General features: G+C 40.4%; 84 protein-coding genes and 2 riboswitches. Of the genes, 8 read left to right on the top strand and 76 right to left on the bottom strand.

From position 1 onward, the window contains the following. Window positions 1–190: 190 nt before the first annotated feature. The 4 genes from QSE00_RS17950 to argS all read right to left on the bottom strand — a co-directional run bounded on the left by QSE00_RS17950 (window position 191) and on the right by argS (window position 9,291). On the bottom strand, window positions 191–3,592 hold the full coding sequence (locus tag QSE00_RS17950; RefSeq protein ID WP_286106953.1) for a DUF1080 domain-containing protein: 3,402 nt from the start codon (window positions 3,590–3,592) through the stop codon (window positions 191–193). 20 nt (window positions 3,593–3,612) lie between these two features. After that, a complete protein-coding gene (locus QSE00_RS17945; protein ID WP_110357422.1) occupies window positions 3,613–4,881 on the bottom strand; it encodes a Gfo/Idh/MocA family oxidoreductase in 1,269 nt (422 codons plus the stop codon). A 147-nt stretch (window positions 4,882–5,028) separates the two neighbouring features. Beyond that, window positions 5,029–7,311 (bottom strand): LamG domain-containing protein, encoded by a 2,283-nt coding sequence (locus QSE00_RS17940; protein WP_286106952.1) that lies wholly within the window; start codon window positions 7,309–7,311, stop codon window positions 5,029–5,031. Window positions 7,312–7,506: 195 nt separating this feature from the next. Then, complete coding sequence (gene argS, locus QSE00_RS17935) at window positions 7,507–9,291, bottom strand: arginine--tRNA ligase (protein ID WP_286106951.1); 1,785 nt, start codon at window positions 9,289–9,291, stop codon at window positions 7,507–7,509. Between the two features lie 161 nt (window positions 9,292–9,452). Between argS and QSE00_RS17930 the strand changes: the two genes are divergently transcribed. Together QSE00_RS17930 and QSE00_RS17925 are read left to right on the top strand one after the other, a co-directional pair. After that, window positions 9,453–9,878 (top strand): hypothetical protein, encoded by a 426-nt coding sequence (locus tag QSE00_RS17930; RefSeq protein WP_110357425.1) that lies wholly within the window; start codon window positions 9,453–9,455, stop codon window positions 9,876–9,878. Between the two features lie 252 nt (window positions 9,879–10,130). Continuing rightward, on the top strand, window positions 10,131–11,660 hold the full coding sequence (locus tag QSE00_RS17925; RefSeq protein WP_286106950.1) for a BCCT family transporter: 1,530 nt from the start codon (window positions 10,131–10,133) through the stop codon (window positions 11,658–11,660). Here the strand turns inward: QSE00_RS17925 and ctlX are convergent, their stop codons facing one another. The 38 genes from ctlX to rpsL all read right to left on the bottom strand — a co-directional run bounded on the left by ctlX (window position 11,661) and on the right by rpsL (window position 36,679). Beyond that, a complete protein-coding gene (gene ctlX / locus QSE00_RS17920; RefSeq protein WP_110357427.1) occupies window positions 11,661–12,590 on the bottom strand; it encodes a citrulline utilization hydrolase CtlX in 930 nt (309 codons plus the stop codon). Window positions 12,591–12,707: 117 nt separating this feature from the next. Further along, complete coding sequence (locus QSE00_RS17915) at window positions 12,708–13,622, bottom strand: dimethylarginine dimethylaminohydrolase family protein (RefSeq protein WP_110357428.1); 915 nt, start codon at window positions 13,620–13,622, stop codon at window positions 12,708–12,710. Between the two features lie 101 nt (window positions 13,623–13,723). After that, window positions 13,724–15,007 (bottom strand): citrate synthase, encoded by a 1,284-nt coding sequence (locus tag QSE00_RS17910; RefSeq protein WP_110357429.1) that lies wholly within the window; start codon window positions 15,005–15,007, stop codon window positions 13,724–13,726. Between the two features lie 124 nt (window positions 15,008–15,131). Further along, on the bottom strand, window positions 15,132–16,673 hold the full coding sequence (locus QSE00_RS17905) for a glycogen synthase (RefSeq protein ID WP_110357430.1): 1,542 nt from the start codon (window positions 16,671–16,673) through the stop codon (window positions 15,132–15,134). A 148-nt stretch (window positions 16,674–16,821) separates the two neighbouring features. After that, window positions 16,822–18,114 (bottom strand): phosphopyruvate hydratase, encoded by a 1,293-nt coding sequence (gene eno, locus QSE00_RS17900; RefSeq protein WP_110357431.1) that lies wholly within the window; start codon window positions 18,112–18,114, stop codon window positions 16,822–16,824. Window positions 18,115–18,234: 120 nt separating this feature from the next. Further along, window positions 18,235–19,347: a glutamine-hydrolyzing carbamoyl-phosphate synthase small subunit gene (gene carA, locus QSE00_RS17895; protein ID WP_286106949.1), complete on the bottom strand. Its 1,113-nt coding sequence runs from the start codon at window positions 19,345–19,347 to the stop codon at window positions 18,235–18,237. A gap of 97 nt (window positions 19,348–19,444) precedes the next feature. Further along, window positions 19,445–20,017, bottom strand: coding sequence for a 50S ribosomal protein L17 (rplQ, locus tag QSE00_RS17890; RefSeq protein WP_110357433.1), 573 nt, complete (start codon window positions 20,015–20,017; stop codon window positions 19,445–19,447). Between the two features lie 57 nt (window positions 20,018–20,074). Continuing rightward, a complete protein-coding gene (locus QSE00_RS17885) occupies window positions 20,075–21,067 on the bottom strand; it encodes a DNA-directed RNA polymerase subunit alpha (protein WP_031445092.1) in 993 nt (330 codons plus the stop codon). A gap of 19 nt (window positions 21,068–21,086) precedes the next feature. Further along, window positions 21,087–21,692, bottom strand: a complete 606-nt coding sequence (rpsD, locus tag QSE00_RS17880) for a 30S ribosomal protein S4 (protein ID WP_110357434.1) — start codon at window positions 21,690–21,692, stop codon at window positions 21,087–21,089. A 102-nt stretch (window positions 21,693–21,794) separates the two neighbouring features. Further along, window positions 21,795–22,187, bottom strand: coding sequence for a 30S ribosomal protein S11 (rpsK, locus tag QSE00_RS17875; RefSeq protein ID WP_031445094.1), 393 nt, complete (start codon window positions 22,185–22,187; stop codon window positions 21,795–21,797). 13 nt (window positions 22,188–22,200) lie between these two features. After that, the gene (gene rpsM, locus QSE00_RS17870; RefSeq protein WP_031445095.1) at window positions 22,201–22,575 is read right to left on the bottom strand and encodes a 30S ribosomal protein S13; all 375 of its coding nucleotides are present in this window, start codon (window positions 22,573–22,575) and stop codon (window positions 22,201–22,203) included. Window positions 22,576–22,577: 2 nt separating this feature from the next. Continuing rightward, entirely contained in the window at window positions 22,578–22,694 is a 117-nt protein-coding gene (ykgO, locus tag QSE00_RS17865; RefSeq protein WP_013621733.1) for a type B 50S ribosomal protein L36, read from the bottom strand. A 9-nt stretch (window positions 22,695–22,703) separates the two neighbouring features. After that, a complete protein-coding gene (infA, locus tag QSE00_RS17860; protein WP_013549436.1) occupies window positions 22,704–22,919 on the bottom strand; it encodes a translation initiation factor IF-1 in 216 nt (71 codons plus the stop codon). Between the two features lie 3 nt (window positions 22,920–22,922). Beyond that, a complete protein-coding gene (gene secY, locus QSE00_RS17855; RefSeq protein ID WP_110357435.1) occupies window positions 22,923–24,266 on the bottom strand; it encodes a preprotein translocase subunit SecY in 1,344 nt (447 codons plus the stop codon). A 12-nt stretch (window positions 24,267–24,278) separates the two neighbouring features. After that, window positions 24,279–24,731: a 50S ribosomal protein L15 gene (gene rplO, locus QSE00_RS17850; RefSeq protein WP_110357436.1), complete on the bottom strand. Its 453-nt coding sequence runs from the start codon at window positions 24,729–24,731 to the stop codon at window positions 24,279–24,281. A 15-nt stretch (window positions 24,732–24,746) separates the two neighbouring features. Then, window positions 24,747–24,926 (bottom strand): 50S ribosomal protein L30, encoded by a 180-nt coding sequence (rpmD, locus tag QSE00_RS17845; protein WP_072865343.1) that lies wholly within the window; start codon window positions 24,924–24,926, stop codon window positions 24,747–24,749. A gap of 13 nt (window positions 24,927–24,939) precedes the next feature. Next, window positions 24,940–25,464, bottom strand: coding sequence for a 30S ribosomal protein S5 (gene rpsE, locus QSE00_RS17840; protein WP_031445099.1), 525 nt, complete (start codon window positions 25,462–25,464; stop codon window positions 24,940–24,942). Window positions 25,465–25,471: 7 nt separating this feature from the next. After that, window positions 25,472–25,828, bottom strand: a complete 357-nt coding sequence (gene rplR / locus QSE00_RS17835) for a 50S ribosomal protein L18 (RefSeq protein WP_110357437.1) — start codon at window positions 25,826–25,828, stop codon at window positions 25,472–25,474. An 11-nt stretch (window positions 25,829–25,839) separates the two neighbouring features. Further along, a complete protein-coding gene (rplF, locus tag QSE00_RS17830; RefSeq protein WP_072865345.1) occupies window positions 25,840–26,382 on the bottom strand; it encodes a 50S ribosomal protein L6 in 543 nt (180 codons plus the stop codon). A gap of 20 nt (window positions 26,383–26,402) precedes the next feature. After that, window positions 26,403–26,801, bottom strand: coding sequence for a 30S ribosomal protein S8 (gene rpsH, locus QSE00_RS17825; RefSeq protein ID WP_110357438.1), 399 nt, complete (start codon window positions 26,799–26,801; stop codon window positions 26,403–26,405). A gap of 67 nt (window positions 26,802–26,868) precedes the next feature. Next, window positions 26,869–27,138 (bottom strand): 30S ribosomal protein S14, encoded by a 270-nt coding sequence (gene rpsN / locus QSE00_RS17820; protein ID WP_110357439.1) that lies wholly within the window; start codon window positions 27,136–27,138, stop codon window positions 26,869–26,871. Window position 27,139: 1 nt separating this feature from the next. Next, window positions 27,140–27,691, bottom strand: coding sequence for a 50S ribosomal protein L5 (rplE, locus tag QSE00_RS17815; RefSeq protein ID WP_110357440.1), 552 nt, complete (start codon window positions 27,689–27,691; stop codon window positions 27,140–27,142). A 2-nt stretch (window positions 27,692–27,693) separates the two neighbouring features. After that, window positions 27,694–28,008, bottom strand: a complete 315-nt coding sequence (gene rplX / locus QSE00_RS17810; protein ID WP_110357441.1) for a 50S ribosomal protein L24 — start codon at window positions 28,006–28,008, stop codon at window positions 27,694–27,696. A gap of 13 nt (window positions 28,009–28,021) precedes the next feature. Beyond that, window positions 28,022–28,390 (bottom strand): 50S ribosomal protein L14, encoded by a 369-nt coding sequence (gene rplN, locus QSE00_RS17805; protein ID WP_103440708.1) that lies wholly within the window; start codon window positions 28,388–28,390, stop codon window positions 28,022–28,024. 2 nt (window positions 28,391–28,392) lie between these two features. After that, window positions 28,393–28,650 (bottom strand): 30S ribosomal protein S17, encoded by a 258-nt coding sequence (gene rpsQ, locus QSE00_RS17800; protein WP_031445107.1) that lies wholly within the window; start codon window positions 28,648–28,650, stop codon window positions 28,393–28,395. Window positions 28,651–28,663: 13 nt separating this feature from the next. Further along, a complete protein-coding gene (gene rpmC / locus QSE00_RS17795; protein ID WP_031445108.1) occupies window positions 28,664–28,855 on the bottom strand; it encodes a 50S ribosomal protein L29 in 192 nt (63 codons plus the stop codon). 17 nt (window positions 28,856–28,872) lie between these two features. Then, window positions 28,873–29,292, bottom strand: coding sequence for a 50S ribosomal protein L16 (gene rplP / locus QSE00_RS17790; RefSeq protein ID WP_110357442.1), 420 nt, complete (start codon window positions 29,290–29,292; stop codon window positions 28,873–28,875). Between the two features lie 20 nt (window positions 29,293–29,312). Beyond that, the gene (rpsC, locus tag QSE00_RS17785; protein ID WP_072865350.1) at window positions 29,313–30,035 is read right to left on the bottom strand and encodes a 30S ribosomal protein S3; all 723 of its coding nucleotides are present in this window, start codon (window positions 30,033–30,035) and stop codon (window positions 29,313–29,315) included. A gap of 10 nt (window positions 30,036–30,045) precedes the next feature. Further along, window positions 30,046–30,453: a 50S ribosomal protein L22 gene (gene rplV, locus QSE00_RS17780; RefSeq protein ID WP_031445111.1), complete on the bottom strand. Its 408-nt coding sequence runs from the start codon at window positions 30,451–30,453 to the stop codon at window positions 30,046–30,048. 3 nt (window positions 30,454–30,456) lie between these two features. Beyond that, a complete protein-coding gene (gene rpsS, locus QSE00_RS17775; protein WP_110357443.1) occupies window positions 30,457–30,735 on the bottom strand; it encodes a 30S ribosomal protein S19 in 279 nt (92 codons plus the stop codon). Between the two features lie 13 nt (window positions 30,736–30,748). Next, on the bottom strand, window positions 30,749–31,573 hold the full coding sequence (gene rplB, locus QSE00_RS17770; RefSeq protein WP_110357444.1) for a 50S ribosomal protein L2: 825 nt from the start codon (window positions 31,571–31,573) through the stop codon (window positions 30,749–30,751). Between the two features lie 9 nt (window positions 31,574–31,582). Beyond that, on the bottom strand, window positions 31,583–31,873 hold the full coding sequence (rplW, locus tag QSE00_RS17765) for a 50S ribosomal protein L23 (protein WP_110357445.1): 291 nt from the start codon (window positions 31,871–31,873) through the stop codon (window positions 31,583–31,585). 7 nt (window positions 31,874–31,880) lie between these two features. After that, window positions 31,881–32,510 (bottom strand): 50S ribosomal protein L4, encoded by a 630-nt coding sequence (gene rplD, locus QSE00_RS17760; RefSeq protein WP_110357446.1) that lies wholly within the window; start codon window positions 32,508–32,510, stop codon window positions 31,881–31,883. Further along, window positions 32,510–33,130: a 50S ribosomal protein L3 gene (gene rplC / locus QSE00_RS17755; RefSeq protein ID WP_286106947.1), complete on the bottom strand. Its 621-nt coding sequence runs from the start codon at window positions 33,128–33,130 to the stop codon at window positions 32,510–32,512. Before rplC ends, rplD begins: the two co-directional genes overlap by 1 nt. A 160-nt stretch (window positions 33,131–33,290) precedes the next feature. Then, window positions 33,291–33,596, bottom strand: a complete 306-nt coding sequence (rpsJ, locus tag QSE00_RS17750; RefSeq protein ID WP_010230113.1) for a 30S ribosomal protein S10 — start codon at window positions 33,594–33,596, stop codon at window positions 33,291–33,293. An 11-nt stretch (window positions 33,597–33,607) separates the two neighbouring features. Further along, complete coding sequence (gene fusA / locus QSE00_RS17745) at window positions 33,608–35,740, bottom strand: elongation factor G (protein ID WP_110357448.1); 2,133 nt, start codon at window positions 35,738–35,740, stop codon at window positions 33,608–33,610. A gap of 9 nt (window positions 35,741–35,749) precedes the next feature. After that, complete coding sequence (rpsG, locus tag QSE00_RS17740) at window positions 35,750–36,226, bottom strand: 30S ribosomal protein S7 (protein WP_072865355.1); 477 nt, start codon at window positions 36,224–36,226, stop codon at window positions 35,750–35,752. Window positions 36,227–36,304: 78 nt separating this feature from the next. Further along, a complete protein-coding gene (gene rpsL, locus QSE00_RS17735) occupies window positions 36,305–36,679 on the bottom strand; it encodes a 30S ribosomal protein S12 (RefSeq protein WP_031445118.1) in 375 nt (124 codons plus the stop codon). Window positions 36,680–37,252: 573 nt separating this feature from the next. Between rpsL and QSE00_RS17730 the strand changes: the two genes are divergently transcribed. The 4 genes from QSE00_RS17730 to rlmB all read left to right on the top strand — a co-directional run bounded on the left by QSE00_RS17730 (window position 37,253) and on the right by rlmB (window position 43,843). Next, the gene (locus QSE00_RS17730) at window positions 37,253–40,414 is read left to right on the top strand and encodes a SusC/RagA family TonB-linked outer membrane protein (RefSeq protein ID WP_110357449.1); all 3,162 of its coding nucleotides are present in this window, start codon (window positions 37,253–37,255) and stop codon (window positions 40,412–40,414) included. 11 nt (window positions 40,415–40,425) lie between these two features. Beyond that, complete coding sequence (locus QSE00_RS17725; protein WP_286106946.1) at window positions 40,426–42,126, top strand: SusD/RagB family nutrient-binding outer membrane lipoprotein; 1,701 nt, start codon at window positions 40,426–40,428, stop codon at window positions 42,124–42,126. A gap of 17 nt (window positions 42,127–42,143) precedes the next feature. Then, window positions 42,144–43,034, top strand: a complete 891-nt coding sequence (locus QSE00_RS17720) for a hypothetical protein (protein ID WP_110357451.1) — start codon at window positions 42,144–42,146, stop codon at window positions 43,032–43,034. 68 nt (window positions 43,035–43,102) lie between these two features. Beyond that, complete coding sequence (rlmB, locus tag QSE00_RS17715) at window positions 43,103–43,843, top strand: 23S rRNA (guanosine(2251)-2'-O)-methyltransferase RlmB (RefSeq protein WP_110357452.1); 741 nt, start codon at window positions 43,103–43,105, stop codon at window positions 43,841–43,843. A gap of 102 nt (window positions 43,844–43,945) precedes the next feature. Here rlmB and QSE00_RS17710 read toward each other — a convergent pair whose 3' ends face one another. Further along, window positions 43,946–44,686: a rhomboid family intramembrane serine protease gene (locus QSE00_RS17710; protein ID WP_110357453.1), complete on the bottom strand. Its 741-nt coding sequence runs from the start codon at window positions 44,684–44,686 to the stop codon at window positions 43,946–43,948. A gap of 430 nt (window positions 44,687–45,116) precedes the next feature. Here QSE00_RS17710 and QSE00_RS17705 point away from each other — a divergent pair, with 430 nt between their 5' ends. Next, the gene (locus QSE00_RS17705) at window positions 45,117–46,394 is read left to right on the top strand and encodes a replication-associated recombination protein A (protein ID WP_110357509.1); all 1,278 of its coding nucleotides are present in this window, start codon (window positions 45,117–45,119) and stop codon (window positions 46,392–46,394) included. 101 nt (window positions 46,395–46,495) lie between these two features. Here the strand turns inward: QSE00_RS17705 and QSE00_RS17700 are convergent, their stop codons facing one another. The 33 genes from QSE00_RS17700 to QSE00_RS17540 form a co-directional block, all read right to left on the bottom strand. Beyond that, window positions 46,496–47,371, bottom strand: coding sequence for a hypothetical protein (locus QSE00_RS17700; RefSeq protein WP_286106945.1), 876 nt, complete (start codon window positions 47,369–47,371; stop codon window positions 46,496–46,498). Window positions 47,372–47,609: 238 nt separating this feature from the next. Then, window positions 47,610–49,046: a DUF5723 family protein gene (locus QSE00_RS17695; protein WP_286106944.1), complete on the bottom strand. Its 1,437-nt coding sequence runs from the start codon at window positions 49,044–49,046 to the stop codon at window positions 47,610–47,612. Beyond that, window positions 49,043–49,579: a hypothetical protein gene (locus QSE00_RS17690; RefSeq protein ID WP_110357456.1), complete on the bottom strand. Its 537-nt coding sequence runs from the start codon at window positions 49,577–49,579 to the stop codon at window positions 49,043–49,045. The genes QSE00_RS17695 and QSE00_RS17690 overlap by 4 nt, the downstream gene beginning before the upstream one ends. 63 nt (window positions 49,580–49,642) lie before the next feature. Beyond that, complete coding sequence (locus tag QSE00_RS17685) at window positions 49,643–50,332, bottom strand: YjjG family noncanonical pyrimidine nucleotidase (RefSeq protein ID WP_286106943.1); 690 nt, start codon at window positions 50,330–50,332, stop codon at window positions 49,643–49,645. Then, window positions 50,325–51,620 (bottom strand): polysaccharide deacetylase family protein, encoded by a 1,296-nt coding sequence (locus QSE00_RS17680; RefSeq protein ID WP_110357458.1) that lies wholly within the window; start codon window positions 51,618–51,620, stop codon window positions 50,325–50,327. Before QSE00_RS17680 ends, QSE00_RS17685 begins: the two co-directional genes overlap by 8 nt. Before the next feature lie 85 nt (window positions 51,621–51,705). Then, the gene (gene radC, locus QSE00_RS17675; RefSeq protein ID WP_110357459.1) at window positions 51,706–52,404 is read right to left on the bottom strand and encodes a RadC family protein; all 699 of its coding nucleotides are present in this window, start codon (window positions 52,402–52,404) and stop codon (window positions 51,706–51,708) included. Between the two features lie 158 nt (window positions 52,405–52,562). Continuing rightward, window positions 52,563–53,900, bottom strand: a complete 1,338-nt coding sequence (locus tag QSE00_RS17670) for a Gfo/Idh/MocA family protein (protein WP_110357460.1) — start codon at window positions 53,898–53,900, stop codon at window positions 52,563–52,565. Between the two features lie 54 nt (window positions 53,901–53,954). Next, window positions 53,955–54,749 (bottom strand): 3-keto-disaccharide hydrolase, encoded by a 795-nt coding sequence (locus tag QSE00_RS17665; RefSeq protein WP_286106942.1) that lies wholly within the window; start codon window positions 54,747–54,749, stop codon window positions 53,955–53,957. 86 nt (window positions 54,750–54,835) lie between these two features. Then, window positions 54,836–55,327 (bottom strand): VOC family protein, encoded by a 492-nt coding sequence (locus QSE00_RS17660; RefSeq protein ID WP_286106941.1) that lies wholly within the window; start codon window positions 55,325–55,327, stop codon window positions 54,836–54,838. A gap of 78 nt (window positions 55,328–55,405) precedes the next feature. Beyond that, window positions 55,406–55,771, bottom strand: coding sequence for a hypothetical protein (locus QSE00_RS17655; protein ID WP_286106940.1), 366 nt, complete (start codon window positions 55,769–55,771; stop codon window positions 55,406–55,408). A 36-nt stretch (window positions 55,772–55,807) separates the two neighbouring features. Further along, window positions 55,808–56,272 carry a hypothetical protein gene (locus tag QSE00_RS17650; RefSeq protein ID WP_286106939.1) on the bottom strand — a complete coding sequence of 155 codons (465 nt, stop codon included), beginning with the start codon at window positions 56,270–56,272 and terminating at the stop codon, window positions 55,808–55,810. A 122-nt stretch (window positions 56,273–56,394) separates the two neighbouring features. After that, window positions 56,395–57,483, bottom strand: a complete 1,089-nt coding sequence (locus QSE00_RS17645; protein ID WP_286106938.1) for a serine hydrolase domain-containing protein — start codon at window positions 57,481–57,483, stop codon at window positions 56,395–56,397. Between the two features lie 68 nt (window positions 57,484–57,551). Continuing rightward, the gene (locus QSE00_RS17640) at window positions 57,552–58,364 is read right to left on the bottom strand and encodes a head GIN domain-containing protein (protein ID WP_286106937.1); all 813 of its coding nucleotides are present in this window, start codon (window positions 58,362–58,364) and stop codon (window positions 57,552–57,554) included. Window positions 58,365–58,405: 41 nt separating this feature from the next. Continuing rightward, window positions 58,406–59,503, bottom strand: coding sequence for an acyloxyacyl hydrolase (locus tag QSE00_RS17635; RefSeq protein ID WP_110357511.1), 1,098 nt, complete (start codon window positions 59,501–59,503; stop codon window positions 58,406–58,408). Between the two features lie 140 nt (window positions 59,504–59,643). After that, window positions 59,644–60,597, bottom strand: coding sequence for a methylenetetrahydrofolate reductase [NAD(P)H] (gene metF / locus QSE00_RS17630; RefSeq protein ID WP_110357466.1), 954 nt, complete (start codon window positions 60,595–60,597; stop codon window positions 59,644–59,646). Window positions 60,598–60,930: 333 nt separating this feature from the next. Continuing rightward, window positions 60,931–63,645: a methionine synthase gene (gene metH, locus QSE00_RS17625; protein ID WP_110357467.1), complete on the bottom strand. Its 2,715-nt coding sequence runs from the start codon at window positions 63,643–63,645 to the stop codon at window positions 60,931–60,933. Between the two features lie 41 nt (window positions 63,646–63,686). Continuing rightward, the gene (locus QSE00_RS17620) at window positions 63,687–64,628 is read right to left on the bottom strand and encodes a pyridoxal-phosphate dependent enzyme (RefSeq protein ID WP_286106936.1); all 942 of its coding nucleotides are present in this window, start codon (window positions 64,626–64,628) and stop codon (window positions 63,687–63,689) included. After that, window positions 64,618–65,637 (bottom strand): homocysteine S-methyltransferase family protein, encoded by a 1,020-nt coding sequence (locus QSE00_RS17615; protein WP_286106935.1) that lies wholly within the window; start codon window positions 65,635–65,637, stop codon window positions 64,618–64,620. Before QSE00_RS17615 ends, QSE00_RS17620 begins: the two co-directional genes overlap by 11 nt. Before the next feature lie 187 nt (window positions 65,638–65,824). Beyond that, window positions 65,825–65,977, bottom strand: a riboswitch (SAM riboswitch). Window positions 65,978–66,148: 171 nt separating this feature from the next. Further along, complete coding sequence (locus QSE00_RS17610; RefSeq protein ID WP_286106934.1) at window positions 66,149–67,213, bottom strand: NAD(P)/FAD-dependent oxidoreductase; 1,065 nt, start codon at window positions 67,211–67,213, stop codon at window positions 66,149–66,151. A 76-nt stretch (window positions 67,214–67,289) separates the two neighbouring features. After that, on the bottom strand, window positions 67,290–68,057 hold the full coding sequence (cobA, locus tag QSE00_RS17605) for a uroporphyrinogen-III C-methyltransferase (RefSeq protein ID WP_286106954.1): 768 nt from the start codon (window positions 68,055–68,057) through the stop codon (window positions 67,290–67,292). A 71-nt stretch (window positions 68,058–68,128) separates the two neighbouring features. Next, window positions 68,129–70,219, bottom strand: coding sequence for a HEPN domain-containing protein (locus QSE00_RS17600; RefSeq protein ID WP_110357470.1), 2,091 nt, complete (start codon window positions 70,217–70,219; stop codon window positions 68,129–68,131). A 110-nt stretch (window positions 70,220–70,329) separates the two neighbouring features. After that, on the bottom strand, window positions 70,330–71,577 hold the full coding sequence (locus QSE00_RS17595; protein ID WP_110357514.1) for a sulfate adenylyltransferase subunit 1: 1,248 nt from the start codon (window positions 71,575–71,577) through the stop codon (window positions 70,330–70,332). Window positions 71,578–71,653: 76 nt separating this feature from the next. After that, window positions 71,654–72,553: a sulfate adenylyltransferase subunit CysD gene (gene cysD, locus QSE00_RS17590; protein WP_110357515.1), complete on the bottom strand. Its 900-nt coding sequence runs from the start codon at window positions 72,551–72,553 to the stop codon at window positions 71,654–71,656. A gap of 122 nt (window positions 72,554–72,675) precedes the next feature. Continuing rightward, entirely contained in the window at window positions 72,676–73,299 is a 624-nt protein-coding gene (locus QSE00_RS17585; protein WP_110357471.1) for a phosphoadenosine phosphosulfate reductase domain-containing protein, read from the bottom strand. A 37-nt stretch (window positions 73,300–73,336) separates the two neighbouring features. Continuing rightward, complete coding sequence (locus tag QSE00_RS17580; protein WP_110357472.1) at window positions 73,337–73,606, bottom strand: DUF2061 domain-containing protein; 270 nt, start codon at window positions 73,604–73,606, stop codon at window positions 73,337–73,339. Window positions 73,607–73,825: 219 nt separating this feature from the next. After that, entirely contained in the window at window positions 73,826–74,236 is a 411-nt protein-coding gene (locus QSE00_RS17575; protein ID WP_110357473.1) for an RrF2 family transcriptional regulator, read from the bottom strand. A 94-nt stretch (window positions 74,237–74,330) separates the two neighbouring features. Further along, entirely contained in the window at window positions 74,331–75,500 is a 1,170-nt protein-coding gene (locus QSE00_RS17570) for a trans-sulfuration enzyme family protein (RefSeq protein WP_286106933.1), read from the bottom strand. 337 nt (window positions 75,501–75,837) lie between these two features. Beyond that, window positions 75,838–76,161: a GIY-YIG nuclease family protein gene (locus QSE00_RS17565; RefSeq protein WP_110357475.1), complete on the bottom strand. Its 324-nt coding sequence runs from the start codon at window positions 76,159–76,161 to the stop codon at window positions 75,838–75,840. Window positions 76,162–76,292: 131 nt separating this feature from the next. Further along, the gene (gene thrA, locus QSE00_RS17560) at window positions 76,293–79,679 is read right to left on the bottom strand and encodes a bifunctional aspartate kinase/homoserine dehydrogenase I (RefSeq protein WP_110357476.1); all 3,387 of its coding nucleotides are present in this window, start codon (window positions 79,677–79,679) and stop codon (window positions 76,293–76,295) included. Window positions 79,680–79,816: 137 nt separating this feature from the next. Then, on the bottom strand, window positions 79,817–81,109 hold the full coding sequence (locus tag QSE00_RS17555; protein WP_110357516.1) for an O-acetylhomoserine aminocarboxypropyltransferase/cysteine synthase family protein: 1,293 nt from the start codon (window positions 81,107–81,109) through the stop codon (window positions 79,817–79,819). A 123-nt stretch (window positions 81,110–81,232) separates the two neighbouring features. Beyond that, window positions 81,233–81,372, bottom strand: a riboswitch (SAM riboswitch). 76 nt (window positions 81,373–81,448) lie between these two features. After that, entirely contained in the window at window positions 81,449–82,705 is a 1,257-nt protein-coding gene (metK, locus tag QSE00_RS17550; RefSeq protein WP_286106932.1) for a methionine adenosyltransferase, read from the bottom strand. 244 nt (window positions 82,706–82,949) lie between these two features. Then, the gene (locus QSE00_RS17545) at window positions 82,950–85,637 is read right to left on the bottom strand and encodes a TonB-dependent receptor (protein ID WP_286106931.1); all 2,688 of its coding nucleotides are present in this window, start codon (window positions 85,635–85,637) and stop codon (window positions 82,950–82,952) included. Window positions 85,638–85,691: 54 nt separating this feature from the next. Further along, window positions 85,692–86,537, bottom strand: a complete 846-nt coding sequence (locus tag QSE00_RS17540; RefSeq protein ID WP_286106930.1) for a GLPGLI family protein — start codon at window positions 86,535–86,537, stop codon at window positions 85,692–85,694. A gap of 197 nt (window positions 86,538–86,734) precedes the next feature. Between QSE00_RS17540 and QSE00_RS17535 the strand changes: the two genes are divergently transcribed. Further along, window positions 86,735–87,349: a deoxynucleoside kinase gene (locus QSE00_RS17535; protein WP_031445163.1), complete on the top strand. Its 615-nt coding sequence runs from the start codon at window positions 86,735–86,737 to the stop codon at window positions 87,347–87,349. Window positions 87,350–87,480 lie beyond the last annotated feature (131 nt).

Genomic DNA, 87,480 nt, shown 5'->3' with positions numbered 1-87,480 from the left:
ATACGTAATTAGGATAATACCCCGTTTTTAGAGCTGGAGACTCATATTCGGGGTTTTGTTTTATCTAAAATACGAATTAATATGCTGAATATCAAGTATTTAATCTACCTCTGAAGGTGCCTAAAAAAACCGGGAGTTATGGATAGGTACAATCCATAACTCCCGGCATATAAATAAATAATCAATAAAATTACTTGCTCAAATCCTTAATTCTAATATTCCTAAAGGCGAGTTCGGCACCATGGCCCAAGAAACCAATGTGACCTGTATTTCTTTCCAGGCCTGGGTGTTCCTTATGGTCTGCCGTCCCATTCTTGGACGCCTCCTTCCAATCCCCATCCACAATGACGGTGCCGTTCAAGGTTACTTTAACATGATTTCCCTTAACGACAACCTCCTGCGAATTCCATTCCCCTACCGGATTCAATGCTCCTCTTTTTGCCGCCATTATTCCATATACGGACCCATGGTATTGGTAAGGTTTTAGATTGGCGTAAATTTCGGCCGTATTGTCCAAAATCTGCAATTCCTTACCTTCATAGGCAGCATCGCCCTTTAAGGGAGCATGAATACCCAAACCGTTGTTGGCGCCAGGAGTCAATTTAAAATCGAACCTGAAAATAAAATCCGAATATTCTTCTGCGGTATACAAATTTCCGTGACCACCCCTTTTAGGGCGTACCAATAACTCATTGTTTTCCATAACATAGTCGGTTTTATTGCCGACCCAATGATCAAGATCCTTTCCATTCAGCAAAGATTTAAAACCTTCTTTCTTTTCCTCTTCGGTCAATAGATCATCACCAGAACCAATTTCCCTTACATAAATATTCCTAAAGCCCAAGTCTTCCCCGTGAGCCTGTAGCTCAATGGCCTCTTTTGCAAAAATTGCCTGTTTGCGGTCCCAATAGTTTTCCAAAACTACATTGTCCGTTACCAAGACTCCATTTAAGTGTACCGTAACACGCTCACCCACCATTTTAATCCTAAAGGTATTCCATTCATCAATGGGGTTGTCGGCCACCTGCAAAGGCTTGCTCTCATGTTTTTGATTATTGTACAAACCACCTGACCCCACTTGGGCACCAACATTTACTCTGGCAATGTCCCATATTTGAACCTGGGGCGTACCCCTTAAATAAATACCACTATCGCCTCCGTTGGTAATCTTCCAATCTACGAGCATTTCAAAATCGCCATAATCCTTAATGGTACAAATATTATTATACCCTTCCCCTTTAAAACCGATAACACCGTTTTCTATATACCAATCTTTCATCATCTGTTCATTGGCCTTGGCCTGTTCTGCTGCCAATTTTCTGGAAGACATTTTGGACCGTGCTATTGGATTTTGTACCAATCCTTCCCATCCTGTAAAGTCCTTGCCATTGAAGATCGATAGAAAGCCTTTCTCATTGGGCATTTTATCCAAAAACTCCTTCACGTCAATTTTAATATACTGGCTATCTGGACCTGTAAGGTTGTCTATACTTCTAGATACAATATCCCTTACCACTTCCCCGCTTAGGCCATCCTGTTTACCAGGGGTAGGCAAAGCAATGGCTATAGCTACATTTGAAGCGGTTGTTAAAAGTTCCTTATCTTGTAAATATTCCGAAACAAAAATTAGGGAAAGGAAGGTTTTTATATTCCTTACCGCAGAAAGCACTTGCTTTTTTTCTGCGAGGGTTTTGGCCTCAGGCATCAGCTTCCTAACCAACAACAATTTCTGATCATCCGGATAATCCGATTTTCTGACCTTGGCAAGATAATTGGTAAAAGCATTTTTTCTTATTGCACCATCAGTACTAGATGTGGCCGACCTAAATAGATATGGCAAAGCATCATTGTTTTTCCAGTTGGACAAGGCATCCAAAGCAATCATTTTTTCACTATCATTACCTTTAGAAAGGCTTTGGGAAACCAATTCCAATGCTTCCTGATTACTTAAGGAAGCCAGTACCGGCAATAATTTTGACTTATCCGCGGCCTTTTTATACTCCTTGAAGACAGCATCCGCATATTTGCCATTACTTTCATCCAGAATACCCAAAAGGGCCTGCTGTGCATTATTTATGTTTTCGGCCTTATCGGTCTTGTTCAACAGATTAACCAAGGTGGAAAAATCCTTATCCGTTGAAATAGATGGCAAAGCCCTGTATACTGCACCAGCAACGTTTTCACTTCCTGAATCGATAACCGCTACCAGTGTATCAAATTGATCAGTGGCATTTCTGGCCGCCAAGACATTTATCAATACTTCCTTACCGGCCTCATTTACATTGGGGAGCTGACCGGCCAATAACCCACTGTCCTTGGCATCGCACAATCTTAACAAGCTTTCCTCTATAGCCTTATATTCCACAGGGGTAGTGGCCTGTTTTAAACTGTTGAACAATACTGGCAAGGCCTTGTTCTTTTCTTGATAGGACAAAGATTTTATTCCTGCCTCACGTACAGCAACATCCTTGTCTTCCACCGCCTTCAAAACAACCTTATCAAAAACAACCGTTTCCTTGCTTTTACCAAGCATTCTAATTATAAGCGGCTTAATTTCTATTGATGATTTCTTATACTGTTTTACCCATAGTGCAACCTCCGTGGACGTAAGATCGGAGCCGGCCGCATCCAGCACGGCACCAACATAATTCTTATTGCTGTTCTTGGACTCCTTTAACAAGGTCTTGGTAAAGGCAGTGCCTTCATTCTCACTCAATATATGAATTCCCGCAGATCGATAATGCAGTTGGTCATCCATCCTGCAATTTTTGAGCAAGGCGTTGGCCACGGTATTACTTAAAACTTTATCGCCTTTCTTTTGCAATTTATTGCCATAGTGGATAAAGGCTATAATACTTTTGGAGTCATCCAATTGATAATTGGAGCTAGAAACAGCTTTTTCCAAGACCTCATAGGAAGTTGGACTTCCTATTTCGGCCAAAGCCATCAAGGCTCTTTCTTGTACTATTTTCGAGGATGAGTTTACACTAGCTTTCAACACTTCTTCCGCAGGAGCAAATTGTAGTGCGCCCAAAGCCTCAATAAAAGCAGCTTGTTTATTTACATCCCCTACCTCCGTAGCTTTCAAAATTGCCAAGGAAGCGTCAGTGGTACCTATGGCCGTTAAAGCAACCAATGCTGGCTTAAACAAGTCGTTATTGGATAGATACCCCTTTAAAACAGGAACACTTGCATCGGTTCCAACATAAATTAGTCGGTCCATTAAAAAGGACTTCACCTCCTTGTGTTTAGCCGCCCCCAACGCATGTAACAAGGCCTTTTCAACCACAGAGTTCTGAATTTTTGGTTGTTTCCCACCACTATAAATAGACACACTCTGAATGGCGTATCTGGCCTGGGTATCATTTCCACTTCCCAAAGGAACCAGCTTATCGGTAATTTTTAGGATCCCATCCTCGCCCAGATCAATAATCTCCTGCATTAGGCGATCCGAATGATCCAGGTCTTCCGTTGGTAATTGCATCAAAATATCGGCCACCTTGGTATCCAAGGTTCTATTGTCCTGTGCACTAATGGCAAATGTGCCTATAAATAGCATTAGCACACCTATGTTTTTATATAATGTATTCATTTTATATTTCTAGTATTTGGTTAATAAGCCCAAGAGGACCTCATTGGTTGATCTATTAATCTATTGGCTTCCTCATCATTGATAAATTCCTGTTTTACAGGATCAAACTCCAATGTACGTCCCAATCTCAAGGCGATAATACCCATGTTCACAACCGTTGCGGAACGATGGCCATTCTCTTCATTAAGGGCAAATTTCTGTCTGGTTTTAACCGATTCCGAGAATACGGTAATCTGCTCTTCAGGATCTGGAATACTATTGATCAAACCTTCTATATTGGGGATGGTCGACTTAAAACCGTTGTATATTTTTCCATTGGGCCCTTCAATATAGGCAGCATCCTTATCACTATTTTCACCGTCCAGGATAATTTGACAACCATCGGCATAGGTATAGGTAATTCTTCTCCAAGTCCCTATGGCATCATAGTGCTGCTCTGGTGCATCCACCTCCACTTTTACCGGACTGGTATTATCCTTTCCTAAAAAATATTGTACCGGATCAATATAGTGCTGGCCCATATCGCCGAGTCCACCGCCATCATAATCCCAATATCCCCTAAAGGTACCGTGCACCCTATGTGGATGATAAGGCTTTTCCGGGGCCGGTCCCAGCCACATATTATAATCCAACTCCGCTGGTACAGGTTGAGGCGTTAAATTTTCCTTACCAACCCAATAGAACTTCCAATTAAATCCAGTAACCCCGCTAATGGTTACTTTTAACGGCCACCCTAAGGCACCACTATCCACTACCTTCTTCAACTTTTTTACCGGAGTACCCATTCCGTAAAAGTTATCCTTAAAACGGAACCAGGTATTTAAGCGGAACATCTTTCCATGCAATTGCATGGCTTCCACAACCTTTTTCCCTTCACCTATAGTTCTTGTCATGGGTTTTTCACACCAGACATCCTTTCCTGCTTCCGCCGCCATTATAGACATAAGACCATGCCAGTGCGGAGGAGTAGCTATATGCACGATATCCACATCAGGTCTTTGCAAAACTTCCCTAAAGTCCCGATACCCCTTAACACCGCTTCCCACTTTTTGAAGGGTATTCGAGAGATGGTTGGCATCGGCATCGCAAATAGCCAAAAGTCTAGTCCCTTCATAATTCAAATGTCCTTGGCCCATGCCCCCAACGCCTATTACGGCCTTGGTCAATTGATCGCTAGGCGGAATAAAATTTGTCCCTCCCATGACATGTCTTGGAATTATACTGATTCCTGCAGCTGCCACTAGCGACTTTCTAACAAATTCCCTACGGCTGGTTGATTTTTTATCCATCTATACTTATTCTATTAATTAATTGAAGTTTCAATATTTAAACCCACAAAGAAATAGTGACATGCGTAAAAAAAGGGGTAATATTTGGGGTAATAAAATTGAAAAAGAGGGAATTATATAAATATTTTCAAATATCCATGGGTGCTGTTAGGACTTATTAACCACCATGTCCTCAAATTTAACCGTATATACCTCACCGTAAATTTTTTCATAAAGCTTAACAAAATTGTCATAGGCAGTATGTGCCAAACTCAATTTCCCCTGCCTAATAAGAATCTGCAATTTGATCTGTAGGGCATGCTCATTTAAATCATCGTAGATATACATCACGGATGCCAAGTTATACATTAAAGCGCTATGCGTATCCATGTCCAACATTTTTGAAATATCATAACAGAATTCTATGATTCTATTGCTCATATTTTCAACAATGGGATCCAGCCATGAATCGCTCATGTTTACAAAAAATCGATCTGACTTTAATATAGAGAACAATTGGGGCAATTGTTCTTCCAAATAAGGAACGGTTACCCCGCTACTACCCAAATCTTTCAAATAATCCAAAACCTCCTGATAATCGCAAAAACAATTTTTTCCTATTTCCAAATACCAACTTTTATCCCGAAATGTCAAATTCATTTCCTTGGCTTCGGACAAAATGGCCCTAAGATTCTGGATATTGGTACCCCTGGTATTTTTGGCATTCTTTGGGCTCATCCCCGGCCAAAGTGCCTCCGTAAGCTTTTTGGTACTAATTCCATCCTTGTCGCCAATACTATGCAACAAAATTATAACAAACAGCTGTTTTAACTTAGGGGACAATTTTTTGGCAATATCAACCCCTTCAGAATTTATAATGCGCAGAGCCCCAAAACAAAGTATTTTTTCCGTTGTACCAATTAACGTCTTATGATCCCTGTTGGCATGGTTATTTACCCCTCCTACTGGTACCGATGACAACTTTGGCCTTATCGACCCCCTCTTCCTAAACTTTAACGCCAAGAAGATAAGTAAAAAACCAGCAATAGCTATTCCTATTTTCACATATAAGGATGATAACATAGAATTGTCCACCTCTATTTTTTGGTATTCCTTGGCAATTTCATGGGCATTGAGCTCACGCTCCCATATTTTAATATTGGTAAGATATCCCACAAAAAACTCTTGCCACAAATTACTTCCGATTAAAATATTATAGTCGGATGTATCATAGTCCTCAATGAGCTGTATCTCATCGGTCTGTACCCCATTTACAAAAAACAATAGTTCGTTATTCACTTCGGAATGCACCAAGGCCACATGGGTCCATTTATTCAAGGGTACTGGGGATGACCCTGATATATAATCCTTTATTCCGGCCATGGTAAAGGTCAATAAACCTTCGTGCAACTTTAAAACAAAGTTATCCCCTTTCCCCAGTATACTATTGTTACTAGTTAGTACCGTGGGCTTGACCCATGCCAAGATGGTAAAACTTCCTTCCAAGGCCGTTCTACTGTCCAGTCCCGCATCAACATATGCCCCATCATCAAAATAACCCACCTTTCCGTGTACTTCATCGGATTGAATCTTTACATTATTTACGATAAGCTCCTTATCGTTTTTTCTAGTAGCATTTTTAATGATGGGTCCAAAAGTAAAATGATCGGTTAGACCGTATTCAAAATCCAATGGAAAACCAATAAACTCCTTAAGATTGCCACGGTTCTCAGGGGTCGTATAAATTATATCGGGTGAGAAATAATAGCCGGCTTTGTGAGGAATAAATACCGGCAAGTTTTCATTTAGATCTATTGGAAGACTAAAATGCCCATTAACAATAAGGTTGCTATGATTTTTGAAGCTAACCCCATTCAACAAGCCAACCTTGGATCTTACCGTTCCATATACCCTGCTCTTTTTATTCAATTCCGAGATAAGTTTATCCGCGAAAGGGAACCACTCTGGATCAATTTGTATAAAATTGGGCATTTTTCCGGAGCGCTTCCAAATATCCACAATAACACTGTCATTTATAAATTCCTTATCCAACACCTTTACGGCCCCTAATTCCTTTGAAGTATCAAATTTGGCGGCATCTAGATCGCTGATCAGGGAATCCAACGAAATAGTTTCTATCTCTTGCAATGGTATCTGTGGAGCCCATGATTTGGACAGGAAGTCTTTGCCAAAAATATTATCGGTCACCAAGATGAGCGAATCATTTTTTTTGGTCAATTGCTCCAAAAGAGTAGTGTAATTTTCCTGATAGTCAGAAATATAGACTGCTATAGAGGTTTTACCATTAAGAAGAACAGGTAAATTGTTACTTGTAATTTGATCAATATCGATCAATACATGTGAATGTTGACGTATGTCCCACTTCTCCTCTTCTGAAAGAAGTCGATATTCCTGTGCCGTCCCCACTTTCAACAATAGAAGCAAAAACAACAAACAACATTTGGAAAATAGATTTCTTCTTAGCAATATTAACGTAATAATCCCTAACAGGGCATTTGTATGAACTACGCAATTTACTAAGAATAAATAAAATTTCTCCTGCCGAAATTATCCGAAGTATATCTGTCCTGAACAATTTAATTTTAAGGCCTGAAAATGCAACTTCCCTTATAGGCCAAGACTTGCTTACATTCTATCGGGAACCTCTATTCCCAAAAGACCAAAGGCCGATTTTATAACCTCACCAACCTTTTTTGCCAATTGAATCCTGAATATTTTTTTGGTCTGATCTTGCTCCCCCAATATGGACACATTTTGATAAAAAGAATTAAACTCCTTAACCAAATCATAAGTGTAATTGGCAATTAGGGCCGGACTATAGTTATCGGCCGCCAATTGTACAGTTTCTGGAAACAACTGCAGTTGTTTTAACAATTCTTTCTCTTTCCCTTCTAAATCCGTCAACTTTTGCGAACCGTGCAAGTGCTGCTCCAGTTCCTCCGCCTTCCTCAAAATAGATTGGATCCTAGCATAAGTATATTGAATAAAAGGCCCTGTATTTCCTTGAAAATCAACAGACTCCTCCGGATTGAACAAAATTCTCTTTTTGGGATCCACCTTAAGGATATAATATTTTAAGGCCCCCAGTCCTATTACTTTATACAACTCTTGTTTTTCCTCTTGGGAATAATCTTCCAGCTTGCCCAATTCCTCAGAAATAGTAGCCGCAGTTTGGGCCATATCCGCCATTAATTCATCGGCATCCACTACGGTACCTTCCCTACTCTTCATTTTACCACTAGGCAAATCTACCATCCCATAACTTAAGTGATATAGTTTTTCTGCCCAAGAAAAGCCCAGTTTCTGCAGTATTAGGAACAATACTTTAAAATGGTAGTCCTGTTCATTCCCAACAGTATATACCATACCCTTCACATCTGGATTGTCCTTTACCCTCTGTATGGCCGTACCAATATCTTGGGTCATATACACTGCCGTACCATCTGAACGGAGTACAATTTTTTCATCCAATCCCTCGTCCGTTAGGTCTATCCAAACACTGCCATCCTCTTTCTTGTAGAAGACACCTTTTTTTAACCCATCCTCCACAAAATCCTTACCCAATAAATAGGTATTGCTTTCGTAATACAATTGATCAAAATCAACCCCCATATTTTCGTAGGTAATCTCGAACCCATCATATACCCATTGGTTCATTGTCTTCCATAAACTCACTACCTCCTCATCACCAGCTTCCCATTTTCTCAGCATTTCTTGGGCCTCCAATAAGATTGGCGCCTCTTTTTCCGCCACCTTTTCATCTATCCCTTCAGCAATCATAGTAGCAATTTCGGCCTTATAGGCCTTATCAAAAGCAACGTAATAATTCCCTACCAATTTATCACCCTTAAGCCCGGTACTTTCCGGCGTTTCTCCATTGCCAAAGCGTTGCCATGCCAGCATGCTTTTACATATATGAATTCCCCTATCGTTAATAATCTGGGTTTTATAAACCTTCTTCCCTGAGGCCTTTAAAATCTCTGCCACGGAATACCCCAACAAATTGTTTCGGACATGCCCCAAATGCAAGGGTTTATTGGTATTGGGAGACGAATACTCCACCATTATTGCGTCTGTAGTACTTTGTGAAACAAATCCAAAATCGCTCAGATGCCTTATTCCTTCAAAAAAATCGAGGTAATATTCGTTACTAATGGTAATATTCAAAAAACCCTTAACCACGTTATAATCGGTCACCTCCTCCACTTCATCCTTTAGGAACTGTCCTATTTGCTCTCCAATTTGCACAGGATTTCCTTTCACAAATCGCAACATGGAAAAAATAACCGCTGTAATATCACCCGCAAAATCTTTGCGGGTTGGTTGAAATTCCACGCTTGGCAAATCAACTTTAAAAATAGAGGTAACGGCTTCTTTTACCTTTTGTGCAAGGACGTCTTGAATATTCATGAATTTAGGCATTTACGGCTGCAAAATTAAGCATTTTTTATTCTTTCACCTTAATGTTAAGGATAAGTAGACCACAAGAAGGAAGTTTTTTTTAACTTTATTAGCCTATACGGCCCATAGTACCATACCGTGATGATTTAAACTGGATATCCATAAAATTTATGTTGCTGAACGTTTCCTATAACAACAAAGAAATTACCAAAAAAATAGACGAAGAAGTTGGAAAACCTTTTACCCTAAAAGAGCGTTTGGCCCTGGACGGTATTGGGTCTCCCAAATTGTTCATTGTTGACAGTAGCATGGAAATTAAAAATCTATTGATCTTGGACAACAACACCAACACCTGCAACATTGAGTTAAGACCAAAAGGGATCATAATTCGCTTTAGGTCACTACTCGAAACCTTTGGACTTATTATACCATATTACAAATTTACATTATATAAGACGGACCTTGGCCTATATACAATTTACAGGGACCAATATTTTATCAAAATAAAATCTGACACAAAGGCCGTACAGAAATTTTTTACAAAATTACTGGGACATAGGGCAGACAATGCACCTACGAATATAGAAGATATTTAACCCGCCCGCCACTAATTGAAAAGAAAACCGGATGGTTTGCGCTCTAAATGAGATCTGAATACCTTTAGGCTGGCTACAACCCAACCCGTTTCATTGGGACCTGAGCCGAAATGTCATTGGTAGTTTCCTTTTGATGCTTAAGGAGATTGCCCTGTAGTAAATGACCTTTAATTAGTCATAACATAAATAACATAAGCTAGCCGTAAAACTTTGAATACTTAGTTTGCATAAATTAAAACCGATATTATCAAAATGTTGAATCCTTTTCGCAAAAACCCATTGCTTTACATTTCCGTTGGAATCCTTTTGATATGTACAATCGTAGTGTTCATAGCTACGGAAGCAACCTATGAGGCCATTGAAGTCGCTTCCATTTGGGTCAGGAACTATTTTGGATATTTCTACCTATATCTTGGGCTGGGCTGCGTATTTCTTTTGTTGGTCATTGCACTATCCCCTTTAGGAAAAATAAAACTGGGCAGAAAAAATGAAAGACCTGAATTTACCACTTGGGCATGGACGGCCATGCTTTATAGTGCCGGTATGGGTGCTGGAATCTTGCTCCGTGCAGTTCAGGAACCTGTTTTTATGCAGCAAAACCCTCCCTTCCCTTCAGATTTGCCATCGGAAATCCTAGCCTTGGAATTCACCTTTTATCAGTGGGGATTTACGGCCTGGGCATTTTATGGACTTTTTGCCATGACCCTAGGTTATTATCTTTTTGTTAGAAAGAAAAAAGTACTCATCAGCTCTACCATTGGGGACATATTGCCCAATAAGGCGGCAAGAACAGGAATTGATGCCCTTACCATTATGACCACGGTATTTGGTCTGGTTGCGGCCATAGGCCTGGGAACAACCCAAATTAATGGAGGCCTAAATCATATCACCTCTTCCAATTTCGGCTTAGCCACTACGCTATTGCTCACCACCCTTATCTCGGTGTTGGCTTTCTATTCTGCTTGGAAAGGGGTTAACAAAGGAATTCAGATACTTTCAAAGGTAAACATCCTTATCACCTTGGTGGTATTGATTTTTGCCCTTGTTCACAGCGACATCCTTAAGGTTGTAAACCATTTTTTAGTGGCTACCTTCCACTACATAATTGATTTCATACCCCTGAGTTTGGCCTATGGCAGTTATGATCCAGGCATGGCTTTTCTCACTGATTGGACCTTCTACTATTGGGCATTTTGGTTGGCATGGGCACCTTTTACAGGAATCTTTATTGCCAGGATCTCCAAAGGGCGTAGCCTAAGACAGTTGTTATTGGGTGTTTTGGTCATCCCCAGTTTGGGTACCTTTTTTTGGTTTTCAGTATTTGGAACCTCGGCCTTCCAACTCATTGAGGGATGGGGAAGTTATAACAACGAATTTAATGGTGTGTTTTCCTCTATTTTTGTTTTCTTCGGCAACTACCCTTTCGCCACATTCCTTAATATTACCACCATATTATTATTGATAGGTTTTTTGGTAACTTCCGTTGATTCTGCTGTTTTTGTATTGAGTATGTTTTCGGATAAAGGCAAACAAGAACCCAGCAAAAAACATCGCCTAATTTGGTCCCTCTTTATTTTTTTGGCTACAATTGCCCTAATTCTATTGGGCAATGCAAAACCAGAGGTAGATGTATTAAGTGCCGCACAAAAGCTATTGATTATCACTTCACTTCCCTTTGCCTTTTTTATGGTCTTTATGGCCATAGTTTTTATCAAGGAGCTACTGAAATACCATAGGTATTATACTTTAATAGGTAAGGAACAAAAACCAATGGATAAATAATTACTCTTTTGGAAGAAACACCTCTGCCATCATACAGCGTGCACTGCCGCCTCCGCAGGTTTCAATAGTATCCAACGAACTATGGATGATGGCACAATGCTTTTCCAACGCCCTTAACTGTTCCTGTCTTAAACTAGTGTAAGCTGCCGTACTCATTACCAAATAGCGTTTTTCTCCCATTCCGAAGACCTGTAGCATATTCCCGGCAAAATGGTGCATCTGTTTTTCGGAAATAGTAATAATTTCCTTGCCATCTTGTTTTAAATGGCTCACGACATTCTTTTTTTCTTTTTTGTCATCAATGGAATCCAAACATATTACCGCAAACGTTTCTGCCAAACACATCATTACGTTGGTATGATAAATAGGTTTTCGGGTACCCGCTACGGATTGATTGGCAGTGAATACAATAGGAGTATATTCAAAATCTTCACAAAACTCTATAAACAAATCCTCATGCGCCCTATCTGAGAGGGCACAATAGGCTTTTTCATTCACCCTGTCCAATACAACACTTCCTGTGCCTTCCAAAAAATAGCCCTCCTCCTCAGCCGAGGTATAATCCATTATATTTTCTATAATAAACCCCCTCTGCTCCAAAAGTGCCAGAATATCATCCCTTCGTTCATTTCTTCTATTCTCGGCGAACATAGGATAAATCCCCACTGTTCCATCGGCATGGAAGGACACCCAATTATTGGGAAATATGGAATCCGGGGTATCCACATCCTTTTTGTCATCTACCACTATAACATTTACCCCTTTTTCCCTCAACTCCAAAACAAAAGCATCGAATTCCTCCTGCGCCTTCAAATTTATTTCCTGGTTTTTTAGATCAAGATCTTCCTGAAAATAGTTATTCACGGCAGTTTGCTCGTTCATTCGAAAATTCACTGGGCGCACCATCAAAATAGTATTGGTAATTTGCATTTTATTAGTCACTTTTCAAATTGGGTATTACAAAACTTTCCATCATTAAAACTGTGCAAATTTAGCTTAATTATTTCCTGGAACGGATTATATGCAAAAATTGGCACCTGAACTATACTATTCCCTCACCAAGGGCAAGGTGCTACACCTTAAAAGCCCCTCTTGTTTGGCTATCTCCGAATAAGCTATTTCCTCCACCGTAAAACCGTGTTCCCGCAACCAGTTGTTCAACCTTGTAAAATTACGCTCAGAAACCACCACATTGGGGGATATGGAAAAAACATTGCTTACCATATTATACATTTCCTCTTTCCCGATCTCGAATACGTTGTCGCTTCCAAAATAATCCAGCAACCATTGATACTCCTCTTCCCTTAAAAATCCATTCTTATGTAAAATGGCCTTATTTTTTCCAACGGGCTGAAAACAACAGTCCAAATGCAGGGCATTTTCCCTGGCATTGGTATTCGACTTTCTAAGTTCAAAAGCCTTTACCTTTTTATTTGGGAATTGACTGGCAATAAAATCTACCGCTTCCTGGTTGGTACGTGCCGTAATATAATCCGCATAATCCGAACCCGTATATGTGCCCATAAAAATATACTCTCCCCATGGCATAACGTCCCCTCCCTCTACATGAACCTCTTCTGGGGGATAGATTATCTGATCTTCATCTATTTTATTCAACACATATTTAATAGCCTGAAATTCCTTTTCCCTATCCGGAAGAATATTCGCCTTCACCAGCTTATCCCCAATAACAAAAGCAATATCCCGTGAAAATATTTGATTACAATCCTTCAAGACTTTGGGCCTAAACACTTGAACATCGTATTTGGCAAATACTTGGGCAAAACCGTCCATTTCCCTTACCATATCCACCTCTTTGGGGTAGGTGCCGGCCAAAATATGCTCCAATGACTTGGGATCATAGGCTTCCTCTGGTTTCGGAATAGGGCCACAGCTTTTAGCCGTTCCCAATACCACAGATCTTAAGCGTGAAGTTTCATCCTGTACGTTCAACTTTAGCATACCTGCTTTTTAAGTAAAGATAGAAATACTTATTCTGATAAATAAAAACTGCCCTTTGTATATTTAACACAAAGGGCAGTGGCATAGAATTTGTGTTTTTTCTATCTCTTGTCCAAAGCAACAAAGGATCTGCTCTTTTCTCCAATATATACCTGTCTTGGTCTACCGATAGGCTCATTATTCAACCTCATTTCCCTCCATTGGGCAATCCAGCCCGGTAGGCGTCCCAAAGCAAACATAACGGTGAACATTTCTGTTGGAATACCTAGTGCCCTATATATTATTCCAGAGTAAAAATCAACGTTGGGATATAATTTTCTGTCTACAAAATATTTATCTTCCAAGGCCTCTTTTGCCAATCCTTTAGCTATATCCAAGATTGGATCATCTATACCCAAATCTCCAAGAACTTCCTCAGCTGCGAGTTTAATAATCTTTGCCCTGGGATCAAAATTCTTGTACACTCTATGTCCAAAGCCCATTAAACGAAAAGGATCGTTCTTGTCCTTGGCCTTGGCCATATACTTTTTGGTATCCCCTCCATCGGCCTCTATAGCCTCCAACATTTCCAAAACCGCCTGATTGGCTCCACCGTGTAAGGGGCCCCAAAGTGCACAGATCCCGGCAGAAATGGAGGCAAATAATCCCGCATGTGAAGATCCTACGATACGAACGGTAGAAGTAGAACAGTTTTGTTCATGGTCCGCATGCAAGATCAATAATTTATCCAAGGCCTCAATGACGATCTTGTTCTTTTTGTAATCCTGGTTGGGCTTTTTGAACATCATTTTATGAATATTCTCTACATAACCCAAGGAATCGTCCCCATAATCCAGCGGCAATCCTTTTTTCTTTCTTAAGGTCCATGCCACCAAAACAGGAAATTTGGCCAAGATCCTTACTATGGCCCAATACATTTCCTTTTCCGAGGATACGTTTACTGAAGTTGGATTAAAGGCAATCAGCGCACTGGTTAAGCTGGAAAGTACACCCATTGGATGTGCCGATTTTGGAAAACCATCCAAAATCTTCTTCATCTCCTCATCTACATGCGATTCAGCTTTTATATCTTCATGAAATTTATCCAATTGCCCTTGATTTGGCAATGCTCCAAAAATCAACAAATAGGCCACTTCCAGAAAATCGGCCTTTTCCGCCAATTCTTCAATAGAATATCCGCGATACCTTAAAACCCCCTTTTCACCATCCAGAAAAGTAATGGCACTCTCACAGGAGCCGGTATTCTTAAACCCAGGGTCTATCGTTATCATTCCTGAATTGGCCCTCAAAGTTTTGATATCTATAGCCAACTCATTTTCAGTGCCTTCTATAACTGGAAATTCAAATTTTTTCCCGTTGTATTCTAATGTTGCGTTATTCGCCATTTTTTAAATTCCTGTTTTATTCAATTATTCGTAAAAATACTAAAAACACCCAAGGATAACAATTGAAGATTTTGTTATTTAATGAATAATAGTGAATTATTCAAAAACCTGATATGATTTGATTCTATTGGTTAATGGAATAAAGATATTTGTAGTAATCATCAACCGATTTTTCCCAGGTGAACCTCATCTTTTTGGCATTGGCCTGAATCTGCTTCCACTTTGGTTTGTCATTCTCAAAAACATCCAAAGCCTGATCAAGTGCCAAGATCATATTTTTAATTTTATCATCATAGGTCTTCCCATCAAAACTAAATCCAGTTCTCATGTGCTCCACAGTATCCCTTAGACCACCCGTATTGTGCACCAGACATGGATTTCCGTTACGCATGGCCAACATTTGGCTAATGCCACAGGGCTCAAATAAACTGGGCATAAAATATAGGTCGGTTTCCAAATATATCGAATCGATCAAATCTTCGGATTGACCGTTGGTGAAAATAAAATTTTTATGATCATAGCTCAATTGACGAAATAGCTCTTCATATTCAGGGGCACCTGTTCCCAAAAGCATAAAGATTCCGTCTACCTTTTTCAATCTGTTCAATATTTGCACAAATGCCTCCGGTGAACGCTTAAAGAAATAAAATTTCTGCTCTGTTAAACGGGCCACACTTGAAACTATGAATTTAGGCTTTTCAGTAACATATTCCATTACCTTTTCCCCGGTATGCGCCAAAAAATCGGCTTTATATTTCTTGGATTCCTCCTGTAGCCACCTAAATAATGCCTTGACGATATTTCTGTACAACAATCCCTTTTCGGCCGCACGAATATTCTTGTAATTGGAACCATTGAGAATCCCGAACAACCTCCCTTGATTGTTTGCCTCCTGTAAGTCCATTTCCAAACCTTCACCTCCTATAAATTCAGGTGGATTGCTCGGTCTTAGTACATCCTCCTTATACGAGGGGGATACGGTATGTACGGCATCGGCCAATCGAATACCTACAGCCATAAGATTAATACAATCTTGGTACCTATAGTCCATCAACTTCTTTTCATCTATGGATACATTGGGAAACCAATTTCCTAGGGATGAGTAATTATTATAGAACGGTCGTATACCTTGAATGGCCAGATTATGAATGGTATAGACATAGCGCATTTTCTTAAGGGCCTGATATTCGGGGTGATAGGTTTTTAGAAACAAAACCAAACTGGAATGCCAATCGTGCATATGAACTATATCCAATTCCCCAAAAGCCCCAACCTTTATTGCCTCGGCCACGGCCGTACAAAAAATAGTGAACTTAATGTTATCCGTAAAAAAAGCCTCTTCCGGATCATCATGATAAATATGTCCTATTTCACCACCGGTAATTTCAGGATGGTGTATTACGTAATGATGTAAATTTGCAAATTCCTTTTTGGGGGAGACTTCATATAACTCTGCCACATAGACCATCCCCCTCAGGTTTAAATTAAGATTGGTAATGAAGGTTCCATTTTGATGCAATCTTGAATAGGAGGGCACTACTACATGCGCCATATCTCCCCTATCCGAAATCTGCCGAGGCACATCCCTAACAACATCGCCCATACCACCGGCCTTGCACTTTGGAATACCGTCATTCTCAGCAGCAACAAATAGAAAATTATTCATTTAATCCAGGATTTGGTTATTATTTCGAGTATTAATTTGAGTAGGATAATATAATTATTTATTTCTGATAAGTAAACAAACCACCATGATATTTAAAAAAAAAGCCACTCTATATAGAATGGCTTTTTTTAACGTACTAAATTTTGTGTTATTTTATTTTGAAGGCATCCACTCCTGGATAATATGCCGTACTCCCCAATTCTTCCTCTATCCTTAACAATTGGTTGTATTTAGCCATCCTATCGGATCTGGAAGCTGAACCAGTTTTAATCTGCCCAGTATTTAAGGCAACGGCCAAATCGGCAATGGTGTTATCCTCCGTTTCACCTGAACGGTGCGACATAACAGAAGTGTAACCCGCATTTTTAGCCATATTCACCGCTGCTATGGTTTCGGTTAAAGTTCCAATCTGGTTAACTTTGATAAGAATGGAGTTGGCAATACCTTCCTTTATCCCTCTGGACAAACGCTCTACGTTGGTCACAAATAAATCATCGCCCACCAACTGTACTTTATCCCCAATTTTATCGGTCAAAGCCTTCCAACCTTTCCAATCGTTCTCATCCATACCATCCTCAATGGAAATAATTGGATATTTACCACTCAAGTCTGCCAAATATTGAGCTTGTTCCTCAGAAGTTCTAACGACTCCCTTATCACCTTCAAACTTGGTATAATCGTATTTTCCATCCACATAGAATTCTGCAGCAGCACAATCCAAGGCGATCATAACATCGTCCCCTAATTTGTATCCTGCCTTTTCTACCGCTTTTGCAATTGTATCCAATGCATCCTCGGTACCGCCGGCAAGATTGGGAGCAAAACCACCTTCATCCCCAACAGCTGTACTTAATCCCCTATCGTGTAAAACTTTTTTTAGATTATGGAATATTTCAGTACCCATTTGCATGGCATGCGAAAAATTATTGGCCTTAACCGGCATCACCATAAATTCTTGAAAAGCTATGGGAGCATCGGAATGTGACCCCCCATTAATTATATTCATCATTGGCACCGGTAAAGTATTGGCGCTAACACCGCCCACATACCTAAATAGGGACAATCCCAATTCATTGGCAGCGGCCTTGGCAACTGCAAGGGAAACTCCCAAAATGGCATTGGCCCCCAATTTCGATTTGTTGGGCGTACCATCCAAGTCTATCATGGTTTGGTCAACCAAATTTTGTTCAAAAACGGACATACCCAGAATCTCCTCGGCTATAACGGTATTTACATTGTTAACCGCCTTTCCTACTCCTTTACCCATGAAAGTTTTTCCTCCATCACGAAGCTCAACCGCTTCATGCTCACCTGTAGAAGCTCCTGAAGGAACAGCTGCCCTTCCCATTACTCCATTTTCGGTAATTACATCTACTTCTACTGTTGGATTGCCTCTTGAATCCAAAATTTGTCGTGCATGAACACTTAGGATGATACTCATATGTCTTTCTTTTATTTTTTAGTTAAATTATTATGCAAATATAGCAAAGGGAGCGCTTTTAACCCCACTAATACTGGCATTAATGACCCTTTGATAACAATAAAATAAAACTATAACGTTTTAGTTTACCGCAGATTGGATCATTTCGAAAAATTGATCGAACAAATAGTCTGCATCATGTGGCCCTGGACTTGCCTCAGGGTGGTATTGAACGGAAAATACGTTCTTATCTTTCATTTTAATCCCGGCTACGGTATTATCATTAAGATGAACATGGGTTATTTCCAAATTGGGATTGGCCTCGGTCTCTTCCCTGTTGATGGCAAAACCGTGATTTTGTGAAGTAATCTCCCCTTTTCCAGTTACCAAATTCATTACAGGGTGGTTTATACCCCTATGTCCGTTATGCATTTTATATGTAGAAACCCCATTGGCCAATGCCAACACTTGATGCCCCAGACATATACCAAATAAAGGTTTGTTGGATTTGATCATTTCTTTGGCCGACGCTATCGCCTCTTGCAGGGGATCCGGATCTCCGGGACCATTGGAAATGAAGTAGCCGTCAGGATTCCAAGAGCTCATTTCCTGAAATGTTGCATTGTAGGGAAAAACCTTGATGTACGCATCCCTTTTCGCCAAGTTTCGAAGAATATTTTTCTTAATCCCGATATCTAGGGCAGATACTTTATATTTTGCATCCTTATCCCCATAATAATAAGCCTCTTTGGTAGAAACTTTAGAAGAAAGTTCCAAACCTTCCATGCTTGGCACTTCTGCCAATTTCTTCTTCAACCCCTCAATATTGTCCACATCCGTAGATATTACCGCATTCATGGCACCGTTATCCCGAATATACCCCACCAAAGCCCTGGTATCCACATCGGAAATGGCCAACAAATTATTTTTATCCAAAAATTCCTGTAGACTTAAATCCGCATCGGGTCTGGAATAATGGTAACTGAAATTTTTACACACCAAGCCGGATATTTTCACGGAATCAGATTCAACTTCCTCGTTATTGGCGCCATAATTTCCAATATGGGCATTGGTGGTTACCATGATTTGCCCAAAATAGGACGGATCCGTAAATATCTCCTGATAGCCGGTCATACCAGTGTTAAAACAAGCCTCTCCAAAGGCAGTTCCTTCTTTGTCCCCTACAGCCTTACCGTGAAAAATAGTCCCATCGGCAAGCAACAATATTGCTTTTTTTCTTGTTTGATACTTCATTTTTTGGCGTTACAATTTTTCGTTTTGCAAAATAACATAAAAAAAGGATAAGCTTTTAGGCTTATCCTTTTACAATTATTAATATTTAATAACAATTTTACTCTTTAGCATCATCCGCTTTTTTTTCAGCTTTTGGCTCCTGAGCTTTTGGCTCTTCTACTTTTGGTTCTTCAGCCTTTGCACTTTCTGCTTTTGCCGTTTCTTCAACAACAGCCGTAGCATCCTCTGATTTTTTGCTTCTACCCCTTCTTGTAGTCTTTTGCTTCTTAGGCTTACCAGCATTATAGATTTCGTTAAAATCCACTAGCTCTATCATAGCCATGTCTGCGTTATCCCCAAGACGATTACCCAATTTGATAATCCTGGTATATCCTCCTGGTCTGTCGGCTACCTTTTCAGCAACACTGCTAAAAAGCTCTGTAACCGCATACTTGTCACGAAGGCTTTTAAAAACAATACGTCTATTGTGGGTCCCTTTCTCAACTGTTTGATTATTCTCAGTTTTTGATTTGGTAATCAATGGTTCCACAAACTGCTTTAGGGCTTTTGCCTTTGCAACAGTTGTATTAATTCTCTTGTGCTCTATTAATGAACAGGCCATATTTGCCAACATAGATTTTCTATGGGCCGCCTTTCTTCCTAAATGATTAACTTTCTTACCGTGTCTCATTGTTCTTTTCTATATTCTTTCTTGGTTTGGGTATTCCCAATGCCCGTGAAAGTTCAATTAATCTTTATCCAATTTATATTTTGACAAATCCATTCCAAAGCTCAAACCTTTATTGATCACCAATTCTTCCAATTCGGTCAAGGATTTTTTACCAAAGTTTCTAAACTTCATCAAATCGTTCTTATTAAAAGAAACAAGATCACCAAGTGTATCAACTTCTGCAGCTTTCAAACAGTTCAATGCTCTTACAGAAAGATCCATATCAACCAATTTGGTCTTCAATAGCTGACGCATATGTAATGATTCCTCATCATAGGTCTCTGTCTGTGCTATCTCGTCCGCCTCTAAGGTAATTCGCTCATCGGAGAACAACATAAAGTGATGTATAAGAACCTTTGCCCCTTCGGTCAAAGCCTCCTTTGGATGAATTGAACCATCGGTTGCGATTTCAAAAACCAATTTCTCATAATCGGTCTTTTGCTCTACACGGAAGTTTTCTATACTGTACTTTACATTTTTAATAGGCGTAAAGATAGAATCAACGGCTATGGTACCCAGTGGTGCATTGGATTTTTTATTCTCCTCGGCAGGCACATATCCTCTACCTTTATCTATGGTAATCTCCATGTTAATGCTAACCTTGGGATCCATGTTACAAATAACCAAATCCGGATTCAATACTTGATAACCAGAAATAAATTTTTGAAAATCACCTGCAGTCAATTGTTCCTTTCCGCTAACGGAGATAGATACTGTCTCACTATCAACATCGTCTATCTGTCTTTTGAAACGAACTTGTTTAAGATTTAGAATGATTTCGGTAACATCTTCCACAACACCGGAAATTACAGAGAACTCATGTTCTACCTTATCAATTCTAACAGAAGTGATAGCAAAACCTTCCAAGGACGAAAGCAAAACTCTTCTTAATGCGTTCCCAACAGTTAAGCCATAACCTGGTTCCAATGGACGAAATTCGAATTTACCTTCGAAATCGGAGGAATCAATCATTATAACTTTATCGGGCTTCTGAAAATTTAATAATGCCATAATTGGATCAGTGTTGTTTTTATTTAGAGTATAACTCGACTATTAATTGTTCTTTGATATTCTCTGGAATTTGCATTCTTTCCGGAACGGCAACAAAATTACCTTCCATTTTCTCTGAATTCCAAGTAATCCACTCGTAAACACTGCTGTTTGCAGAAAGAGCGTCTTCAATCGCTTTTAAAGATTTTGATTTTTCCCTAACACCAACCACATCACCGGGTTTCAAGTTATAAGATGGAATGTTCACCAACTCTCCGTTGACCGTAATATGTCTATGTGAAACCAATTGTCTTGCACCGCTTCTAGAAGGGGAGATACCCATTCTGTAAACAACGTTGTCTAAACGTGATTCACACAATTGAAGCAATACTTCACCGGTTACTCCTTTACTCCTATTTGCTTTGGCAAATATGTTTCGGAATTGTTTTTCCAAAATACCGTAAGTGTATTTTGCTTTTTGCTTTTCCATTAATTGGATAGCATATTCAGACTTTTTACCACGACGTCTGTTGTTACCGTGTTGTCCTGGAGGATAATTTCTTTTCTCAAAAGATTTATCATCTCCGAAAATCGCTTCACCGAATTTACGGGCGATCTTTGTTTTAGGTCCTGTATATCTTGCCATTTTCTTTTAGTTTGGAAACGTGATCATGAATTAAGGCTTATCCTTCGATAATCGTAACTACATCTCCTTGAAATACCCCATGGGGCAATTGATTACTATTAATTATACTCTTCTTCTTTTTGGTGGTCTACAACCATTATGCGGCATTGGAGTTACATCGATAATCTCTGTAACTTCAATTCCTGAGTTATGTATGGAACGAATGGCAGATTCCCTACCATTTCCCGGACCTTTTACATAAACCTTTACTTTTCTCAAACCAGCTTCATGAGCAACTTTGGCACAATCTTCAGATGCTATTTGAGCTGCATAGGGAGTGTTCTTTTTTGAACCCCTAAAACCCATTTTACCTGCTGAAGACCAAGAAATTACATCACCCTTCTTATTGGTTAAAGAAATAATAATATTATTAAAAGAAGCAGTAACATGGGCTTCGCCCACGGACTCTACTATAACTTTGCGCTTCTTTGCTGCTTTTGCATTTGCCTTTGCCATAATATCCTAATTATTATTTAGTTGCCTTCTTCTTGTTAGCAACTGTTTTCCTCTTACCTTTTCTTGTCCTAGAGTTGTTCTTGGTACGCTGACCTCTTAAAGGCAGACCAGATCTATGGCGAATACCTCTATAACAACCTATATCCATTAAACGCTTAATGTTCAATTGGTTTTCGGAACGCAATTCCCCTTCTATAGTCAAAGAAGAAACTGCTTCACGAATACGACCAATCTCATCATCGTTCCAATCAGATACTTTGGTATCCTCACTTACTTGGGCAGTGGATAAAATCTCCTTTGCCCTACTTTTTCCTATACCAAAGATATAGGTTAGGGCTATTACCCCTCTTTTCTGTTTTGGTATGTCTACACCTGCAATTCTTGCCATAATTACCCTTGTCTTTGTTTAAATCTAGGATTCTTTTTATTAATTACGTACAATCTGCCTTTTCTACGCACAATCTTGCACTCGGCACTTCTCTTCTTTATTGATGCTCTAACTTTCATCCTATTTGCTTAATATCTATATGTAATTCTTGCTTTACTTAAATCGTAAGGGCTCATTTCGAGCTTAACCTTATCCCCTGGAAGTAACTTAATATAATGCATACGCATTTTTCCAGAGATATGTGCCGTTACCACATGACCGTTTTCCAACTCCACGCGAAACATGGCATTTGACAATGCCTCAATTATGCTTCCATCTTGCTCTATTGCTGATTGTTTAGCCATAATCTATGCTACCTTTCTATTTTTTCCTGATTTCATCAAACCGTCGTAATGTCTGTTCAACAAATAAGAATTTACCTGTTGTACTGTATCGATCGCCACACCTACCATAATCAACAAGGACGTTCCTCCGTAAAACAAAGCCCAACCTGCCTGTACATCCATAAGCTTCACGATCACTGCCGGCAATACCGCCAACAAAGCTAGGAAAACAGATCCTGGCAAAGTAATCAATGACATTATCTTATCCAAATAATCCCCAGTTTCCTTTCCTGGTCTAATTCCCGGAATAAAACCACCACTCCTTTTCAGGTCATCGGCCATTTTATTCGTAGGCACTGTAATAGCCGTATAAAAATAGGTGAAGACAATAATAAGGAACCCGAACAAAAGATTGTATGCCAATCCAAATATATCCTGGAATTGAACTTCCATCCACTGCCCTACTGCCGTATTATTAAAGGTCTTGCCCAACAGTCCCGGTGCAAACATAATTGCCTGCGCAAATATAATGGGCATTACTCCAGAAGCATTCAACTTTAAGGGAATATACTGCCTAGATCCCATGATATTCTTTTCGTATCCCCCGGAAGCAGTTCTTCTAGCATATTGAACCGGAATTTGACGAGTAGCCATCACCAACAACACACATAATAAAATAACCACGAACCAGATGATCACCTCGATAAGCATGAACATCAATCCCCCGTTATTATTGGCCGTTCTGGAAATAAATTCCTGCACAAAATTCTGTGGCATATTGGCGATAATACCAACCATGATCAATAGGGATATACCGTTTCCGATACCCTTATCGGTGATTTTTTCACCTAACCACATTGCAAAAATAGTTCCTGCAACCAATATTATCACTGAAGGAATTACAAAATCAAGTCCTTTGCCAAATACGAAGGCACTATCCGGAACACCCAAAGCTCCCAAACTGTATAAATAAGCAGGAGCCTGAACAATACATATCCCGATAGTAAGCCATCTGGTAATCTGATTGATCGTTTTTCTTCCGCTTTCACCTTCCTTTTGCAACTTTTGAAGATAAGGAATGGCTATACCCATCAACTGCACCACAATGGAAGCAGAAATATAGGGCATAATTCCCAACGCAAAAATAGAGGCGTTGGACAATGCGCCCCCAGTAAAGGCATTCAATATTCCTAAGATACCACTATCAGTACTGGAGGCCAAAGCACCCAGCTGAGTAGAATCAATACCTGGAAGAACGACCTGCGCACCAAAACGATACACTAAAAGCAAACCAAGGGTAACAATTATTCTACCCTTAAGCTCTTCAATCTTCCAAATATTTGATAATGTCTCGAAAAATTTCTTCATAGTATTCTTTGCTTATAAACTTAGAGCCTCACCACCTGCAGCCTCAATTGCGGCTTTTGCTGTAGCTGTAAATTTATGTACAGAAACTTTAAGTGGGGCCTTTAGCTCTCCATTACCAAGAATCTTAACCAAATCGTTTTTACCAACCAATCCATTTTCTACCAGGATATCCAAAGTAACCGTATCCTTCACAGTTCCTTTGTCTACCAATTCCTGTAATTTTTCCAAATTGATCCCAGCGTAATCCTTTCTATTGATATTAGTGAAACCAAATTTTGGAACACGTCTCTGCAAAGGCATTTGCCCACCTTCGAAACCAATTTTCTTAGAATAACCAGATCTGGATTTAGCACCTTTATGTCCTCTGGTAGCAGTACCTCCCTTTCCGGAACCTTGACCTCTACCTACGACTTTGCCGGCTTTTTGGACAGCACCATCCGCTGGCTTTAAATTACTTAAATTCATAACACTAAAATTATATTAAGCCTCCTCTGTGGAAACTAAGTGTTTAACTTTATTTATCATTCCAAGAATATTTGAGGTAGCATCATGTTCCACAACCTGTCCTATTCTTCGTAAACCAAGAGCCTCTAATGTTCTCTTTTGATTTTGAGCCCTTTTAATACTGCTCTTTACCTGTTTTACTTTAATCTTTCCCATTCTATTCTTGGTTTTATCCTTTAAAAACTTTTTCTAAAGAAATACCTCTTTGGTTTGCAACTGTCTTTGCTCCTCTAAGTTGTAAAAGCGCATCAAAAGTAGCCTTTACCACGTTATGGGGATTGGAAGAACCTTGTGATTTGGACAATACATCATGAACACCTACTGCCTCTAATACTGCCCTAACAGCTCCACCTGCAATTACTCCGGTACCATGCGATGCAGGCTGGATATAAACCCTAGCTCCACCGAATTTCCCTTTTTGTTCATGAGGTAAGGTACCTTTGTTCAAAGGAATTCTAATAAGATTCTTTTTAGCATCTTCTATAGCCTTGGCAATTGCCGTAGCAACTTCCTTGGACTTACCTAGACCGTGACCCACAACACCATTTTCATCACCTACCACAACTATGGCCGAGAATCCGAACGCTCTACCACCTTTTGTAACTTTGGTAACACGTTGTACCCCAACCAATCTATCTTTTAATTCTAAACCTCCCGGCTTAACAGTCTCTACGTTTTTGTATTTCTGATACATAATATTCTTAGAATTTTAATCCTGCTTCCCTAGCGCCATCGGCTAATGATTTAACTCTTCCGTGGTACAAATTACCACCCCTATCAAAAGCAACCGCTTCTATTCCAGCTTCTTTTGCCTTTTCGGCAATAGCCTTACCTACTAGCTTAGCCACTTCTGTCTTAGTCCCTTTAGCCTTAGCCAACGCCTTATCCCTTGAGGAAGCGGACACTAAGGTTGTTCCGGCCACATCATCAATAATTTGAGCGTATATTCCAGTATTGCTTCTAAAAACAGCAAGCCTTGGCCTTTCTGCAGTACCTGAGGATATTTTTCTAATCCTCCTTCTGATACGTAGTCTTCTTTCAGTCTTCGTTAATCCCATAATGCTAATTATTAAGCCGATTTACCAGCTTTTCTTCTTAATTGTTCACCAACAAACTTAATTCCTTTTCCTTTGTAAGGCTCTGGCTTACGGAAAGATCTAATCTTAGCGGCGATCTGCCCCACTAATTGCTTATCATGCGAACTTAGCTTTATAATAGGATTCTTTCCTTTCTCGGATACGGTCTCAACTTTTACCTCTGAAGCCAGATCCAAAACAATATTGTGCGAAAATCCTAAAGCTAGATCCAATGTTTGTCCTTGGTTACTGGCACGATATCCTACTCCTACCAACTCCAATTCCTTTACCCATCCTTTAGAAACTCCTTGGACCATATTAAAGATCAAAGATCTGTAAAGACCATGCTTTGCCTTATGCTCCTTGGAATCTGAAGGTCTTGTAACAAATACCTGACCGTCTTCAACCTTTACAGCAGCACCAGAAAATTCTTGGGAAAGTTCTCCCAGCTTACCTTTTACAGTAATAACATCTTCCTTAACCTCTACGGTTACTCCTTCTGGAATTGCTATTGGATTATTACCTGTTCTAGACATCTTTCTAAATCTTTATAGTATTAATAAACATAACATAATACTTCCCCACCTGCATTCTCAAGCTTTGCCTGTTTGCTGGTCATTACACCATGGGAAGTAGAAATAATAGCAATACCAAGACCGTTCAACACTCTTGGCAACTCCTCGGAGCTGGCATATTTCCTAAGTCCTGGTGTACTAACTCGCTTTATTTTCTTTATAACCGGTTCTTTTGTGAATTTGTCATATTTCAAGGCTATTTTAATAGTCCCCTGAACCGCGTCATCCTCAAATTTGTAGCTTAAAATATATCCTTGATCGAATAATATTTTAGTAATTTCTTTCTTTAAATTAGAGGCAGGAATCTCCACCACCCTGTGGCCAGCGCTACTTGCGTTTCTAATTCTAGTCAAATAATCCGCAATTGGATCTGTAAACATAATTATTGATTTACGGTAACGGTTTTTAACACTAATGTTAAACCTGAAACCAGTTTATACTCTTTTATTACCAGCTAGCTTTTCTTACTCCAGGAATAAGACCGTTATTGGCCATTTCCCTAAAAGTAACCCTGGATATACCAAAAGTTCTCATGTAACCCTTTGGTCTTCCTGTTAGCTTGCAACGGTTGTGCATACGAACAGGAGAAGCATTTTTAGGTAATTTCTGTAATCCCTCGTAATCACCAGCCTCTTTTAAGGCCTTTCTCTTCTCGGCATATTTTGCTACAGTCTTAGCTCTTTTGACCTCACGGGCCTTCATGGATTCTTTAGCCATACTAATTCTTTTTAAAAGGTAGTCCTAATTCGGTTAATAATGATTTAGCTTCTTTATCTGTCTCCGCAGAGGTTACAAATGTAATATCCATACCATTGATTCTGTTAATTTTATCAATGTTTATTTCAGGAAATATGATTTGCTCCGTAATACCAAGATTATAATTCCCCCTTCCATCAAAACCTGTGGCCTTAATTCCTTGGAAATCCCTTACCCTAGGCAATGCAGTTGTCACCAATCTATCCAAGAATTCGTACATTCTCTCTCCACGCAAGGTTACTTTTGCCCCAATTGGCATTCCTTTACGCAACTTAAATGCAGCAACATCCTTTTTAGACATCGTTGAAATTGCTCTTTGGCCAGTGATATTGGTCAACTCATCTACCGCATGGTCTATAAGTTTCTTATCCGCTACAGCGGCACCAACACCTCTACTAACAACAATTTTTTCTAATTTAGGAACCTGCATTACATTTTTGTAACCAAACTCCTCTTTAAGAGCCTTAACAACTCTTTCTTTATATTCCTGTTTTAATCTTGGAACGTAAGCCATAACTAAATTACTTCTTTAGATTTCTTAGAAAATCTTACTTTCTTACCATCTCTTACCTCAAATCCAACTCTAGTGGTCTCTCCAGATTTTGGATCGATCAATGACAGATTGGATATCTGTAAGGGAGCCTCTTTCTTAACAATCCCACCTTGAGGATTGCTAGCACTTGGTTTTTCGTGTTTGGATACCATATTGGCACCTTCAACGATCGCCTTGTTCTTTTCACGGTCTACACTTACAACCTTGCCCTCAACCCCCTTGTGGTCTCCGGCAATAATTCTAACAGTATCCCCTGTTTTGATTTTTAATTTTCCCATTTTGCTATTTTTATTAAAGCACCTCTGGAGCCAATGATACAATTTTCATGAACTGCTTATCACGAAGTTCCCTGGCCACCGGTCCAAAAACACGTGTTCCCCTCATTTCCCCGGTTGGGTTCAAAAGTACACAGGCATTATCATCGAAACGAATATAAGAACCATCAGGTCTTCTAACTTCTTTCTTTGTTCTTACAACAACCGCTGTGGAGACAGCACCTTTTTTAATAGCCCCATTAGGAGTAGCTTCCTTTACGGAAACCACAATTTTATCCCCAACAGAAGCATATCTTCTTTTTGTACCTCCCAACACACGAATGGTCAAAACTTCTTTTGCCCCCGTATTATCCGCTACTTTTAGTCTAGATTCTTGCTGTAACATAATTATTTAGCTCTTTCTATGATTTCAACTAACCTCCAACATTTGGTCTTACTCAATGGACGTGTCTCCATGATCTTAACAGTATCGCCAATATTGCAATCGTTCTTTTCATCGTGTGCAACATATTTCTTAGTTTTCAACACGAACTTACCGTACATAGGGTGTTTAACACGTTTAACTTCTGAAACCACTACTGATTTCTCCATTTTGTTGCTAGTTACAACTCCTATTCTCTCTTTTCTTAAATTCCTTTTTTCCATAAAGCAGAACCAATTATTGTAATTCCCTTTTAGTTAATTCAGTTGCCAATCTTGCTACAGTTCTTCTTACTTTTCTGATAAGTAAAGGGTTTTCCAATGGTGTAACAGAATGGGCCAATTTTAAATCAGAATACTGCTTTTTAAATTCAGCACTCTTTTCCTTTAACCCCTCAACTGATAATTCTTTTATTTCTGATTGTTTCATGATTCCTTGCAATTATATTAAGCAGAATAGTCCCTAGCAATAATAAATTTAGTTCTTACTGGTAGTTTCTGTGCCGCAAGACGCAAAGCCTCTTTTGCAATATCGATAGACACACCGGCAACCTCGAACATAATCCTTCCTGGCAATACCACAGCTACAAAATATTCCGGAGCTCCCTTACCTTTACCCATACGCACCTCTAAAGGCTTTTTGGTGATAGGCTTGTCAGGGAATATCTTTATCCATAATTGGCCTTCTCTTTTCATATACCTAGTTGCCGCGATACGAGCTGCTTCTATTTGGCGCGATGTTATAAAAGAGGTATCCATTGATTTAATACCAAACATACCGTTTGAAAGTTGATGCCCCCTTCCAGAGATCCCTTTCATACGACCTTTCTGCATTTTGCGGAACTTAGTTCTTTTTGGCTGTAACATTTCTTTACTTCTTTAAAAAATTACTTTCTACGACGTTGTTTCTTCGGTCCTTCCTGCTTTCCACCTTTTCCCTGAGACTGGCTTTTGGCCATACCTACCAATGGGGAAAGTTCCCTCTTTCCATAAACCTCACCTTTCATGATCCATACTTTTATACCCAATCTTCCATAGGTCGTATGAGCTTCATGCAAAGCATAATCTATATCGGCCCTGAAAGTGGACAATGGGATCCTACCATCCTTATAAGATTCGGATCTTGCCATTTCAGCTCCGTTCAAACGTCCAGATATCTGAATTTTAATACCTTCGGCATTCATTCTCATGGCCGCTGCAATTGCCATCTTTATAGCCCTTCTAAAAGAAATTCTACTTTCAATTTGACGCGCTACACTGGCAGCAACAAGATTAGCGTCCAATTCAGGTCTTTTGATCTCAAAAATATTGATCTGAACTTCCTTGTCCGTAATCTTTTTAAGCTCCTCCTTTAGTTTATCAACTTCCTGACCACCTTTTCCAATGATTATACCTGGTCTTGCAGTGGTAATGGTAACCGTAATCAACTTAAGGGTACGCTCTATAATAATTCTAGACACACTTGCTTTTGCCAAACGTGCATGAACATATTTTCTGATCTTATCGTCTTCGGCAAGTTTATCCCCATAATCATTTCCACCGTACCAGTTAGACTCCCATCCTCTGATAATTCCTAGACGATTTCCGATTGGATTTGTTTTCTGTCCCATACTAAATGCTCTAGCTTTGTGTGTTATTGTTAGATCCCAAAACCAAGGTAACGTGGTTGGAACGTTTTCTAATTCTATGTGCTCTTCCCTGTGGGGCCGGACGTAGTCTTTTCAACATACTTCCACCATCCACTCTAATTTCCTTAACAAAAAGTTCAGCATCCTCAACACTGGCATCCTCATTCTTGGACTGCCAGTTGGCTATTGCGGAAAGCAATAACTTCTCCAATCTACGAGATGATTCCTTTTGGTTGAATTTCAAAATAGCAAGCGCTTTCTCCACTTTTACACCTCTAACCAAATCCGCCACCAAGCGCATTTTTCTAGGGGAAGTAGGGCAATTATTCAACTTTGCAAACGCTATTTGCTGCTTCTCCGCCTTAATTCTTTCGGCCATTTGTTTTTTACGAACTCCCATAGCTTACTTTTTTCCTTTATTTTTTGCTCCGGCATGACCCCTAAAAGATCGTGTTGGAGAAAATTCACCTAATTTGTGACCCACCATGTTCTCTGTTATAAAAACAGGTACAAATTGTTTTCCATTGTGAACCGCTATTGTCTGACCTACAAAATCAGGAGTAATCATAGAAGCTCTAGACCATGTCTTAATGACTGCCTTTTTACCAGATTCAACATTTTGTTGGACTTTTTTATCCAAACTATAGTGAACGTAAGGTCCTTTCTTTAATGAACGTGCCATTTCTTTCTACTTTTTATTTCTTTCTACGTTCTAAAATATACTTGTTGGTACTCTTGGTCTTGGAACGGGTCCTGAATCCTTTGGCAGGAATTCCGTTTCTAGATCTAGGATGACCTCCAGAAGCCCTACCTTCTCCACCACCCATTGGGTGATCAACAGGGTTCATCGCAACCGGTCTTGTTCTTGGTCTTCTTCCCAACCATCTACTTCTACCAGCCTTCCCGGACACCAATAACTGATGATCGGAGTTGGATACTGCACCTATAGTGGCCAAACAATCCGCTAAAACCAATCTAGTTTCACCTGATGGCAATTTAATGGTAACAAACTTACCGTCCTTCGCCATTAACTGGGCAAATGTACCGGCACTTCTCGCCATTACCGCTCCTTGTCCAGGACGCAATTCAATTCCAGATATGATGGTACCCAAAGGTATCTCACTCAACGGAAGCGCATTCCCAATTTCAGGAGCAACCTCGGCTCCAGAAGATACTTCCTGCCCAACCTGTAAACCGTTTGGAGCAATAATGTACCTTTTTTCACCATCGGCATACGCCAATAAAGCTATAAAAGCTGTTCTGTTGGGATCGTACTGGATTGATTCAACAGTAGCAGCAACACCTTGCTTATCCCTTTTGAAATCAATAACACGATACCTTCTCTTATGACCTCCACCTTTCTGGCGCATGGTCATTTTTCCTTGACTGTTTCTACCTCCCGACTTTTTTAACGGAGCAAGCAAGCTTTTTTCCGGCTTATCAGTAGTAATGGCGTCAAATCCGTTTACTACTCTAAAACGCTGCCCGGGAGTGATTGGTTTTAATTTTCTAACTGACATTTTTTGTCTTTATAGATTACTGTAAAAATCAATAATATCTCCTTCTGCTACATCAACAATGGCTTTTTTAAAACCACTTGTCTTTCCGTGCTGTACACCTGTCTTGGTGTAACGCGACTTGCGCGAAGGACCATAATTCATTGTTCGAACTTTATCGACAGCAACACCATAAGTTGCTTCCACTGCTTCCTTAATCTGAATCTTGTTGGCTTTTGGATCAACAAAAAAACCATAACGATTGTGCAACTCGCTATCAGCAGTCATTTTTTCCGTAATAATTGGCTTTATCAACACACCCATGGTTCGCTTATTTTATTAAGTTCGATTCGATTCCTTCCAAAGAACCTTCCAACAACACTAGATTGTTAGCATTTAATATTTTGTAAGTGCTTAATTCTGAGTTAGTTATAACCTCAGAACGCTCTAAATTGCGTGAGGACAAATATACGTTATTATTTGAATCACCCAACACAATTAAGGATTTTTTATTCTCCAAGCCCAAAGACTTCAAAAATTGCTTAAAATCCTTCGTTTTTGGGGTTTCAAAATTAAAGTCCTCAACCACCATTATAGCATTGTCTTTCGACTTCAATGTCAAGGCAGACCTTCTGGCCAAACGCTTCACATTTTTGTTTAATTTTTGCTTATAATCCCTTGGTCTTGGCCCAAAAATACGTCCACCTCCTCTAAACACCGGAGATTTGATACTACCCGCACGAGCGGTACCAGTTCCCTTTTGTTTTTTGATCTTTCTTGTACTACCTGCTATTTCGGCACGCTCCTTGGATTTGTGCGTACCCTGTCTTTGGTGTGCCAAATACTGCTTAACATCCAAATAAACAGCATGATTGTTTGGTTCTATTGCGAATACAGCGTCCGAAAGCTCAACCTTTCTACCTGTTTCTTTTCCCTTTATATCTAAAACTGCTACCTTCATTACTTCTCAATAGTTACGTAAGCGTTCTTATGACCAGGAACACAACCTTTTACTACTATAAGGTTCTTTTCTGGAACAATTTTTAATACTCTCAAGTTCTGAACGGTAACCCTATCAGTTCCCATTCTACCGGCCATTTTCATTCCTTTAAAAACTCTTGCAGGATATGAAGCGGCACCAATGGAACCTGGAGCCCTTAACCTATTGTGCTGACCGTGGGTTGATTGACCAACACCGCCGAAGCCGTGTCTTTTAACAACTCCCTGAAAACCTTTACCCTTAGAGGTACCGATTACATCAACAAATTCTCCTTCCACAAAAAGATCAACTCCAAGAGTATCCCCTAATTTGTGCGCACCTTCTTCAAAATACCTGAATTCCATGACTTTTTTCTTAGGAGAAGCTCCTGCTTTTTTAAAGTGGCCAGTAGCCGCTTTATTAGCACGTTTTTCTGCCTTGTCATCGAAACCAAGCTGAAGGGCATTGTACCCGTCCACCTCTTCGGTTCTGACTTGGGTAACTACGCATGGTCCAGCTTCGATTACTGTACATGGAATGTTCTTTCCATTTTCATCGAAAATGCTGGTCATACCTATTTTTCTACCTATTAACCCAGACATATTTATAATTGATTATTAATTAATTACTATTTAACTTATCGACAAAAAAACAGGGTCAAAAAAATAATTCAACCCTGAATATATTTTTTTCCGTTTTTCCCTCGCGAAACGCTCAGGACATGTCTTTCATAATTTCAAATTATGAATTCCGAAATCAGAACTATACCTTGATCTCTACCTCAACACCACTAGGAAGTTCCAACTTCATTAGCGCATCAATGGTCTTTGATGAAGAGCTGTATATATCCAAAAGCCTTTTATAAGAACTCAATTGGAACTGCTCCCTTGCTTTCTTATTTACGTGCGGTGAACGCAAAACCGTAAATATTTTCTTATGGGTTGGCAAAGGAATTGGTCCAGTTACCACCGCACCTGTAGTCTTTACCGTTTTTACGATCTTCTCAGCAGATTTATCTACCAAGTTATGGTCGTACGACTTTAATTTTATTCTAATTTTCTGACTCATCTTAGTACGATTTAAGCTGTTAATCCTTTTGCTTTCTTAATCACCTCTTCCGAAATATTGGATGGGGTTTCAGCGTAATGTGAAAATTCCATTGTAGAAGTTGCCCTACCGGATGACAAAGTCCTTAAAGAAGTTACATATCCAAACATCTCGGACAATGGCACTTCACCTTTGATAACCTTGGCACCTGCCCTGTCGTCCATATTGGTCACTGTTCCCCTTCTACGGTTCAAGTCACCCACTATATCACCCATGTTTTCCTCAGGAGTCAAAACTTCCAATTTCATGATAGGCTCCATAATGACAGCTCCAGCAGCTTTTCCAGCAGCTTTATAACCCATTTTTGCAGCCAATTCAAAAGATAGTGCATCAGAATCCACAGGGTGGAAAGATCCATCCTTAAGAACCACTTTCATTCTATCCATTTCATAACCGGCCAATGGTCCATTCTTCATAGCGGTTTTAAATCCTTTTTCAACAGGACCGATAAATTCTTTTGGTATACGTCCACCTTTGATTTCATCAACAAACTGTAAACCAGTTCCAACAAAATCCTCATCAGCAGGTCCCATCTCGAAGACAATATCCCCAAATTTACCACGACCACCAGATTGTTTTTTATAGACTTCCCTATGGGCAGCCATCTTGGTCAACGCCTCCTTGTATTCAACCTGAGGCTCACCTTGACTTACTTCAACCTTAAACTCACGTCTTAAACGGTCAACAATAATATCCAAGTGAAGCTCACCCATTCCGGAAATAATAGTCTGTCCGGAAGCTTCATCGGTTTTCACCTGGAACGTTGGATCCTCTTCGGCCAATTTAGCCAAAGCCATTCCCAACTTATCAACATCTGCCTTTGTCTTGGGCTCCACCGCAATACCGATTACAGGATCAGGGAAGTTCATACTCTCCAAAACAATTGGGTGTTTTTCATCGGACAGGGTATCCCCGGTCTTGATATCCTTAAACCCAACAGCTGCACCTATATCCCCAGCTTCTATATATTCAACCGCATTCTGCTTATTGGCATGCATTTGGTAAATTCTAGAAATACGTTCTTTGTTTCCAGAACGATTGTTCAAGACATAAGATCCTGCATCCAATCTACCTGAATACGCCCTAAAGAATGCCAAACGACCTACAAATGGATCGGTTGCAATCTTAAATGCCAAGGCAGCAAATGGCTCCTTAACACTTGGTTTCCTAGACTCGGGCTTTTCTGTATCAGGGTTGGTACCCACAATAGCATCCTTGTCCAAAGGCGATGGCAAATAGCGACATACAGCATCCAACAAAAACTGAACCCCTTTGTTTTTAAAGGAAGAACCACAGATCATAGGTATGATACTCATATCCATAACAGCAGCCCTTAAAGCAGCATGTACTTCATCTTCGGTAATGGAATCTTCGTCTTCGAAGAATTTTTCCATTAAAGTTTCATCATATTCGGCAACAGCCTCTATCAAGGCAGCCCTATATTCCTTAACCTCATCTTTCATGTCGGCCGGAATATCCACTACATCAAAGGTACCTCCAAAGTTGTCCTCATGCCATACAATAGCACGGTTTTTAACCAAGTCGACCACCCCTCTAAAATCAGCTTCATCACCAATAGGCAACACAATAGGCACCGCATTGGATTTCAACATCTCCCTAACCTGCTTGCACACGTTAAGAAAGTTGGACCCCTGACGGTCCATTTTGTTTACAAAGCCCATTCTTGGCACTTTGTAGTTATCGGCCAATCTCCAGTTAGTTTCGGATTGGGGCTCAACACCATCAACCGCACTAAATAAGAATACCAGGCCATCCAAGACTCTTAGGGAACGGTTTACCTCCACGGTAAAATCAACGTGTCCCGGAGTATCTATAATATTAAAGTGATAAGGTTTGGTCTCATCTATAACGGCCCCATTTTTCATAGGAAAATTCCACTCGCAGGTAGTAGCAGCGGAAGTAATGGTAATACCCCTTTCCTGCTCCTGCTCCATCCAGTCCATCGTAGCCGCACCATCGTGCACCTCACCTATTTTATGACTAACTCCCGTATAGAACAAAATCCTTTCGGTAGTAGTTGTTTTTCCAGCATCAATATGCGCTGCAATTCCAATGTTTCTTGTATATTTTAAATCTCTTGCCATTTCTGCTTATTAAAATCTAAAGTGTGAGAATGCCTTATTGGCCTCGGCCATCTTATGAGTATCCACTCTCTTCTTAACAGCAGCACCTTCCTCTTTTGATGCAGCCAATATTTCCCCTGCCAATTTTTGCGACATAGCCTTTTCATTTCTCTTACGGGAATAACTAATAAGCCACTTCATAGCGGTTGAAATTTTTCGATCCGGTCTGATCTGCATAGGAATCTGAAAAGTAGCTCCACCTACCCTTCTACTTCTTACCTCAACATGAGGCATCACATTGGACAATGCATCCTTCCATAGTTCCAATGCCGTTTTTTCTTCGTCTGTCTTTTTCTCTTCTACGATATCAATAGCATCGTAAAAAACTTTAAAGGCTACCGACTTCTTACCATCCCACATCATCATGTTAACAAAACGGGTCACCAACTGGTCATTAAACCTTGGATCTGGTAAAAGTGGTCTCTTTTTTGCCTGCTTTTTTCTCATTTCTTCTTTTTGAGTTAATGGTCAATAGCCATATATAAAAAGTACTTACTACTTTAATATGCAGCTTTTAACAAATTTTTACTTCTTAGGGCGTTTTGCTCCGTATTTAGATCTACGTTGTGTCCTTCCAGCAACACCTGCTGTATCCAAGGCACCTCTAACGATATGATACCTAACTCCCGGTAAATCCTTTACCCTTCCGCCCCTTACTAATACTATCGAGTGCTCTTGCAAATTGTGACCCTCACCTGGTATATAAGCGTTAACTTCCTTCCCGTTGGTCAACCTAACCCTTGCAACTTTTCGCATTGCAGAGTTTGGTTTCTTAGGAGTGGTAGTATAAACACGTGTACATACACCTCTTCTTTGAGGACACGAATCTAAAGCAGCCGATTTACTCTTCTTAGTAATCGTGACTCTTCCTTTTCGTACTAATTGTGAAATTGTTGGCATACTATTTTTGTATAATAATAACTTAACCCCTCTTTTAAGGGCTGGCAAATGTAGTAATTATTCACAATAATTCAAACCCTGTGCAATTTATTTTTTATATTTTTTGTCTGCAAGATATTCAGTAGCCTAGATTTAGATCCAAATGCCCTTTAAAATAAAGTTTCAAAACAACAAAAGGTGAAAAACGGGGATGGCGGAATTTGAATCAAAATAGGTCAAGGACAAAGATTGAACACCATAAAAAAAGGGTTGTAAATTGACAAATCCTCAGCTTAAACGATTAATCCTATAAGATAAATCAATCAAAACCCCATATATCACCTAATAATTGTGATTATTGCGAATTTGTCAACAAATTATCGTTTTTTTTGAAAAAAATTCCTACAATAAAGTCAGACAGTTGTTTTAAATGTAAAAATGCCACTCATATATGTGTTAAAAATGTAACATTAGGACCTTACAGAGCCTTTTTTAACAATATTTTCTTATGCATGCATAAGAAAATGGTCCCAAAACTTGTTTTATTAACAAGGAATTAAGATTTTTGCAGCTGCTAATTCAAATAAACATAAAATGAAAACAAAGTTAAGTGGAATCCTAACGCTGTTTCTAGCGTTGATTGTGCAATTATCCTTTGCGCAAGAAAAAACGATTTCCGGTACGGTAACGGACCAAGACGGTCTGCCACTACCTGGTGTGAACATCTTAGTAGAGGGTACAACAACAGGAACACAATCCGATTTCGATGGACTTTATTCCATCAAGGCCAACGTAGGACAAGTCCTTGTATACTCCTATATAGGGCAGCGAAATGTTAGAATGACCATAGGAGCCAGCAATACCATCGACGTCCAAATGGAAGAAGATGCACAGGCGTTGGAAGAGGTTGTGGTTACAGCATTCGGAATTAAAAGAAAACCCAAATCTTTAGGGTATTCGGTGGCATCCGTAAAATCGGATGAAATAACAGAGAATTCCGAACCAGACCTTATACGTTCCCTTAACGGTAAGGTTCCTGGAGTAGACGTCAACGTCTCAACGGGGGTTGCCGGGGCTGCCAACAAAATTAATATTCGTGGAACAACTTCATTTCAAGGGGGGAACCAACCGTTATTTGTTGTAGATGGTACTCCTTATAGTAATGACGAATTGGAAACCTCCGATCAGGTTATTGATAGTGGTGGTAGTTACGAATCAGGGATATCCTCTTTGGACCCAAATGACATTGCCAATGTTGAAGTATTAAAAGGAGCAGTTGCAGCCGCGCTTTATGGTTCCAGAGCCGTTAACGGGGTTATTGTTATCACCACTAAATCAGGTCAGTCGGGCGGGTTTTCAAATAAGAAATTTGAAGTCTCCCTGAATAGCGGGCTTTATTTTGAAAAAATAGCCAACCTTCCAGAATACCAAAATACCTACGGTAACGGAACCAACTTCAATTACAATAATGCCAACGGTTCTTGGGGTGCAAGATTCGATTCTCTTGAAACCATCCCTACTTGGGGGCCACTATTGGATGCTTTCCCAGATTTATTTGGACCTACGGTTCCCTATGTAGCACAACCTAACAATGTTAAGGATTTGTTCAGGACAGGTATTGTACGGGATAATTCGGTCAACATTAGTACGGCCAATGAAAATTCCAATTTTAGCCTAACCCTTTCCAATCTTGATCAAGAAGGGTATATTCCTTATAATACATATAAAAGGACCAATATTTCCACAGGAGGTAATTTTAAACTGGAAAATGGTCTAAGGATCGGAGCCAATTTAAGTTATTCAGATAGTGAACAAGTAGGTGCTTTCTTTGGTGAAAATCAATATGCCGGAGCCGCTTCCTCCTTTGCAAGAACAATGGTACTGGGAAGGACATGGGATTTCAACTTACCTTATGAGCACCCGGTAACTGGCGCACCTGTAGTTCCAAATGGAGGTTATGACCACCCTTTATGGTCATGGAAACACAACCAGATAATAAGTAGTGTCAACAGAACTGTGGCCAATGTGAATTTTTCATATGATTTTAACGACCACATAAATGCCAGATATCAATTAGGTATTAACAAATATAATTTGGGAAGGGTAGAAATCACTGATAAAGGTTCTAGGGCAGCCGCTGGCATAGGCCAAGTAAGAACCCAAGATTACGACAGTGAAGAAATTGAATCTACCTTCTTGTTAACCTTTAATTATGATTTGGCCCAAGATTTGAACCTAAATCTAATGGTAGGGAACAACGTAAACCAAAAATCTACCCACGACGTTGGTTATACTGGTACCGGCCTTATTGCGGATGACATATTTACCATTAAAAATACCGCCAATGTCACAGCCGATTTTAACGATACTACGAGAAAACGGATAGTTGGTGTATTTGGTGATATGGGCTTAAACTATAAGGACTATTTATTCTTAAATGCCACCGCAAGAAATGACTGGTCCTCAACATTACCAAAAAATGGCAATAGTTTCCTATATCCTTCCGTATCCACATCCTTTATTTTTACGGATGCCTTGGGCATAAGTGGCGATATAATGAACTATGGTAAAATTAGAGGGGGATGGGCCAACGTTGGCCGTGACGCCGATGCTTATCAAATCAATAAAGTGTATGGCTTAGGCGATGTATATGCCGGACAACCCGTTGTCTTTGTACCCACCACTTTAGGGAATCCGGATTTGGTTCCCGAAAACACCGAGGAATTTGAAATTGGAGCTGATCTAGAGTTTTTCAACAGACGTGTTATGGTCGATTTCACCTGGTACCAGAAGACGACGACCGATTTGATTTCCAAAGTAAATGTTCCAACCTCTACCGGTTATTCCTCATTCCTTACCAACATAGGTGAAATGGAAAACAAAGGGGTCGAGATTGGATTGACACTGATCCCGGTTAGAACCGATAACTTTAGTTGGACATCCTTTACGTCATTTACCAAAAACACAAATGAAGTTAAAGAATTGATTGACGGATTGGAAAGGTTTCCTATTGATGTTAACCAGATTGCCTATGTTCAAAAAGGACAGCCATTTGGTGTTTTCTACGGAACGGCATTTGCCCGGGATGATGAAGGAAATTATTTAATAGAAGAAGGTGGCGGCGGTATTTTACAAGCCACATCGGATGCGGTCATAGGAGACCCGACCCCCGATTTTAAAATTGGGTTTACCAACACCTTTAAATATAAAACCTTAAGCCTGAGAGCTCAGGTTGACTGGAAAGAAGGAGGGGATTTTTCCTCATCGGGCCTAGAGGCATTATTAGGTAGAGGGGTAACCAAGGATACCGAAGACAGGGAGCGTACTTTTATAATACCTGGAGTATATGGTAATCCAACGACCGGTGAACCTATTCTGGATGGTTCTGGAAACAAAATTCCAAATACCACACAAATAACTATGAACAACCTATATTTCTCACCTACTACCAATAGTAACACTTTTGGTATTAATACAGTGGATGAGGGCAACATCTATGACGGTACCGTTTATAGGTTAAGAGAGCTTTCCTTGGCATACGAGCTGCCGAAAAAGTTTCTTGAAAAAACATTTATCGGCTCTTTGTCCATCGCCCTAATCGGGAATAATCTATGGTATTTCGCACCCAACGTGCCTAAGTATACCAATTATGACCCTGACGTAAATGCCTATGGAGCATCCAACCTACAAGGCATTGAAACTCAATCTGCACCAAGTTCCAAAAGATATGGTTTTAAGATTAATGTAACATTTTAATAAAAAAAACTATGAAAAATATATATAAAATAAATCTGAAAAGCCGATCAATGTTCGCTGCAGCATTGTTGTCCTTACTTTTCTACAATTGTAGCGACTATTTGGATGTGAATACAGATCCCAATAATCCTACGGTGGCACCCTTGGATCAGTTATTGACCAATATTGAAACTAATTTTAACGATATCACGGAATTTGAACTTTATTCGGCAGAAATTCTATCTGCCTATGTTCACCAATTTACGTTCCGTGAAGAACAGGATCAATACGGAACAAGGCAGGATAATTCCAACATACAGAATTCATGGGACAATGCCTATTCCGTTTTTGGCGAAACAGACATCATCATTAACCAAGGGACCGAGGAAAACGAAATGATCATGGTTGGTATGGCGAAAATCCTTAAAGCCTATACTGCAACCATCATTGTGAATATATGGGGTGATGCACCCTTTACGGAAGCTGCCCAATTGGCAGGTGGGATGGTGAGTCCCGTATTCGACGATCAACAGGACATTTACCAAAATGCCCTTACATTGATAGATGAAGGTATAGCCAATATCAATAGTGGTCAAGGTGTAAATCCTGGTACCCAAGATCTTTTTTATGGAGGTAGTATTGCACAATGGACCAGGTTTGCAAATACACTTAAACTAAAGCTTTATAATGAGATTAGATTATCTAGCTTGTTTGATGCAGGCAAACTGAGCACCCTGGTTGCCTCCGATAATTTTATGTCCGGAATTGCTGATGATTTTGAATATCCCTATTCAACAACACAATCCCCTTCTGACGAAAGAAATCCCCTATATACAGATTCATATTTGACCGGACAGGCTACACATTATGCCAGTCCCTGGTTTTATGAGATCTTACAAGGTTGGAACCCCAACATTCACAATGGTGTGGCCGATCCTAGATTACCCTACTATTTCTTTAATCAATTAACCCCTGGAGAATTGCCTCCAGATGTTGGAGATCCTACAACAGGAGATCCAAAGGCCGATTATTGGGATAGAAATACAGGATTCCATACTATTAGATTTGGTAGTGTAAGTGCCAATAGGGATTTTGCTTCCAGAAATTCTTCGACCTATCCAGGAATCTATCCTGCAGGGGGAAAATACGACGATGGTCAAGGTGGAGCCGCCGATACCAATGCAGGGACAGGTGCTGCTCCCCACAGAATACTGACATATCATGAATTTCTGTTTATTCAGGCCGAATTAATACAGGCAAATTTAATCCCTGGGGATGCCAAGGCCAAATTGGAAGAAGCCATCACCGCTGCTTTTGCAAAGGTAGATCAGGTAGTCAGCAATTCCGGAACAAGCCAAACCGTACCAAAACTGATTGGATCCACCGCTGTAACCGATTTTATTGATGGGATCTTGGCCGAATTTGACGCTGCCTCCGATACCAAGAAAATGGAAATCATTATGACCCAAAAATGGGTGTCGACTTTTGGCGACCCCTTTGACCAATACAATGATTATCGAAGAACCGGATTCCCTGTATTGGCAAATCCCGTAGGGCCCTCTCCTGAATACCAATTGGACAATGGAGATGATTGGCCATTGCTTGACAGTGAGACAACCCTATCAAGACCGTTCCAGCTTTCCTTATTCTGGCCACAAGCTGAATTGAACGTTAATGAAAATGCACCTACCCAGAAAGATGCAACTACGTACAAAATATTTTGGGACAATTAATACATAAAATTCACAACATGAAAAACATATATATATTAAGCCTATTTTTAGCCCTATTTGTGCTAAATACGTCCTGCGATGATGACGGAGGTACTTCGGCTATCGACACCTCTTATGGGGCTTTGCCCGATTTGAAGCTGGCAGACGGTAGTCCTGAATTTATTGTCAACACTACTTTTCCTACCCTGGAATTAAAATTTCAAGTAGATTTGAGTGTAGGCGAACCTCAGTCCTATGATTTAAAAGCGCTTTACAAAACTGTTGATGGCGACATTTATGGACCAGTGACAATAGATGCCAATGTAACAACTTTTCCCAAGGATTATGTAATTACCGGTTCAGAAGTTATAAGTGCATTTTCCGAAATTAGTTCATCTTCAGATATGAATGCCGGGGACAATATATTGTTCTACCCAGTTTTTACCATGGAGGATGGCACCGTATTGGAAATCCTAAATAAAGAAGGTCAGCCTAATTACTATGCACCGGATTTCAACGCAGTGGAAAATAATGCTTATACCTATTTTTTAGCTTATCCTGTAACTTGTGCTCCCCAACCAGGTGTATACCGAATTGACATGCACGATATTTTCGATGATGGATGGCAGACAAATGACGGAAATGGCGGAAATGGACTACAATTAATCTTGGATGGCGAGATTGTAGCTGAAGTAGGATTGTGCAATCCTTATGTAGACAGTCCTTTCGAATGTGTAGGCGATTATAGTAATGGCACCGCCACTGTAACTATCCCGGAAGGTACGGAGGTGGCCGTATGGCAATTTCCAGGCGACCAATATGATGAAATAAGCTTTGAAATTTATGGGCCAAATGATGAGCTCCTGTTAGAATCAGGGGTTGGCGAATCTGCTGGAGGCCCCTTAACGGTAATTCTTTGTGCCGAATAAGTTGGCAACCATAATTTACTTGTAAAAACCACCCTGAAAAGGGTGGTTTTTTTATTTACCTTTACCCCATGAAGAACACAGAACAAATCTATGGCATCAGGGCTGTAATTGAAGCCATAAAATCCAATGAACCCATAGACAAGGTTTTTATCCAAAAAGGCCTTAAGGGCGATCTTTCCAGGGATATGGAAACGCTGATCCGCAAAAACGGTATTAGCTCTTCCTATGTCCCCATTGAAAAACTGAACAGGCTTACAAAGAGTAACCATCAGGGTGTTGTTGCCAATATATCCCCAATCACCTTTTTAACCGTGGAAGAATTGGTTGAAAAAACATTGGAAACCAAGACAACTCCCCTTTTCCTATTACTGGACCAACTTTCGGATGTGCGTAACTTTGGCGCTATCATAAGAACGGCCGAATGTACCGGAGTAGACGGAATCATAATCCAAAAAAAAGGAGCTGCACCCGTAACCGCAGATACCATTAAAACCTCTGCAGGTGCTGCTTTTCGAGTGCCAATCGCCAAAATAGACCACATAAAGGATGCCGTATTCTATTTACAGGCTTCAGGAATAAAGGTAATTGCCGCAACCGAGAAAACGGATAACACCATATACGAAGTTTCCTTTAAGGAACCGTGCGGCATAATCATGGGATCCGAAGATGTGGGCATCTCCCCATCCATTCTAAAGGCTGCGGACCATATGGCAAAGCTTCCCCTACTTGGGGAAATTGGATCCCTCAATGTTTCAGTTGCCTGTGGAGTCTTCCTGTACGAAGCGGTAAGGCAGCGACAGGAATTATAGGATAACTACCCATTAATCGATAACATTTAAATTGCAATTATTCCATAGGAGTCGAGCCTTGGTACATCAATTCCTTTACAGGCAGGAAGTGTTAGGGTTTGCCTAATTTTCTTCTGTCCCTTCCCCTGAGTCCTTTTTGAAATGATATTTAACAATTACATCATCTTCTTGGCTAGGGGGCCTGCTCTCTATAAAATTCCCGTGTTCGTCAAAATGTTTTAGAAATTCATCTTCTTCCTCGTCATAATCCTCCTTTTCCCAATCATATTTTTTTAATTTGGGCAGAGGAGCCTTCATGACAAATGCCAAAAATATACCTGTGACAAATCCACCTAAATGCCCCTCCCAGGAAATACCGTCCTCCACTGGAAAAATGTACCACAACAAACTACCATAGATAAAGACCACCATCAAGGATAATGCTACCAAGCGGTAATGCTTGGAAATAATTCCTTTAAAAAAAATAAAACTCACCAATACATAGATCAATCCACTGGCACCAATATGGTGGGATGGCCTTCCTATGAGCCAGGTTATAGCCCCGGATAACAGAATTCCCCACAACAATACCCTAAAGGCTATATTCCTATAAAAATATGCAAGGGATGCCGTAAGTATGGCAATTGGAATGGTATTGTTATAGAGATGTTCCACAGACGAATGTATAAACGGACTCAAGACAATACCCCTTAATCCCTTTAAGGTTCGTGGATAAACACCGTAATCGTTAAAATTGACCTGAAACCGGATTTCAAACCAATAAACGGTCCAAATAGAGAGTACCGCCAGCAATGGAAGTATTATTACCCAATTGGAGAATTTAAAATAGTTGCTTTCTGTCATTCCTGAATTATAAAAATTAATTAAATGGCCCTGTTGATCCTCATCAAGACCTAAACCTAGTTTGCGGTACCCTTCTCAAGACGGGTACCTTTTTGATGCTTCATTTAAACCTTTACAAAATCGGAGGCTTTTGGCACTTATGTTCAACTTAGCAAAACGAAAAATAACCAACACCAAAACTTTACAAAAATGACCCCCTTTACCCATTACAAAATACTTAAAGCTACATTTAGTTGGCCTTTAAAGAGGATTTTTTTTGTACTGTGTTCCAATTACCCTCATTAGCGGAAATATAAAACTTTATTCAATAGTCTGGCCAAGAATCCATTTTCGGTAAAAATGTCATTCCTGTATTTCTTCCACTAAAAATTCTCTTTTTAAAGTCACGAAAGGAAACCTCCTTATGCCAACTTTGTTTTATTTTTACATTATGAACGAGCCACTAGCAGAGCGGGTACGCCCCAAAACCTTGGAAGATTATATAAGCCAGAATCATTTGGTAGGCGAAAATGGATCATTGACCCATCAAATTAAGAAAGGGATTTTGCCTTCCTTGATTCTTTGGGGCCCTCCCGGTACAGGTAAAACAACCTTGGCCAATATTATAGCCGTTACAAGTGGACGACCTTTTTACACTCTAAGTGCCATTAGTAGTGGTGTTAAGGATATACGGGAAGTCATAGAAAAGGCCAAACAAAGTGGGGGTTTGTTCACCACCAAAAACCCAATACTCTTTATTGATGAAATTCATCGCTTTAGCAAATCGCAGCAGGATTCCTTGTTAGGGGCCGTTGAAAAGGGATGGGTGACCCTCATCGGTGCCACAACCGAAAACCCCAGCTTCGAGGTCATTCCCGCCCTTCTATCCCGATGCCAGGTATACATTCTAAACCCTTTTGGCAAAGAAGATCTTATAGCCATGCTCCATAGGGCCATGGCAGAGGACAAATATTTAAAATCAAAAAAAATTAAACTCAAGGAAACAGAGGCCCTACTTCGACTCTCTGGTGGTGATGGCAGAAAATTGCTCAATATATTTGAGCTGATCATCAATTCCGAAGAAACGGATATCGTTACCATTACAGACGATCTTGTTTTGAGTAAGATCCAAAAAAATACAGTCCTGTACGATAAAACCGGAGAGCAACACTACGACATTATCTCTGCTTTTATAAAATCGATTAGGGGAAGCGACCCCAATGCCGCGGTTTATTGGTTGGCCAGAATGATAGAAGGCGGAGAGGATGTAAAATTTATTGCACGGCGCCTACTTATCCTAGCCTCCGAAGATATTGGAAATGCCAACCCTACAGCCTTGGTGATGGCAAATACAACCTTTCAGGCCGTTACTACCATAGGATATCCAGAAGCCAGGATCATATTGAGTCAGTGTGTCATTTATTTGGCCACGTCACCAAAGAGCAATGCAAGCTATATGGCCATAAATAAGGCCCAGCAAACAGTTAAACAAACAGGGGATCTATCCGTTCCCTTGGCATTGCGAAATGCGCCCACCAAACTAATGAAAGACTTAGGTTACGGGGAGGATTATAAATATGCCCATGACTATGACAATAATTTTATCGCCGAGGAATTTATGCCCAAGGAAGTAGCCAAAACCAGCTTTTACCGCCCTGGCAATAATCAGAGGGAAAATGCCATCAAAGATTTCCTAAAAAAACGGTGGAAAGATAAATACGAACTTTAAACTGGCTCAATCCAACAATGCCCATTTAATCACCAATACCCCCTCACACTCAGCACAGAGCCTATTCGCTGCGCTAACACCATTAAACACAAGAAAGCATCTTAGAATTTAATATTCAGTTCTTGGCCCATTAACTTGTCGCCCTCGTAATATTCAAAGTACCACTTTTCACCTTTTTTCAAAACCACACCATTATGTACTTCTCCTTCGGCAATATAAAAATTGGCCTGGGAGGTAGCATATATTTTTAATGTAATTTTAGGTGTGCTGTCTACCAACTGAAATCCGGTTGCAATGGCCTGTGCATATAATACCCCAACACCATCTGTTTTATAATCTACTTTTGGCAATGCTTTGGCGGGACTAATTTCCGCTTTGGTAATATTGGACTGTACCGGTTCCCTATTTTTATAGGACTGCTCTTCTAAAGTTGCTGTTTGTTGAACTACCGGATTCGGTGTACTTTGTTTTGGCTCCACATTGGATCTCCCTTCAATTCTTTTAACATCATTTTTAAAGCTAACGGCCGGGGCTGCATTATTCCCCGTTGGCTCAAATTTATATCCAATCCCTGATAAAGATTTAAAACATTCCTTTATAGCTTCCGAATAGGCAGATTTGAAGTCTTTCTCCTTACTACTACCTTCCACGGTAGTGTAGATCTCTTTAGACTGACAATCCTTGAGCGTTAAGGTTACTTTGGTGGTGAACATGGACGAATCATCCTTAAGGTTCAAAAGCAGGCCAAGACACCTGTTGGCCAACAGATCTTCGGGCATGTCACTGTCATAAACTGCCGTAAATCCATTTTCCACAAGATTATATTTGATCAAGGTACTGGTCTGATACTGATTCTCATGTTTAAAAGCTTCAAATTTGACCGGAACTATAATGTACTTGTATTTGTTTAATTCGGCTTGTGCCATACCATAAAAGCCACACAATAAGATAAGGGGTAAAAAAAAGTTTTTCATCATTTCAAAATTTCATAGTTAGTGTTGACAATGCCGCCCGGCGCTTTTTGAATTCCATATTCGATAAAATAATAGGTCCATCATCCTTTTGTGATCTATTTACGGGCAAAAAATTATAGACATAAATAATAATGAAAGCAAAAACTAAACCAATACGGCCTTACTCAATAAGAAACTTTAAATAATATTCCTTCTATCGGGGCCTTTAAGCACATAAATGTTGGTTTCAAAAGTTCAACTATTATTTCTTCCCCCAAGATATAATATTTAATCCTAATTGAAAAGAGGAGTAGTGACTATCCGCAAGGTTCTTATAGGCCAATAGGTTGTCTGCCATAACATAGATGTTTAAGGGACCAGCCTGTAGATTAAGTCCCAAACCTATATTGCTCCAGGAAAACTTATCTATTGTGTAGGTCGTTTTTAGTGCCAAAGCCCTTCCAAATCTTCTTAAATAAAAGGCTGTAAGTGCTGCTTGTGGCCCTCTTGGTCTGTTGATTACGTACAGTTGTCCCCCAACACCATTTGCATATTTAGTGTTATCCCTCCTTTTGGAAACCATATAATTACAATCGCAATCCATATTGCCATTGGAGGGTTCCCCCCAATTATAACGTATGGATCCATAGAGTTTGGTAGGCCTAAAATAAATATAGCTCTTATCATTGGTCCCATGAGGAACCAATGCATCCACCTCATCCACTAAATTTTGCCAAAAGTCGTCATTGGAGTTCGAAAATGCATCCGGTAAAATAACTTCTATTCCCTCCACTGTGGCATTGCCCTCTATGGTATAGTTTTTAACATCTGTGGAACTATAAATGAATCCCAAGTCCAATAAACTTCCGGTTATTACAGTCTGCTTGTTAAGTTTATAGGTAAATCCAAGATCTATCCCCAATCCCAAATCCCCTCCAAAAAATAATCTTCTTGTCAATATTCCAGGTAAAAGGGAACTGTCATTGTCCAGGGCGTCCTCAATTTCATTAAGACCGGAGGACCTCAATTCCAAGTCGGCATCAATGGTATTGGCCAAGAGATTGTTTTGTCCCTCATTGGTTACAAAATAGCCTTTGTTTTTAGTAGACGAAAAGTTAAAGGCACTGGAGTATATTTTGGCTCTTCCCCCAAGGGTAAGGGCCCCATCAATTCTTTTGTTTATTCCGAAATGAAAGACATTGAGCATTTCCCCCCGTGTTTTTAAATGTCCGAGGTCAAATTTTCTTCCCAATTGGTCGGCATTGCCCTCAAAGGCCAAGATGGCATAATCTTTAAACCAATAGCCAATGGCATCACCTTCGTTGTAAATCCCAAATGAAAAGAAATTATCTGGATTACGGCCGCGAAAACCTCCATTCAATAATTCAACCTGATAAGTGCCGCTTAGTTCGTCACGGGTATTCATACCATATATAGCCCTTTCCCTGACCTTTACATTAAAATCAACTCCGTCATCAGCAAACAGATCGTTTACCGTTAGCCCACTGCTCCCAGCCTGAAACGAAATCCCGGATACTACTGGGATTCCGGCATACCACTGAAAGTCTGTAGACATTCCGGGATTGATCATTAGCGCTTGGGGAATCTCCGTAAAATCGTACAAAATCTGTTTATTCTGGGCAGTAACAAAAATACAGCCCAAGAACCAGGATAATAAGAGAAGTTTACCTTGCCTCATTTTAAACGAAGTCTGAATTTACCACTGGACCTAAAAATAATCTTAGGGTCCGGGAGGTTGGATACACTATTATTATCTCCTAAATTAAGAACACTGACCTGAATACTGGAAGTATTCTTTATGATTTCAATGCTGCGCCCAGTACCATAGGCCACCTGTAATTGCAAAAGGGACGTTGGAGCCGGATCTATATGAAAATATTGGGTATCAATGGTATTTCCACCTTCATCCAAAAATTCAACCGTGGCCTCCATTTCCTTGCTGGTGGTATTTTCAATTTCGTAAAAAATAAATCCATCCAAAACCCGGTCCGAGAAAGCATCTACACTAAATCCGTCAAAATTAAAATCCTGGGAATAAAAATTCTGTCCGGGAATTTCATTTAACAGTCTTTCGGGTGATTCCAAATACAAAATACTGGCCTCAATCGTAGGAACAATTTCCAAATCATCATATTGGTCGAAGTTTTGCCTTTCTATACAGGAATAGAGTGCAAGCAAAAAAAAAGCGGGAAGCAAAATTTTATTTTTCATACCAAACTTTCCAAGAACAACTACTGGTACCGTGTTGTTATAGTGTTACTCTAAAGTATAACTCTATAAATAGGATTTTATTTCACTCAAATCGTGAATCATATGGCAATATTCGTGCTTTGGTTCATTATTGGCGTTGAAATGAAGGGTATGCAGGCCCACAGACTTTGCTCCTAAGATATCTGCCTCCAGGCTGTCTCCGATCATCAAGGAATTTTGGGGCAATACATTGGCCATTTCAAGAGCCAATTTAAAGATAATTGGGTCGGGTTTTTTAACTCCGGCCATTTCCGAATTGATTATATGCTCAAAATAATTGTGAATATTGGCACTGCGTAATTTTTTGTGCTGTATTTCCTCAAAGCCGTTAGTGATGATATGCAATTTATAATTGGGCTTCAAGTAGTCCAGAACCTCGGTGGTATTTGGAAAAAGATGGTTATAAGAGGACAAATGTTCTATATATTGATCGGATAAAATGTGAATTAATTCATTGGATATGGAATACCCCAGCGTATCAAAGGTAATTTTCAATCTTTGGAACCTCAATTCATTTTTGGTAATTTTTCCTTCCCGATAAAGCTTCCAAAATTCAAAATTTATGGGGATATATACTTTTAAAAAATCATTGGGCTCCACACTAACAGAATTCTCCGAAAGAATTTTTTGAAACGTCAAAGCCGAATTTTTTTCAAAATCCCATAGGGTATGATCCAAATCAAAGAAAATATCGGTAACAAGGTGCTTAAACATTTACTCGTTTTAGGATACTACTATATAATTTTTTCCAATTCAATTTACTTTCACCCCCAATTAATTCGTTCGAAAAAACAGTAATGAAATTACCGTTTACTTTTTTTGCTTCCAAATACAACCTTTCCACAGCGGAAAAGGCCTCTGTCCTATTCCTGTATTTCAATAAGCCATAATCGTGTACGGCAAAAGGATGTATCTTAATGGGCTGCTGTACCTCCAAGGGAATATCATAAAAATAAAAGGGGGTACAGGTACCTGCCCTAAATCCAATTTCGTGGGTATATCCCATGGTATAGTCATCCGTAAATCCTGCTTCTATCAAATTCCTGTACGTTTCCGGAACGTCTACCCTGTTATAGCGCATACGGGAACTACCAACAGGTCTATTGATTACATTGGAAAGATTTCTTTTCTCTTCCTTAAGCAGTGTTATGTCATTAAAGGAACTATAGGAACAAGACAGAGAAACCTTATCGTAATCCGCCACGGACTTGATCAGGTACTTGAATTTATTATTGTTGGGGGACACATTTTTGTCATATGTGGAATACTCCGCGAACTGGAAAAAGAACATACCCTTTACCTTGTTGTTCTTGTGCAATTCAATAAGCTCGTAGAAATTGTCATAGGGATCCTTTTTTAATTTTAACCATACCGAAACCCGGTCAAAAACCCTTCGGATCTTTAGGGAGGCAAGATCAAAAAGAAATCCCGACATACCCCGAATAAAACCTCTATGGGCAAAACAATGGGAACTGGAAACATCTATAATAGAGGTATAATTGTAATTTCTTGGTTTGTGCTTAAGATCCTTAAATTTATCCTTTAGAGCGGATAATAATTTTTGGGCCCAAATATCCACTAAGGGCTTTTCCAGAAAATGATGTTGAAAGGCCAAACTGTCTTTGGGTGAAAATCTACCGTGCATGTCCTTTACGTGGGGCAAATACTCTTCATACCTACTCAACATGTAAAAACTCGCAGAAAAAATATCAAAAGGCAGATTGCTTCTTTCCCCGGTAGCAAAAAAACAAGGTGTACCCTGCCAATCCGCCACATAGATCTGTATGTCGTTAATTCCCTGTTCAAACAACAAGTCGTTGCTCCGAACAAAGAATTCGTTCTGTAAGGGTTGTTTGGTGTAAGTTATCTTTGGCCCTGTATGTTTAATAAAATCCTCAACCTTGGTGGTATAGGTAACCTCTATTCCCAAAAGAGTTGTGAATATATGCCGCATAATATAACTGAAGCGATGTGTAATTTTATGGGTGTAGATAAGCAACATAACTTTTTACTTAGTCCTTTTTGTGAAGTCCTGCATTTTTGAATTCGGGAGTTACTACCGAAATCCATAAATTACAAGCCCTAAATTAAAGGATATTTTCATCTGCAAAACTAAAGTATTCTTTTTGTGTGATGATGATATGATCCAAAACTTTTATATCCAAGGCTTCTGCCGCTACCTTTAGTTTTCTTGTAATTTGTCTATCGGCCTCACTTGGCCTTAAAGTACCCGAAGGGTGGTTATGTGCCAAAATCAATCCTACTGCGCCAAGTTCCAAGGCTTGTTTCAACACTAAGCGAACGTCTACCAATGTCCCAGTAATACCCCCCTTGCTTAGTTGCCCAGCCTGTAGCACGGCGTTGGAATTATTAAGAAAAACTATCCAAAACTCCTCATGTGGCAGCTCTCCCATGGTAGGCTGTAAAAGTTCGAATACATTTTTACTACTTTTGATTTTCGTTATTTTCTGAGCCTCTTCTCCCCTACGTCTCCTGCCTATTTCCAAGGCAGCAGCAATAGAAACCGCCTTGGCCTCCCCTATGCCCTTAAATTGCATTAGTTGTTTAAGGGACAATTTACCCAACTCGTTCAGATTGTTGTTTACCGAAGCCAAAATGCGTTTCGAAAGCTCAACGGCGCTTTCGTTCCTACTTCCCGAACCAATTAATATCGCTATCAGTTCTGCGTCGGAAAGAATGGATTTTCCTTTTTGCACCAGTTTCTCCCGAGGTTTATCATCATCGGACCAATTTTTAATAGAGAAGGAAGATGGCTTTTGTTGCATAACCTAAAGATAAGAATCTTATAGTTTAATCATGATTTCAAAACAGAATATTACGTAGGCCCTGGATCAAAAAATTATGAATAAAAAGCCCATCTGCCATTTTCCAACGGAATGGCAGATAGGCTAATATCACTTATGTAAACCTAAAGTATTGAGTTTTAGAAATCCCTATAAGGGGCATCTAGGAACTTATTGGCCTCAGGTTCGGAAAATCTTGCGGTGGCATTATCCCAATGCAATGTCTTATTGGGGAAACGACCCGCAATAACCCCCAACAAAATAGTTTCGGTAAGTCTGGCCGAATATTCAAAGGGGGCACTACATTCGGCTTTGCCCAAACAAGCGTCCACAAACTGATGGTAGTGTTTGTTGCCTTCGGAATCATAGTCCCTCACCGGCTCCCCAATAGCCTCTTGATCCTTAATTATGGACAGATCCAGTTCCTGATATTTACCATCTACGATAAGTCTGGGCAATTCCATAAAATGCGGCAATAAAAGTCTACCTTTTTCACCGACAAACATGGCCCCTTGATTAGGTAATTTCTCATTATTGGGCAACCTCAGATCTTTATGTTTTCCAGGGGCCCCTTTGCCATCATACCAAATCCATTTTAAGGTATCCGCTGTATATTCGGTACCTGGAAAGGTATAGGTAACAGTGTTTTTTTCAGGAAATCCAAATCCCGTTGGTTTTCTACATTGGTTCTTTATGGTCATGGGCACGTCCAATTTAAGGGCGTTGTAGGGAGTATCAAAAATATGTACGCCCATATCGCCCAAGGTACCACAACCATAGTCCAATAATTTTCTCCAGTTCGCCGGATGGTAATACCCTTCCTTATAGGGTCTTTCCGCAGAAGTACCCAACCAAAGGTTCCAATCCAAATTATCGGGTACCGGATCTGACCCTTTGGGTTCTGGACCATCAAAGCCCCAGTTCTTTGGAGACCACGCCCTAACCGTGCTTACCTTCCCTATTATACCGGATTGGATCAATAAGGTAGCCAATTTATAATCGTAAAAAGAATGTACCTGAATGCCCATTTGGGTCACTAGGTTTTTTTCCTTTGCCATTTTGCGCATAGCCCTGGCTTCCACCACGTGATGGGTAAGGGGTTTTTGACAATAGACAGGTTTACCAATTTCCATTGCCATCATGGATGCAGGGGCATGGGTATGATCCGGGGTGGAGACTATTACCGCATCTATATCGCTCTTCATTTCTTTGAGCATCACCCTATAATCCTTATAGACTGCAGCGTTTGGATGCAATTTTTTGGCCTCTGCCAATGCCTTGGAATCAACATCGCAAAGTGCTACCACATCCACCAATTCATGGGAAGAAATGGAAGCAAGGTCGTTCCCTCCCATATTACTAACACCGATATGGGCAGTTCTTAAACGACCATTTTTGGACAAGGCCCAAACGGAGGATGGCAGAAGAGCCGTTAAACCCAAGGCTGCGGTACTTTTTAAAAAGTCTCTTTTTTTCATAAGTAAGTTTTTTTATTGTTTTTAACGGTCAAACCAAACCGACAGAATTAAGTTCTATAATTTTCTAATCTTTATATTTCTAAACCAAATGGGACTTGAGTGATCCTGAAAACCGATATACCCAGACTTGAACTTGCCATAATATTCCTCATCCTTCCATTTCCCGGAATTTTTTCTTTCATACCAATCTTTGGACCAAGGCACAAAAGATAGCACTTTTTTCCCATTGAGCCAGTGCTCTACTCGCTCCGGTGTAAATACTATTTTGGAAGAGTTCCACTCTCCCACAGGATTCAATATTTTTTGTTCCGGATCGGCCACATGCATGGCATAATCCGAAGCGGTCTGTTGTAGGGGTTGCAGTTCCGCAGGATTCTCGGTATGCCCTAGACTAAGGTTGTATTCCGTTAAATCATGGATTTTTGCATAGTTTTCATCATCGATCAACTGGTACTCTGGAGAGATATTTGGTGGCCCGGCATTGTGAATACCTTCCTTTAGGTGATAAAAAATTCCGCTATTGCCCCCTTTGGGCAACTTCCATTCCACATACAACTCAAAATTATCAAATTCTTCCAATCCATAGATTATATCCTTTCCACCCTTATAATCCTGCTCCAGTCCCAATTCGGTGTCAAATGTCAACACACTGTCCTTTACGACCCAACCGGGAGGCAAAGTGTCTCCATTGTATGCTCTCCATCCGTTGGTAGTTACCCCATCAAAAAGGTATATCCAATTTTCGGCTTCTACTGTTGTTTCAGCTTTAGCTTCGGGTTTGGCGTCGGTTTTAGTTTTACAGGAAGACAGTAGTAAAACTACAGAAAAGATAGTCGGTAGTATTTTCATTCAATTATTTTATTTATAGTATTAATAAAACTTCAAGATAAAAATTTTTTCACAAAAGACTTAAAATATGAAAGTGTAATTCAATCTTATTCCAGTTCCTGTAACAAACTCACCATATTTAGTGGTTTGGTGAACATTGTCAAGGATCCGTCCGGCTCATAGGTCCAAAGACTTTTTGGGCGATCCCAATACAATTCCACTCCATTTTTATCGGGGTCATTTAAATAAATGGCTTCAGACACACCATGGTCACTAGCTCCGGTCAAGGGATATTCTGCCTTCCTCAAACGGGAGTATATTTCTGCAAGATCCTTTCTTGTAGGGTATAAAATTGCCGTATGAAATAAGCCTACGCTATTGGTATGTGCAGGGGGTTGCCCTTTGGAATGCCACGTATTTAAACCAATATGATGGTGGTATCCACCAGCCGAAATAAAGGCGGCCTGATCTCCGTACATGGTGGTGACTTCAAAACCTAAAAGATTACAATAAAAGTTTAACGATCGTGCCAGGTCGGCCACTTTCAAATGCACATGGCCTATTCGTGTTTGTGAAGGAATGGTATATTTATTGTCCATTAGAGGAGTAAATTAAACGTAAATCTCAAATTGTTATTACTGCCCAGCAATTTCGTTCACCAACGACCCTGGATATGATCAATATTTATAAATTTTTAGGGAGTAGGCTTTAGTACTGTCAATTGGATAAACAGTCATGGGATAATTGCCAGAAGGCCTAACAACGGGCATTTCTACCGTCTTTTTCTCTGAATTAATTTTATTGGACCTCTTATGGTCCATAAAACCACTAAGCGCATCCTTAAAATTGAAGTCAAAAACAATAGAATCCTTTATCCCAATTTCCTTTTTTCCAAATGCGTTGGCCTCATGCTTGCTCCAATCCTTTACCAATAGATCGCTATTGGCATTTTCATCTAGGGACGATATGGCGAGTTGTTGGGCATTGAGACTACTACTGCCTATAAAAAATATTACCAAACATAAAAAGATGAAATATTTCATTGTATATTTTTGTGGGCATAACACAAGAGTAATTCTTTAAAACTCCTCGCAATGAATACCCTTTTCCAATTGTTTCCTTAAGGCGGTTACCATACTTTTCAATTCGTCGGGTTCCTTGCCGTACTCAAAGGTCACCTTGGATTTCTGGCCGGAAAAATTTTCAATCTCCAACCACTCTGCCCCTCCATCTGCACAATCCGGACATCCCAAGATTTCGGGCAAGGAATTAAATTCATTTAAATCTACTGTTTTTTTAAGAGAGTCCCAACTCAATTGGGTCATGTTTTCTGTACACTTAATGGGTTCTACCTGATTATTCCAACCCGAACGGGAATAGAATACCGTACCCGACCTTAACAACATCTCGTTCTTACAATAGCCCACACACATACCGAAGGATGTGCCATAACCCAACTGTTTGATATCTAAAGGATTTACTTCATTTTTTTCACAGGAAAGCAATATCCCAAACATCAATAATAGAAATGCACCTTTGTTCATCTGTAAACTTGTGTTAATAATTAAGCTTGCTCCTAGGAATTCCCTTTGAAGACTCACAACTTACTGAAATACTTAAATTAAGATGTTTATATTGTTCTTTGGTTGCGTGGCCAGGTTTATAATCAAGTAGGGATATTACTATTTACATCCTTAAGAAAAACAGATATTACCTCTTCCAAGGTATCCAATACCCCAGGATTGGTACAGTTGATTAGAATGGAGAAAACCATATCCTGTTCAGGATACACATAAAATACGGCATATCCCCCTACCCCATTGCCTACATGGCCATAATAGGTCCTCCCCAACTTATCCTGGGTAACCTGCCATCCTAGGCCATAGTAGGTTGGAGTCCCATTAACAATCCCAGAAGTGAGGAATTGGGACTGAATTTTACCTTCCCTAAACTTGGGGTCCAAATATACTTGTCCAAAAAGTGCAATATCCGCTGATGTGGACAAATATCCCCCGCCAGCCAATTTATAAGCATTGTTTACAGGGATGGCCTTTCTGAACCCCAATCTACCCTTTGAATAAAAAGTGGTGCCGTTGGGAAGATGATGCCCGGGATTTTCTGGGAATGTATTTTTTAATCCACAAGAATTTAATATTTTTTCCCGAACATAATCGGCGAAGGGGATGCCACTTACCTCCTGCATGGCCAAGGAAATCAACACCCAATCAAAACTGGTATACTGAAAGCCTTTTCCTGGCTCAAAAAGAAGGTCATCATCCTGGAATAGGGCAAGCGACTCCTTTATCCCCAAGGGCTTGTTCAGACCATATTCCCCGCCGCGATAGCCTCTTATTCCGGCCGTATGTCCTGCCAACTGACGCAAACTAATGTTGAATTCCTTTTTTGGAAAGTATGGAACATATTTATAAATGGAGGCATCCAAATCCAAAAGCCCCTCCTCTACCATTGAGGCTAATGCGGCGGCGGCAATAGGTTTGGACACACTGGCAATCCTAAAGATCGTATTTTGTGGATCTATACGCGTGTGCTGTTCCACATCCGCAAATCCATAACCTTTCTCGAAGTATACTTCATTGTTTTTACGAACCGTAATGGCTAGACCTGGAACCCGTCGGTCATCGATAAGCTTTTGCAATATTTTATCTGCTTGGAGCTTGCCCAATAATTCCTTATCCCCACCTATGACCCGTTGGGAGGCAAATAAATTCTTTAGATATTTTATAACAGGATTCATCGGTCTAATAGTAAACTACTTTTAAGTTATGGGAAATAGAGGTTGGAAGCGACCGTAGACTTTGGGTGCTAATCAATAAAAATAAGTTCTCCTTTATACATTTGCTCTACCTCTACCACGGCTGGTCTATTAAAACTAACCACATCACCGGTGCCACGCAAAATGCCTTTAAGCGATTCCTGTGGACTTAAGCGCATATCGTTGGATCCCCTGTGATTAAAGCTAACGTTTTCCGCAATTAAAGCCTCAGCTTCCAGCCGCGAATCCCCAGAGGCAAAAAGGATGTTGAAATTAATAGTTTTACCCCTTAAATTATAATACGAAATTCCATTGGAAACAATGGCCAAATTCTGGGTGTCCAACTCCAAATTGAACTCCCCACTGGTATAGCCGGCATCAGGGTCGTTAAAGCTCTCTGAAATAAGGGTTAAATTGGGAAACGCCAATACACCATCACTTAAAATATCAAGTCCTGTGCTACTTCTAATCTCTGTAATATTGGGAGCCGTGACATATACCTTGGTAAGCCCATATTTTCGCGTAAAATTACAATCATTGGTATCGCGTAACAAAAGTCGGCCATCCACAACCTGCACCTCAACTTCATTACGCAAATTTTCTCCCGTTTCCACTTCTACCTTCAAAGGACTTCCCTGCCTTAGGGTCATTTCTACATTCTCATAGACCGTAATGGCGGTAAAATTAGGTACTTCCACAATTGCCCTGTTAATGTCCCCGGCATTTTGGAAGCAATCAGGGGCATTTTCACTGTTGCAATTCACCAGTAGTATCACTATGGCCAAGTGCATGCCATATCTGGCAACAATGGTCACAAGGCTCTTCCACCTTAACCCTATCTTCAAAATAAAATAGTTCATCATCTTATATCTTTTGAGCAGACTATCTGCCAAATTCATTGACCCTATAATCTAACTCCGACTCCAAATTCCACGGCTTCCGCTTTTGCCCCATGGGATTTTAGAGTTATTGCACCGTATACCTTTTCCGAAAAATAACGCTTTAGACCAATTCTATTATAGACCTTGCCCTCAAAATCAAAAGGGTAATAGACATAATAGCCCAATTGGGCTATAACGGACATTTTATTTACAAAGAGTTCATGCCCCAAAAACAATCCCACGCGTTTATAATCGTCGTCTGCCTGCACTCCATACTCGGGGAACGCTATTGACTGATAACGAATAAGTTCCTTTAAGAAGTTGGAAAAATACACATCTGCACCAAACTGCAGCGCACTTTTTCTGGTAAAGCGTTTGTCCATATAAGCCGAAAAAATGTAAAAAGCATATTGGCCGGAATCCACTACATCGCTCTCATTTATACCAGACCTAAAGGCGAGATTAAGTTTAATAGGCTCTGAAACCTTCAATTTTTCGGTTTTAATATAGTCCCGTTCCTGGCCACCATCCAAATCATAGGTCAACCCCACATTAAGGGCCATGGTGTTGGTAGAGGTATTGGGTGCCGTAACATTGGCGTTGGAATAATGAATTAAGGTTAATCCTGCCTTTAGCCCCAAGCCCTTAAATATATTTTCTTTGTGATAGTTCAACATTAAATAGGTTGAACTTAAAAAATGGGAACCATAGGCATTGTTCCTAAAATTCCTGTTCTTATCAAAGGGGTTGGTATTATAGGCTATACCCTGCCCCAACCTAAATTGAAGGTTTCTCTTAAAAAAATAAAAATTGTAATGGGCATATAGTCCATAATTCTCCCCCAAAGTACTACTGTTCATATTTTGATAAACAAAAGAAAAACCGGTATCGGGATAATTAAATAACTGTTGCCATTCCTCCTCCCCATAGGTCTTTTTATTGTACCCCAGGATAAATCCTCCCGGATGATTGGTAATCAAATGGGAAATATCCGTATTGTGCAATAGCACGGAACCGTAGAACTGACTAGCGTCCAAGGTATATCTCTTGGTTTCTTGCCGGTTTTGTGAAAAGCAAAAAGCTGTCGACAGACAGCTTATAAGAAATAGCTTTAGTTTCATGGGGAGCAAATGTAATGAAAAATTAAAATAGGCGTTTCTAAAACTTGGTAATACTACCTGACTTCCGTGAACACTTGAAATTGACTCAATACAGAATCCATCCCCATCCGTAACCATGCCCTTGAACGCTTGGGCCTCCCTTAAAACAGCTCTTTGGCAATGGCCTCGATATTATCGGATTTTCCCATGGAATAATAGTGCAATACAGGAACCCCTGCCGCTTTCAGCTCCTTGGACTGCTGAATGGCCCACTCAATTCCTACCTGTCTCACATCTGCATTATTTGAACAATCATCTACAGCATCTATCAAATCCTGTGGCAAGTCTATCTTAAAGACCTGTGGCAATAATTGCAAATGTCGTTTTACGGCAATGGGCTTAATCCCGGGTATAATAGGTACATTAATACCCATTTTCTTCGCAGCTTCCACAAACTCAAAAAATTTCTGATTATCAAAAAACATTTGGGTTACTACGTAGTCGGCCCCAGCCTCCACCTTTTCCTGCAATCGTCTTAAATCCGTAGTCAAGGATGGTGCTTCCAAATGCTTTTCAGGGTATCCGGCTACGCCAATGCAAAAATCGGCACTGTGAACGGTCTCTACCTTATCGTGTAAATAATTGCCGTGATTTAAGGCGTGAATCTGTTTTACCAGCTCCGAAGCATAGGCATGTCCACCTTGGGTGGGATTAAAATACTGCTCCTCTTTCCGCGCATCCCCCCGAAGTGCCATCACATTTTGGATACCCAAATATTGACAATCGACCAGTACATATTCGGTTTCCTCCTTGGTAAAACCACCACAGAGCACATGAGGTACGGTATCAACTCCATATTTGTGCTGAATTGAGGCACAAATACCCACAGTTCCAGGTCTCATACGGGTCAACCTTTTATCCAACAACCCGTTCCTATCTATGTACACATACTCTTCCCGAGAAGTAGTAACGTCAATGAAGGGCGGTTTAAACTCCATCAAGGGATCTATATTGTTATATAATTCCTGTATACTTCTACCTTTGACCGGCGGTATGATCTCGAAGGAAAACAATGTCTTACCATCCGCTTTTTTTATGTGTTCCGTTACTTTCATAATTTCTCCTCCTTTCCTTTCCCAAAGAAAAGGCCTATTAGCTATTATATTATTTATTACCCTCTACAAGGGTTGTTCCCATTTATTATTCCTTTCTGTTATGGCAGCCCCCAAACACTCCTTTCAGTAGGTTTGTGGCCGGGCTATCCACTTAATTTTTTTATGCCAAAGTCATAAAAAAGATATCGCTCCTATCCCTGCTGCAAAGACTATCCCTCTCCGTGTATATAGGAATCAAAGTCCAATTGCAATACTATATTTCTTTTCGAGACCGAGACCTACAAGGTTTTAAAACCTTGCTGGTCGCTGAAAAAATCTTGCAGGTCCCGGTCCTTAATCATCCGCAATATTAGGTGCCAACCATCGGGTGGCCTCCTCCATAGGAATTCCTTTCCTCGCTGCAAAATCGGCCACTTGGTCTTCCTTTATTTTGCCTACCCCAAAATACCGCGCTTCGGAATTCCCAAAATAATATCCACTTACACTGGCAGCGGGCCACATGGCCAAACTATCCGTCAACTCCACCCCTATTTTTTCCTTCACTTCCAGTAATTTCCACAACGTCAACTTTTCCAAATGGTCAGGACAAGCCGGATAACCAGGTGCAGGCCTAATGCCTATATAGGATTCCTTGATCAGTTCCTCATTGCTTAAGCCCTCATTGGCAGCATATCCCCAGTGATTGATCCGTACTTCCTTGTGTAAGTATTCCGCAAAAGCCTCCGCAAATCTATCTGCCAATGCCTTGACCATTATACTGTTATAGTCGTCCAAATTTTTGCGATAACCGTCTGCCAATTCATCCGTACCAAAGCCCGTGGAAACACAGAAACAGCCTATATAATCTTGCAAACCACTTTCTTTAGGGGCTATAAAATCGGATAGCGCAAAATTAGGTTTCCCCACATATTTTTTAGACTGCTGCCTTAAAGTCCTAAAAACAAACTCCTTCCCATTATGGGTAAGGGCTATATCATCATCATTAATGGTATTAGCAGGAAACAGTCCAAAAATAGCCTTTGCTTGAAAAAGTTTGCCATCCAAAATCTTCTTCATCATTTCCTTGGCATCTGCAAAAAGTTCGGTGGCCTGTTTGCCTACGACCCCATCGTTCAAAATATCCGGGTACTTGCCATGCAGTTCCCAACTTCTAAAGAAGGGGGACCAATCAATATAAGGCACCAATTCCCTCAGATCAAAATCCTCGAGTATTTGGATACCCAAGGACTTGGGCTCTACAATTACAGCCTTTGACCAATCCAATTGATATTTATTTTTTCGGGCCTCCCCAAGGGTTAAATACTCCTTGCGCTTGCCCCTATTCAGGAATTTCTGTCTAAAGTCGGCATAATCCAATTTAATTCCTTCCTTATATTTATTGGACGATTCCTTCTGTAGAAGGTCCCCCACTACCGTCACTGCCCTGGAAGCATCATTGACGTGTACCACCGCACTTTTGTACTGAGGGTCTATCTTGACCGCGGTATGCGCCTTACTGGTGGTGGCCCCACCAATGAGCAAGGGAACCGTGAAATTTTGCCGCTCCATTTCCTTGGCCAAAAAAACCATTTCATCCAAAGAAGGGGTAATGAGTCCGCTAAGGCCAATGATATCCACATTCTCTTCCTTGGCGGCATTAATTATCTTTTCTGGGGGGACCATGACTCCCAAATCCACGATCTCGTAATTGTTACAGGCAAGGACCACACTTACAATATTTTTTCCTATATCGTGTACGTCTCCTTTTACGGTCGCCATTAGGATTTTTCCTGCCGATGAGCTGCTACCTTCGGGTAGTGGATTTTTAAGCTTTTCCTCTTCAATATAGGGCAATAGATAGGCCACTGCCTTTTTCATGACCCTGGCAGATTTTACCACTTGGGGCAGGAACATTTTACCACTTTGAAAAAGATCCCCCACCACGTTCATTCCGGTCATCAAGTGTCCCTCGATCACCTCTATTGGTGCTTTTACACTTAATCGGGCCTCTTCAACATCCTCTACAATATATTGATCTATTCCCTTCACCAAGGCACGGGTAATCCTATTTTGCAAGGGTTCTTCCCTCCAGGTAAGGTCTATTTTATTTTCCTTTTCCTTACCAATTACGGTTTCCGCAAATTCCAATAATCGCTCCGTAGCGTCTTCCCTTCGGTTGAGGATTACATCCTCCACATGTTCCAATAGGTCCTTTGGAATATCATCATACACCTCCAACATACTAGGGTTTACAATTCCCATATTCATACCCGCCTTTATGGCATGATAAAGAAACACGGAGTGCATTGCCTCCCGTACCGGGTTATTGCCCCTAAAGCTGAAGGATACATTACTTACCCCACCACTAACACTACAAAAAGGCAGATTTTCCTTTACCCATGCGGTAGCCTTTATAAAGTCGAGCGCATTTAACTTATGCTCGTCCATACCAGTAGCTACGGGAAATATGTTCAGATCAAAAATAATATCCTCTGGGGGGAACCCTACTTTATTCACCAGAATATCATAGGATCGTTGGGTAATTTCCAGTCGCCTTTCGTAATTATCGGCCTGCCCTACCTCATCAAAGGCCATAACAATGACCGCAGCACCATAACGCCTAATTAATTTGGCATGCTTAACAAACTCTTCCTCCCCTTCTTTTAAACTTATGGAATTCACCACACATTTTCCCTGAACTACCTGTAGGCCCGCCTCTATTATCTCCCATTTAGAGCTATCTATCATGATAGGGACCCTGGCAATATCAGGTTCGGCCACGATAAGGTTCAAGAACTTTACCATAACCTCCTTTCCATCAATAAGACCATCGTCCATATTAACATCAATGATCTGCGCGCCGCCTTCCACTTGTTCCCGTGCTATATCCAAGGCTTCCTCAAACTTCTCCTCCTTGATCAATCGCAGGAATTTTTTGGAACCTGCCACATTGGTACGCTCCCCTACATTTACAAAATTGCTTTCGGGAGTTATCACCAAAGGTTCCAAACCCGAGAGTTTCAAAAACCGTTTTGTACTATGTTCTTCCTTATCCGTAGTATTGCTCATTATTTATATATTGACCTCGAAAAAAACACCTAAATGTGTCCTTAAAATGGCAAATTTGATAGTTCCACATTGCCTCCCGAGAGGATGATTCCTATTTTTTTATTCCTATATTTTTCTCTTTCCTTCAACAAGGCCGCAAATGGCACTGCACTGGAAGGTTCAATTACCAGTTTCATTCGCTCCCAGATTAATTTCATGGCAGCGACAATCCCATCCTCTTCCACTCTAATAATATCGGAGACCAATTCTTTGATAATTGGAAAATTTATATCCCCTAAGTTCGTTTTAAGTCCATCCGCAACGGTATCCGTCGTAATATTATATTCTATTTCCCCACTTTTCAAAGCCCTATAAGCATCATCCACCTCCCTTGGCTCAGCTCCTACAACTACACAATTGGTCCCCAAATAATGGGCTGCCAATGCCGTTCCCGCTATGAGTCCACCTCCCCCCACTGGAGTCATAATAAACTCCAAATCAGGATGGTCCTGCAAAAGTTCCAAGGCCGCCGTACCTTGCCCTACTATTACATTCAAGTCGTTGGACGGGTGTAAAAAAACTGCCCCTTCTTCTTCCACGATGGCGGCCGCGGATTTTTCCCTGGCCTCCAAGGTAGGCTCTGAAATAGTGACCAGCCCTCCATAAGCCTTCACTGCCATTGTCTTTACGGCCGGGGCACTGGAGGGCATTACTATATAGGCTTTTACCCCTAATTTTTTTGCCGCCAAAGCTAGGGCCTGACCAAAATTTCCAGAGGAATGGGTTACCACTCCTGCCTTTTTCTGGGTCTCACTTAATTGCTGTACGGCATTAATGGCTCCCCGCATTTTAAATGCTCCCATTTTTTGAAGGTTCTCACATTTAAAGAAAACCTCCGCCCCTGATAATTCGTTCAACAGACGGGAGGTAAGCACCGGTGTTCTATGTACAAAGGGTGCAACCCTATCTCCTGCCTCAAGAACAATCTGCCTGCTAGGTATCATGCTTATGTGCTTCTAAGGTATTTAGAATTCTAGGGGAATAGTCTTTAACCACATCGGCCATTGCCTTGATATGTTCTGGCGTAGTCCCGCAACATCCACCAACTATATTTACCAAACCCTTTTCTGCATATTCCTTGATTTGGGCAGCCATTTCCTCCGGGGTTTCGTCATACTCCCCAAAAGCATTTGGCAATCCGGCATTTGGGTGCGCAGATACGGCATGTTCGGTCTTGGCCGATAGTACCTCCAAATGGGGAACCAACTGGCTAGCTCCCAAGGCACAATTGAAACCTACGGACAATATAGGTATATGGCTTATGGAAATCAAAAAGGCTTCCGCGGTTTGGCCGGACAGGGTCCTACCCGAAGCATCGGTTATAGTACCGCTCACCATAATTGGAACCTCCATATTCCGCTCTTCCTTTACCTCTTCAATAGCAAATAATGCAGCCTTGGCGTTTAAGGTATCAAAGATAGTCTCTACCAGTAAAATATCCACTCCCCCATCCAAGAGAGCCTCTACCTGTTGCTTGTAGGCCAACCTTAACTCATCAAAGGAAACTCCCCTAAAACCAGGATCGTTCACATCTGGCGACATACTGGCCGTTTTATTGGTTGGCCCAATACTCCCTGCTACAAAACGTGGCTTATTAGGTTCCTTGGCCGTAAATTCATCGGCAACAGCCTTCGCTATTTTAGCCGATTCATAATTTAATTCGTAGACCAAATCTTCCATATGATAGTCTGCCATGGCAATAGTTGTACCCGAAAAAGTATTGGTTTCCACAATATCGGCCCCTGCTGCAAAATACAGTCGGTGCACCTCGGCTATAGCCTCTGGCTGGGTAAGGGACAATAGGTCATTATTTCCCTGTAAGGGGTGTTCCCAATCCTTGAATCGTTCCCCCCTAAAATCTTCCTCGGTAAACTTATGCCTTTGTAGCATAGTTCCCATGGCACCATCCAACACCAAAATCCTTTCCTTAAGTACGTCCTTAATATTTTTCATATTACTTTTCAAAAATGTTCGATTCCATAGACCAAACCAAGATACCATCACAAATGGCCCTAAACGATTTGGGACCATAAAATTAGAAAATTGACACCCGAAAAACAAAGTATAACAACCCGGTTGTCGGTATCAAAAAAATTAATAAAATCAAGTAAGGAAAAGTTTCGGACCTGCGTCTTTCTTTATGTTATCTATTCCCAAATGAAATTCTAGATAAATAGAATAAAACATAGGATTAGAACGTAGCACCTTCTTATTCTTCCCGATGGTTACCGATTAAGAAAAAGGGTTGCTAAGGCTTCACTGGGTCTAGTCCCTCCACCTTTCTTGATAACGTTTCAAATTGATAATGAACTAACTGCAAAGTAACGCAACAGTGCCCTTAAAAACAAGGAAACATTACTTTATTTTACGACTCCCGAAAATTCAATTTCAGGGAAATTATGATAAAACGAAACCTGCCAGATTTCAAGACCTGGCAGGCTAAAAGTTTGATCCCAATTGGGGATTAGGCCAAAATACTTTGAACTACTTCTTTTTTTGCTTCCTTCTTGCTACCATCAAATCCTTCTACCCCTCCTACAGTGGTATATTTCATTACATAACGCTTTCCAGGGTTGATCAACTGGTAGGCACTTTGGCACATCACGGCCGCTTCATGGAACCCGGACAAAATTAGTTTAAGCTTTCCTGGGTAGGTGTTTACATCCCCAATGGCATAAACCCCTGGGATATTTGTCTGATAATCATAGGCATTGTTTACCTTAATGGCATTTTTTTCTATTTCAAGTCCCCAATCGCCAATGGGCCCTAATTTTGGGGAAAGTCCGAACAATGGAATAAAATTATCCGCTTCCACATAGCTTTCGCCTTTGGCCTCATCATTGTGTTTTACCACAACGGCTTCCAAAATATCGTCTCCGTACAGTTTAACCACCTCGGCTTCGGTAAATAACTTGATCTTACCTTGTTTGGCCAAGTCAGCAGCTTTTTCCACAGAATCCAGGGCTCCCCTAAATTCATTTCTTCTGTGCACCAAAGACACCTCAGCAGCCACATCGGAAAGGAATATTGCCCAATCCAAGGCCGAATCCCCTCCTCCGGAGATTACTACTTTTTTATCCCTATATACTTCTGGATCCTTTATAATGTATGCCACTCCCTTGTCCTCAAAATCGGCCAAATTGGGGATCAAAGGTTTTCTAGGTTCAAAAGAGCCCAATCCTCCGGCAATAACTACCACCGGAGCATGGTGTTTTGTTCCTTTATTAGTAGTTACCACAAAAGAACCATCTTCCAACTTATCCAAAGTCTCAGCTCTCTCGCCCAAAGTAAACCCAGGTTCGAAAGGTTGTATTTGCTGCATCAGATTCTTTACCAAATCCCCAGCAAGAATTTCCGGAAATGCCGGAATATCGTATATAGGTTTCTTAGGATAAATTTCAGAACATTGACCCCCGGGTTGAGGCAGGGCATCAATAAGATGCGTCTTCAATTTCAACAATCCCGCTTCAAAAACTGTGAACAACCCTGTTGGACCCGCTCCAATAATAAGTATATCTGTCTTTATCATACTACTTTGATTAATTCCTATTTAATTATGACATCCATTAGGGCTTAGGCCCCTTCCTTTGAATGTCTCTCTTTATCTATTGCGCCACCACTTCGTGGCTCTTTAATATTTCGTTAAAATTTAATATGGCAGCCCTATGGCTTACCACCTCTCCAATAATGATAATGGCTGGATTGCTTAATTGTTCCTTAACCACTATTTCCTCAATTGAACCTATAGTCCCAATACCAACCTTTTCGTCTTCCCGGGTACCATTCTGTATTATAGCGATGGGTGTTGCAGATTTTCCTTCCTTCTGGAACAGCCCAACTATCTCCGAAAGTTTGCCCATCCCCATCAGTATAACGATAGTGGCATTGGATTTGGCCGCCAAGGCAACATCTGCGGATAATTTATGATCCTTTGTTGTTCCCGTAATTACCCAAAAACTCTCTGCAGCACCCCTTTTGGTTACCGGTATGTTTTGGGAAGCCGGTACGGCCACCGAAGAGGAGATACCCGGAACCATGGCCACCTCTAGACCTTTACTGGCTGCATATTCCATTTCCTCCGCCCCTCGGCCAAAAACAAAGGGATCACCTCCCTTTAATCTTACAACGTGACCGTGGGTTCTGGCCCTACTAACAATAAGGTCATTTATCTGTTCCTGTTGATAGGCATAGCACCCTTTCCTTTTGCCAACAAAAATATGTTCCGCATTAGGCGCGTAATTCAATAGGGAGACATCCACCAGGGCATCGTACAATACTACATCGGCCGCCTGCAAGGCCTTTATGGCCTTAAGCGTAATCAACTCCACATCACCAGGCCCAGCACCAACGACGGTCAACTGTCCATGGCCCATGGGTACCTGATGGGAAGCAGGAATTCCCACTGTGGTGTCAAGGTGAATATTATCTTTCTTACCGATCATTACTAAGCGTTTGTCAATTCCAATTTCCTAAAAGCTTCCACCTTGGTCAAAAACTCCTCAGCATCATTTAAATAGGCCTTTGCAAAGGACTCTGTTGGTGCATTCCGATTTAATTGAAGCACCATTTTCTCAAAACCTTGCTCCAATTTAAATTTCCCTGAAGCCACAAACAGCTCATCAAAATCCTTTATAATACTGATATGGGTATTTACCTTTGTATTTTCGGCCGTTAATAATGCTTTGGCCGTATTTACCATGGACGAATAGGAATGGTAGATACTGGCCGCCCATTTCCCCTCTTCCAAATTCAATTTAGCAGTTTCAATTTTTTCCTCACTGTCAAACAACAAGGTGGCTATCAAATCTATTACTACCCCGGCGCATTCTCCAATCCCAATAGCTTGTTCATATTTTTCAGAAGTTCCCCAATCAATAAAATCGGATGCCGTTAGGTTATCCACATCTGACAAAGGCTTTAGAAAATCATAAAAATACATTTGGCCCTTTTCTTCATAATATTCTACAAAAGGTTTACCATTGCCGTTGGCATCGTAATCATTTAAAATGAGTCTCAAAGATTCCGGCCCCCTCTTACTAGGTATCTTAATAACCTTATCTGCAAAACGGCCATTTCCGTCCCCAAAATTACCTCCTCCCAATAGCACTTGAAGTGCCGGGGCCACCAATTTATCCTTTGTTCTCACAGACATTCCCTGAAAACCAATATTGGCCATATTATGTTGCCCACAGGCGTTCATACAGCCGCTTATTTTAATAACCACATCCGGGTTATCTATATAATGTGGGTATTCTGCCTTGATCAGCCTCTCCAATTCCTCTGCTATTCCGGTACTACTGGCAATTCCAAGATTACAGGTATCGGTACCGGGACAAGCGGTGATATCCAAGGCAGTATTGTATCCAATTTCGGCAAATCCCAATTTCTCCAACTCCTGATAGAAAAAGGGCACCAACGATTCCTTTACATAAGGAATCAATATATTTTGACGCAGGCTCAATCTAATTTCGCCGGCTGCATATTTTTCCACCAAATCTGCCAATTGCCTGGCTTTTTCTATATAAAAATCGCCCAATAATACCTTGACCCCAATGGCAACATATCCCTGTTGTTTTTGAGGAACCAAGTTGGTAGCCTTCCATTTATCAAAGGCCTTTTGGTCTTTGATGGTTACTTCCGGAGCTTCATTCCCGGCAATATTCACACTTGGATAGGCATCCGCATCTATTTCGTACGTTTGAACAGGTATAGCCAATTGCTCTTCTTCCAACAATTGTCTAAATCCGTCCAAACCAATATCCTTAATTAAAAATTTCATCCTGGCCTTTGCCCTACTTTTTCTTTCCCCATAACGGTCAAAAACACGAACTACACCTTCCATTAACGGTATAATCTTGTCTGTGGGCAGAAAAGAATAGATAACATCTGCATGTCTGGGCTGTGAGCCCAATCCTCCACCTAAAAGCACTTTAAACCCTCTTACTCCATTTTCTATCTTGGCAATAAATCCAAGATCGTGCATGTATGATAGACCTGTATCCTCATCCGAGGCTGAAAAGGAAACTTTAAACTTCCTTCCCATCTCCTGACTAATGGGGTTTCTTAAAAAGTATTGAAACAGTGCATGTGCATAGGGAGAAACATCAAAAGGTTCGTTTATATCTATTCCAGCAGTTTCACTGGCGGTAACGTTCCTCACCGTATTCCCACAGGCTTCCCTGATCGTAATATCATCCTGTTCCAACTGCGCCCATAATTCCGGGGTACGGTTAATATCCACATAATGGATCTGGATATCCTGACGGGTTGTTATATGTAGTCTGCCGGTAGAGTATTCTTCCGATACATCACATATCCTTCTTAACTGCTGGGAGCTAACTTTACCATAGGGTAATTTTATACGAATCATTTGGACCCCTGGCTGTCGTTGCCCATAAATTCCCCTTGCCAAACGTAGACTACGGAATTTTTCCTCATCCAAATTACCGCCTTGAAATTCACGGATCTTAGCTTCCAAGGCTATAATATCCTGTTCTACAATCGGGTTTTCCACTTCTGTTCTAAAAGACCGCATGCTACTTTTATTTTATATTCAAAATAATTAAATTCATTTAAAAGGCTTATCCCATAGGGATAATAGATTAAACTGACAACAATTCCACACCCTAAGGTACGGAAGACGGTTTAGTTTATAAACCCAACCCCAGCTGTTGTATTGGATTGATTATCTATTAGGATAAAGGAGCCATTGGTTCTGTGATTCTTGAAGGAATCATAAAAAATTGGCTTGTTCAATCTAAAGGTGACCTGTGCTATATCGTTCATGCCCAAAGAAGTGATAGAGGTATCTATACCAGAGTAATCTGGATTAATCTTATGGTGAATGTTCTCAACTTTTGCCAAAACCTTGTTTACCCCGTGCTGTACTACATATTTGCTTCCCACGGTTAAATTTTGGGAATCCATCCATGAAACCGTAGCTGTAAATTGTTTGTCTATAGTAGGCAAATCCCCTGCCTTGACCAACATATCCCCCCTGCTTACATTAATCTCGTCTTCCAAGGTAATGGTAACGGAAGAGCGTCTTGTTGCCGTTTTATACTTTTTGTCGTAGAAATAAATATCCTTAATCTTGGATTTGGTCATTGATGGCAAGACCACGACTTCGTCACCAACACTCAGCTCCCCTCCGTACACTTTACCGGCAAATCCCCTAAAATCGTGGAATTCCTCCGTTTTGGGACGTATCACATATTGCACTGGAAATCTTGGGGTACCTACATTATAGATATCCTTTCTGTCCAATCCTTCAAAATGCTCCAATAAGGTCTGCCCTTTGTACCAAGTCATTTTCTCCGACCTGTTTACCACGTTATCCCCCTTAAGTGCACTAACCGGAATAAAGGTTATTTTCTGGTCCTGATAATCCCGTTTGCTCATCAATTTCTCAAAATCGGCCTTGATCTCGTTATATCTTTCTTCCGAATAATCAACCAAGTCCATTTTATTAATGGCTACAATAACATCTTTGATCCTCAATAAATTATTGATAAAAAAGTGTCTATTGGTCTGCTCTATCACTCCTTTTCTTGCATCGATCAAAATAATAGCTGCTTGGGAGGTAGAAGCACCTGTAACCATGTTACGTGTATATTCCACATGTCCAGGAGTATCCGCTATAATATAACTCTTGTTGGGCGTAGAGAAGTAGATATGCGCTACATCTATAGTAATTCCTTGTTCCCTTTCCGCCACCAAACCATCGGTAGCCAAAGAGAAATCCAGATAATCATATCCTTTTTGCTTGCTGGTCTTTTCAATGGCCTCCAACTTATCGTCGGTAAGGGATTTGGTATCATACAGCAATCTCCCTATCAAGGTACTTTTACCGTCATCTACACTTCCTGCTGTTGCTATTTTTAGTACTTCCATTTCTATTGTGTTTTGTATTTGGCATGAGATTCCGTTGACAATTTTCACAAGTGCCAACCCACTTCAAATGCCGACTTTAAAAGTATCCTTGTTGTTTTCTTTTCTCCATGGCGGCTTCGGAGCGCTTATCATCTATTCTAGCTCCCCTTTCCGAAATCTTGGACTCCCTAATTTCGCCAACTACCTTTTCAATGGTATCTGCGTGTGACAATACCGCCGAAGTACAACTCATATCCCCAACAGTTCTAAAACGAACCATACGCTCTTCCACCTTTTCATCTTCAGAGCGAAAAACCACATCATCTTCGGCCGACCATATAAATCCGTCCCTAAGGAATATCTTTCTCTTATGGGCAAAATAAATGGACGGTATTTCTATTTCCTCTTTTTGGATATAGCTCCAAACATCCAATTCTGTCCAGTTACTTATTGGAAATACCCGTACGTTCTGTCCCAACTCTATCTGCCCGTTCAACATATCGAACAACTCTGGACGTTGGTTTTTCTCGTCCCACTGACCAAAATCGTCACGTACCGAAAAGATACGTTCTTTGGCGCGTGCCTTTTCTTCATCCCTCCTGGCTCCACCGATACAGGCATCAAATTTAAATTCCTCAATGGCATCCAACAAGGTAGTGGTCTGTAACATATTCCTGCTGGAGTATTTCCCAGTTTCCTCTACCACTTTTCCCTGATCTATGGAATCCTGAACCTTACGAACAATTAATTCCACCCCCAATTCCTTGACCAACTTATCCCTAAAAGCTATAGTTTCCGGGAAATTATGCCCCGTATCTATATGCATTAACGGGAAAGGTATCTTAGCCGGAAAAAAGGCCTTTTGTGCCAATCTCACCAAGGTAATGGAATCTTTACCTCCCGAAAAAAGCAACACCGGCTTTTCAAACTGCGCCGCAACTTCCCTTAAAATATAAATTGCTTCGTTCTCCAAAGCATTATTGTTCAATACTTCCAATTCATTAGATCCGCTCACGTCTACTACTGTTTCCAATTCTGATTCTACAATGCTCACAATAATTCTGTATTTAATTGGCCTTCCTGTATTGGAAGCAATCGCCAATTGTTAATATTCCTTTCTTAGGTATGCAGTCCACATTCCCGGTTTTCCAATACCTTGGTGGGGTCAAAATATTTATGCTCATTGGGCAAATTCCTGTCCTTTAGGTAAGCATCCAATTGACTATCATTATAATGATAAAATGGACTCACCTTTAAAACCCCGTCCTTGCTTAAACTTAATATATCCAGCGAATCCCTTAGAGCGGTCTGGCCCTGTCTAAGATTCGTAAACCACACATCGGGTTTATGCTCTTCCATAGCCCTTCTAAACGGCTCCAATTTTACCTGCTCCGTAAAAAGTTGATGCCTGGGATCATCTATACCGGGGATCCCCATTATAGCATCCCTGTGCGAAGAGGTTTGCTTGGGTACATACAGCTTTATATTTAAATGCAATCTTGCAATTAGCTCTTCGGCATGTTTGTATGTATTGGGCGTATTGTAACCAGTATCGCACCAAATCACAGGTATATAAGGGGAAACATCCGTTACGGCATGCAAAATGGCCACCTCATATGGACGGAAATTGGTAGTTACCAATGGTTTCTCGGCAGACTGTATTGCCCAGGAAATTATCTCCTCTGGCGGAATCCCCTTAAATTGTTGATTTAACTTATGTATCTGTTGCTCTGTGTATGCCATGATCCTCAATGCTTTAATTTCCTTGAATATTTCCGTTCTACTTCCCCCAACTTATCTTGTTCCAGATTCTTTCATGAAAGAAGTACAACAACATCTTGGTAAACAACTCCACAACTCCAATTGAAAAGGCAACTGACAATGTACCGGTAACGATCCAAGAAATAAGAATGGTGTCCAGAGTTCCAATAATTCTCCAACTAATAGATTTGGCAATACTCCTTTTAGGATTTTCGGAGGACTTATCCGCCTTATAACTTTTGGTTACAGTATTTGAATTATTATTTGAAATTAATTGTTCGGCAATCATATGACAAAAAACTTAAATTTATTACCCTATCGATTTAATAGAGTAAGCAAAAATAGAAATATTTTGCAAAACACAATAAAAAAATATAGTTAAAATTCAACTTACCCTATAAATTTAGTAGATTAACAAAATTTCCCTTGATTTTTAACGATAATGAACGCCCCTGACCAGAATACGGCAAAAACCACCGAACAAACCTGAAAATACTGTTTATGGCACCTAAGGTACCAGGTCGGCAAGTGTATTGTTCCTAAAGACTTCCAGAGTACTATCCCTGACCTGTAGCATTAATTTATGTACGGAACAGCTGGCCTCATCCGGACAGTCCTCACATTTTTCGTAGAAGTTTAAACTTACGCAGGGCACCATCGCTATTGGGCCCTCCAATACCCTCATCACAGTAGTCATTGGAATATCTTTGGGTTCCTTAATTAGGTAATACCCTCCACCTTTTCCTTTTTTGGAACCAAGAAGTCCCGTTTTTCTCAAAGTGAGAAGAATACTCTCCAGAAATTTTTGGGAAATGTTTTCATGTTTGGCTATTTCAGATATCTGAACAGGGGTACGCCCCTTTTGAGCCGCCAAGAAGGTTAGTGCCTTTAATCCGTATTTTGTCTTTTTGGAAAGCATGCAGCGAAGATAAGGAAAATTAACATTCGCTATAAGGCTTGTCCCATTTTTACAAAAACGGGCCAAGCGCTATTTTAAACTTAGTGCGATCCTCCTACCCCAGTGCTTGTTCAATATCCGCTATTATATCATCTATATGCTCCAAGCCTACCGACACCCGAACCATACCATCGGTAATACCCGATGCCAATCTTTCTTCAATGGACAACTTACTGTGTGTGGTTGATGCCGGGTGTGTGACTATACTTCTTGAATCCCCTAAATTAGCGGACAAGGACAACATTTTTATACCGTTGAAGAATTTCTGTCCGGCTTCAACACCACCTTTTACTTCAAATGCCACTACACAGCCCCCTGCCCTCATCTGTTTCTTGGCCACTTCATATTTAGGATGCGATTTTAAAAAGGGATATTTTACCCAATTGACCTTGGGGTGGCCTTCTAGGAATTCGGCCAATTTCAGGGCGTTGTCACAATGTTTATCCACCCGTAACGCCAAAGTTTCCAAGCTTTTGGACAGTACCCATGCATTAAAAGGCGATAGGGACGGACCCGAAATTCTGGAAAAACGATACACCCTATCTATCAAGGCCTTGCTTCCCACAGTAATACCGGCCAACACCCTGCCCTGTCCGTCCATTAGTTTGGTTCCAGAATGGATGACCAAATCGGCGCCGAATTTAATAGGTTGCTGTAAATAGGGCGAAGCAAAGCAATTATCTATAATATAAATCAAATTGTGCTTTTTGGCAAAATGGCCCAATTCTTCCAAATCCAAAACATCCACTCCGGGATTGGTAGGAGTTTCTGCATAGATGATTTTGGTCTTAGGAGTCACCAATGCCTCCAATGTATCCAGTTCATCAATTTTAAAATAACTGGTGGAAACATTCCATTTAGGAAATATCTGCGTAAACAAACTATGGGTAGATCCAAATATACTTCTAGCAGAAATAATATGGTCTCCACTTTCCAACAGGGCCGCAAAGGTAGAAAACACGGCTGCCATACCGGAGGCAAAGGCAAAACCATCCTCGGCACCTTCCATCTTACAAACCTTTTCAACAAACTCCGAGGAATTGGGATTGCTATACCTGGAATAAATATTGCGTTCCTTTTCTTCTGCAAAGGAAGCGCGCATGTCCTCTGCATCCTCAAAAATAAAACTCGAAGTTAAATACATAGGAGTGGAATGCTCCAAAAACTGGGTACGTTCTGTTTGGGTGCGTATCGCTTCCGTTTCAAATTTAAAATTCTTTTTCATTATTTCTAATCTATCTAATTCTTTTGGCCTCCATTACAATGGAAGCTTTAGTTACATTTTTTGTCTCCTGTTCAAGGGAAAGTGTATTGATGTTCCGGCCCACGGACATTTCCCATTGGGATTACCCCAGTGGCTTTTCGGAGCCGAAGACACATTCAAATTCTTCCCCTCTCAACCCTAACCGATTTCGACTACGCTCAATCTCCGAATATCAACGGTGGCTGGATTCAACCGATGCCATGTCCAAACATCCTTCTTCTCAACTATGCCCGATTTCGACTACGCTCAATCTCCAATCTTTTCCCGGTGGCTGAGCGGAGCCGAAGCCACGAACCAATTACTTATTATACTTCTCTTCAACATAATATTTATAATGGGATTCATTTTTACATTCAGCAAGACCATTTAATTTTGCTAAATCCCCATTAATCAATGCCTCCTTTTTATTACGGCTCCAACCTTGTATTTGCTTTTCGCGATAAAATGCTTTATCAATCCTATCATATTCCTCTATGTACAACAACTTAATTGGAAGCCTCTTCTTTGTGTGGTTAGACCCCTTGCCATCAGCGTGTTCCTTTAACCTCTTGTCTAAATCCACTGTACTACCACAATAATAACTTCCATCTGAACATTCCAATATATACAGGAAACCTTTCACACTTTAAATAAAATTAAAACCATTTTATCTCAAATACCCATAATCTCGATTTCGACTACGCTCAATCTCCGAATATCAACGGTGGCTGAGCCTGCCTGTCGGCAGACAGGCGGAGCCGAAGCCACAGAAGTTTAACCTTTTTCAGCAATCCTCAAAATATCCCCAAAAACCCCTCTGGCCGTCACAGCCGCACCTGCGCCTGCTCCTTGTATTACCAAGGGATGCTGTCCATAAGACTCCGTATAAATCTCAATAATGGAATCGGACCCCTTTATTTGCCCTAGTGCACTTTCCTTGGGAACAGAGATCAATTTTACTTCCAATTTCCCCTTTTCCTTGTTCAAGTCTCCTGAAAGGTCGCCCACATAGCGTAACACGTATCCTGGTTTTTGCGCCTTCTTTATCTTGCTAAACTTTTCATCCAAAACATCCAGTTGTTCCAAAAAGCTTTTTACATCAACATCTTGCAAGGACTCTGGGATTAGATTTTCAATTTGAATATCCGAAAACTCATTGCTCAGATCCAGCTCCCTGGCCAAAATGAGTAATTTCCTACCCACATCGTTCCCCGAAAGATCTTCGCGCGGATCCGGCTCGGTATACCCCAAATCCATTGCTTCTTTTAAAATTTCCCGGAATGATGCGTCCTTTTCAGAAAAAGTGTTGAAAATATAACTTAGGGACCCCGAGAACACCCCTTTTATTCTTGTTATATTCTCTCCTGAAAGATGTAACAACTTAATGGTATCTATCAACGGAAGTCCCGCCCCAACATTGGTTTCATATAAGTACTGTTTTTGATGTTTGGCAAGCTCCTCCCTGAGCAACTGATAATAATCGAAACCCAAGGTATTGGCAATCTTATTGGACGAAACCAAATCAAAACCGTTATCCACAAAATCAAAATACGAGGCCACAAAATCCTCATTGGCAGTATTGTCCACAGCAATGAGGTTCTCCAAATGATTATCCTTGGCGTATTTAAAGATATCGTTTAATTTATAAGGTATTGCCTTGGTTTCCATGGCACTTTTCCAGTTTTTGGAAATACCATTTTTACTCAATAACACCTTTTTGGAATTGGCTACCGCAAAAACATTGATATTAATACCTTTTCTTTTTTCAATGGTCTTATTGGATTTAAGAATTTGATCAATGAGGGTACCCCCCACGTTTCCATGGCCAAAAATGGCCAAATTTACTTTTTTACTGATTCCAAATATCTGACCATGTACTACATTCAGTGCCTTGTGCAAATCTGATTTTTTAACCACCAAACTCACATTTTTTCCCGAAACAGTATTGTTGAACAACAGGGGAACCACCTGGTTTTTGATGAGCGCATTAAATGGTTTATGAAACGTACTAAGGTCCTGTCCCACTATGGAAATTACAGATACCTGATCTATTACCGTAATATTGTTAATATCCTGTAATTTGAAATCGGTTTGAAATTCCTCTTCCAAGGAAGTTTTGGCCAAATTGGCATTTTTAGCGTCTACCACCAGACCAATCCCTCTTTCAGAAGACCCCTGGGAAATAATACTTACACTTATATTATTATTGCCCATTGTCCTAAAAATACGGGCATCCACCCCCACCTTACCCAATAGACCACGACCTTCCAAATTGATCAAGGCCATATTTTCAATAACGGACAAGGATTTGATACCTTCCTTACTGGTCTTGGCACTGATCAATGTACCCTCGTTATCGTTGTTGAAAGTATTTAGGATCCGTAATGGAATATTCTTTTCTATTAATGGAATAATTGTCTTGGCATGTAGGATATTGGTTCCAAAATTTGCCAGCTCATTGGCTTCGCTATAGGATAGTTCCGAGATTCTTTTGGCCTCGGTGACCAAATCCGGATTGGCCGTAAATATACCATCTACGTGGGTGTAATTCTGCAACTCCTCGGCATTGAGATAATTGGCCAATAAGGCGGCAGAATAATTACTCCCGTTTCTACCCAAGGTGGTTGTTTCGTTTAGTTCATTGGAGGCAATGAACCCGGTAGTTACCACTACAGCATCCAGATCCAATTTCCCAAACTCACTTTTTACATTTTCCTTGGACAAGGCCTCCAATACCTTTGCGTCGCCAAAATTTGAATCTGTTTTAATAAGCTGTCTCGAATCTATGAATTTGGCATTGACGCCCTTGCCAATAAGCAATTTGGCTACCAATTTTGCCGAAAGCAATTCTCCATAAGCTAAAACCTGATCCTTTATTTTAGGACTATAATCGCCCAATAAAGCCACCCCTTCGAACAATTTTACCAATCCCCTAAATTCCTCGGAAAGATTAACATTGCCATAGGTATGCTTTTGATATTTTTCAAATTCTTCAAAATCCGTTACATAATCCAACCCCTTGGCAGCCTTGTCCAACATAGCTTCCAATTGGTCCGTAGCCTTGTTCCTGGCTGAAACCACTACTGCTATATTTTCACCATCCTTAACCTTTGTCGTTATTATTTGAAGTACAGTATCCAACCCTACTCCATTGGCCAATGACTTGCCGCCAAATTTTAGAACTTTTACTTTTTTAGATCTTCCATTTCGCTCAAAAACTCCTTTTAGCAACTCTTCCATTTGATTGAATTCTATCAGGAAGGCATCGTGACCGTGTAAGGAATGTATTTCCCCATAGGTTACATTGCTGTTTGCCTGGGCCAATTTTTTAAAGGTATCCTTATTTTCCTGGGCCGTAAAAAAAAGGTCGGAATCTACGCCAACGATGTGAATGTTGGTATCGCTATTTTGAAGATTAATAAATGCCTCTTCCCCATTTCTATTGATATCAATAGTCTTCAGCAGCTGGTTCATTAATTTGTAGGCCGACAGCTGAAAGCGCTCCTGTAATTTTTTACCATGGTGCGTTAACCAGCTCTCCACATTAAAGACTTTCAGCTCCTCATTGGTACTTCTTTTAAACCGCTCCTTAAAGGATTCCGGCGTCCTATAGCAGAGCATGGCATGCATACGCGCATCGTGCACGGGCTGCTTTGAGTTGATAAGGAACTGTTCCTGTATCTGGCAATTGGCAATAAGCCAATCCGTAGACTTCCAATCCGACGCTACCGGAATAAGATGTTCCGTTAAGTGCGGATCCAGTGCCGCCATCTCCCACGCTATACCCCCTCCTAATGAACCCCCTATCAGGGCATACAACTTACTTATTTTCAAGGCTTCCAATCCCAGAAGGAAAATCTTGGCAATGTCCTTGGCCACAAAATCCTTATAATTATCTATTACAAACCCATCATACCCATTTCCGGGTATATTAAAGCACAGAATGGTGTACTTTTTGGTGTCTATGCATTTGCCTTCACCGATCAATGTTGTCCACCAGCCATGTTCGCCAGCCACATCGGAATTACCTGTAAGGGCATGGTTCACCATAATAATGGGTGCGGAATGCAATGGTTGGCCAAATATCTCGTAGGACAGATTAATGTCCAGGGTTTTGCCGCTATAGGTAACGTATTTATTTATTGAAAGATGATGTAACATAAGTTTTATAATTATTCCAGGAAGAACATGGTCGTTGCGTACAAAGTTATATGGGAGTGCCTTTATTTACTAGCTGCTATTTTCTGCACTCCCACATTACTTTATCAATGAATATTTATGTGGAAATTTTATGGAATTTACGCTAAAACAGATTTGTCTATGGTTGAAAATGCCTGTACCAAATCCGCCTTTATATCTTCGATATCCTCCAGCCCCACGCATAGACGTATTAAATCCTTGGTTACCCCGGTAGTATGTTGGGCTTCATCGTCCAATTGTTGGTGCGTTGTGCTAGCTGGGTGAATGATCAATGACTTGGTATCTCCAATATTTGCCAATAATGAAAATAGCTTGGTTTCATCAACTACCTTTTTAGCCGATTCGTATCCTCCCTTAACCCCGAAGGTCACTATCCCGCTTTGTCCGTTGGGGAGGTATTTTTTGGCCAAGGTATAATAAGGACTGGACGGAAGTCCTGGATAGTTTACCCATGCCACTTCCTTTCTACCTTCCAACCATTTGGCCAATTCCAAAGCATTTTCACTGTGTTTTTTGATACGTAGTTCCAAGGTTTCCAAACCTTGAATAATTTGAAAGGCATTAAAGGGGCTCAAGGCAGCACCAAGGTCCCTTAAGCCTTCAATTCTCACCTTGGCTATAAAGGCAGCGGCACCCAGAACATCGTGATAAACCAAACCATGGTATCCGGGAGATGGCTCAGTAAACTCAGGGAATTTACCACTGCTCCAATCGAAAGTACCGGCATCCACTATAGCACCCCCCATGGAAGTACCATTGCCATTTATATATTTGGTAAGGGAATGGATTACTATGTTAGCTCCGTGTTCAATTGGTTTTACCAAAGCACTTGTAGCAACAGTATTATCCACTATAAAAGGTATTTTAGCCTTTTTGGCTACTTCGGATATTGCTTTCAAGTCCAATACGTCCAATTTTGGATTCCCTAAGGATTCCACAAAAATGGCCCTGGTATTTTCCTGAACGGCATTGGCAAAATTCTCCTCGTCGCCCGGCTCAACAAAGGTGGTGGTTATACCCAACCTAGGCAAAGTCACCGACAACAGATTATAGGTACCTCCATAAAGACTACTCGAAGCCACTATATGATCCCCCGCTCTAAGCAGGACCAACAAAGCTGTAGAAATGGCTGCCGTACCGGAAGCTGTAACCACACTGGCAATACCACCTTCCAAAGCCGCCAAACGCTGCTCTAAAATGTCATTGGTAGGGTTGTTAAGCCTAGTGTAAATAAATCCAGGTTCCGATAAATTAAAAAGATTGGCCGCATGGTCGGTATTATTAAATACGTAGGCCGTATTCTGATAAATAGGTACAGCCCTGGTTCCTGCTGTCAATTTTGTGTCATGTCCGGCATGCAGAGCATTTGTTGAAAATTTTTGAGTACTCATGATTTCTTGTTTTTTTATATTATTAAAATAGATAAAATAAAAAGCCAAAACAAATAATGCCGACAATGCAATATTATAAAATCAAAAAGTTAAGAAGAAAGTCAGCTACAGAAGTAACCGTTAGTGTTATCTGCCATGGATACTTTAAATCAAAAAAAAAAATGATCCAGTATTTAGGTAGAATTTAGCACCTTCTTTAATAAATGATCAAAGGGTTGCTAAGGCTTCAAAGGGTCTATTCCCTCCACCTTTCTTGATAACAATTCAATAAGTGTTTGAACTTTTAGGTTTGCAAATATAGGTATGGAAAATTCTTTTTTCCTAATCTTTTCAAAAAAATTATAAATTGAAGGCTTGTTTCACCAAATCAACAGCATCCAATTTCTCCCAAGTGAATAATTCCACTTCCTTTTCCACACGTCCGTTATAAGGCGATTCAAAAACCTTGGTCATTTTTTTAGGTTCCTTGCCCATATGTCCGTAGGCCGCCGTTTCCAAATAAATCGGGTTTCTGAGTTTTAACCTATCCTCTATGGCAAAAGGACGCATATCGAACAATTGGGCTACTTTCTTAGCAATCTCCCCATCGCTCAATGCCACCTTGGCCGTGCCATAGGTATCAACAAAAATTGAAGTGGGCTCCACTACCCCAATAGCGTAACTAACCTGTACCAATATTTCATCGGCAACCCCGGCAGCAACGAGATTTTTGGCAGCATGCCTTGCGGCATAAGCTGCACTGCGATCTACTTTACTAGGGTCTTTTCCGCTAAACGCGCCACCACCATGGGCACCTTTGCCGCCATAAGTATCCACAATAATCTTTCTTCCGGTTAATCCTGTATCCCCATGGGGCCCACCTATGACAAATTTTCCGGTTGGGTTTATATGATACTTTATAGTATCATTAAAAAGCTTTTGTATTGCCATTGGCAATTGTTCCTTTACCCTTGGGATTAGAATGGAGATAATATCCTTCTTAATTTTCGCCAACATTAAATCATCATCCCCATCAAACTCATCATGCTGGGTAGAAACAACAACAGTATCTATACGTTGGGGTACATTATCATCGGAATATTCTATAGTCACCTGTGCCTTGGCATCTGGCCTTAAATAGGTAATAGCATCCCCACTCCTTCTCAAATCGGCCAAAACCTGCAATATTTTATGGGAAATATCCAAGGCCAAGGGCATATAATTTTCTGTTTCCTTAGTGGCATAACCGAACATCATACCTTGGTCTCCCGCCCCTTGGTCTTCCTTTGCACCACGGTCCACTCCTTGGTTGATCTCTTTGGACTGCTCATGGATCAAAGAAATTACACCACAAGAATCCCCACTAAACTTGTAATCCCCATTGGTATACCCAATTTTATTGATAACATCCCTTGCTATTTGTTGTACATCCAGGTAGGTATGACTCTTGACTTCCCCGGCCAATACCACTTGACCAGTGGTGACCAACGTTTCACAAGCCACCTTACTTTCCGAGTCAAAGGCCAAAAAATGGTCCAATAGCGCATCGCTGATCTGATCTGCTATTTTATCTGGATGCCCTTCACTAACCGATTCCGAAGTAAATAAATATGCCATAAATCCTTTCTATATAAAAATTAATAAGGATTTGACCAAGTACACTAGAGAAGAGTGGGTGTTACAGTTCCAAGGGAACAAAACAACTTAAACTGCTTTAGCATTTTGTTATGCCGAAACTAATCCAGCACATGAGGTTGCAATCAGTCAAATCCTTCCTCGATATTTTTCGCGTACAAAAGTACAAGAATTCTTGACGTAACTAAAAATGTTTAACAACAATTTTTGGATTGACCCTAAAAATCTATAAATCGTATTTTACGGTAAACAAGATATACCGGGGTTGAATGAAATAAGAGGAGGTCGTAAAATACAATTCGTTGGTGCTATCCCTATTCAGGGTTTCCGTTCCAAGTAGGTTGGTTCCCTTTATCCCAAATTCCCATGGACTGTCCTTTTGCTGGTAACTGAGGTTACCTTCCAAAAAACTATAGGTATTGTCTATCGTATTTTCTTTGTCCATGTACTTATAGTAGTCGTAATCCATGGTAAAAATGAAGCTTTTCAGAAAGGTGGCATCAAACTTTGCATAGGGCCGATCTGTATAAAAGGTAGTGGCCCTACCCCCGTTATCATAATTATTTACCGTATATCTATACCCTACTTCCAGGTTGGGCAAATTTCTAAAATTAGTAGCTAATGAAGAATTATAACTCTGGGTAAAGGATTCCGATCTTCTTGGCTGAAGGTCAATAATATTATTGGTGGCAGACCAAGAAACATTTGCCCCCACGGAGGCCTTAATTTTCCCAAAAGTGCGCTGGTACCTGCCATTGGCACTTAAGGATTCGTCTTCCAAATTTGAGTTTATGGTAGTACCTATCCTGTTAATGCCGATTATTTCCGAAGAACTTTTAAGCGCATCTATTCGCTTTGTGTAGGCAATATTTCCAAAAATATTAGTGAAATTGAACATATTAAAACTGAAGAAATTCAATGATAGGTTATGGTTCAAAGCACTTTCCAAATCCCTGTTCCCCGAATAAACGGAGTTGTAGTTGTTGAGCACATAGGCCTCTGCAAAACTATTGACATCCGTGAAAGATCTTGACACCCTGTAGTTAAACCTAATGTTTTCCGATTTTTTAAGTTGTGCATTAATATACAGGTCCGGCAACAAGGCGGTTAGATTATCCTCAACGGTAGTTCCCAGTTGATCATTTTTTGTGCCGTATTGATGCAAGGTTAGACCGGGGTTAAAGGTAAAAATCCCGGCTATTACCTTATAATGAAACCCTAAATACAAATCCGAAATAGTATAGGTTACATCGTTGTTAAATTCGCTGTCCACAAAATTCAGTGGCGCCCCTCCATCCAATATTTGAAAAATTCCTGAATTGAAATTCTGATGACTCTGTGTAGTACCCAGAGTAAAATTCAAATTACTCTTTTGGCCGGTAACCCAATAGTAATCCAACTTCGCATCCACTTTATTGGTAATTGTATTCTTACCTTGATTGAGGTTGTAGATACTCTGATTTTCATCTGCCGGAAAAATATCGGTAAAGGCAAAATTGTCCCTTATGGCATTGTAAAATGGATCTTCATCCTGATAAATATGTTGTGCCTCAAAAGCAAAAATATTTTTTGAGTTTAAAGTAGTATAATAAATATTGGCATTTTGATTTACGGAAATGGGCTTTTGCTTTTTCATTTCCGTAATTTCATCGGTTATGGTGGAAACAGAAATAACATTCTCCATCTCATTATCATTGGACTGTTTCAAAAGAATGTCATAATCAAATTGAAACCTTTCATTAGGCTTGTACATGGAACTGAACTTCGCCAAGCCCAAATGGGCGGTTTGATCGGTTGAAGTAGTGGCATCCTCTGTTTCATTGGAGGAGATATACACCCTTCTTGTTTGGTTTTCCATGAGGGTTCCGGTATAGGAATAAAGACCAAAGCCGCTCAAGTCCCAATTTTCTTTAGGGGAATAACTAAAATTCACAGCGGCAAACTTGGTATCTATATTTTTTGCCCTATTGTTCTGCAGACTGGAAAGCCCCAATCCATCCCCGCCAATATTTATGGAACTTCCACTGGAACTGCCCAGATTTCTAAATCCACCGGTAAAACTCTGGTAATCCCTTCTATTAAAAGGAGCTTCCCCAATATTATTAAGATCGGTTATAATATTTATGCTATAATCCGGACTGTAGTAAAACAGTTTTGGATGTGCCAAATAACTATCATTGGTACCAAGGCCTGCTGTTATTTCCCCGAACCAAAACCTCTTCTTCCCTTCCTTCAGCTTAATATTAAGCGCAACATTGTCCGTATCATTGGTTAGTCCCTTCATTTGGGTTACCTCATTAAAATTCCTCAAAACCTCTATTTTATCCAAGGCATTGGCCGGAATATTTTCTGCCGCCAACTTGGAGTCCCCGTCAAAGAAGTCCTTGCCCTCCACCATTACTTTGGTCACTTGTTTGCCCTCTACCTCTATTTGCCCATCATCATTTATTTCTACCCCAGGTAAATTGGCCAGCACATCCTTAAGCTTCTTTTCCGTACCCGTAACAAAAGAATCCGTATTATAAACTATGGTATCTCCCTTCACCGAAACCGGCATCTCATAGGTTACCTCAACCTCGTCCAATTGATTGGCTTGCTCGTATAGTACAATGTCTTTCTCAACATCGGTCGTAGGTGCCGTAAAAGAAAACTCTTCCGTCTTAAAACCCAAATAACTTACGCGAACGTTAAAATTTGCACCGGATTTTAAATTTAGTTTATAGAGTCCACTGTGGTTTGTAATGCCATAGGATTCCAACGCCTTGGTTTCTGTATTTATGGCAATGACATTTGCCATATCGATTCCCACTCCCGTGGAATCCTTAACTGTTCCCGTTAGGGTAATTTCTTGCCCAAAAGCTGAAGTAAAAGCAAAAATAGCCAGCAGTACGGAATAAACATTCTTATTGTACATCTATAAAAAAATTAAAATACCTAAATTATTTAATGTAACTAAAAGCAGTTGAAACTATGGCCTGCCACCCCCACCACCTCTATTGCCTCCACCTCCACGACGACGAAAATTCTCCCTCATTTCGGCCATCTTATCTTTGGAAATTTTATCATATTCCTCCTGTGTAACCGTCTTGCCCTTATTTGGAGCCTTTATCTCTTTCTTCTCTGTAGGATTGAGCACCAATTTTGTACACAGTACAACCGTAATATCATCGCTGACCTCCAAGATAAGGCCCGGAAGCCCCCAATACTCGCCTGGACCTTGATTTACCGGAACATCCGGAGTATACCACGCTGTTACCTCTATATCCTTTTCTATATATTCCTCCTCCTTATTTTCATCATTGCCTCCTCCCCTGCGAAAAATTGCCCGCATATTGGGCCTCTTAATGGTTTTGGTTGCAGTAGCCTTAAAGGCGGTATAATTACCAATCTGCTTTGATTCCCCTCCAAGTTTCCATTCCAATTTGGGCAATTGATCATCCACCAAAAAAATCTTCCCCAAAAGTTCGTTCTTCACCAGATACCTACCTTCTTTCACATCTTTGTAATAATCGCCCCCTGCTCCGGCCATCATTCCAAATCGTCTACCGCCCCTATCATTTCCGGGCTGCTCCAACCTTTCCTCCTCCTTATAGATCGATGTGGTCTTATCAAAGGTTAAAATATAGGTCCGTTCATTGGCTTCCTTCATCCTTTGCATTATTTCCTTCTTTCTATCCTCTGGTATTTGCCTTCCGCCAAAATCCATATTTACACTAGTCTTGCTAAAATAAGTAGCCTCACCCTGAAAATCCTGGGCATAAATTCCGAATTGGGACGCCAATAGCATCAAAGAGAAAAAATAGAAACCTTTCATTATTTTACATTTTATATCAAGTTTAAGACTACAACAATTTGATTTGGTTTAATCCGAAATCAATAAAAATTACAATTATCCTTTCCCATAAGTTTTTTATCGGATATTCTTCCAAAGATTTTAACATACCCCCGATATCTTGTATATTGTACCTCTTTATTACAAGTGCAAAAAACACTAACCATAATTACAAACCTATGCATATCGCCGTTGCAGGAAATATTGGGGCTGGCAAAACAACCTTGACAAGATTATTATCCAAACACTACCAGTGGGAGGCCCAATTTGAAGATGTGGTTGACAATCCCTATTTGGACGACTTTTACAATCAAATGGAAAGATGGAGCTTTAATCTCCAGATATACTTCTTAAACAATAGGTACAGACAAATTTTACAGATCAGGAAAGGTGGCAAAGACACTATTCAGGACCGGACCATTTATGAGGATGCCCACATTTTTGCCCCAAACCTCCATGCCATGGGCTTAATGACCAATAGGGATTTTAGCAATTACACCAGTCTATTTGAATTAATGGAGACCTTGGTTCAACCGCCGGACTTGTTAATTTACCTAAGAAGTTCCATCCCAAATTTGGTGAACCAAATCCACAAGCGGGGACGGGAATATGAAAACAGCATTTCCATTGATTATTTAAGCCGATTGAACGAACGTTACGAGGCATGGGCACAAAGCTATGAAAAAGGCAATCTCTTGGTTATTGATGTAGACAAATTGAATTTTGTAGACGAACCGGAAGATTTGGGATTGGTCATCAATAAAATCGACGCCGAGATCAATGGCCTTTTTTGAAGCACAGACCTAGGCACTTTCAGGAGTTAGCTTAATTTTGTAGAACACATAGAATATTAACTGCCCTTAGATTTTATTTAGGGTCATTTTTTTATGCCCGATCATGATTTTTGGACAGGAGGTATGCTCTT

The sequence above is a fragment of the Arenibacter flavimaris genome, assembly GCF_030291335.1.
In the GTDB taxonomy this organism is placed as follows: Bacteria; Bacteroidota; Bacteroidia; order Flavobacteriales; family Flavobacteriaceae; genus Arenibacter.
This window is presented reverse-complemented; position numbering and strand designations above follow the sequence as displayed.

Coding starts and splice junctions, on each gene's coding strand:
- rpsJ (WP_010230113.1), bottom strand. CDS start 33,596: ATGAGTCAGAAAATTAGAATAAAATTAAAGTCGTACGACCATAACTTG.
- QSE00_RS17885 (WP_031445092.1), bottom strand. CDS start 21,067: ATGGCATTATTAAATTTTCAGAAGCCCGATAAAGTTATAATGATTGAT.
- QSE00_RS17665 (WP_286106942.1), bottom strand. CDS start 54,749: ATGAAAATACTACCGACTATCTTTTCTGTAGTTTTACTACTGTCTTCC.
- QSE00_RS17685 (WP_286106943.1), bottom strand. CDS start 50,332: ATGTTTAAGCACCTTGTTACCGATATTTTCTTTGATTTGGATCATACC.
- QSE00_RS17925 (WP_286106950.1), top strand. CDS start 10,131: ATGTTGAATCCTTTTCGCAAAAACCCATTGCTTTACATTTCCGTTGGA.
- QSE00_RS17680 (WP_110357458.1), bottom strand. CDS start 51,620: ATGTTGCTTATCTACACCCATAAAATTACACATCGCTTCAGTTATATT.
- rpsS (WP_110357443.1), bottom strand. CDS start 30,735: ATGGCACGTTCATTAAAGAAAGGACCTTACGTTCACTATAGTTTGGAT.
- rpsC (WP_072865350.1), bottom strand. CDS start 30,035: ATGGGACAGAAAACAAATCCAATCGGAAATCGTCTAGGAATTATCAGA.
- fusA (WP_110357448.1), bottom strand. CDS start 35,740: ATGGCAAGAGATTTAAAATATACAAGAAACATTGGAATTGCAGCGCAT.
- QSE00_RS17600 (WP_110357470.1), bottom strand. CDS start 70,219: ATGCGGTCTTTTAGAACAGAAGTGGAAAACCCGATTGTAGAACAGGAT.
- QSE00_RS17905 (WP_110357430.1), bottom strand. CDS start 16,673: ATGAATAATTTTCTATTTGTTGCTGCTGAGAATGACGGTATTCCAAAG.
- rpsG (WP_072865355.1), bottom strand. CDS start 36,226: ATGAGAAAAAAGCAGGCAAAAAAGAGACCACTTTTACCAGATCCAAGG.
- QSE00_RS17585 (WP_110357471.1), bottom strand. CDS start 73,299: ATGGCATACACAGAGCAACAGATACATAAGTTAAATCAACAATTTAAG.
- carA (WP_286106949.1), bottom strand. CDS start 19,347: ATGAAGTATCAAACAAGAAAAAAAGCAATATTGTTGCTTGCCGATGGG.
- QSE00_RS17650 (WP_286106939.1), bottom strand. CDS start 56,272: ATGAACAAAGGTGCATTTCTATTATTGATGTTTGGGATATTGCTTTCC.
- rlmB (WP_110357452.1), top strand. CDS start 43,103: ATGAAGAACACAGAACAAATCTATGGCATCAGGGCTGTAATTGAAGCC.
- QSE00_RS17535 (WP_031445163.1), top strand. CDS start 86,735: ATGCATATCGCCGTTGCAGGAAATATTGGGGCTGGCAAAACAACCTTG.
- rplF (WP_072865345.1), bottom strand. CDS start 26,382: ATGTCTAGAACAGGTAATAATCCAATAGCAATTCCAGAAGGAGTAACC.
- rplW (WP_110357445.1), bottom strand. CDS start 31,873: ATGGGTGTGTTGATAAAGCCAATTATTACGGAAAAAATGACTGCTGAT.
- QSE00_RS17950 (WP_286106953.1), bottom strand. CDS start 3,592: ATGAATACATTATATAAAAACATAGGTGTGCTAATGCTATTTATAGGC.
- cobA (WP_286106954.1), bottom strand. CDS start 68,057: ATGGGCCATGGACAGTTGACCGTCGTTGGTGCTGGGCCTGGTGATGTG.
- QSE00_RS17915 (WP_110357428.1), bottom strand. CDS start 13,622: ATGCTAAAGTTGAACGTACAGGATGAAACTTCACGCTTAAGATCTGTG.
- rplB (WP_110357444.1), bottom strand. CDS start 31,573: ATGTCAGTTAGAAAATTAAAACCAATCACTCCCGGGCAGCGTTTTAGA.
- QSE00_RS17640 (WP_286106937.1), bottom strand. CDS start 58,364: ATGATGAACTATTTTATTTTGAAGATAGGGTTAAGGTGGAAGAGCCTT.
- QSE00_RS17720 (WP_110357451.1), top strand. CDS start 42,144: ATGAAAAACATATATATATTAAGCCTATTTTTAGCCCTATTTGTGCTA.
- rplX (WP_110357441.1), bottom strand. CDS start 28,008: ATGGGAAAATTAAAAATCAAAACAGGGGATACTGTTAGAATTATTGCC.
- rpsM (WP_031445095.1), bottom strand. CDS start 22,575: ATGGCAAGAATTGCAGGTGTAGACATACCAAAACAGAAAAGAGGGGTA.
- rpsL (WP_031445118.1), bottom strand. CDS start 36,679: ATGCCAACAATTTCACAATTAGTACGAAAAGGAAGAGTCACGATTACT.
- rpsE (WP_031445099.1), bottom strand. CDS start 25,464: ATGTATCAGAAATACAAAAACGTAGAGACTGTTAAGCCGGGAGGTTTA.
- QSE00_RS17580 (WP_110357472.1), bottom strand. CDS start 73,606: ATGATTGCCGAACAATTAATTTCAAATAATAATTCAAATACTGTAACC.
- rplE (WP_110357440.1), bottom strand. CDS start 27,691: ATGGCTTACGTTCCAAGATTAAAACAGGAATATAAAGAAAGAGTTGTT.
- rplD (WP_110357446.1), bottom strand. CDS start 32,510: ATGAAGGTAGCAGTTTTAGATATAAAGGGAAAAGAAACAGGTAGAAAG.
- QSE00_RS17635 (WP_110357511.1), bottom strand. CDS start 59,503: ATGAAACTAAAGCTATTTCTTATAAGCTGTCTGTCGACAGCTTTTTGC.
- thrA (WP_110357476.1), bottom strand. CDS start 79,679: ATGTTACATCATCTTTCAATAAATAAATACGTTACCTATAGCGGCAAA.
- rplO (WP_110357436.1), bottom strand. CDS start 24,731: ATGAATTTAAGTAATTTAAAGCCAGCGGATGGTGCTGTCCAAAAAGCC.
- radC (WP_110357459.1), bottom strand. CDS start 52,404: ATGCAACAAAAGCCATCTTCCTTCTCTATTAAAAATTGGTCCGATGAT.
- rplV (WP_031445111.1), bottom strand. CDS start 30,453: ATGGGAGTTCGTAAAAAACAAATGGCCGAAAGAATTAAGGCGGAGAAG.
- rplN (WP_103440708.1), bottom strand. CDS start 28,390: ATGTTACAGCAAGAATCTAGACTAAAAGTAGCGGATAATACGGGGGCA.
- QSE00_RS17910 (WP_110357429.1), bottom strand. CDS start 15,007: ATGGCGAATAACGCAACATTAGAATACAACGGGAAAAAATTTGAATTT.
- rpsN (WP_110357439.1), bottom strand. CDS start 27,138: ATGGCTAAAGAATCCATGAAGGCCCGTGAGGTCAAAAGAGCTAAGACT.
- QSE00_RS17610 (WP_286106934.1), bottom strand. CDS start 67,213: ATGATAAAGACAGATATACTTATTATTGGAGCGGGTCCAACAGGGTTG.
- QSE00_RS17725 (WP_286106946.1), top strand. CDS start 40,426: ATGAAAAATATATATAAAATAAATCTGAAAAGCCGATCAATGTTCGCT.
- QSE00_RS17695 (WP_286106944.1), bottom strand. CDS start 49,046: ATGAGGCAAGGTAAACTTCTCTTATTATCCTGGTTCTTGGGCTGTATT.
- QSE00_RS17655 (WP_286106940.1), bottom strand. CDS start 55,771: ATGAAATATTTCATCTTTTTATGTTTGGTAATATTTTTTATAGGCAGT.
- QSE00_RS17705 (WP_110357509.1), top strand. CDS start 45,117: ATGAACGAGCCACTAGCAGAGCGGGTACGCCCCAAAACCTTGGAAGAT.
- rpmC (WP_031445108.1), bottom strand. CDS start 28,855: ATGAAACAATCAGAAATAAAAGAATTATCAGTTGAGGGGTTAAAGGAA.
- argS (WP_286106951.1), bottom strand. CDS start 9,291: ATGAATATTCAAGACGTCCTTGCACAAAAGGTAAAAGAAGCCGTTACC.
- ykgO (WP_013621733.1), bottom strand. CDS start 22,694: ATGAAAGTTAGAGCATCAATAAAGAAGAGAAGTGCCGAGTGCAAGATT.
- rpsK (WP_031445094.1), bottom strand. CDS start 22,187: ATGGCAAAGGCAAATGCAAAAGCAGCAAAGAAGCGCAAAGTTATAGTA.
- QSE00_RS17545 (WP_286106931.1), bottom strand. CDS start 85,637: ATGTACAATAAGAATGTTTATTCCGTACTGCTGGCTATTTTTGCTTTT.
- QSE00_RS17620 (WP_286106936.1), bottom strand. CDS start 64,628: ATGATACCTAGCAGGCAGATTGTTCTTGAGGCAGGAGATAGGGTTGCA.
- metK (WP_286106932.1), bottom strand. CDS start 82,705: ATGGCATATTTATTTACTTCGGAATCGGTTAGTGAAGGGCATCCAGAT.
- metH (WP_110357467.1), bottom strand. CDS start 63,645: ATGAGCAATACTACGGATAAGGAAGAACATAGTACAAAACGGTTTTTG.
- QSE00_RS17660 (WP_286106941.1), bottom strand. CDS start 55,327: ATGGACAATAAATATACCATTCCTTCACAAACACGAATAGGCCATGTG.
- rpsQ (WP_031445107.1), bottom strand. CDS start 28,650: ATGGAAAAAAGGAATTTAAGAAAAGAGAGAATAGGAGTTGTAACTAGC.
- metF (WP_110357466.1), bottom strand. CDS start 60,597: ATGAAAGTAACGGAACACATAAAAAAAGCGGATGGTAAGACATTGTTT.
- infA (WP_013549436.1), bottom strand. CDS start 22,919: ATGGCTAAACAATCAGCAATAGAGCAAGATGGAAGCATAATTGAGGCA.
- QSE00_RS17710 (WP_110357453.1), bottom strand. CDS start 44,686: ATGACAGAAAGCAACTATTTTAAATTCTCCAATTGGGTAATAATACTT.
- QSE00_RS17670 (WP_110357460.1), bottom strand. CDS start 53,900: ATGAAAAAAAGAGACTTTTTAAAAAGTACCGCAGCCTTGGGTTTAACG.
- QSE00_RS17555 (WP_110357516.1), bottom strand. CDS start 81,109: ATGAGTACTCAAAAATTTTCAACAAATGCTCTGCATGCCGGACATGAC.
- QSE00_RS17645 (WP_286106938.1), bottom strand. CDS start 57,483: ATGAATCCTGTTATAAAATATCTAAAGAATTTATTTGCCTCCCAACGG.
- QSE00_RS17690 (WP_110357456.1), bottom strand. CDS start 49,579: ATGAAAAATAAAATTTTGCTTCCCGCTTTTTTTTTGCTTGCACTCTAT.
- QSE00_RS17575 (WP_110357473.1), bottom strand. CDS start 74,236: ATGCTTTCCAAAAAGACAAAATACGGATTAAAGGCACTAACCTTCTTG.
- QSE00_RS17595 (WP_110357514.1), bottom strand. CDS start 71,577: ATGGAAGTACTAAAAATAGCAACAGCAGGAAGTGTAGATGACGGTAAA.
- rplQ (WP_110357433.1), bottom strand. CDS start 20,017: ATGAGACACGGTAAGAAAGTTAATCATTTAGGAAGAAAGGCGGCCCAT.
- eno (WP_110357431.1), bottom strand. CDS start 18,114: ATGAGTATCATCCTAAGTGTTCATGCACGACAAATTTTGGATTCAAGA.
- QSE00_RS17540 (WP_286106930.1), bottom strand. CDS start 86,537: ATGAAAGGTTTCTATTTTTTCTCTTTGATGCTATTGGCGTCCCAATTC.
- rplP (WP_110357442.1), bottom strand. CDS start 29,292: ATGTTACAGCCAAAAAGAACTAAGTTCCGCAAAATGCAGAAAGGTCGT.
- rpsD (WP_110357434.1), bottom strand. CDS start 21,692: ATGGCAAGATATACAGGACCTAAAACAAAGATCGCCCGTAAATTCGGT.
- rpsH (WP_110357438.1), bottom strand. CDS start 26,801: ATGTTTACAGATCCAATTGCGGATTATTTGACTAGAATTAGAAACGCA.
- rplC (WP_286106947.1), bottom strand. CDS start 33,130: ATGTCTGGGTTAATAGGTAGAAAAATAGGTATGACCAGCATTTTCGAT.
- secY (WP_110357435.1), bottom strand. CDS start 24,266: ATGAAGAAATTTTTCGAGACATTATCAAATATTTGGAAGATTGAAGAG.
- QSE00_RS17730 (WP_110357449.1), top strand. CDS start 37,253: ATGAAAACAAAGTTAAGTGGAATCCTAACGCTGTTTCTAGCGTTGATT.
- QSE00_RS17930 (WP_110357425.1), top strand. CDS start 9,453: ATGTTGCTGAACGTTTCCTATAACAACAAAGAAATTACCAAAAAAATA.
- rpmD (WP_072865343.1), bottom strand. CDS start 24,926: ATGGGAAAGATTAAAGTAAAACAGGTAAAGAGCAGTATTAAAAGGGCT.
- QSE00_RS17570 (WP_286106933.1), bottom strand. CDS start 75,500: ATGAAAAAGAATTTTAAATTTGAAACGGAAGCGATACGCACCCAAACA.
- QSE00_RS17615 (WP_286106935.1), bottom strand. CDS start 65,637: ATGAAAAATATTAAGGACGTACTTAAGGAAAGGATTTTGGTGTTGGAT.
- QSE00_RS17700 (WP_286106945.1), bottom strand. CDS start 47,371: ATGATGAAAAACTTTTTTTTACCCCTTATCTTATTGTGTGGCTTTTAT.
- ctlX (WP_110357427.1), bottom strand. CDS start 12,590: ATGCAAATTACCAATACTATTTTGATGGTGCGCCCAGTGAATTTTCGA.
- QSE00_RS17945 (WP_110357422.1), bottom strand. CDS start 4,881: ATGGATAAAAAATCAACCAGCCGTAGGGAATTTGTTAGAAAGTCGCTA.
- rplR (WP_110357437.1), bottom strand. CDS start 25,828: ATGGGATTAACGAAGACTGAAAGAAGACTACGTATCAGAAGGAGGATT.